Origin of the sequence: Paracoccus sp. pheM1, from assembly GCF_018499825.1 — a bacterium.
GTDB lineage: Bacteria > Pseudomonadota > Alphaproteobacteria > Rhodobacterales > Rhodobacteraceae > Paracoccus > Paracoccus versutus.
This window is the reverse complement of the sequence record NZ_JAGXCX010000001.1, coordinates 164869-274362: the sequence shown is the minus strand read 5'-3', so window position 1 is coordinate 274362 and position 109494 is coordinate 164869. Positions and strand designations below refer to the sequence as shown.

The 109494-nt window shown below is 66.2% G+C and carries 121 protein-coding genes, 1 tRNA gene and 2 pseudogenes (1 of these 124 only partly in view); 50 read left to right on the top strand and 74 right to left on the bottom strand.

What is annotated here, in order from left to right; translation table 11 throughout:
• Positions 1-24: 24 nt before the first annotated feature.
• The 4 genes from tolB to tolQ form a co-directional block, all read right to left on the bottom strand.
• Positions 25-1323, bottom strand: coding sequence for a Tol-Pal system beta propeller repeat protein TolB (tolB, locus tag KF941_RS01455; protein ID WP_240540319.1), 1299 nt, complete (start codon positions 1321-1323; stop codon positions 25-27).
• A 100-nt stretch (positions 1324-1423) separates the two neighbouring features.
• Positions 1424-2995, bottom strand: coding sequence for a cell envelope integrity protein TolA (tolA, locus tag KF941_RS01450; RefSeq protein ID WP_214272385.1), 1572 nt, complete (start codon positions 2993-2995; stop codon positions 1424-1426).
• A gap of 3 nt (positions 2996-2998) precedes the next feature.
• Positions 2999-3463: an ExbD/TolR family protein gene (locus KF941_RS01445; protein WP_214272384.1), complete on the bottom strand. Its 465-nt coding sequence runs from the start codon at positions 3461-3463 to the stop codon at positions 2999-3001.
• A gap of 1 nt (position 3464) precedes the next feature.
• Positions 3465-4160: a protein TolQ gene (tolQ, locus tag KF941_RS01440; protein ID WP_036752275.1), complete on the bottom strand. Its 696-nt coding sequence runs from the start codon at positions 4158-4160 to the stop codon at positions 3465-3467.
• A 510-nt stretch (positions 4161-4670) separates the two neighbouring features.
• Here tolQ and KF941_RS01435 point away from each other — a divergent pair.
• Both KF941_RS01435 and glmS read left to right on the top strand, forming a co-directional pair.
• Positions 4671-5108: a YbgC/FadM family acyl-CoA thioesterase gene (locus KF941_RS01435; RefSeq protein ID WP_072461627.1), complete on the top strand. Its 438-nt coding sequence runs from the start codon at positions 4671-4673 to the stop codon at positions 5106-5108.
• A gap of 150 nt (positions 5109-5258) precedes the next feature.
• The gene (gene glmS / locus KF941_RS01430) at positions 5259-5744 is read left to right on the top strand and encodes a methylaspartate mutase subunit S (RefSeq protein WP_214272383.1); all 486 of its coding nucleotides are present in this window, start codon (positions 5259-5261) and stop codon (positions 5742-5744) included.
• Between the two features lie 24 nt (positions 5745-5768).
• On the opposite strand, the gene KF941_RS01425 is transcribed toward glmS, so the two are convergent.
• Positions 5769-6206 carry a LysR substrate-binding domain-containing protein gene (locus tag KF941_RS01425; RefSeq protein ID WP_346428988.1) on the bottom strand — a complete coding sequence of 146 codons (438 nt, stop codon included), beginning with the start codon at positions 6204-6206 and terminating at the stop codon, positions 5769-5771.
• Between the two features lie 7 nt (positions 6207-6213).
• On the opposite strand from KF941_RS01425, the gene KF941_RS01420 reads away from it, so the two are divergent.
• Entirely contained in the window at positions 6214-6411 is a 198-nt protein-coding gene (locus KF941_RS01420) for a hypothetical protein (protein ID WP_214272382.1), read from the top strand.
• 18 nt (positions 6412-6429) lie between these two features.
• On the opposite strand, the gene KF941_RS01415 is transcribed toward KF941_RS01420, so the two are convergent.
• The 3 genes from KF941_RS01415 to uvrA all read right to left on the bottom strand — a co-directional run bounded on the left by KF941_RS01415 (position 6430) and on the right by uvrA (position 11518).
• Positions 6430-7014, bottom strand: a complete 585-nt coding sequence (locus tag KF941_RS01415; RefSeq protein WP_214272381.1) for a hypothetical protein — start codon at positions 7012-7014, stop codon at positions 6430-6432.
• A 99-nt stretch (positions 7015-7113) separates the two neighbouring features.
• Entirely contained in the window at positions 7114-8250 is a 1137-nt protein-coding gene (locus tag KF941_RS01410) for a Hint domain-containing protein (protein ID WP_240540187.1), read from the bottom strand.
• Between the two features lie 409 nt (positions 8251-8659).
• Complete coding sequence (gene uvrA / locus KF941_RS01405) at positions 8660-11518, bottom strand: excinuclease ABC subunit UvrA (protein WP_072461632.1); 2859 nt, start codon at positions 11516-11518, stop codon at positions 8660-8662.
• Between the two features lie 159 nt (positions 11519-11677).
• On the opposite strand from uvrA, the gene KF941_RS01400 reads away from it, so the two are divergent.
• The gene (locus tag KF941_RS01400) at positions 11678-12031 is read left to right on the top strand and encodes a GFA family protein (RefSeq protein ID WP_036752283.1); all 354 of its coding nucleotides are present in this window, start codon (positions 11678-11680) and stop codon (positions 12029-12031) included.
• Here KF941_RS01400 and moaA read toward each other — a convergent pair.
• Entirely contained in the window at positions 12028-13074 is a 1047-nt protein-coding gene (gene moaA, locus KF941_RS01395) for a GTP 3',8-cyclase MoaA (RefSeq protein ID WP_214272380.1), read from the bottom strand. The genes KF941_RS01400 and moaA overlap by 4 nt on opposite strands.
• Positions 13075-13198: 124 nt before the next feature.
• On the opposite strand from moaA, the gene KF941_RS01390 reads away from it, so the two are divergent.
• A complete protein-coding gene (locus KF941_RS01390) occupies positions 13199-13708 on the top strand; it encodes a hypothetical protein (protein ID WP_214273622.1) in 510 nt (169 codons plus the stop codon).
• Here KF941_RS01390 and KF941_RS01385 read toward each other — a convergent pair.
• Positions 13696-14415, bottom strand: coding sequence for a DNA alkylation repair protein (locus tag KF941_RS01385; protein ID WP_214272379.1), 720 nt, complete (start codon positions 14413-14415; stop codon positions 13696-13698). The genes KF941_RS01390 and KF941_RS01385 overlap by 13 nt on opposite strands.
• Before the next feature lie 280 nt (positions 14416-14695).
• Between KF941_RS01385 and KF941_RS01380 the strand changes: the two genes are divergently transcribed.
• Entirely contained in the window at positions 14696-16168 is a 1473-nt protein-coding gene (locus tag KF941_RS01380; RefSeq protein WP_214272378.1) for an NAD-dependent succinate-semialdehyde dehydrogenase, read from the top strand.
• 44 nt (positions 16169-16212) lie between these two features.
• Here the strand turns inward: KF941_RS01380 and KF941_RS01375 are convergent, their stop codons facing one another.
• On the bottom strand, positions 16213-16959 hold the full coding sequence (locus tag KF941_RS01375; protein WP_036752291.1) for a DUF1013 domain-containing protein: 747 nt from the start codon (positions 16957-16959) through the stop codon (positions 16213-16215).
• A gap of 161 nt (positions 16960-17120) precedes the next feature.
• Here KF941_RS01375 and KF941_RS01370 point away from each other — a divergent pair, with 161 nt between their 5' ends.
• Positions 17121-17741, top strand: coding sequence for a ribonuclease T2 (locus tag KF941_RS01370; RefSeq protein WP_214272377.1), 621 nt, complete (start codon positions 17121-17123; stop codon positions 17739-17741).
• A gap of 233 nt (positions 17742-17974) precedes the next feature.
• Here the strand turns inward: KF941_RS01370 and KF941_RS01365 are convergent, their stop codons facing one another.
• Both KF941_RS01365 and KF941_RS01360 read right to left on the bottom strand, forming a co-directional pair.
• Positions 17975-18952 (bottom strand): NAD(P)H-quinone oxidoreductase, encoded by a 978-nt coding sequence (locus tag KF941_RS01365; RefSeq protein ID WP_214273621.1) that lies wholly within the window; start codon positions 18950-18952, stop codon positions 17975-17977.
• 11 nt (positions 18953-18963) lie between these two features.
• Entirely contained in the window at positions 18964-19650 is a 687-nt protein-coding gene (locus tag KF941_RS01360) for a COQ9 family protein (protein WP_036752297.1), read from the bottom strand.
• A 125-nt stretch (positions 19651-19775) separates the two neighbouring features.
• Here KF941_RS01360 and rpsU point away from each other — a divergent pair, with 125 nt between their 5' ends.
• Positions 19776-19982, top strand: a complete 207-nt coding sequence (rpsU, locus tag KF941_RS01355; RefSeq protein ID WP_011748553.1) for a 30S ribosomal protein S21 — start codon at positions 19776-19778, stop codon at positions 19980-19982.
• A gap of 71 nt (positions 19983-20053) precedes the next feature.
• On the opposite strand, the gene KF941_RS01350 is transcribed toward rpsU, so the two are convergent.
• Both KF941_RS01350 and mscL read right to left on the bottom strand, forming a co-directional pair.
• Positions 20054-20512: an Lrp/AsnC family transcriptional regulator gene (locus tag KF941_RS01350; RefSeq protein WP_175562323.1), complete on the bottom strand. Its 459-nt coding sequence runs from the start codon at positions 20510-20512 to the stop codon at positions 20054-20056.
• A 155-nt stretch (positions 20513-20667) separates the two neighbouring features.
• The gene (gene mscL, locus KF941_RS01345) at positions 20668-21105 is read right to left on the bottom strand and encodes a large conductance mechanosensitive channel protein MscL (protein ID WP_114536477.1); all 438 of its coding nucleotides are present in this window, start codon (positions 21103-21105) and stop codon (positions 20668-20670) included.
• Between the two features lie 97 nt (positions 21106-21202).
• Between mscL and KF941_RS01340 the strand changes: the two genes are divergently transcribed.
• The gene (locus KF941_RS01340) at positions 21203-21904 is read left to right on the top strand and encodes a glutathione S-transferase C-terminal domain-containing protein (RefSeq protein WP_072461636.1); all 702 of its coding nucleotides are present in this window, start codon (positions 21203-21205) and stop codon (positions 21902-21904) included.
• Positions 21905-21976: 72 nt separating this feature from the next.
• A complete protein-coding gene (locus KF941_RS01335) occupies positions 21977-22579 on the top strand; it encodes a sulfotransferase family 2 domain-containing protein (RefSeq protein WP_166435537.1) in 603 nt (200 codons plus the stop codon).
• A gap of 46 nt (positions 22580-22625) precedes the next feature.
• On the opposite strand, the gene pheT is transcribed toward KF941_RS01335, so the two are convergent.
• Positions 22626-25013, bottom strand: coding sequence for a phenylalanine--tRNA ligase subunit beta (gene pheT / locus KF941_RS01330; protein WP_214272376.1), 2388 nt, complete (start codon positions 25011-25013; stop codon positions 22626-22628).
• A 195-nt stretch (positions 25014-25208) separates the two neighbouring features.
• Here pheT and KF941_RS01325 point away from each other — a divergent pair, with 195 nt between their 5' ends.
• The gene (locus tag KF941_RS01325; protein ID WP_072461638.1) at positions 25209-25520 is read left to right on the top strand and encodes a TM2 domain-containing protein; all 312 of its coding nucleotides are present in this window, start codon (positions 25209-25211) and stop codon (positions 25518-25520) included.
• A gap of 5 nt (positions 25521-25525) precedes the next feature.
• Here KF941_RS01325 and KF941_RS01320 read toward each other — a convergent pair whose 3' ends face one another.
• From KF941_RS01320 to pyk, 8 genes are all read right to left on the bottom strand, one after another.
• Positions 25526-26089 carry a hypothetical protein gene (locus KF941_RS01320; protein WP_072461639.1) on the bottom strand — a complete coding sequence of 188 codons (564 nt, stop codon included), beginning with the start codon at positions 26087-26089 and terminating at the stop codon, positions 25526-25528.
• Positions 26086-27159 (bottom strand): phenylalanine--tRNA ligase subunit alpha, encoded by a 1074-nt coding sequence (pheS, locus tag KF941_RS01315; RefSeq protein WP_166435557.1) that lies wholly within the window; start codon positions 27157-27159, stop codon positions 26086-26088. Before pheS ends, KF941_RS01320 begins: the two co-directional genes overlap by 4 nt.
• An 80-nt stretch (positions 27160-27239) precedes the next feature.
• On the bottom strand, positions 27240-27584 hold the full coding sequence (locus KF941_RS01310) for an arsenate reductase family protein (protein ID WP_114536472.1): 345 nt from the start codon (positions 27582-27584) through the stop codon (positions 27240-27242).
• Positions 27585-27615: 31 nt separating this feature from the next.
• The gene (locus tag KF941_RS01305) at positions 27616-28977 is read right to left on the bottom strand and encodes a cytochrome P450 (RefSeq protein WP_036752322.1); all 1362 of its coding nucleotides are present in this window, start codon (positions 28975-28977) and stop codon (positions 27616-27618) included.
• A gap of 199 nt (positions 28978-29176) precedes the next feature.
• Positions 29177-29536, bottom strand: coding sequence for a 50S ribosomal protein L20 (gene rplT, locus KF941_RS01300; RefSeq protein ID WP_011748559.1), 360 nt, complete (start codon positions 29534-29536; stop codon positions 29177-29179).
• Positions 29537-29548: 12 nt separating this feature from the next.
• Entirely contained in the window at positions 29549-29749 is a 201-nt protein-coding gene (gene rpmI / locus KF941_RS01295; RefSeq protein ID WP_017998717.1) for a 50S ribosomal protein L35, read from the bottom strand.
• A gap of 106 nt (positions 29750-29855) precedes the next feature.
• Positions 29856-30380: a hypothetical protein gene (locus KF941_RS01290; protein ID WP_240540186.1), complete on the bottom strand. Its 525-nt coding sequence runs from the start codon at positions 30378-30380 to the stop codon at positions 29856-29858.
• Between the two features lie 40 nt (positions 30381-30420).
• Positions 30421-31866, bottom strand: a complete 1446-nt coding sequence (pyk, locus tag KF941_RS01285) for a pyruvate kinase (protein WP_036752328.1) — start codon at positions 31864-31866, stop codon at positions 30421-30423.
• Positions 31867-31986: 120 nt separating this feature from the next.
• On the opposite strand from pyk, the gene KF941_RS01280 reads away from it, so the two are divergent.
• Positions 31987-32727, top strand: coding sequence for an N-formylglutamate amidohydrolase (locus tag KF941_RS01280; protein ID WP_214272375.1), 741 nt, complete (start codon positions 31987-31989; stop codon positions 32725-32727).
• Between the two features lie 401 nt (positions 32728-33128).
• Positions 33129-34103: a hypothetical protein gene (locus KF941_RS01275; RefSeq protein ID WP_214272374.1), complete on the top strand. Its 975-nt coding sequence runs from the start codon at positions 33129-33131 to the stop codon at positions 34101-34103.
• A 377-nt stretch (positions 34104-34480) separates the two neighbouring features.
• On the opposite strand, the gene KF941_RS01270 is transcribed toward KF941_RS01275, so the two are convergent.
• The 3 genes from KF941_RS01270 to KF941_RS01260 all read right to left on the bottom strand — a co-directional run bounded on the left by KF941_RS01270 (position 34481) and on the right by KF941_RS01260 (position 36434).
• Positions 34481-34795 (bottom strand): hypothetical protein, encoded by a 315-nt coding sequence (locus KF941_RS01270; RefSeq protein ID WP_214272373.1) that lies wholly within the window; start codon positions 34793-34795, stop codon positions 34481-34483.
• Between the two features lie 1046 nt (positions 34796-35841).
• Positions 35842-36069: a hypothetical protein gene (locus KF941_RS01265; RefSeq protein WP_116222088.1), complete on the bottom strand. Its 228-nt coding sequence runs from the start codon at positions 36067-36069 to the stop codon at positions 35842-35844.
• 32 nt (positions 36070-36101) lie between these two features.
• Positions 36102-36434 (bottom strand): hypothetical protein, encoded by a 333-nt coding sequence (locus KF941_RS01260; protein ID WP_116222087.1) that lies wholly within the window; start codon positions 36432-36434, stop codon positions 36102-36104.
• Between the two features lie 72 nt (positions 36435-36506).
• On the opposite strand from KF941_RS01260, the gene KF941_RS01255 reads away from it, so the two are divergent.
• Positions 36507-37709 carry a UMUC-like DNA-repair protein gene (locus tag KF941_RS01255; protein WP_214272372.1) on the top strand — a complete coding sequence of 401 codons (1203 nt, stop codon included), beginning with the start codon at positions 36507-36509 and terminating at the stop codon, positions 37707-37709.
• Here the strand turns inward: KF941_RS01255 and KF941_RS01250 are convergent.
• The 3 genes from KF941_RS01250 to KF941_RS01240 all read right to left on the bottom strand — a co-directional run bounded on the left by KF941_RS01250 (position 37706) and on the right by KF941_RS01240 (position 39904).
• Positions 37706-38326: an SOS response-associated peptidase family protein gene (locus KF941_RS01250; protein ID WP_240540185.1), complete on the bottom strand. Its 621-nt coding sequence runs from the start codon at positions 38324-38326 to the stop codon at positions 37706-37708. The genes KF941_RS01255 and KF941_RS01250 overlap by 4 nt on opposite strands.
• Before the next feature lie 210 nt (positions 38327-38536).
• A complete protein-coding gene (locus tag KF941_RS01245) occupies positions 38537-39076 on the bottom strand; it encodes a hypothetical protein (protein WP_240540184.1) in 540 nt (179 codons plus the stop codon).
• 3 nt (positions 39077-39079) lie between these two features.
• Positions 39080-39904 carry an N-acetylmuramidase domain-containing protein gene (locus KF941_RS01240; RefSeq protein ID WP_214272371.1) on the bottom strand — a complete coding sequence of 275 codons (825 nt, stop codon included), beginning with the start codon at positions 39902-39904 and terminating at the stop codon, positions 39080-39082.
• A 178-nt stretch (positions 39905-40082) separates the two neighbouring features.
• Between KF941_RS01240 and KF941_RS01235 the strand changes: the two genes are divergently transcribed.
• Positions 40083-40289: a hypothetical protein gene (locus KF941_RS01235; RefSeq protein WP_214272370.1), complete on the top strand. Its 207-nt coding sequence runs from the start codon at positions 40083-40085 to the stop codon at positions 40287-40289.
• Between the two features lie 9 nt (positions 40290-40298).
• Here KF941_RS01235 and KF941_RS01230 read toward each other — a convergent pair whose 3' ends face one another.
• The 11 genes from KF941_RS01230 to KF941_RS01180 form a co-directional block, all read right to left on the bottom strand.
• On the bottom strand, positions 40299-40577 hold the full coding sequence (locus tag KF941_RS01230; RefSeq protein ID WP_214272369.1) for a hypothetical protein: 279 nt from the start codon (positions 40575-40577) through the stop codon (positions 40299-40301).
• Between the two features lie 62 nt (positions 40578-40639).
• Positions 40640-41482 carry an acyltransferase gene (locus KF941_RS01225; protein ID WP_214272368.1) on the bottom strand — a complete coding sequence of 281 codons (843 nt, stop codon included), beginning with the start codon at positions 41480-41482 and terminating at the stop codon, positions 40640-40642.
• A gap of 74 nt (positions 41483-41556) precedes the next feature.
• Entirely contained in the window at positions 41557-42465 is a 909-nt protein-coding gene (locus KF941_RS01220) for a hypothetical protein (RefSeq protein WP_214272367.1), read from the bottom strand.
• Between the two features lie 11 nt (positions 42466-42476).
• Entirely contained in the window at positions 42477-44840 is a 2364-nt protein-coding gene (locus tag KF941_RS01215) for a hypothetical protein (RefSeq protein ID WP_214272366.1), read from the bottom strand.
• A gap of 63 nt (positions 44841-44903) precedes the next feature.
• Positions 44904-46973 carry a hypothetical protein gene (locus KF941_RS01210; protein ID WP_214272365.1) on the bottom strand — a complete coding sequence of 690 codons (2070 nt, stop codon included), beginning with the start codon at positions 46971-46973 and terminating at the stop codon, positions 44904-44906.
• On the bottom strand, positions 46970-47350 hold the full coding sequence (locus KF941_RS01205) for a hypothetical protein (protein ID WP_214272364.1): 381 nt from the start codon (positions 47348-47350) through the stop codon (positions 46970-46972). The genes KF941_RS01210 and KF941_RS01205 overlap by 4 nt, the downstream gene beginning before the upstream one ends.
• A gap of 14 nt (positions 47351-47364) precedes the next feature.
• Positions 47365-47949: a hypothetical protein gene (locus KF941_RS01200; RefSeq protein WP_214272363.1), complete on the bottom strand. Its 585-nt coding sequence runs from the start codon at positions 47947-47949 to the stop codon at positions 47365-47367.
• Positions 47949-48611 (bottom strand): hypothetical protein, encoded by a 663-nt coding sequence (locus tag KF941_RS01195; RefSeq protein WP_214272362.1) that lies wholly within the window; start codon positions 48609-48611, stop codon positions 47949-47951. Before KF941_RS01195 ends, KF941_RS01200 begins: the two co-directional genes overlap by 1 nt.
• On the bottom strand, positions 48611-50632 hold the full coding sequence (locus KF941_RS01190; protein WP_214272361.1) for a hypothetical protein: 2022 nt from the start codon (positions 50630-50632) through the stop codon (positions 48611-48613). Before KF941_RS01190 ends, KF941_RS01195 begins: the two co-directional genes overlap by 1 nt.
• A 123-nt stretch (positions 50633-50755) precedes the next feature.
• On the bottom strand, positions 50756-51199 hold the full coding sequence (locus tag KF941_RS01185; protein WP_214272360.1) for a GTA-gp10 family protein: 444 nt from the start codon (positions 51197-51199) through the stop codon (positions 50756-50758).
• Positions 51199-51654, bottom strand: a complete 456-nt coding sequence (locus KF941_RS01180; protein WP_214272359.1) for a phage tail tube protein — start codon at positions 51652-51654, stop codon at positions 51199-51201. The genes KF941_RS01185 and KF941_RS01180 overlap by 1 nt, the downstream gene beginning before the upstream one ends.
• A 243-nt stretch (positions 51655-51897) precedes the next feature.
• Here KF941_RS01180 and KF941_RS01175 point away from each other — a divergent pair, with 243 nt between their 5' ends.
• Positions 51898-52284 carry a hypothetical protein gene (locus tag KF941_RS01175; protein ID WP_214272358.1) on the top strand — a complete coding sequence of 129 codons (387 nt, stop codon included), beginning with the start codon at positions 51898-51900 and terminating at the stop codon, positions 52282-52284.
• On the opposite strand, the gene KF941_RS01170 is transcribed toward KF941_RS01175, so the two are convergent.
• Positions 52259-52669 carry a hypothetical protein gene (locus tag KF941_RS01170; RefSeq protein WP_214272357.1) on the bottom strand — a complete coding sequence of 137 codons (411 nt, stop codon included), beginning with the start codon at positions 52667-52669 and terminating at the stop codon, positions 52259-52261. The genes KF941_RS01175 and KF941_RS01170 overlap by 26 nt on opposite strands.
• A gap of 60 nt (positions 52670-52729) precedes the next feature.
• Here KF941_RS01170 and KF941_RS01165 point away from each other — a divergent pair, with 60 nt between their 5' ends.
• Positions 52730-53083 carry a hypothetical protein gene (locus KF941_RS01165; RefSeq protein ID WP_214272356.1) on the top strand — a complete coding sequence of 118 codons (354 nt, stop codon included), beginning with the start codon at positions 52730-52732 and terminating at the stop codon, positions 53081-53083.
• Here the strand turns inward: KF941_RS01165 and KF941_RS01160 are convergent.
• The 14 genes from KF941_RS01160 to KF941_RS01095 form a co-directional block, all read right to left on the bottom strand.
• A complete protein-coding gene (locus tag KF941_RS01160) occupies positions 53080-53466 on the bottom strand; it encodes a DUF3168 domain-containing protein (RefSeq protein WP_214272355.1) in 387 nt (128 codons plus the stop codon). The two genes, KF941_RS01165 and KF941_RS01160, sit on opposite strands and share 4 nt — an antisense overlap.
• The gene (locus KF941_RS01155) at positions 53463-53792 is read right to left on the bottom strand and encodes a phage head closure protein (RefSeq protein ID WP_214272354.1); all 330 of its coding nucleotides are present in this window, start codon (positions 53790-53792) and stop codon (positions 53463-53465) included. Before KF941_RS01155 ends, KF941_RS01160 begins: the two co-directional genes overlap by 4 nt.
• Positions 53789-54157, bottom strand: coding sequence for a head-tail connector protein (locus KF941_RS01150; protein ID WP_028710580.1), 369 nt, complete (start codon positions 54155-54157; stop codon positions 53789-53791). The genes KF941_RS01155 and KF941_RS01150 overlap by 4 nt, the downstream gene beginning before the upstream one ends.
• Positions 54154-54639, bottom strand: a complete 486-nt coding sequence (locus KF941_RS01145; protein ID WP_028710579.1) for a hypothetical protein — start codon at positions 54637-54639, stop codon at positions 54154-54156. The genes KF941_RS01150 and KF941_RS01145 overlap by 4 nt, the downstream gene beginning before the upstream one ends.
• Before the next feature lie 64 nt (positions 54640-54703).
• A complete protein-coding gene (locus KF941_RS01140) occupies positions 54704-55921 on the bottom strand; it encodes a phage major capsid protein (RefSeq protein ID WP_214272353.1) in 1218 nt (405 codons plus the stop codon).
• Position 55922: 1 nt separating this feature from the next.
• Positions 55923-56795 carry a head maturation protease, ClpP-related gene (locus tag KF941_RS01135; RefSeq protein ID WP_214272352.1) on the bottom strand — a complete coding sequence of 291 codons (873 nt, stop codon included), beginning with the start codon at positions 56793-56795 and terminating at the stop codon, positions 55923-55925.
• A gap of 2 nt (positions 56796-56797) precedes the next feature.
• Positions 56798-58039 (bottom strand): phage portal protein, encoded by a 1242-nt coding sequence (locus KF941_RS01130; RefSeq protein ID WP_147428956.1) that lies wholly within the window; start codon positions 58037-58039, stop codon positions 56798-56800.
• Position 58040: 1 nt separating this feature from the next.
• Positions 58041-59747 (bottom strand): terminase large subunit, encoded by a 1707-nt coding sequence (locus tag KF941_RS01125; RefSeq protein ID WP_214272351.1) that lies wholly within the window; start codon positions 59745-59747, stop codon positions 58041-58043.
• The gene (locus KF941_RS01120; protein ID WP_036765397.1) at positions 59734-60225 is read right to left on the bottom strand and encodes a hypothetical protein; all 492 of its coding nucleotides are present in this window, start codon (positions 60223-60225) and stop codon (positions 59734-59736) included. Before KF941_RS01120 ends, KF941_RS01125 begins: the two co-directional genes overlap by 14 nt.
• Before the next feature lie 268 nt (positions 60226-60493).
• The gene (locus KF941_RS01115; protein WP_051419740.1) at positions 60494-60877 is read right to left on the bottom strand and encodes an HNH endonuclease signature motif containing protein; all 384 of its coding nucleotides are present in this window, start codon (positions 60875-60877) and stop codon (positions 60494-60496) included.
• Positions 60878-60974: 97 nt separating this feature from the next.
• Positions 60975-61733, bottom strand: a complete 759-nt coding sequence (locus KF941_RS01110) for a hypothetical protein (RefSeq protein ID WP_214272350.1) — start codon at positions 61731-61733, stop codon at positions 60975-60977.
• A 375-nt stretch (positions 61734-62108) separates the two neighbouring features.
• The gene (locus KF941_RS01105; protein ID WP_214272349.1) at positions 62109-63947 is read right to left on the bottom strand and encodes a DNA primase family protein; all 1839 of its coding nucleotides are present in this window, start codon (positions 63945-63947) and stop codon (positions 62109-62111) included.
• On the bottom strand, positions 63944-64192 hold the full coding sequence (locus KF941_RS01100) for a hypothetical protein (protein ID WP_214272348.1): 249 nt from the start codon (positions 64190-64192) through the stop codon (positions 63944-63946). Before KF941_RS01100 ends, KF941_RS01105 begins: the two co-directional genes overlap by 4 nt.
• Positions 64185-65327, bottom strand: a complete 1143-nt coding sequence (locus tag KF941_RS01095) for a hypothetical protein (protein WP_214272347.1) — start codon at positions 65325-65327, stop codon at positions 64185-64187. The genes KF941_RS01100 and KF941_RS01095 overlap by 8 nt, the downstream gene beginning before the upstream one ends.
• 120 nt (positions 65328-65447) lie before the next feature.
• Between KF941_RS01095 and KF941_RS01090 the strand changes: the two genes are divergently transcribed.
• Complete coding sequence (locus KF941_RS01090) at positions 65448-65777, top strand: hypothetical protein (protein ID WP_214272346.1); 330 nt, start codon at positions 65448-65450, stop codon at positions 65775-65777.
• Here KF941_RS01090 and KF941_RS01085 read toward each other — a convergent pair.
• The 7 genes from KF941_RS01085 to KF941_RS01055 all read right to left on the bottom strand — a co-directional run bounded on the left by KF941_RS01085 (position 65767) and on the right by KF941_RS01055 (position 68276).
• Positions 65767-65955, bottom strand: a complete 189-nt coding sequence (locus KF941_RS01085; protein WP_214272345.1) for a hypothetical protein — start codon at positions 65953-65955, stop codon at positions 65767-65769. The genes KF941_RS01090 and KF941_RS01085 overlap by 11 nt on opposite strands.
• Positions 65939-66151 (bottom strand): hypothetical protein, encoded by a 213-nt coding sequence (locus tag KF941_RS01080; RefSeq protein WP_214272344.1) that lies wholly within the window; start codon positions 66149-66151, stop codon positions 65939-65941. Before KF941_RS01080 ends, KF941_RS01085 begins: the two co-directional genes overlap by 17 nt.
• 1 nt (position 66152) lies before the next feature.
• Complete coding sequence (locus KF941_RS01075) at positions 66153-66779, bottom strand: hypothetical protein (protein ID WP_214272343.1); 627 nt, start codon at positions 66777-66779, stop codon at positions 66153-66155.
• On the bottom strand, positions 66776-67090 hold the full coding sequence (locus tag KF941_RS01070) for a hypothetical protein (protein ID WP_240540183.1): 315 nt from the start codon (positions 67088-67090) through the stop codon (positions 66776-66778). Before KF941_RS01070 ends, KF941_RS01075 begins: the two co-directional genes overlap by 4 nt.
• Entirely contained in the window at positions 67083-67415 is a 333-nt protein-coding gene (locus tag KF941_RS01065; protein ID WP_214272342.1) for a hypothetical protein, read from the bottom strand. Before KF941_RS01065 ends, KF941_RS01070 begins: the two co-directional genes overlap by 8 nt.
• Before the next feature lie 266 nt (positions 67416-67681).
• Entirely contained in the window at positions 67682-67957 is a 276-nt protein-coding gene (locus tag KF941_RS01060) for a hypothetical protein (RefSeq protein ID WP_116222056.1), read from the bottom strand.
• 31 nt (positions 67958-67988) lie between these two features.
• The gene (locus KF941_RS01055; RefSeq protein WP_081750559.1) at positions 67989-68276 is read right to left on the bottom strand and encodes a helix-turn-helix transcriptional regulator; all 288 of its coding nucleotides are present in this window, start codon (positions 68274-68276) and stop codon (positions 67989-67991) included.
• A 90-nt stretch (positions 68277-68366) separates the two neighbouring features.
• On the opposite strand from KF941_RS01055, the pseudogene KF941_RS01050 reads away from it, so the two are divergent.
• The 13 genes and pseudogenes from KF941_RS01050 to KF941_RS00990 form a co-directional block, all read left to right on the top strand.
• Positions 68367-68681 (top strand): annotated as a pseudogene (locus KF941_RS01050) (helix-turn-helix transcriptional regulator); the annotation flags it as partial.
• Positions 68682-68757: 76 nt separating this feature from the next.
• Entirely contained in the window at positions 68758-69105 is a 348-nt protein-coding gene (locus KF941_RS01045; protein ID WP_155987257.1) for a hypothetical protein, read from the top strand.
• Complete coding sequence (locus tag KF941_RS01040; RefSeq protein ID WP_214272341.1) at positions 69105-69374, top strand: hypothetical protein; 270 nt, start codon at positions 69105-69107, stop codon at positions 69372-69374. Before KF941_RS01045 ends, KF941_RS01040 begins: the two co-directional genes overlap by 1 nt.
• On the top strand, positions 69371-69532 hold the full coding sequence (locus KF941_RS01035) for a hypothetical protein (protein ID WP_155987255.1): 162 nt from the start codon (positions 69371-69373) through the stop codon (positions 69530-69532). Before KF941_RS01040 ends, KF941_RS01035 begins: the two co-directional genes overlap by 4 nt.
• Before the next feature lie 138 nt (positions 69533-69670).
• Positions 69671-70789, top strand: a complete 1119-nt coding sequence (locus KF941_RS01030) for a DNA polymerase III subunit beta (RefSeq protein WP_214272340.1) — start codon at positions 69671-69673, stop codon at positions 70787-70789.
• Between the two features lie 3 nt (positions 70790-70792).
• Positions 70793-73438 (top strand): DNA methyltransferase, encoded by a 2646-nt coding sequence (locus KF941_RS01025; RefSeq protein WP_214272339.1) that lies wholly within the window; start codon positions 70793-70795, stop codon positions 73436-73438.
• On the top strand, positions 73435-73854 hold the full coding sequence (locus KF941_RS01020) for a hypothetical protein (protein WP_214272338.1): 420 nt from the start codon (positions 73435-73437) through the stop codon (positions 73852-73854). The genes KF941_RS01025 and KF941_RS01020 overlap by 4 nt, the downstream gene beginning before the upstream one ends.
• Positions 73851-74681 carry a hypothetical protein gene (locus KF941_RS01015; RefSeq protein ID WP_214272337.1) on the top strand — a complete coding sequence of 277 codons (831 nt, stop codon included), beginning with the start codon at positions 73851-73853 and terminating at the stop codon, positions 74679-74681. Before KF941_RS01020 ends, KF941_RS01015 begins: the two co-directional genes overlap by 4 nt.
• The gene (locus tag KF941_RS01010) at positions 74674-74877 is read left to right on the top strand and encodes a hypothetical protein (RefSeq protein WP_214272336.1); all 204 of its coding nucleotides are present in this window, start codon (positions 74674-74676) and stop codon (positions 74875-74877) included. Before KF941_RS01015 ends, KF941_RS01010 begins: the two co-directional genes overlap by 8 nt.
• Positions 74870-76081 carry a phosphoadenosine phosphosulfate reductase family protein gene (locus KF941_RS01005; RefSeq protein WP_214272335.1) on the top strand — a complete coding sequence of 404 codons (1212 nt, stop codon included), beginning with the start codon at positions 74870-74872 and terminating at the stop codon, positions 76079-76081. Before KF941_RS01010 ends, KF941_RS01005 begins: the two co-directional genes overlap by 8 nt.
• Positions 76078-76806: a hypothetical protein gene (locus KF941_RS01000; protein WP_214272334.1), complete on the top strand. Its 729-nt coding sequence runs from the start codon at positions 76078-76080 to the stop codon at positions 76804-76806. The genes KF941_RS01005 and KF941_RS01000 overlap by 4 nt, the downstream gene beginning before the upstream one ends.
• Positions 76806-76997, top strand: coding sequence for a hypothetical protein (locus KF941_RS00995; RefSeq protein ID WP_147304511.1), 192 nt, complete (start codon positions 76806-76808; stop codon positions 76995-76997). Before KF941_RS01000 ends, KF941_RS00995 begins: the two co-directional genes overlap by 1 nt.
• Positions 76997-78040: a tyrosine-type recombinase/integrase gene (locus KF941_RS00990; protein ID WP_240540316.1), complete on the top strand. Its 1044-nt coding sequence runs from the start codon at positions 76997-76999 to the stop codon at positions 78038-78040. Before KF941_RS00995 ends, KF941_RS00990 begins: the two co-directional genes overlap by 1 nt.
• Before the next feature lie 68 nt (positions 78041-78108).
• Here the strand turns inward: KF941_RS00990 and KF941_RS00985 are convergent.
• Positions 78109-78184 (bottom strand) — tRNA-Ile (locus KF941_RS00985).
• Between the two features lie 173 nt (positions 78185-78357).
• Between KF941_RS00985 and choX the strand changes: the two genes are divergently transcribed.
• The 7 genes from choX to KF941_RS00950 all read left to right on the top strand — a co-directional run bounded on the left by choX (position 78358) and on the right by KF941_RS00950 (position 85114).
• On the top strand, positions 78358-79296 hold the full coding sequence (gene choX / locus KF941_RS00980; RefSeq protein ID WP_214272332.1) for a choline ABC transporter substrate-binding protein: 939 nt from the start codon (positions 78358-78360) through the stop codon (positions 79294-79296).
• Complete coding sequence (betC, locus tag KF941_RS00975) at positions 79297-80793, top strand: choline-sulfatase (RefSeq protein WP_214272331.1); 1497 nt, start codon at positions 79297-79299, stop codon at positions 80791-80793.
• Positions 80794-80989: 196 nt separating this feature from the next.
• Positions 80990-81568: a DUF1269 domain-containing protein gene (locus KF941_RS00970; protein ID WP_072461645.1), complete on the top strand. Its 579-nt coding sequence runs from the start codon at positions 80990-80992 to the stop codon at positions 81566-81568.
• A gap of 39 nt (positions 81569-81607) precedes the next feature.
• Positions 81608-82366 (top strand): monofunctional biosynthetic peptidoglycan transglycosylase, encoded by a 759-nt coding sequence (mtgA, locus tag KF941_RS00965; protein ID WP_072461646.1) that lies wholly within the window; start codon positions 81608-81610, stop codon positions 82364-82366.
• Positions 82367-82453: 87 nt separating this feature from the next.
• On the top strand, positions 82454-83143 hold the full coding sequence (locus tag KF941_RS00960; protein WP_036752368.1) for a glutathione S-transferase family protein: 690 nt from the start codon (positions 82454-82456) through the stop codon (positions 83141-83143).
• Complete coding sequence (gene queG, locus KF941_RS00955; protein WP_214272330.1) at positions 83124-84176, top strand: tRNA epoxyqueuosine(34) reductase QueG; 1053 nt, start codon at positions 83124-83126, stop codon at positions 84174-84176. Before KF941_RS00960 ends, queG begins: the two co-directional genes overlap by 20 nt.
• A complete protein-coding gene (locus KF941_RS00950; RefSeq protein WP_036752370.1) occupies positions 84173-85114 on the top strand; it encodes a DMT family transporter in 942 nt (313 codons plus the stop codon). Before queG ends, KF941_RS00950 begins: the two co-directional genes overlap by 4 nt.
• A gap of 21 nt (positions 85115-85135) precedes the next feature.
• On the opposite strand, the gene KF941_RS00945 is transcribed toward KF941_RS00950, so the two are convergent.
• The 9 genes from KF941_RS00945 to cysQ all read right to left on the bottom strand — a co-directional run bounded on the left by KF941_RS00945 (position 85136) and on the right by cysQ (position 95354).
• A complete protein-coding gene (locus KF941_RS00945) occupies positions 85136-86530 on the bottom strand; it encodes a hypothetical protein (protein ID WP_214272329.1) in 1395 nt (464 codons plus the stop codon).
• A complete protein-coding gene (locus KF941_RS00940; protein WP_214272328.1) occupies positions 86527-88221 on the bottom strand; it encodes a beta-1,6-N-acetylglucosaminyltransferase in 1695 nt (564 codons plus the stop codon). Before KF941_RS00940 ends, KF941_RS00945 begins: the two co-directional genes overlap by 4 nt.
• Positions 88218-89243 carry a glycosyltransferase family 2 protein gene (locus KF941_RS00935; RefSeq protein ID WP_214272327.1) on the bottom strand — a complete coding sequence of 342 codons (1026 nt, stop codon included), beginning with the start codon at positions 89241-89243 and terminating at the stop codon, positions 88218-88220. The genes KF941_RS00940 and KF941_RS00935 overlap by 4 nt, the downstream gene beginning before the upstream one ends.
• 28 nt (positions 89244-89271) lie before the next feature.
• A complete protein-coding gene (locus KF941_RS00930; protein ID WP_214272326.1) occupies positions 89272-90510 on the bottom strand; it encodes a glycosyltransferase family 1 protein in 1239 nt (412 codons plus the stop codon).
• Positions 90500-91498, bottom strand: a complete 999-nt coding sequence (gene galE / locus KF941_RS00925; RefSeq protein WP_036752380.1) for a UDP-glucose 4-epimerase GalE — start codon at positions 91496-91498, stop codon at positions 90500-90502. Before galE ends, KF941_RS00930 begins: the two co-directional genes overlap by 11 nt.
• A gap of 6 nt (positions 91499-91504) precedes the next feature.
• Positions 91505-92395 carry a UTP--glucose-1-phosphate uridylyltransferase gene (locus KF941_RS00920; RefSeq protein ID WP_036752388.1) on the bottom strand — a complete coding sequence of 297 codons (891 nt, stop codon included), beginning with the start codon at positions 92393-92395 and terminating at the stop codon, positions 91505-91507.
• 102 nt (positions 92396-92497) lie between these two features.
• Entirely contained in the window at positions 92498-93751 is a 1254-nt protein-coding gene (locus KF941_RS00915; protein WP_214272325.1) for a glycosyltransferase, read from the bottom strand.
• Entirely contained in the window at positions 93751-94551 is an 801-nt protein-coding gene (locus KF941_RS00910; protein WP_072461652.1) for a manno-octulosonate cytidylyltransferase, read from the bottom strand. Before KF941_RS00910 ends, KF941_RS00915 begins: the two co-directional genes overlap by 1 nt.
• 5 nt (positions 94552-94556) lie before the next feature.
• Positions 94557-95354, bottom strand: coding sequence for a 3'(2'),5'-bisphosphate nucleotidase CysQ (gene cysQ, locus KF941_RS00905; RefSeq protein WP_214272324.1), 798 nt, complete (start codon positions 95352-95354; stop codon positions 94557-94559).
• A 142-nt stretch (positions 95355-95496) separates the two neighbouring features.
• On the opposite strand from cysQ, the gene KF941_RS00900 reads away from it, so the two are divergent.
• The 12 genes and pseudogenes from KF941_RS00900 to KF941_RS00845 all read left to right on the top strand — a co-directional run bounded on the left by KF941_RS00900 (position 95497) and on the right by KF941_RS00845 (position 109430).
• Positions 95497-96318, top strand: coding sequence for an ABC transporter permease (locus tag KF941_RS00900; RefSeq protein ID WP_036752462.1), 822 nt, complete (start codon positions 95497-95499; stop codon positions 96316-96318).
• Between the two features lie 257 nt (positions 96319-96575).
• Positions 96576-98492: a molecular chaperone DnaK gene (dnaK, locus tag KF941_RS00895; RefSeq protein ID WP_036759063.1), complete on the top strand. Its 1917-nt coding sequence runs from the start codon at positions 96576-96578 to the stop codon at positions 98490-98492.
• 81 nt (positions 98493-98573) lie between these two features.
• Positions 98574-99728 (top strand): molecular chaperone DnaJ, encoded by a 1155-nt coding sequence (gene dnaJ / locus KF941_RS00890; protein WP_036759083.1) that lies wholly within the window; start codon positions 98574-98576, stop codon positions 99726-99728.
• Positions 99729-99773: 45 nt separating this feature from the next.
• Positions 99774-100565: a DNA repair protein RadC gene (gene radC / locus KF941_RS00885; RefSeq protein WP_072461654.1), complete on the top strand. Its 792-nt coding sequence runs from the start codon at positions 99774-99776 to the stop codon at positions 100563-100565.
• A gap of 197 nt (positions 100566-100762) precedes the next feature.
• Complete coding sequence (petA, locus tag KF941_RS00880) at positions 100763-101335, top strand: ubiquinol-cytochrome c reductase iron-sulfur subunit (RefSeq protein WP_208021296.1); 573 nt, start codon at positions 100763-100765, stop codon at positions 101333-101335.
• A gap of 10 nt (positions 101336-101345) precedes the next feature.
• On the top strand, positions 101346-102668 hold the full coding sequence (gene petB / locus KF941_RS00875) for a cytochrome b (protein ID WP_114535821.1): 1323 nt from the start codon (positions 101346-101348) through the stop codon (positions 102666-102668).
• Between the two features lie 705 nt (positions 102669-103373).
• Positions 103374-104087, top strand: a pseudogene (locus KF941_RS28480) (cytochrome c1); the annotation flags it as partial.
• Positions 104088-104225: 138 nt separating this feature from the next.
• A complete protein-coding gene (locus KF941_RS00865) occupies positions 104226-105095 on the top strand; it encodes a ribokinase (protein ID WP_214272322.1) in 870 nt (289 codons plus the stop codon).
• A 40-nt stretch (positions 105096-105135) separates the two neighbouring features.
• Entirely contained in the window at positions 105136-105939 is an 804-nt protein-coding gene (locus KF941_RS00860) for a S49 family peptidase (protein WP_072461656.1), read from the top strand.
• A gap of 103 nt (positions 105940-106042) precedes the next feature.
• The gene (locus KF941_RS00855) at positions 106043-106813 is read left to right on the top strand and encodes an SDR family oxidoreductase (protein ID WP_072461657.1); all 771 of its coding nucleotides are present in this window, start codon (positions 106043-106045) and stop codon (positions 106811-106813) included.
• A 301-nt stretch (positions 106814-107114) separates the two neighbouring features.
• Positions 107115-108986: an excinuclease ABC subunit UvrC gene (gene uvrC, locus KF941_RS00850; RefSeq protein ID WP_214272321.1), complete on the top strand. Its 1872-nt coding sequence runs from the start codon at positions 107115-107117 to the stop codon at positions 108984-108986.
• Positions 108987-108998: 12 nt separating this feature from the next.
• Positions 108999-109430, top strand: coding sequence for a DUF4440 domain-containing protein (locus KF941_RS00845; protein ID WP_214272320.1), 432 nt, complete (start codon positions 108999-109001; stop codon positions 109428-109430).
• Here the strand turns inward: KF941_RS00845 and KF941_RS00840 are convergent, their stop codons facing one another.
• On the bottom strand, positions 109431-109494 hold the final stretch of the coding sequence (locus KF941_RS00840; protein WP_036759042.1) for an ABC-type transport auxiliary lipoprotein family protein. It continues 563 nt past the right edge of the window; only the last 64 of its 627 coding nucleotides appear in the window; the start codon falls outside the window, past its right edge; its stop codon occupies positions 109431-109433.

The window sequence follows — 109494 nt, the reverse complement described above, 5'->3', positions numbered from 1 at the left end:
ATAATCCTGTCCATCTTACGCGCTTCAGGGCAGCAGCGGGCCCCAATCGGGGTCCGAGGCTGCACCGTTGATCTTGACCGGGCGCATGTTGCGCCCCGTGATGTCCACCGAATGCAGGCGCGGCTGGCCGTCGCCGCCCGGCGTCACCCGCGTGAACATCACGACGCGCCCATTGGGGGCCCAAGTCGGGCCCTCGTCAAGGAACGATTCCGTCAGCATTTTCTCTTCCGAACCATCGGTGCGCATGACGCCGATGTGGAACTTGCCGCCGACCTGCCGGGTAAAGGCGATCATGTCGCCGCGCGGCGACCAGACCGGGGTGCCATAGCGCCCCTCGCCAAAGCTGATCCGCCTGGGCTCGCCGCCATTCGCGCCCATGACGTAAAGCTGCGGCGTCCCCGAGCGGTCGCTTTCGAAGACGATCTGCTTGCCGTCCGGGCTGTAGCTGGGCGAGGTCTCGATCGAGGGCGCATTGGTCAGCGCCCGCTGCGCCCCGGTCGCGGCATCCATCTGGTAGATGTCGGTATTGCCGCTTTTCTCCAGCGAATAGACGATCCAGCGCCCGTCGGGCGAAAAGCGGGGCGAAAAGCTCATCGTGCCCTGCTGGCTCGCGCCCAGCTGGCGCACGCCCAGCGAGTTCACGTCCATCATCATCGCCTGCGGGAAGCCGGTGGCATAGCTGGTGTAAAGCAGCCGCGAGCCGTCGGGCGAAAAGCGCGGCTTCAGCACCAGCGTGGCATCGTCGGTCAGCCATTTCACGTTGGCGCCGTCGTAATCCATGATGCCGATACGCTTGCGGCGCGCGTCCTTCGGGCCGGTTTCCTGCACGAAGGCGACGCGGCTGTCGAAATAGGGCCCCTCGCCCGTCAGGCGCGAATAGACCTGGTCGGCCGCCTTGTGCGCGGCCCGGCGCCAGTTGCCGGTCGCGGCGTCGAACTGCATGCCGTCGCCCAGCGGCTGGCCGGCGAAGACGTCGAACAGGCGGAACTTGACCACGACCTTGCCGCCCTCGACCTTGACCGATCCGGTGATCAGCGCCTGGGCGTTGATCGCCTTCCAGTCCTCGTAGGAGACCGGCGCGTCGAAGCTTTCGGGCCGCGCGATATGGGCGCTGGCCGGGATCTCGCGGAACAGGCCGGTGCCGGTCAGGTCGGCGGCGATCAGGTTCTGCACCTGTCCCAGGTATTCGCCCGCGCCGCCCTCGTCGTGGAAGCGGGCGATGGCGAAGGGCATCGGCTCGATCACGCCGTCGGTGATCTCGATCCGCAAGGGCCCGTCCTGCGCCAGGACCGGCGCGGCAAGCCCAAGACCCGCAAGGGCCATGACGGAGGTCAGCAGGAATTTACGCAACATGTTTCGCCCTCTGGAGGTCTTGGTTGCAGGATAGAGTGTCGCACCGAGAGATGCCATGCGGGATGCCATGTCACTTGACCCGCGCGCCGCCGCTGGCGTTGAAGTCGATGATGACGTCCTTCCAGCGGTTGTATTTTTCCGGCGGCAGCTTGTAGCCGCCCTTTTCGCACATCAGGATCGCCCGGCGCGCGGCCTCGTAGGCCTGTTTCGCCGCCGCGTCCGAGCCGCCGTCATGGCCGATCATGCGCAGCGAGCCCTTTTCCACCGTCCCGTCCGGCGCCATCGAGAACTGCACCGAAACCGTGGTCCGGCTGGCCTCGGTCGACAGCGAGCCGCGGTTCCAGCATTGCTCGACCGCCACGCGGAAGCCGTCCTTCTCGCCCTGGCTCAGCGGCGGCCCGTTCGCGGCGGCGCCACCGCCGCCCGAACCGCCCGAGCCCTGGTCCTGCATCGCCTCGGCCAGCGCGGCCTGCTTGGCGGCCTCGGCGGCCTTGCGCTCGGCCTCGGCTTGCTCGCGGGCCTTGGCTTCGACGGCAGCCTTCTCGGCCGCCTTCTTCTCGGCTGCGGCGCGTTCGGCGGCGGCCTGTTCCTCGGCCTCCTTGCGGGCCTTGGCCTCCGCGGCCTTCCTCTCGGCCTCGGCCTTCTCGGCAGCAGCCTTTTCAGCCGCAGCTTTCTCGGCAGCGGCTTTCTCGACTGCCGCTTTTTCGGCGGCGGCCTTTTCGGCGGCGGCGCGGCGCTCGGCCTCGGCCTTGCGCTCGGCGGCGCGTTTTTCGGCGGCGCGTTTTTCGGCGGCGGCTTCCTCGGCGGCGGCCTTATCGGCCGCTTCGGCCGCGGCCAGGCGGCGGGCGCGGGCCTCGGCTTCCTCGGCCTTGCGGGCGGCTTCCGCATCGGCCTGGGCCTGGGCTTCGCGGCGCTCTTCCCTGGCGCGTTCCTCGGCCGCGCGGCGGGTGGCGGCCTCCTCGGCCTTGGCGGCGGCGGTGCGTTCGGCAGCCGCCTCGGCTTCCTGCCGGGCCAGCAATTTCTCGCGCTGGCGCGCGGCCTCGGCGGCGGCGCGGCGGGCCTGGACGGCCTCGGCCAGCCCTTCGGGACGGCCGCGAGGGCGCGAGGATTCGACCGGGGCCAGCGCCGAACGCTGCGGGATCGGCGCCGGCGATTGCGGCTGGGCGGGATTGCGCGCCGGATCGGGGCGGTCCGACGCCTGCGGCAGCGCCGCCAGGTCCACGGTATTCTGCGGCTCGGCGGGGCGCGGCGCATCGGTCGCCACGGCGACAGGCCGGTTCGGGGTCTGGAAATCCGACAGGTCCGGCCGCGCCTCGGGCCGCGAGGGGGGCGTGGACAGCTCTGCCGCCTGCGCATCGGGGGCGGGCGGGCTGACCGCCTCGACCTCGCCCAGCCGGTTCTCGTCGGCGGGCGGACGCGGCTGCGCCGGGATGGTCGCGGCGGCATCGGATACCGGGCCGCGCCCGGCGGCCGCGGCGGCCAGCGACTGGAACTCGGCCTCGGACATGGTCGCGACCTCGGCCATGCGCACGGCCTCCAGCGGCTGCGGCCGGAACAGCGCGCCGCCGACCAGCGCCGCGCCCAACAGCCCGGCATGGGCGACGCCCGAAACCCAGAAGCCGATCCGTTCCGCCCGGTCCATGGCTCAGCCGTCCGATCCCGCGTCCATGCGCGGCCCGCCCGCCTCGGTCACGAGGACGATATTGTTGAAGCCGGCCGCGTTCAGCGCCCCCATGACCTCCATGATCCGGGCATAGGGGATGGCGCCGTCGGCACGCAGGTAGATCTTGTCGCTCTGCCGCTCGGCGGCGACGGCGCGCAGCCGGGTGACAAGCTCGTTTTCGGGGACTTCGGTGGTCATGACCAGGATCGGCCCCTCGGGCGTGACCGAGACGCTCAGCGGCTCCTCGGGCTCGGCGGGCACGGCCGGGGCGGCGGTCTTGGGCAGTTCCAAGGGCACGCCCACGGTCAGAAGCGGCGCCGCCACCATGAAGATGATCAGCAGCACCAGCATCACGTCCACGAAGGGCGTGACGTTGATTTCCGCCATCGGCTGGCTGCGGGCGCGGCCCTTGCCGTTGCGGCCCCGCTTGACGATCCCCGCGCCCATCTTATTCGTCGTCCAGCTGGCGCGAGAGGATGGTCGAGAACTCGTCGGCGAAGGTCTCGTATCCCCCGGTGATGCGGTCGGCGTCCGAGCTGAGCTTGTTGTAGAAGATCACCGCCGGAATCGCCGCAAGCAGGCCAAGCGCGGTCGCCACCAGCGCCTCGGCGATGCCCGGCGCCACCACGGCAAGCGAGGTGTTCTGCGAGATCGCGATCTCCTCGAAGGCGGTCTTGATGCCCCAGACCGTGCCGAACAGGCCGATGAAGGGCGCGGTCGAGCCCACCGTGGCCAGGAAGGGCAGGCCGCGGGTCAGGCGGTCGTTCTCGCGGTTGATGGTGACGTTCATGGCGCGGTCGATGCGCGCGGTGACGCCGGCGATCAGGTTGCCGTCGTCGCGATGGCTGCGGCGCCATTCGGCCATGCCCGCGGAAAAGATGCGCTCGGCCGGGCCCGAGGGCGTCTCGCCGATGCGGTCGTAGAGGTCGTCCAGCGGCTGGCCCGACCAGAAGGCGCGGTCGAAGCGGTCCGCCTCGCGCCGGGCGGCGTTGAAGGCGACGAACTTCTGGATGATGATCGCCCAAGCCCAGAACGAGGCCAGGATCAGGATCACCATGACGATCTGCACCGTCAGCGAGGCGCGCGCGAACAGCGCGATAAGCGAGAAATCGACCGGCTGCCCGGCTCCGGCGAGTTGTTCCATGAAATTCGGCCTGTCCTTTGGGCCGCTGGGATGCGGCTTCTGCTGGGCCGGAGTTAGCAGAACGGCCCAGCGGAGCAACCCCGCGGCGCGTCAATTCTGCGTCAATTGCCCGCGAGATCGGGCCTGCCGCCGCACCCCCGCCTGGCGGAGGGGCGCGGGGTCCGCGCCGGGCGGGCGGCAAGGGCGGCGATTCGGCCGCGGCGCATCGGAATGCAGGGCAAGGACCGGCGCGCCGCCATTGCGGGAAGGGGTCGCGGCCCCGAATATCGGCCGCAGGCCAAGGGCGATAACCGGCCTGCATGGGTGAATCTCCCGCCAAGGCCCCGGCCGATGACAGGAAACGCGATCCCCTTCATGCGCTCTTGATCGACTGTTCATGGCGGGCGCAGAAGCCGGGCGCGACCCCCATGCGAAAGGGGCGAGGGCTTGATAGGGTTGCGAAGCAATGGAACAGTTCCGGCCGGGGCGTCACGGCCGCGACCAAGGCCGGCAGAAGCGAGGAAGCCTGGGATGCAGCTGAACCAACCCCTTCAAGATGGCCCTGCATTCACGCAGGCTTATCGCGTTTACTATGCGGATACGGATGCCGGCGGCATCGTCTATCATTCCAGATATCTTGAATTTGCCGAGCGAAGCCGCTCCGAATTGCTGAGGCATGTCGGATACCCCCTCGTCAGCCCGGACGGAGAGCAGTTCGTGGCGCGAAATGCCGATATTGCCTGGCAAAGGCCGGCATGCCTCGACGACCTGATCGTTTGCGCGACGTCGGTGATTTCCATCAGGGGCGCAGGCGTGCGCATCCGGCATGTCTTTCGCAGGGAAAGCCAGGTGCTGGCGCGGATCGAGATAGAATTGGTGCATATCAACAAGTCCATGAAACCGGCGAGAATACCGCCCGCGCTGGTCGAGGCCTTCTTGCCCTATCTGGAACCCGGCGACCCGGCCTGACGCCCCCGGTCAAGGTCCGGCCGGCGGCCACCCCCTGCCGGAAACAGATAAGGGGTATTTATCTATTAATCACATCACTTCACAAAACTTGACCGGATGGGAGTGATTCCCCTACCCCTTTTCGCAGGTTCATTGCGAAGGGGAGGAACCATGCTGGAGGCGGTCTCGGAATACCGGGTCATCCTGGGGGTGATCGGCGCCGATTGCCATGCGGTCGGCAACAAGATCATCGCGGCCGTGCTGGGCCGGAACGGCATCGCGGTGGTGAACCTGGGCGTCATGGTCAGCCAGGACGAGTTCATCCAGGCCGCCATCGAGGAAAGGGCCGATGCCATCCTGGTCTCGTCGATCTATGGCCATGGCGAGATCGACTGCCAGGGCCTGCGCGCCCGCTGCGCGGAGCGCGGGCTGGGCGAGATCCTGCTTTACGTCGGCGGCAACCTGGTGATCGGCAAGCGCGCCTTCACCGAGGTCGAGCAGCGCTTCCTCGAGATGGGCTATGACCGGGTGTTTCCGCCGACCGGGCGGCTCGAGGACGTGGTCGAACTGCTCAAGACCGACATCCGCAGCCGCCACCCGCTGGCCTATGGCCACAACTCGGCCGCCTTCGGCATCACCGAACGCCTGTCCGCCTGACCAAGCCCATGTCCGAAACTCGGGCTAGACGCGGCCGGCATCGCTTTTGGCCGCCAACTCCTCCCTTATCGCCGCTGCGACGCAGTCGCGCACCCGCCTGACCCGCTGGAGAGCGCCGGACTGGCCATGGGTCAGCAGCCAGAGTTCGGACTCCGGGCGGAACACGCCCGGCAATGCCGGCACCAAACCCGCGCGGCGGGCGGCGAAGTCGGGCAGCACCGCCCAGCCGGCGCCCTTGTGCATCGCCTCGAACTGCGCGGCAAAGGAGGCCAGCCGCAAGCACGGGCGAAGCCCCGGACAACGGCTCTCAAGCCAGTTCGCCATGGCCAGATAGGCCAGATCCTCGGTCCAGCCGATGACCGGGTGCCGGTGCAGATCCTCGGGCCTCTCGGGGGCGCCGTGCCGCCGCACATGGTCCGGCGCGGCATAAAGCCCGAAACGGATCGCGCCCAGCCTTCTCAGGCGATAGTTGCCCTGGCCCTCGATCGCGCATTACACGGCGGATCGCGCGGAATACGAGGCGGCGGCCGGGCGGCTGTTCGCGGCCCTGCAGGAGGGGCATCCCCGGGCCGCGGAGCCCCGGACCTATCGGCTGGCGCAAGCCGCCCTGGCCCAGGCCGAGGTCGAGGCCCGCAGGACCACAGGACCACAGGATCCGTCGTCCTGATCCCGTGACGCAGGGCCGTCACCGCGGCAGACGCGCCGCCAGCCGCAGCGCATGCGAGGGATCGGTCGCCGCGGGCGGCATCACCGGGTCATAGGCGGCCCGGATCAGCGCCGCCAGCTCCGGCGAGGGCGTGACGTCGCGGGCAAAGCTCAGCATGGCCCGCACGGCGACGGTTTCGGCAAGCTGGCCCGGATGGGCCCCGGCCAGCCGTCCGCCCATGTTCACGAAGCCGATGCAGGCGCGGATGGCACCGTCGACGTCAAAGCGGAACAGCCGATACTGGTCGGCATCGCCGCCCTGCAACCGCGCCGCCAGACCGGGCTGGCCGGTCAGCCGGTCGAGATCCGGCAGATCCCGCAATTCCTGCCAGTCGCGCAGGAAAAAGGTCATCATGTTCGCCCCCATCTCGGGGTCGGTCTCGGCGATGGGATGGCGGGCATGGGCCAGGACGGCGCGGGTGGCGTCGCGAAACACCGCCAGGCTTTCGTCGGCCAGGCCGAAGATGACCGGCGCCACCGGCCGGCCCCAGCGCGCGCAAAGATAGCGCCCGTCGCGGGTGAACAGGGCGGCTATGGTTTCGGGTGTCAGGGCATTCTGCGTCATGGCGCGACCTTAGCCCGCGCCAGGGGCGGAAGAAAGCACCCCCGGCGCAAGGCGGGCGATGCAGGCGGGCGGGGCGGCCTGCATCGCGGTTTCGCGGCGTCAATGCAGCCCGGCAGCCTCGGCGACCAGCGGGCGGCCGTTGCGCAGATGGCGCAACGCCAGCCTGCGGCCCTGCCGGCCCGAGACGATCTCGCGCGCGGCGACCGGCGGGGCCACCGGCTCGCGCAGGGCCGGGAAAAGCGCAAACAGCTCTTCGCGGGCGCTGCGGCCGATGGCTTTCAGCGCCTGCGCGCCGGGGTAAAGCGATTCCGCCTCGGCCCCGTTGGCAAAGACGACCTCGTGCCGGTCGAAGGCGAAGTGGAAATATTCCACCACCTCCAGATCCTGGGCGATGTCCACCCCGTCCAGCATCAGCAGCTGCTTGGCCGCGACCAGCACCTCGGCACAGCCGAACAGCCGCATCGCCACCCTGGAGCGCACCAGGATGCGATGCTGCGGCGAGACCAGCAGGTCGGCCGAAGGCACGCCCTGCCCCAGCGCCCCGGCGCGGATGCGGATCGGGCGCAGCTTGGGCGTGGCCGCCAGTTCCCGGCCCAGCCGGCGCGAGGCGATCCAGCGCAGCGGTTTCAGGCCGTTGTCCAGCGTCCGCACCAGGTCGCCGATGCGCAGGCTTTCCACCGGCCGCAGCCCCCCGGCGCATTCGATCAGCGTGCCGCGGGTAAAGCAGACGATCTCGGCCTCGAAGATCTCGGCGCTGAAGCCGATGGTGGCGACGCCCGTGTCGCCCGACAAGCGGGTCACGCCCAAGATCTCGATCTTGGAGATGCGGGCATGGGCGCTCCAGGCAGCCGCCGTGTCCGTCGAGGGACGGACGAACAGATCGCCATTGCTCATCTGCATGAGGATGCCGTTCAGTTCCACCACGCTGGCACCGCCATCCTCATCATGCACGGTAACAGCAAAGCGAGCGCTGAGAAAGGTGTTGAGGGTGACGTCGCTTTGCGGGCTGCCATCCGGGTCGGTATAGGAAAACCGGCTGGCAGGTTGCAGAAAACCCGACTGATAGCTGGTTCTGAAGCTTCTGTTGCCGCCTGAGCCGAAGTAATCGCCGGTCAAGGCGAGGGGCGCGATTTCCTCGCGGCCCTCGGCCTCCCAGCCGACGATCGCATTGGCCTGGTCCTGGTTGATGTTGCTGGAGGGGGTGGGATCGAGCAGGGACCGGTTACCGATCCACATGAGGTTAACAGTCGTAACAGGCAATTCGCGCTCCTTTTGCGTTCGTTACCGGGTTCATCCGATGCGCTGCGCCGGATGAAAACACTGGAGAAATCCTGCATCCGCCCCGCTTGATCGAAATCAAGCCTAAAGACAAATGCAGGCAAAATGGAGATAACGCGAAAATCGAACGCCTGACCAGATCGAAAAAGCGGCAGCAGCCAGGGGAACGCATTTTGCCCGGCCGGGCCGGCCGGCGATCATCGCCGCAAGGCCGCGTGCCGGCCGGCGGCAGGGGGGCAGGATCGCGCCATATTCGGTCAAGCCGCACCGGGTCGCGCCGAGGTCGCATACCCCTTGGCCGCGGCCCGCGCCGCCAGCCGGTGTCGAGCCCGCAGATACGATGTAGCCCCTTGGCCTGCGGCCGCGCCTATTCCGCGGCGCGGCTGCGCGCCGCAGCCAGCATGGGCGCCAGGTAGCGGCCGGTATGGCTGGCCTCGACCTCGGCCACGGCCTCGGGCGTGCCGGTGGCGACGATGCGGCCGCCGCCGTCGCCGCCCTCGGGGCCGATGTCGATGATCCAGTCGGCGGTCTTGATGACGTCCAGGTTATGTTCGATCACCACCACCGTATTGCCCTGCTCGACCAGGGAATGCAGCACTTCCAGCAGCTTGCGCACATCCTCGAAATGCAGCCCCGTGGTCGGCTCGTCCAGGATATACAGTGTCTTGCCGGTGGCGCGGCGCGACAGTTCCTTGGACAGCTTGACCCGCTGCGCCTCGCCGCCCGACAGCGTCGTGGCCTGCTGGCCGACCTTGATGTAGCCCAGGCCAACCTCGACCAGCGCGTCCATCTTTTCGCGGATCGAGGGCACGGCCTTGAAGAATTCCTGCGCATCCTCGACCGTCATGTCCAGCACGTCGGCAATGGACTTGCCCTTGAAGGTCACTTCCAGCGTCTCGCGGTTGTAGCGCTTGCCCTTGCAGGTCTCGCAGGTGACATAGACGTCGGGCAGGAAATGCATCTCGATCTTGATGACGCCGTCGCCCTGGCAGGCCTCGCAGCGGCCGCCCTTGACGTTGAAGCTGAAGCGGCCGGGCTTGTAGCCGCGCGCCTTGGCCTCGGGCAGGCCGGCGAACCAGTCGCGGATCGGGGTGAAGGCGCCGGTATAGGTCGCCGGGTTCGACCGCGGCGTGCGCCCGATGGGGCGCTGGTCGATGTCGATCACCTTGTCCAGATGCTCGAGCCCCTTGATCGTCTCGCAGGGGGCCGGGGTCTGGCGCGCGCCGTTCAGCCGCAGGCTGGCGGTCTTGAACAGGGTCTCGATGGTCAGGGTGGACTTGCCGCCGCCCGAGACGCCGGTGACGCAGACGAACTTGCCCAAGGGGAACTCGGCGGTGACGTTCTTGAGGTTGTTGCCGGTGGCGCCGACCACCTTGATCGCCTTGCCATTGCCCTTGCGGCGTTCCGACGGCACGGCGATCTCGCGCGCGCCGGACAGGTATTGCCCGGTCAGGCTGCAGGGATCGGCGGCGATCTCGGCCGGGGTGCCGCGGGCGACCACCTGGCCGCCATGCACCCCCGCTCCCGGCCCCATGTCGAAGACATAGTCGGCATGGCGGATCGCATCCTCGTCATGTTCGACCACCACCACCGAATTGCCCTGGTCGCGCAGCCCCTTGAGCGTCGAGAGCAGCCGGTCGTTGTCGCGCTGGTGCAAGCCGATGCTGGGCTCGTCCAGCACGTAAAGCACCCCGGTCAGTCCCGAGCCGATCTGGCTGGCCAGGCGGATGCGCTGGCTTTCGCCGCCCGACAGCGTGCCGGCCGCGCGCGACAGCGTCAGGTAATCCAGGCCCACGTTCACCAGGAAGCCCAGCCTTTCGCGGATCTCCTTGAGGATGGCGGCGGCGATCTCGTTCTTCTGCTTCGTCAGGTGCCTGGGCGCCGCCTCGATCCAGGCCAGCGCCTCGCGGATCGACAGTTCGGTGACATTGCCGATATGGCTGCCGGCGATCCTGACCGCCAGCGCCTCGGGCTTCAGCCGATAGCCGTCGCAGGCGCCGCAGGGGCGGTTGTTCTGGTATTTCTCGAACTCCTCGCGCACCCAGGCGCTGTCGCTTTCGCGCAGCCGCCGCTCCATGTTGGGGATCACGCCCTCGAACTGGCGCGTCACCTCGTAGATGCGGCCGGCATCGTCGAAGCGGAACGGGATCTCGTCCTGGCCCGAGCCGCGCAGGAACATCTGGCGCACCGATTCCGGCAGATCCTTCCAGGGCGTCTTCTTGTCGAAGCCGTAATGCCGGGCCAGCGCGTTGACGGTCTGGGTCAGATAGGCCGATTTCGACTTGGCCCAGGGCGCGATGGCCCCCTGCGCCACCGACAGCGCCGAATCGGGCACGATCAGCCGCTCGTCGAAGAACAGCTCGACCCCCAGCCCGTCGCAGACCGGGCAGGCGCCGAAGGGCGCGTTGAAGGAAAACAGCCGCGGCTCGATCTCGGGGATGGTGAAGCCGCTGACCGGGCAGGCGAAATTCTCGGAGAAGGTGATGCGCTCGGGCTCGCCTTCGGACGGCGCGGTCTCCAGCACGGCGATGCCGTCGGCCAGGTCCAGCGCGGTGCGGAAACTGTCGGCCAGCCGCGTCTCCATGCCCTCGCGCACGACGATGCGGTCCACCACCACGTCGATATTGTGGCGAAACTTCTTGTCGAGCGTCGGCGGCTCGTCCAGCTCGTGGAACTGGCCGTTCACCTTGACGCGCTGGAAGCCCTGCTTGCGCAGTTCCAGGAATTCCTTGCGATATTCGCCCTTGCGGTCGCGGACGATGGGCGCCAGCAGATAGGCGCGGGTGCCCTCGGGCAGTTCCATCACCCGGTCCACCATGTCCTGGACCTGCTGCGCCTCGATCGGCAGGCCGGTCGCCGGGGAATAGGGCGTCCCGGCGCGGGCGAAGAGCAGCCGCAGGTAGTCGTAGATTTCCGTCACCGTGCCGACGGTCGAGCGCGGGTTCTTGCTGGTCGTCTTCTGCTCGATCGAGATCGCCGGCGACAGGCCCGAGATATGGTCCACGTCCGGCTTGCCCATCATGTCCAGGAACTGCCGGGCATAGGCCGACAGGCTTTCGACATAGCGCCGCTGCCCCTCGGCATAGATGGTGTCAAAGGCAAGGCTGGACTTGCCCGAACCCGACAGCCCGGTGATGACCACCAGTTGGTCGCGCGGAATGTCCATGTCCACGTTCTTCAGATTATGCTCGCGCGCGCCGCGAACCTCGATGAACTTCTGTTCCATCGCGCCAGTCCTGATCACGTCCTGATTCCGCCAAGCGCATGAGATAGGCATCCGCAGCGAAATGGCAACCCGAAACGGAACAACTCGGGAACATTTCCGCTTGCGATGCCCGCCGCCCTGCCCCACCATGCACCCGAGTCGCAAAACGGGAGGCAAACCATGACCCGACAGCACTACCAAGGCAGCTGCCAATGCGGCAGCATCGCCTATGAGGTGGATGCCGATCTGGACCAGACCTTCACCTGCAACTGCTCGCGCTGCCAGCGGCTGGGCTTCGTGCTGACCTTCGTGCCCAGGGCGGATTTCCGCCTGACCAGCGACGGGCCGGTGACGGAATACCTGTTCAACCGCAAGCAGATCCATCACCGCTTCTGCCCGACCTGCGGCGTCGAATCCTATGCCTTCGGCACGGGACCGGACGGGGCCGAGATGGTGGCGGTGAACGTGAACTGCCTCGCAGGGGTCAACCCGCGCGCACTGGCCAGCCAGGCGGTGGACGGCGCCAGCTACTAGCCGCCGGTATGGCTCATGAAGCGGCTGACCTGCCCGGCGACATGCCGGCGGGAATAGTCGAAGTCATGGCCCTTGGGCTTGCGGGCGATGGCCTCGCGGATGGCATCGCGCAGCGGGGCATCGTCCTGGCTGGCACGCAGCGGCGCGCGCAGGTCGGCGCGGTCCTCCTGCCCCAGGCACATGAACAGCTCGCCCGTGCAGGTGATGCGGACACGATTGCAGCTTTCGCAGAAATTATGCGTCAGCGGCGTGATGAAGCCGATCTTCTGCCCGGTCTCCTCCAGGCGGACATAGCGCGCCGGCCCGCCGGTGCGCTCGGCCAGCGGCGTCAGCGTGAAGCGCTCGCCCAGGCGCGCGCGCAGGTCGGACAGCGCCCAATACTGGTCCAGCCGCTCTTCCTCGCCCATCTCGCCCATCGGCATGACCTCGATGAAGGTCAGGTCGTGGCCCTGGTCCGTGCACCAGTCGACCAGGCGAAACAGCTCATCCTCGTTGAAACCCTTCAGCGCGACGGTGTTGATCTTGACCCGCATGCCGGCCGCCTTCGCCGCCTCGATCCCCTGCAGCACCTGCGGCAATCTGCCCCAGCGGGTGATGCGGGCGAAACGGTCGGGATCGAGCGTATCCAGCGAGACATTGACCCGCCGCACGCCGCAATCGGCCAGTTCGTCGGCGAATCGCGCCAGCTGGCTACCGTTGGTGGTCAGCGTCAATTCGTCCAGCCCACCATTCGGACCGGCGCCCAAGTGGCGCGACATGGCGCGGAAGAATTCCATGATGTTGCGCCGCACCAGCGGCTCGCCGCCGGTGACGCGCAGCTTGCGCACGCCCAGGCCCACGAAGGCGGAACACAGCCGGTCCAGCTCTTCCAGCGTCAGCAGGTCGCGCTTGGGCAGGAACTGCATGTGCTCGGCCATGCAATAGGTGCAGCGGAAATCGCAACGGTCCGTCACCGACACCCGAAGGTAGGTGATCGGCCTGGCAAAGGGGTCTATCAGCGGGGCCTGGACATCCATGGCGCAAAGATAAGCACGGGCCGGCATCGGCACAAGCCGGCCGATCCGTTGATGGTCTCGTAACCATGAATGGAAGCTCGGCTGGACAGCAGGGGCCGGCCGGGTCTAGCCTCGCCCCGACCTGAAAAGGATGAAGGACAAGCGCATGCCGATGACCAAGCCGATCCTGCCCCTGCTGGGCGCGCTGGCGCTGCTGGCACTGGCCGCCTGCACCCCTGCAACGCAGACCACCCCCCGCACGCCCGGCACCACCGCCGGCAGCGGCGGCGAAACGGCCGGCACCGGAACCGCGGCGGGCTCGGTGCTGACCGCGGCCGCGCGCCCCTCGCCCGCGGCGCGCACGGCGGCGCAATTCGACACCACCACCCGCGAGCAGAAAGCCGCCGCCGCCGCCCCGCCCGCCACGGGCGAGCGTCGGATCGGCACCACCATCGCCTCGCTGGGCGATCCCTCGCAGCCCGGCTTCTGGATCAAGACGCCGCTGGTGAAATCCGAAGCCGACGGCCGCATCGTGAACCCGGCGAACGGCAAATCCGCCAAGGTGCGGCTGATCCCGCTGGACGGCCCGGCCAGCGGCGGCAGCCAGGTCTCGTTGCCGGCATTGCAGCTGATCGGCGTCAGCCTGACCGACCTGCCCACGATCGAGGTCTATGGCAGCTGATCGCCGCCCGGCCGATCCTGCCCCGTCCCGCCGCGGTTTTCCGGCAGCCACCGCCCCGCCTCGCGCCGGGCAAAGGGCTTCAGCCGCGCGCCATGCGCGGCCAGCCAGTCGCGCACGCGGCCGGGATCGTGCTTGGACAGTTCGCGCAGCCACCAGCCGATGGCCTTTTGCACGAACCACTCCCGGTCGTCGGCCAGCCGGTCCAGCCAGGACAGCACACGCTCGCGCCGTTCCAGGTCCTGCGGCTTGGGATTGCGGATATGCGTCCAGGGCAGCGTGCCGACCAGCGCGGCGCGGCGCACCCAGAAGCGGGGATGGTCCAGCCAGGTCTCGACCTCGTCCAGCCGCTCGGGCCGGGCCAGCAGCCGCCGCTCGCCCGCCTTCATGGCGTGATCGGCAATCGCCCAGCCGTCGAATTGCGGCACCCAGCCGGCGATCAGATCCCAGGCCGCGTCGTCGGGCCGGATCCGCGCCTGGGTCAGCAGCTTGGCCGCCGCGATGCGCGCCTCGTGCAGGTCGCTGTCCCAAAGCCGCCGCGCCAGATCGACCCGCCCCGGCACGTCCAGCCCCGCCCGCCAGCCGCGGGCAAGCGCGTCGATCACCGGCACCGCCACGCCCAGGTATTCGCGCGGCGCCTTGTGATAGGCCGCCATCTCGGCCGCCTTGCCGGGATCGCCCAGCGCCTTCAGCTCATCCAGCTCCCGCATTTCACCGTTTTCCAAATACCCTGAATCCGGCCCATCACCGGGTTTGCCCAGGGAATAATCCCTGTCGCGGCGAAACAGAAGCGACGAAAAAGGGCGGCGCCAGAGAGAGACGCCGCCCAGTCGAATACGCCAAGAGGGAAAACCTGACGATGGCAAGGCAACGCCGCAGCCCGCCATCCGGTTCATCACGATTGCTCGATCCCGGCACGCGGCAGCTGCGGCTTGCGTTGGCCCGGCAAAAGCGCAAGCCTGCACCCGACCCGAACGGAAGGAGCCCGCCATGACCAGACATGCGACCGACCTGAAGATGCTGCTGAAAGACCCCTCGCTCTTGCAGACCCGCGCCTATGTCGCCGGCGAATGGATCGACGCCGATGACGGCAAGACCTTTTCGGTGGTGAACCCGGCGCGCGGCGACGTGATCGCCGAGGTGGCGGACCTGTCCCGCGCCGAGGTCGCCCGCGCCATCGCCGCCGCAGCCGAGGCGATGAAGGGCTGGGCCGCCCGCACCGCCAAGGAACGCGCCCAGATCATGCGCAAATGGTTCGACCTGATGATGGAGAACCAGGACGACCTGGGCAAGATCCTGACCGCCGAACAGGGCAAGCCCCTGCCCGAGGCCAAGGGCGAGATCGCCTATGGCGCCAGCTTCATCGAATGGTTCGGCGAAGAGGCCAAGCGCATCTACGGCGAAACCATCCCCGGCCACCAGCCCGACAAGCGCCTGACGGTGATCCGCCAGCCGATCGGCGTGGTCGGCTCGATCACGCCCTGGAACTTTCCCAACGCGATGATCACCCGCAAATGCGGCCCGGCCATTGCCGCCGGCTGCGGCTTCGTCGGCCGCCCCGCCGCCGAGACTCCGCTCTCGGCCCTGGCGCTCGCCGTGCTCGCGGAACGCGCCGGCCTGCCCAAGGGGCTGTTCAGCATCGTGACCTCGTCGCGCTCCTCCGACATCGGCAAGGAATTCTGCGAGAACCCGCTGATCCGCAAGCTGACCTTCACCGGCTCGACCGAGGTCGGCCGCATCCTGCTGCGCCAGGCCGCGGACCAGGTGCTGAAATGCTCGATGGAACTCGGCGGCAACGCGCCCTTCATCGTCTTCGACGACGCCGACCTGGATGCGGCGGTGGAAGGCGCCATGGCCTCGAAATTCCGCAACAACGGCCAGACCTGCGTCTGCGCCAATCGCATCTATGTGCAGGCCGGGGTCTATGACGAATTCGCCAGGCGGCTGGCGGCAGCGGTCGACAAGCTGCGCGTCGGCGACGGGCTCGAGGAAGGCGTCACCACCGGCCCGCTGATCAACCGGGACGCGGTCGAAAAGGTCCAGGAGCATATCCAGGACGCGGTCGAGGGCGGCGCCACCGTCGTCACCGGCGGCAAGCCGCGCGAGGGGCTGTTCTTCGACCCGACCGTCGTCACCGGCATCACCGACAGGATGAAGGTGGCAAGCGAGGAAACCTTCGGCCCGCTGGCGCCGCTGTTCCGCTTCGAGACCGAGCAAGAGGCGATCGAGCGCGCCAATGCCACCATCTTCGGCCTCGCCGCCTATTTCTATGCCCGCGACATCGGCCGCATCACCCGCGTGCAGGAGGCGCTGGAATACGGCATCGTCGGGGTGAACACCGGCATCATCTCGACCGAGGTGGCACCCTTCGGCGGCGTCAAGCAATCCGGCCTCGGCCGCGAGGGCTCGCGCCACGGCATCGAGGACTACCTGGAGATGAAATATATCTGCCTGTCGATCTGACCGGCCAGAAAAAACCCCGGAGCCGAGCTCCGGGGTTTGCGGGATCAGTGATCCTCGTCCTCGTCGTCATCCGCATCGGGCAGGTTGAAGAAGCTGTCCGCATCCAGGTTGTCGTCCCGCTCGGGCTTGTCGTCGTCCTTGCTGAGGCTGAAATTCTCCAGCCCGGCGATCGAGCTGGGCAGGCGCGGCTCGTCCGACATGGCAAGCGAGGTCTCGGTCGAAAGCAGCTTGCGACGCTCGTCGTCGGTCATGGCGCCGCCCTCGGCCGCCTTGCGCTTGGCGGCCTTCTGCACGGCGGCGTCCAGCTCGGACTGCCGGCACAGCCCCAGCGCCACCGGGTCGATGGGCTGGATGTTCTGGATGTTCCAATGCGTCCGGTCGCGGATCGAGGCGATGGTCGGCTTGGTGGTGCCCACCAGCTTCGAGATCTGCGAATCACCCAGCTCGGGATGGAACTTGACCAGCCACAGGATCGCGGCGGGCCGGTCCTGGCGCTTGGAAAGCGGCGTATAGCGCGGGCCGCGGCGCTTCTCCTCGCCCTCGGCGGCGGGATTGTGCTTGAGCTTCAGCCGGTGCAGCGGGTTCTTCTGGCCCTTCTCGATCTCGGAGGCGTCGAGCTGGTTCGAGGCGACCGGGTCGAAGCCCTTGACACCGACCGCCACGTCGCCGTCGGCGATGCCCTGGACCTCAAGCTCGTGCATGCCGCAGAAATCGGCGATCTGCTTGAAGCTCAGCGTCGTGTTGTCGACCAGCCAGACGGCGGTGGCCTTGGCCATCAGCGGCTTGTTCATGACCTTCTCCTTAACAATATCTCTTCCGGCCGGGGAAAACGGCTTTCGGCGGGGCGCCATTCCATTTTCGGGGGATTGACAGGCTATATAGGGCCGGAAGGGGCCAAAATAAAGCCTGAAATTCGTGGCGCGCGGCAAGGACCGGCGCTAGGTTCCCCACCATGAAACCGGCCATCCTGATCGCCTTCCTCCTGCTCGCCCCCATGGCCCTGGCCCAGGACATCGCGGGACGGTTCGACTATTACGTCCTGTCGCTCAGCTGGTCGCCCAGCTGGTGCCGCGCCGAGCGCGATGCCGAGCAATGCGCGAGCGGACGGAAGCTTGGCTTCGTCGTCCATGGCCTGTGGCCGCAATACGAACGCGGCTGGCCAGAATATTGCCGGACCGAGGCCCGCGACCCCCCGCGCCGCGAAACCCGCGCCATGGCGGATGTGATGGGAACGGGCGGCCTGGCCTGGCATCAATGGAAGAAGCACGGGCGCTGTTCGGGCCTGCCGGCGCGGGACTACTTCGCCCTGACCCGCGAGGCCGCCGCCCGGATCGCCCTGCCCGAAACCCTGCGCCGGCTCGACCGCGACGTCACCCTGCCCGCCCAGGTGATCGAAGACGCCTTCATCGAGGCCAATCCCGGCCTGGCGCGCGACGGCATCACCGTGACCTGCCGCGCCCGCGCCCTGCAAGAGATCCGCATCTGCCTGACCCGCGACCTGCAGCCCCGCGCCTGCGCCGAGGCTGCCAGGCGGGATTGCCAGGGCAGCTTCCTGATGCCGGCGCCGCGCTGACGGAACGGCTGCGATGCCTCCGGCGGGGATATTTAGACACGAAAGAAAAGCACACACCCCGCCCGCCAGAGCTGAAGGTCGGGGTGTGGCTTCTTCCGTGACGGCCATCGGCGTCCCCGCCTGTTCCGTGATTCCAAACTGGCAGAAAATCCTTGCGATTCGGTTAACGGCTTCTTTCGTGCTTCAAATATCCCCGCCGGAGGCACCGGGCCGTGCCAAAACCGCCGGAGCGGTCAATCCTCGGCCGAAACCCGCAACAGGATCTTGCCGATATGGCCGCTGCCCTCCATGCGGCGATGCGCCTCGGCCGCCTCGGCGAGCGGGAAGGTGCTGTCGATCAGCGGGCGCACCGCCCCGGCCTCGACCAGCGGCCAGAGCCGTTCCTGCAACGCGCCTGCGATGCGGGCCTTGGCCAGGTCGGATTGCGGGCGCAGGGTCGAGCCCGTCACGGACAGCCGCCGGGCCATGATCTGGGCGAAATTGATCTCGGCCTTGGGACCGGCAAGGAAGGCGATCATGGCCAGCCGGCCGTCATCCGCAAGGCACCGGACGTTGCGGGCGATATAGTCGCCCCCGACCATGTCGAGGATCAGATCGGCGCCGCCGGCCTTGCGCAGCACGGCGACGAAATCCTGCTCGCGATAGTTGATCGCGGTGGCGCCCAGCCTCTCGCAGGCCGCGCATTTCTCGGCCGAGCCCGCCGTCGCCCAGACCCGCGCGCCCAGCGCCCTGGCGACCTGGATCGCCATGGTGCCGATGCCCGAGGAGCCGCCATGGACCAGGAAGCGCTCGCCCGGCTGCAAGGCCCCGCGCATGACCACGTTGGACCAGACGGTGAAGGCGGTTTCCGGCAATGCGGCGGCCAGGCGCAGCGACAGGCCCTGCGGAATCGGCAGGGCGTGGTCTGCCGGGCAGGTCGCGTATTGCGCATAGCCGCCGCCCGGCAGCAGGGCGCAGACCCGGTCGCCCGGCCTCCAGCGCGTGACGCCTGGGCCGACGGCCGCCACCTCGCCGGCGCATTCCAGTCCCGGCAGGTCCGAGGCCCCCGGCGGCGGCGCATAGGAGCCGGCGCGCTGCAGCACGTCGGGACGGTTCACCCCCGCCCAGACGACACGGATCAGGATCTGGCCATGCCCGGCCACCGGAACCGGCCGCGTCACCGGCCGCAGCACCTCGGCCCCGCCGGGGGATGAAATCTCGATCGCCTGCATCACATCGGGAATCACCCGTCGCCTCCTTCCGTCCGGGCGCGCGGATTTGCGCGCAACGCTCCGGGCAGATTGCGATTTTCCGGCCGCCTGATCCAGCCCGTCGCAAGCCCGGCCAGGGTCGAGACGCCGGGCAGCCCGCCGACCCGTTCCTTGAGGCTTTCGAAGCGCATCACGCCCTCGATGCGGCGGTCCAGGAAGCGGCGCGTCTCCTCGGCCTCGGGCGAATCGTCGCCCAGCCAGTAAAGCACCGTCGCGCCATAGACCGCCGACAGCGTCGCGCGCTTGGAATACCAGTTCACGTCCTCGGAGCGGTCGCCAAGCCCGTCCCAGATCGCATCGGCCGTCTCCCAGACCAGGCGCGCGCCGAGCGCCGCGTTCTGCGGCAGGGCCAGGATGGCCGCCCCCGCCCGCGCAAGCTCGCGGTTGCTCAGCGACAGCCGCTGCATCACCGCCGCCGAGACGCGGTCGCGAAACCGTCCCTCGGGCGGATGCGCGGCCATCCAGTCGCGCAGCGCCTGGTCGCCCCGGCGGTGATAGGCGGCGGCAAGATCCGCGCCGCCGCGCGGCAGATGCACCCGCGCCAGCGCCGGGTTCATGCCGATGTCGCGCGCGCCCTCGGCGATGGCCTTTTCCCCCATGCCCTCGAAGACGACATGGGACAGGGCGGCCTCGATCAGCCGCTCGCGGTCATCCGTCATGGCACTCTCCTTTTTTCTTCCTGCAGCGCGGGTCCAGAAAATCTGGACAAAGCCGATTCGGCTTGCTAGAAGGCCGCGTCCTGCAAATCAGCTCAACTTTAACCTAGGAAGGTGGTGACAACCACATGCAGGTAAGTGTTCGCGACAACAACGTCGAACAGGCGCTTCGTGCTCTGAAGAAAAAACTTCAGCGCGAGGGGGTGTTCCGTGAAATGAAGCTCAAGCAGCATTTCGAGAAACCCTCGGTCAAGAAGGCCCGTGAAAAGGCCGAGGCCGTCCGCCGCGCCCGCAAGCTGGCGCGCAAGAAAGCGCAACGCGAAGGCGCGCTGTAAGACGAGCGACACGTTCGTTTCAGGAAAACCCCCGTGCCACGCACGGGGGTTTTTCATTCACGCCGGCACATTCACACCGGCAGCGCCGTGGTGAAGGCCACCGTGCGCAGCGAGAACGAGGAATGCATCTGCTGCACCCCCGGCAGCTTGGCCAGCCGCTGGCGGTGGATGCGGGCGAAATCGTCGGTGTCCTGGGCCACCACCTTCAGCAGGTAATCCGCCGAGCCGGCCATCAGGTGGCATTCCAGCACGTCGGGGATGGTGCGCACGGCGCGCTCGAAAGCCTCCAGCAACTCGTCGGCCTGGCCGGACAGCGTGATCTCGACGAAGACCGTGGTCGGGCGTTCGAGCTTGCGCGCGTCGAGCAGCGCGACATAGCCGCGGATCACCCCCGCCTCTTCCAGCCGCTGCACGCGGCGATGGCAAGCGCTGGGGGACAGCCCGACCTCGCCTGCCAGGTCGGCATTGGTCATGCGCCCGTCGCGTTGCAGGACGGAAAGAATGCGGCGATCCGTTGCGTCAAGCTCGATCATCGGGGCGATCCCTGTCTCGCGGCTGCCGGCCGGCGCCGGTTTCTTCGACCATAGCGCCGCCAGAGCCGGGATATAAGCGAAAATCGCCGCCATGGACGACAAGGCGCGACCCCAAGGGGGCCGCGCCATTGCCTTCCTGGGTCGCTTTCGCCTCAGGCGCGGCGGGCGCGCAGCTCGTCGCGGATCTCCATCAGCAGCTCCTCTTGCGTCGGGCCGGCGGGGGCGGCCTCTTCGGCCTCCTTCTTGCGGGTGGCGGCGCTTTGCACCCGGTTCACCGCCTTGACCAGCAGGAACACCGCCCAGGCGATGATCAGGAAATTGATGATCGCCGAGAGGAAGGCGCCATAGGCAAAGACCGAGGCGCCCGAATCGCGCGCCACCTGCAGGCTGGCGCCCGGCGGAACCTCGCCCTTCAGCACCAGGTAATGCCCGCTGAAATCCGTGCCGCCGGTCAACAGCCCGATGATCGGGTTGATCAGGTCGGCGACCAGCGAATTCACGATCGCCGTGAAGGCTGCGCCGATGATGATGCCGACGGCAAGGTCGATGACATTGCCGCGGGCGATGAATTCCTTGAACTCCTTGAACATGGGCTTACCTTTCCCAGCCTGTTGCGCGCGTTCCGGCAAAGGCTGCCACATCACGCTAACCCCTTGCAACATGAGACAGGACTCGACAGGAAACGACATGACGGCACTTTCCGAATTTCCGATCACCCGCCGCTGGCCGCCCCGGCGTCCCGACGTGATCCAGCTTTACACGCTGAACACCCCGAACGGCATCAAGACCTCGGTCATGCTGGAGGAATGCGGGCTGGACTATGACGCCCACCGCATCAGCATCGGCGACCCCGAGGACCAGTTCACCCCGGAATTCCTGTCGCTGAACCCCAACAACAAGATCCCGGCGATGATCGACCCGAACGGGCCGGACGACCAGCCCATCGGGTTGTTCGAGACCGGCGCCATGCTGATCTATCTGGGCGACAAGACCGGGAAATTCCTGCCCGCCTCGGGGGCTGCGCGCTATCACACGATCCAGTGGCTGATGTGGCAGATGGGCGGGGTCGGGCCGATGTTCGGCCAGGTCGGCTATTTCCACCGCTACAAGGGCAGCGAGATCGAGGATCCCCGCCCGCGCACCCGCTATTACAACGAGGCGCGGCGGTTGCTGGGCGTGCTGGACAAGCAGCTTCAGGGACGGGACTGGATCACCGGCGAATATTCCATCGCCGACATGGCCACCGGCCCCTGGCTGCGCACGGTGCGCGTGAACTACGAGGCCGAGGTCGAAACCGGCATGGACGGGTTCGCCAATGTGCGGGCCTATCTGGACCGCTTCCTTGCCCGCCCCGCCGTGCAGCGCGGCATCGAGGTCGGCGCCGCCTGACCGGCATCGCGGCAGGGCTTGCATCCGATGCGCAATTCATGGACCGTCCGGGAAACTTTCCCGGATGGTTGCATGCCTTTTATCGAGTATAACGGAAAACGTATCCTTTTCATCCACATCCCCAAGACCGGCGGCACGTCGATCGAGAACTGGATGCAGGGCGTCGCGCCGCTGCGCCTGTTCAGCCAGGGCATTCCCGCGGCGATGAAATGCACGCCGCAGCACCTGCGCATGCAGGACATCCGCGCGCTTCTGGGCGAGGGGTATTTCGACCATGCGCTGACGGTGGTGCGCAACCCCTACGACCGGGTTGCCAGCGAATACCGGATGCGGGCGCATCTGGCGAAAGAGAACTTCTTCAAGGGGTTGCCCGTCTTCTCGCTCTGGCTCGAGGACTGGCTGAACCGCCAGAAGCGCGAACCCTTCTGCCTGGACAACCACCTGCGCCCGCAATGGGAGTTCCTGGGCAGCGAGGTCGAGACCTTTCGCTTCGAGGACGGCTTGCAGGCCCCGGTTGCCCGCATGGCGGAATGGCTGGGCGTCGCCCCGCCCGAAAGCCTGACCCATGACCTGCGCCCCGACCCGCTGGAGATCGCCTGGGACCAGGTGGACCGGATCCGGGTGCGCGACCATTACGCCCGCGATTTCGAGACGCTGGGCTATTTCACCGACTGAACCGGGGCATCAGGCCGGGGCGCGGACCCCGGCCCCATGGCCCGCCCTAGCTGCGCAGCACGCCGCCGGTGGCCTTGCCGACCTTTTCGACGATCTTGGCGCTGACCGCCTCGATCTCGGCATCGGTCAGGGTCTTTTCCCGCGGCTGCAGCCGCGCGGTGATGGCGATGGACTTCTTGCCGCCTTCCAGCCCGGTAAACTGGTCAAAGACCGTTACCCGCTCGATCAGCGCCTTGTCCGCGCCCGCCGCGGCATTGACCAGCGCCAGCGCCTCGACGCCGCCATCCACCACGAAGGCGAAGTCGCGCTCGACCGCCTGCAGGTCCGACAGCACCAGCGCCGGGCGCGAGGGCGTCCTGACCTTGGGCAGCGGCACGGCGGCGATGCGCAGGGTAAAGCCGACCGCCGCGCCCTTGATGCCGAAATGGCGCAGCACGCGGGGGTGGATCTCGCCGAAGGTGGCCAGCGTATTCGGCCCCAGCGCGATGTTCCCCGCCCGGCCGGGATGCCACCAGCCGTCCAGCTTGCGGTTGATCTGGGCTTTCGCGGGGGCGCCGATGGCCTGCAACACCGCCTCGGCATCGGCCTTGGCGTCATAGATGTCCACCTTGCGCCGCGAGGCATAGGGGTCGCGCGCCGCGTTCGCCCCGACCAGGATGCCCGACAGGTGCAGATCCTGCTCGCCCGGCTCGCCGCCCGAAAAGACCGGGCCGCATTCGAACAGCGCCAGGTCGGCAAAGCCGCGCGCCTGGTTGCGCGCCGCCGCCGCCAGCAGGCCCGGCAGCAGGTCGGGGCGCATATGCGTCATCTCGCTGCTGATCGGGTTCTCGATCCTGACCGCGTCGGAACCACCGCCGAACAGCGCCGCGGCCTTATGGTCGATGAAGCTGTAGGTCACGCATTCGTTGTAGCCCAGCGCGGCCGCCATGCGCCGCGCCGCCTGTTCGCGGCGCTGCAGGGGGGTCAGCACCGGCTGCGGCACGCCCGCCTGCGGGCGCGGCAGCGGCTGGCCCTGCAGCTTGGTCAGGCTGGCGATGCGCGCCACCTCCTCGACCAGGTCGGCGCTGCCCTGCACGTCGGGGCGCCAGCTGGGCACGAAAGCCCGGTCGCCCTCCAGCCGGAAACCCAGCGCGGCCAGCGTCGCGCGCTGCTCGGCCTCGGGGATGTCCATGCCGACCAGGCTGCTGACCCGCGCCGGCTCCAGAAGGTAGCTGCGAGTCGTGTCGGGAACCGCGCCCGCCGTCACCACCTCGGAAGCCTCGCCGCCGCACAGCTCCAGGATCATCTGCGTCGCCAGCTCCAACCCCGGCCGGGTAAAGGCCGGGTCCGCGCCACGTTCGAAGCGATAGCGGGCGTCGGAGCTGATCTTCAGCGCCCGCCCCGCCGTGGCGATGGCGATGGGATCCCAATAGGCGCTTTCCAGGAAGACGTTCACCGTTTCCTCGGAACAGCCGGTCTCCTCGCCGCCCATGATGCCGGCGATGCTTTCCGGGCCGGCCTCATCGGCGATGATCATGGTGCCGGGGGCGAAGGCATAGGTCTTGCCGTCCAGCGCCAGCAATTCCTCGCCCTCGGCCGAGGCGCGCACGGTCAGGTCGCCCCGCACCTTGTCGGCGTCGAAGACATGCAGCGGCCGGTTCAGGTCGAAGGTGAAGAAATTGGTGATGTCCACCAGCGTATTGATCGGCCGCAGCCCGATGGCGGTCAGCCGCTTTTGCAGCCAGTCCGGCGACGGCCCGTTCCTGACCCCGCGGATCAGCCGGCCGCTGAAGAACGGCGCCTTTTCCGCCATCTCGGGCGTGATCGTAACCTTGATGGGCGAGGCGAAGCTGCCCGGCACGGTCACGTCCCTGACCGGCTTCAGCCGGCCCAGCCCGCGCGCGGCAAGGTCGCGGGCGATGCCATGGACGCCCAGCGCGTCGGGGCGGTTCGGGGTGATCTTGATCTCGATCACCGGATCGACCGCCTCGGGACGGTTCGCGGCCAGCCAGTCGACGAACCTGTCGCCCACCTCGCCCGAGGGCAGTTCGATGATGCCGTCATGCTCCTCCGACAGTTCCAGCTCGCGTTCCGAGGCCATCATGCCATGGCTCTCGACGCCGCGGATCTTGCCGACGCCCAGGGTCACGTCGATGCCGGGGACGTAGTCGCCGGGCTTGGCCAGCACCACGGTAATGCCGGCGCGGGCGTTGGGGGCGCCGCAGACGATCCGCTTCTCGCCCTCGTCGGTCATGACGCGGCAGACCCGCAGCCGGTCGGCATCGGGATGCTGCTCGGCATGAAGCACCTTGGCCAGGGTAAAGGCCCCCAGCTTCGCCGCCGGATCGGCCACGCCCTCGACCTCGAGGCCAAGGTCGGTCAGCGCCTCGGTGATCTCATCGAGGCTGGCGGTGGTGTCGAGATGCTCCTTGAGCCAGGAGAGGGTGAATTTCATGAGCGCGGCTCCGTCACGTTTGCGCGTCCCTTAGCGCATGGCGCGGCGGATTGGTAGGGTGGTGCCACCCGGATGCGAAGGCCCGGCATCCGGCGGGGCTCACCGCGAGATGGGCAAGCATCCCGCACATCGGCCCGCCCTTGTTGCGACGCCCATCCGGCCTATATGTGAATTGCATTAACATGGACGGAACCGATGGACACGCAAAGGGAACTGCTGATCGAACAGAGGGTCGCGAATGACGCGAAATCGCCGCTGGTGGCTTACCTGCTGGCGATCCTGCTTTGGGGTTTCGGCGCGCATCGCATGTATCTGGGCCGCTGGGCCAGCGGCGTCGTCATGCTGCTGCTCTGGGGTCTTGGCTGGCTGTTGACGCCGGTGCTGATCGGCTGGCCGCTGGTCGGGCTGGTGTGTTTGTGGGCGCTGATCGACCTGTTCCTGATCCCCGGCATGATCCAGGACGACAAGGACGAAATGCGGCGGCGGTTGGGGTCGGCGTTCGGATAGAACGCCTATTGCCTGCGCCGAAGTGTTTCCGGCAGCCGTTTAACGAATGCCTGCGCGCGCCTCAGCAGCCCCTCGATCACGCCATCGGTAACGACTTCGAAAACCAGCAGGGCCACGCAGACGAAGAACAGGACGAACAGGTTGATCCAGACCGTTTCAATCCTGAAAAGGCCGGGAACCAGCAACAGGAAGACGGCAGCGCCGACTACCATTACAAAGAATACCAGGTTTGCTCCGACGGCAAATAGGGACTTGATCTTCTTTTCCCAGTGGCGGCGCGACACAAGGGCCGCCTGCTGATCGAGACTGCCCGAGGCATGGTCGGCGTGGAAGGCCAGGACCAGCGCAAAGGACACCATGAAGGTGGCAAATCCGACCAGAAACAGCAGGAACGGATAGCCGAATTCCGCAAAAATCCGCAACGCCGCGACATCGGACTCTGCCTTGGCGGAGAAGTTGATGCTGTAATCCCTGAACAGCACCACCATCGCAGCAATCAAGGCCGCAAGATAGGTGGAAAGCCGCGAAATCGCCGCGCTTATATAATCCCCTCCGGCATGATCGTTCACCGCGACAGCCCACCGCTCACGCTCGGCACATCCCCCGCCGCGAACCCGTAATGCCGCAGCCAGCGCAGATCGCTTTCAAAGAAGGCCCGCAAGTCGGGAATGCCGTATTTCAGCATGGCGATGCGGTCGATGCCCATGCCGAAGGCGAAGCCCTGCCATTCCTCGGGGTCGATGCCGCCGGCCGCCAGCACCTTGGGATGCACCATGCCCGAGCCCAGGATCTCGAGCCAGCTTTCCCCCTGGCCGATGGCCAGCTTGCCGCCTTCCCAGGAACAGCGGATGTCCACCTCGGCCGAAGGCTCGGTAAAGGGGAAATGCGAGGCGCGGAAGCGCAGCTCGACCTCGTCCACCTCGAAGAAGGCGCGGCAGAACTCCTCCAGCGTCCATTTCAGGTTCGCCATCGAGATGTCCTTGCCCAGCGCCAGCCCCTCGACCTGGTGGAACATCGGCGTATGGGTCTGGTCCATGTCCATGCGATAGACGCGGCCGGGGCAGATCACCCGGATCGGCGCGCCGGTCGCCTGCATGGCGCGGATCTGCACCGGCGAGGTATGGGTGCGCAGCACATGCGGCGGGCGCGGGTCGTCGGCAGAGCGCGCCATGAAGAAAGTGTCATGCTCCTGCCGGGCGGGATGCTCGGGCGGGATGTTCAGCGCGTCGAAGTTGAACCAGTCGCTTTCGATCTGCGGACCCTCGGCCACGCGGAAGCCCATGTCGGCAAAGATCGCCGTGACCTCCTCGGTCACCTGGCTGATCGGGTGGATGGTGCCCTGCGGACGCGGCCGTCCGGGCAGGGTCACGTCCAGCCATTCCTGCTTCAGCCGCGCATCCAGCGCCGCATCCTCCAGCCCCTGCTTGCGGGCGCGCAGGGCGGCGTCGATCTCGTCCTTCAGGCGGTTCAGGGCGGCGCCGGTGGTCTGGCGCTCCTCGGGCGTCATCCGGCCCAGCTCCTTCATCATGCCGCTGATCTCGCCCTTCTTGCCAAGGGCGGCCAGGCGCACCTGCTCCAGCGCGTCGCTGTCGGCGGCGGTCGAGATGCGGTCGAGATAGGACTGGCGAAGGGTGGTCAGGTCGGACTGGTCGGACATGGGCAGGCTTTCCTTGCGGTTTGCCCGCGCCGATTAGCACGCGGACGCCGCAGGGAAAAGCCTCAGCGGGCGAAGGTTTCCGCCACCCGCTCGGCCGGGCGGCACAGCCGCACCCCGCCGGGGCCGCAGACGAAGGGACGCTCGACCAGCAGCGGGTTCTCGACCATGGCGGCCAGGATATCGGCGTCGCCGGCGTCCAGCAGGCCGCGGGCCTCGGCATCGGTGCCCTTGACGCGCAAGGCCTGGCGCGGCGTCACGTCGGCAGCGGCGAACAGGCCCAGAAGCTGGCCGCGACTCCAGCCCGCGCGGGCATAGTCGACGATCTCGGGCTCATGCCCGGCGTCGCGGATCATCTGCAGGACCTTGCGCGAGGTCGAGCAGGTCGGCTTGTGATAGATGGTGATCATGGCGCGACTTTGGCCCGGCCCGCGCGGGCTTTCAAGAGCGTTCCGCGACCTGCAGCCAAAGCCCGCCATGCGGCCGCAGGGTCAGGATCATGCGCGGCTGCGGCTGGCGCTCGGTCAGCGCAAAGCGGAAGCGGGCGACCAGCGTGGCCAGGATGATCACCGCCTCCTGCATGGCGAAGCTGGCGCCGATGCAGATCCGGGGACCGGCGCCAAAGGGCAGGAAGGCATAGCGGTCGCGGGTCACGCCGGGCGCGAAGCGCTCGGGGTCGAAACGGTCGGGATCATCCCAAAGCAGGCGGTGGCGATGCAGCGCATAGATCGGCAGCATGACCGTGTCGCCCCGCCGCACCTCGCGCCCGCCCAGGACGTCGGCCGTGCGCGCGGTGCGCGACAGGAAGGCGGCGGGGGGATAAAGCCGCAGCGCCTCCTCGACCACCTGGCGGATATAGGTCAGGCGCGGCAGGTCGGCGGCGGTCGCGGCGCGACCGCCCAGCACCGCGACCGCCTCGATGGCGGCGCGGTGCTGGACATCGGCGTCGAAGGCCAGCAGGTAAAGCGCCCAGGCAAGGGCCAGCGCCGTGGTCTCGTGCCCCGCGACGATGAAGGTCAGCAGGTTGTCGCGCAGCTCGGGCGTGCTCATGCGGCGCCGGGTCTCGGGGTCCACCCCTGCCCGCAACAGGTCCAGCAGGTCCGGCACCGGATGCGGGCCGGACCGGGCGCGCAGCCGGATCGCCTGGTCGGCCAGGCGCTTCATCCGCCGCAGGTCATTGCCCGAGAACAACCGCCCCGGTCGCGGAATCCAGCCGGGCAGGCCCAGAACGTCGAATACCGAAACCCGGGCCGCGCCGGCAATATAGGCGTCGATCGCCCGATGCACCGCGTCGCGGTCGAACCCCTCGTCGCCGGAAAAGGTCACGTCCGAGATCACCTCGAAGGTCGCGGCGGCGGTCTCGGAAAAGATCTCGACCCGCCCCGACGCCGCCGCCAGCCGGCGCGCGCAGGCCTCGGCGGCGGCGGTCATCACCGGGGCCAGCGCCTCGACATGGCGCTGGGAAAAGGCGGGTGCCGCGGCCAGGCGCTGCCAGCGCCAATGCGCGCCCTCGGCCACGAACAGCGAATTGCCGATGGCGGGCTCCAGGATCAGCCGGGTGACCAGCGATTTCGGATAATCCTCGACCCGGTCCTTCAGCACGCGGCGCAATGCCTCGGGGTCCATGACCATGTGCCAGCGCGCGCCCGTCCGCCCGGAAACCATGGGCTGGCGGGTGGCGATCTCGGGGATCAGCTCCAGCACGTTGCGCCGCGCGGCCAGGGCGCTGGCGATCACCCCGATCGGCTTGCGCTGCAAGGGCACGCGAACGGGATAGCGCGGGGAAGACAGATCCGGGGACATCAGCGCCGGCCTCCGCCGAAAAGGTCACGACCCCCAGCTTCTTTCGTGCCCAAATATCCTGGGGGAACGCCGGGCCGGCCCCATCGAGGGGCCGGCCCGGCGTGGGGGCAAAGCCCCCCTCGCCCCCCATGGTCCGGCCACGAAAAAACCCGCGCCGGAAGCAGCGCGGGTTTCATCCGTTTCATCCTCTCGCCCCGACTCAGGCGGCGGCTTTCGCCTGCGCGACGACGGCCGCAAAGGCCTCGGGCTCGTGGACGGCCAGGTCGGCCAGAACCTTGCGGTCCACCTCGATGCCCGCTTTCGCCAGCGCGGCGATGAAGCGCGAATAGGTCATCTCGGCATCGACGGCGCGGACGGCGGCGTTGATGCGCTGGATCCACAGCGCGCGGAAGTTGCGCTTGCGGGTCTTGCGGTCGCGGGTCGCATACTGGTTGGCCTTGTCCACGGCCTGGGTCGCGGTGCGGAAGTTCCGCGAACGGTTGCCGTAATAGCCTTTCGCCGCGTCCAGAACCTTCTTGTGGCGGGCGTGGGTGATCTTACCCGATTTGACTCGTGCCATGTCCGGTTCTCCTTAGCGGTTGTAGGGCATGTATTTCTTGACGATCTTCGCGTCCGCATCGGACAGGATCATGGTCCCGGTCACATCGCGGATGAATTTCGTCGAGCGCTTGATCATGCCGTGGCGCTTGCCGGCCGGGCCGGCCTTGACCTTGCCCGAGGCCGTCATCGAGAACCGCTTCTTGGCGGCCGCTTTCGTCTTCATCTTCGGCATTTTACTCTCCTTGCGGTCAGAGTGAACACGCGACTCGGCAATGCCATCGGCCGGCCGCGCGGGTGGAAGCGTGCGCTATAAGCGGGCACGCGCGGATTGGCAAGGGTTATTGGCCCTGGGCCGGAACCTGTGCCTCGCCTTCGCCCGCATCCGGGGCGGCGGCGTCGGCGGCCGCATCGGCGGCGGGGGCTTCAGCAGCAGGCTCTTCGGCAGCAGGCTCTGCGGTGGCGGGTTCTTCCGCCGCAGGGGCCGCAGCCTCGGGCGTATCCGCTTCGGGCGCTTCGACCGCAGGGGTCTCGGCAGCGGGGGCCTCAACCGCCGGGGTCGCGGGCGCATCGGCGGCCGGGGTTTCCGCCGGCGGCGCCTCGGCCGGGGCCTCGGGCGCGGGGGCGGTCACCGGATCGGTGCCCGTCGTCACCTGCCCGTTCACCAGCCGCTGCCAGCTTTCCTGCAGGGACTGCACGCCGAAGGGCCGCTGGTCCAGCCACCCCCCGGCCAGAAGCATCGCAAGGCCCAGCACCAGCAGGATGGCGGCACCGCGGGGGGCCTGCGTGCGGGCCACCGACACGATGGCCATGAGGACCGAAAGAACGCAAAGCGCCACGCCGGCCAGCAGCAGGATGTCGATCATCGGATTACCTTTCCGTTGCGGATCTCTTTGAACCCGCGCCTTATTCTGGATCGGTACGATAGATCAAGCGCTCGTCGCATGGCGCGATGCGCAGGATGTTGGTGGTGCCGGGCACGTTGAAGGGCACGCCGGCCATGACGACGATCTGGTTCGTCTCGTCGGCAAAGCCGAAATCCCGCGCCGCCTTGGCCGCATTGACCACCGCCTGCTTGAAGCGCTCGAGCGAGGGGGTCTGCACACAATGCGTGCCCCAGGTCAGGCACAGCCGGCGCAGCGTGTCCTGTTCCGAGGACATGGCGACGATCGGCACCCGCGGCCGCTCGCGCGCGGTCAGGCTGGCGGTGGTGCCCGACTGGGTGAAGGCGCAGATGCAGGAGATGTCGGTGGTCTCGGCGATCTCGCGCGCCGCGGCGACGATGGCATCGGCCACGGTCTGGCGCTTGGCGCTGCGCGAGCTTTCGATGATGTCGCGATAGGTCGGATCGCTTTCGACCGAGCGGGCGACGTTGTCCATGGTCGCGACCGCCTCGACCGGATAGGCCCCGGCGGCGCTTTCGGCCGAGAGCATCACCGCATCGGCGCCCTCGTAGATGGCGGTGGCCACGTCCGAGACCTCGGCGCGGGTCGGCATCGGGCTTTCGATCATCGATTCCAGCATCTGCGTGGCGACGATCACCGGCTTTGCCGCCGAGCGGCAGGCGCGCACCAGCCGCTTCTGGATCGGCGGCACGGAATGGACCGGCAGTTCGACCCCCAGGTCGCCCCGCGCCACCATGATCCCGTCCGAGACCTTGAGGATCTCGGAAAACGCGCGCACGGCGGCGGGCTTTTCGATCTTGGACAGGATGGCGGCGCGGCCCTTGGTCAGCTCGCGCGCCTCGATCACGTCCTCGGGGCGCTGCACGAAGCTCAGCGCCAGCCAGTCCACGCCCATCGCGCAGGCGAATTCCAGGTCGTCGCGGTCCTTGTCCGACAGCGCCGCCAGCGGCAGCACCACGTCGGGCACGTTCACGCCCTTGCGGTTCGAGATCGCGCCCCCCGCCGTCACCGTGCAATCGGCGAAATCGGCGCCGCAGGCCTCGACCCGCAGGCGGATCTTGCCGTCGTTGACCAGAAGCTCGGCGCCGGGCTCCAGCGCGGCAAAGATCTCGGGATGCGGCAATTGGACGCGGCTGGCATCGCCCGGCGCGGGGTCCAGATCGAAGCGGAAGGCCTGCCCGTCGGCCAGGTCGTGCGGGCCGTCGGCGAAGGTGCCGACGCGCAGCTTGGGCCCTTGCAGGTCGGCCAGCACGGCGATGGGGCGGCCTGATTCGGCCTCGACCCGGCGGATGATGTCATAGCGGGCGCGCTGTTCCTCATGCGTGCCGTGGCTCATGTTCAGGCGAAACACGTCCGCGCCGGCCTCGAAAAGGGCTCGGATGGTGGCGAAATCGCTGGATGCGGGGCCCAGGGTTGCCACGATCTTGACCTTGCGATGCCGTCTCATCCGTCTCTCCGTGCATGTTTGCGCTATCGTCGCCGCTGTTATGGCCTATCGGAGCGCTTGCGGCAACTGGTGCTTGGTCCGGCGATTGCCTAAACCTTGCAGCGGAAAGGCGACGGACGGATGACGGCACAGCCCTATTCAACGATCGGAGAGGACCGGCCCTCGCGCTGGCTCATCACCTGCGACCATGCGACGAACCGCGTGCCGGGCTGGATCGGCGGCGGCGAGCTGGGCATCGCGCCCGAGGACATGGCGCGCCACATCGCCTATGACGTGGGCGCGGCGGGGCTGACGCGCGCGCTGGCCGAGCGGCTGGACGCGCCGGCGATCCTGTCGGATTTCTCGCGGCTGGTGATCGACCCGAACCGGGGCGAGGACGACCCGACGCTGGTGATGCGCATCTATGACGGCACGGTGATTCCCGCCAACCGCCATATCGACGTGGCCGAGCGCGAAAGGCGGCTCGAGCGGCTCTACCGCCCCTATCACGCGGCCTATGCCCGGCTGGCGGCAAAGCATCCGCGCCGGGCGATCTGCGCGATCCACAGCTTTACCCGGCAATTGCGCGGCCGGCCGCGCCGGCCCTGGGCGGTGGGGGTGCTTTATTCGCATCGCGACAAGCGGCTCGGCCCGGCGCTGGTGCGCGAATGCCGCGACCTGGGCTGGATCACCGGCGAGAACGAGCCCTATTCCGGCCATCTCGACGGCGATTCCATCGACCGCCATGCGCTGGCGCATGGCCGCCCGAACGTGCTGATCGAGGTCAGGAACGACCTGATCGCCGATGCGGCGGGCCAGCAGCTTTGGGCCGAGCGCCTGTCCGATGTGCTGGCAGGCTTCCTGGACCGGCGCGGCGTCTGAAACGGCTGGGCGCAGGCGGGGGATGACGGGCGGCCGCCCTGTCGATGGACAGGGCGATTTCAGGACGAAGGAGAAAGTAAAAAAAAAGGGTAGGCCCCGAGGGGTCAAACAAATGCCGGAACCCACTGTAGCTCTGGCCCGCGGCGTTAGTCAGGATTGTGCCCTGCCGGCCAGACTTCGAACGGGGCCGCGACGCGATGTTGAACACCGGCGCCTTGCTGGCCTGGTATTGCATCGGTTCAGGAACGTCCGGGGCGGTGCACATGATGGCCTCTCGATTTCTTCGAGGCCATCATGCAACGCAGGCGTCAGGTGATATATGTTGGCCTGCGGAGTAGTGCGACTGAGCTTTTCTTCAGCAAATCCTATGCTATGTGGGCGATGGGGACGGAGGTCGCGGCATGGCGCTATTCATCGTTGGCGGATCGAACTCGCTTTTCAGGGATGGCTGGGCGGCGAAACTCCCCGGCGCGCGCAACCTGTCTGTGGGGGCGAACACCACCCTCTGCGGCATCTTCCGCTGCCTGCTGGACGATGGACCGAAGAGTGGTGATACGATCATATGGGAATATGGTCTCAATGAAATTGTTCACAGCAGGATGCTTTACACCACAGAAACCATCCTGAGAAATCTTGAGCACTTCCTGATACTGGCGAGACGTAAGCGTTTTAAGGTCCTTCCGCTGATGCTTGTCCCGCGTAAGGAAGAATTATCCGACGTAATGCCTGGGTATTACTTTGACGCTCTAGATTTGTTTAAACAATACGGATTGACCGTCGTAGATGCATCATATGAATTTCGTCGCCGTTTAGGAGGTGTCCCGTCGTCCTATTATGCGGATCCCGTGCATTATCGTCGTGATGATGATGTATGCGGAGAGATTGGAAGAGCAGTTGAAAAATTCCTTCCAGAAGCCAGGATTCCTCTTTCCGCTCAACCAAAGCTAGCAAACGGCAACATTGATTTGGTTAGATTGAGATGGTCAACAATCTTTGAAAACTCCATAATGAAAATCCCGCTAGCAGAAATGCCCGTTCGCATTCGTATGGATGGATATGGCGTTGCTAGATCTATTGTCGCTATATGCAGGAATGGGGATAGTTCTGGGATTCGCATACGCCTTACCAGGCGATCCACAGTGCTCGCCGACGCAAGAGTATCCATTACATGCAGAAACGATAAGACGATCCTAAAGGCGGTGAACTTGGACAACGTTGGCAATTGGTCGTTTTGCGAGGGAGACATACTGTCCATGCGTTATATAAACGCTGGTGGTGTCGTCTACGCAGAGCAGGGGCTGAGCGCAAGATTGAGGTCGGTGATTACCCTCGCAGAAGACGCGCTTGCCGGTATTATTGTCGAGAGGCACGAATAGCGCCTCGGCATCACGCCCCCATTGGTCGCAAAACCCCGTCGAAGCGGGTCAGCGGAGCGGGTAGGACAGACCGTCGATACTGCCCATGCTCCAGTCACCACCCCAAACCAGCCACAACACGGCATATTCATACGCATCGGGGCTGACTGATATCGGTGAGATCAAAAGCCCTTGCTCACATCTTTGGATCAGGAGATCATCACCATTGATTTCCTCATCCTCATCCCCCCACGCCAGGGGCCCAGCCCATTCCAGATCGTTCGCATTAATGCGCCATATATATATTTTACCTTCTTTTTATTAAAATCATACGGCAGCATATATTTTTCTATATCGCCAATAACGAGAAACATGGCTGCCTCGCGCCTGGTCCAGTTTCAGACAGAGCTACCAGAAGAATCAGTCCAAGCAGTATCGTTCCAGACGATAACCAGATCCAGCGTTGTGTCGAAATACTGCTCGGCCAGCAGAGGATCGACTGGGCGCTGCGGGGTGGTGCCGTTGTTCCTCGTCTGGATAGGGACCCAGGCGGACCAAGTGCGCATGGCGGTATTGTTGTTGTGCCGGTAGGCGGCGCGAAGCGTGCCGTTGAAGGTGTTACGCCGGGCTCTCTGAATGACGTTGTCGCCATTATAAGGAGACGTCGACGTGTCTAGCCTGTGCCGCCCACCGCAAACCAGTGGCGGCCGCATTGACGCGCACCCTGCGATGAAAACCCTCGATCTTGAGACACAACCTGTTTTGTCTCCCGTAGATACGACACAAGCGCCAGACGCCGCGCGGGCGGAGCCTCTGACCGGCGGGAAGATGCGTCATGCGATCATGGCCGGAACGCTCACCGATAGTCAGGCCGCTGCCTGGGATGCAGCGCAGACGGAGGCGGTGCCGGTGGCATGGCCAACCATAGACGATGTTGCAGAGGTTGCGGCCAAGGGCGGTGGTTTCCGGCACTCATGTTCCGGGTGCCACGAAACGAACGAGGGCTATCCTCAACGGCTATGGCGCCCCGTTCACTGTCGCGGGCCTAGCAGGCTGCTGAAAAAGTCCTTGCGACAGGACAGCGCGGGCGGGGAACCGGGAAATCCGCCTCAAATTTGCCGAAAACATCCCATTTTCGGGCCGATATTAGCTGGATCCAGAACGATTTCCGCTGCGTCGCCCTCTCAAGATCCTTTTTCAGCAGCCTGCTAGGGAACAAGTTTCAGGATTGGGTCGTTGCAGCCGGACTCAAGGGCTGCAGCCTCCATAGGGTGCGAAAGGGGCTATCGTCCATTCTGACGGCCAGAGGGGCGACGAGCGGAGAGATAGACGTGCTGCTTGGTCACGAAATGGGACGCTTGGAAACCCGTATCTACATCAAAGAAGCGGAGCGCGCCCTACTTGCCGTGCATGTGGTCGACAGGCTGGAAAAGATATCCCGGGAACGGGGAAGTGACCCACACGAGTGCGGATACTGTTCCACGGCTCGATTATATGTCATGCTTCAACGTTCTGCAAAGTTCGTGGTAGGCCCGGAGGGCGTCCAATAATTAATGGAACCCATTGATATTATTATCACAAGTTGACCCATTGACCCACGAGAGCGGGACAGGAGTTTTCAATCGGTTAGGGCGCCCGCTGTCCCACGAAAACACCGCGCCGCCCCGCATCACCGGAGATGCCTTTAGGAGGGGGCAACACCACGATCCGCAAGCGCAAAGCCCCGACCTCTGCGGGGCTTTCCCTTGAGATCAATAATTCAAAGCCCGGCAAGCGACGGCTGGTCGACAAGCTGGATCTGAAGAAATGTGTCGTCCACGACGCTCGTTTTCACCCACACTGTCACAGGTTTCTCATGCCGTGTCTTACGCACATCGACCATCCAGCGGTCCAGGCCGAAATGGCGGATCCCCTTAACCTCGCTTCCCGGAATAACGATACCGATCTCATCGGCGATCAGCTGTTCAGGCGTTGCGCCGTAGGCCATAAGTCTGCAGTTCAATGGTCTTAAACCCATCGTCATTCCCCCTTGTCGTGCGCTGGCAGTCGGGCGCCAATACCCACCCGCAGCGCGGTTGCAATCCGTTTCAGTTCGGCCGAGCGGAGGTCGGGGTTGGGCATTGCAAGCGCCCTGCCCCAAGCCTTGACCAGCATCACCCCCTTCGGATGCGACGCGGCGGCGCGCGCGAGCGCCTCCTCCAGTTCGGGATCACCGCGCAGATCCACGGCCATGGTGTCGATGACGGCGCCATCAAGGCGCGCCACGGCCAGCGCCAGCGCCTCGTCGTCGGCGATCTGCTCCGACCAAGCGCCCCCGAATGACACGTTGCTGAGCTGCTGTTTCCTGTCCATTTCGTCCTCTTGCCAGATGAGAACATAAATAGAACATTAATGGCCCGATGAACATCCGCAGGATCTTGAGGAATGGGACCGTTCCGCACGCTATACATCGACATGAACAGCTTCTTCGCGAGCGTCGAGCAGCAGCTGAACCCCGCGATTCGCGGTCGGCCGGTGGCGATCACCGCCATGGAGAACGAGAAGGGGTGCTGCGTCGCGGCCAGCTATGAGGCCAAGGCTCACGGCGTAAAGACGGGCACCAGCGTGCCTGATGCGCGGCGGCTGTGCCCTGGCATCGTGTTCTTGCCCTCGCGCCACAGGCTCTACGTCCGGTTCAACCTGCGTGTCGCGGCGGTGCTGGACCGTTATGCCGAGCTGGAGCGCATCCGCTCGGTGGACGAATTCCAGATCGTTCTATCAGGTGATGCCACCGAATTGGATGGGGCCCGCGCACTGGTCGCGCGGCTCAAGGCCGCGGTGGCGGCCGAGGTCGGCGAATGCCTGCGGTTCTCGGCCGGGATCGGGCCGAATCACCTGCTGGCCAAAATCGCCGGGAAGCTTGAGAAACCGAACGGCTGCCAGCACCTCGGCCGGGACAACATGCCCGACCGCATCGCGCACCTCACCCTGGACGATCTGCCGGGCATCTCGCGCTCGATGCGCGCCCGGCTAGAGCGGGCCGGCGTGCGGGACGTCGTGTCGCTTTGCCGCCTCGATCCGCGCCACGCCCGCGCCATCTGGCGCAGCGTCGAGGGCGAGCGCTTCGTCCGGGCGCTCCAAGGCGAGCCGATCCCGCTGGTCAAGACGCAGCGCGGCGGGTTCGGCAACAGCAAGGTCTTGGCCCCGGAGTTCCGGGCGCCGGCCGAGGCCTATCTGGTGTCGCGCTGGCTGCTGGAGAAAGCCTCGGCGCGGCTGCGGCGCGATGGTCGCGTGGCCGGCATGTTCAGCCTGCACCTGTCCCCGCTCGGTCGCTATCCATGGGCGCGGTCTATGCGCTGCGCCCCGACGCAGGACACGCTGGAGTTCCTGCGTATGAACCGGGCGCTCTGGCGCCGAGCGTGGCCCGAAATCCGCGGCAGGCAACTGCTGAGCATCGGCGTGCACCTGAGCGAGGTGGACTATCTGACCGCACGCACGGGCGACCTGCTGCTGCCGGTGGCACCAGCCGAGCGGACGCAGGGCGAGCGCGCTTCGGCCGCGGCGGACTTCATCAACCAGCGCTTCGGCCCCGGGACGATCCAGTTCGGGATCAACCGGCCGCATCCGGGGTTCTTTGAGCGGGGTTAAGCCACAATCCGCAGCGCACCGTCCGGCAGCGGCCGCTGCATATGGCGAACCTCGTCCCAAGGCAGGTTGAGCCATGCGTCCCATTCCTCGCGCGTGCGCAGGATCACCGGCATGGCCTTGGGATGGACTGCCCCGACCTCGGCATTCGGCTCGGTGGTGAGGAAACCGAACAGGTCATCCTCGGTCTCACCGTCGCGGACCTTGCGGATGCTGACCCATCCATCAACGCAGATCCCGGCGAACATCATGGGACGGCCGTCGGCGCTTTCGAACCAGACTGGGCGTCCGTCCGGGCCCGGTTCGGCGAACCGCTTGACCGGGACAAGACACCGATGTTCGGTGCCGAGCCAGCGGCGCCAATGGGGGCTGCCCACGTTGCGGATGTTGGTCACACCGGCGTCGCGTCCGGACTTGCTCAGGTATCGCGGCGGCGACGGCATGCCCCAGCGCGCCTTGACCAACTGAAGCCCGGCCCCACCCTTGCGCACGATAGGCAACGTCCGATCCGGGAACGCCTCATCGAACCACGGTTCGTTGCCGGTCAGGTTCTCGACCTCATAGTCATATACCCGGCGGAATTCGTCATAGCTCTCGGGCGGGACATACTGGTTGCACAAAGGGGGCGGCCTCCGAATCGTCAGTCCTACGATGGTAGCGTGCATGATCAGGTGCCTGAAACGCAAAAAAAGCCCCCGCCCCGGGCGAACCGGGACGGGGGCGTAAGCGCTATGCGGTGCGGCGGTCAATCCAAAGGCCAGCAGCCTGCATGGTGATCACCGCGGCGGCGGCCATTGCTGCCACCACCATGAGGATTAGGATCGGCACGGTCAGGCGGCGCCCGCTCGGCGCAAGGCATCGGCCAGCTTGTCGACGGCAGCGCTGCTCGCCTCCTTGACCTTCTCGGCCGCGACCTGCTCCAGCTTGGCCTTGGCGAGATCGGTCAGCACCTCGGGCGTCGGCTGCAGATTGATGATCGCATCGGGGACGCTTCTGCGAGCATAGGCAAGGATAAGGTCGAGGGCTGCCTTCCCGGTCAGCCTGCGCTCAAGCGCAAGCTGGGCGCCGGTGAAAAGGGCCCAATGGAGCGCCTCGCGGTGCTTCGCCTCGACCTCGATGCCCCATCGTTTGCTGGCCTGCCTCACGCCCCAGCCGATGATGGCGGTGATCGCGAGACCGATCAGTTCCATGAGATGCGGCGCGGCCGCGGTAGTGAGGACATCCAGCACACCGGCGTGGGCAGCCCTGACGAACAGCAGGGCGGCCAGGAGCATCCCGAAGAATATCCTCGCCCGGGGCGGCATGCCCCAGCCGACGGCCCAGACCGCGAAGGCGATGACGGCGAGGCAGAACAGGTAGAAGAGGGTCATGAATCAGTTCTCCTTGAGAAGGGCGGGCCAGGTCTCGGGCCCGATGATGCCGTCCTGCTTGAGGCCGGAGGATTTCTGGAAAGCGATGGTGGCGGTGCGGGTGTTGGCGCCGAAGATCCCGTCCACCCCGCGCGGATCGAAGCCGAGCGCGGTCAGGCGCTGCTGGGCGTGGCGCACCGCGTCCCCGCGGCTGCCAAGGCCGATCTTCGGACAGGCCGGCGCCAGCGTGTCGGGGGTCCCCTGCCATTTCTTGAACGCTGCGGCGAGCTTGGTGTGATAGCCATGGGTCGCATATCCCGGGCCGTTGTAGCCGCGGGCGAATGCCGACCAATCATGCCGGCGCAGTTCATCGTCCAGGCCCTCGGAGATGATGAAGCTGATCATCGCCTCGAGGTGGGCGACCTCGCTGTGGCAGAATGCCTCGACCATGTCGCCGGGCGTCGCAAAGCCCGCAGCCTTGTGATTGCCGCCGAGGATCTGGCCCAGGCCCCAGCTGGCCGAGCGGAGCGCCGCATTGGTGTCGACCTTCATGGCCAGCGCCAGGCGCGGGTAGCTGTCCTTTGGATAAGGCTTCGTGCCCCACCGCTGATAGGCCAGGCCCGAAGCCTCGGCCGTGGCGCGCTTCTGCCCCGGCCCCAGTTCGCGCCAGAACACATGTGGCTCGAAGAGCATCTTCGGCCGGCCCTGGCCGTCGAAGCCTCCGCCCGAGGTCTCGACCTCGATCACGGCGCGGATTTCATCCTCGCCAGCGCCGATCAGCCGCACAGTGCGCGCCACGTCGATATCGGTGAGCCGCGTGGCGCGGCCCTTGAACCCTGCTGGGATCATGTCGTTTCTCCATGAAAAAGCCCCGCGCGAGGCGGGGCGACGTGGGCGGGGTGTTCCGCGTTCATTCCCGGTTCGGTCCCGGTTCTGAACTGATCGGTTTAGTTTTGGTCTGGGTTTGGTCCCGCGCGTTCTCCTGGCACCCCTTGCAGCCGACCGCGCTCCGCCGCAAAACGCCGCCATGAAAGCAACGCATGACGACACCACCTTCACCCTGACCGGCGAGATCTGGTCGGCCACCTATCCCCTGGACGAGCTGGCGAAATGGCTGCGCTGGTATCGCAGCCGCAAGGCGCGGTTCCCGAAGGCCGGGAACAGCTACGACGCGACGATTGCCGCGCTGGAGGGGCTGGCGGCCGAGCTGGGTGTTACGGTTGACGAGGGCTGACCTCGCTCGTCACGGGTTCGGCCCGCGCTCAACCCGCGCCTCGATCTTTCGCAGGCTGTCGAGGATCAGCACCATGCGCTCGTCCTGTCGCGCGGTTGCCGTCTCCAGCGCCCTAATGCGCGCCTCGCTGGCCGCGATCTGCGCTGACTGATCCGACATCTTCGACATCAGCGCGCTGGTGTTCGTGGTCCACGCCCCCCAGGCGACGGCTACTGATGCCAGCATGCCCCCCAAGACGATCAGGTTGCCCATGCTGATCCTGTTATCTACCGACGGCACGATACCCATCTCCCGTCCTCATGTGTTGCGCGCCATCGGCGCATGGAAAAGCCCGCCGAAGCGGGCTCTTTTTACCAGTCGTCTGATGTTCGTGTTCGATCTTCAATGGCCTTCGCCATTTCCTGCAAATGAAGGTAGGTTCCATCTTCTGCGAAACTTTTCCTGTCCCAGCTCACATCCGTCTTCAAGACTTTCGCAGGCAGGCCGGCAGCGACACAGAAGCGAGGAATATTCCTGCTGACGTATGACTTGGCACCAACGACCGACCCCAACCCCACGGTGACGCCGCGTCCAAAGGAAACCTGCGGCCCAATCCAGACATGAGGCTCGACAAGAATGCTTTCTGGATAATTCTGCTGTTTTCCATCGCTCATGCTTATCAGGGCATGCATGTCATGCGTTCGAACCTCTATATTATGAGCGAACATGCAGTCGTCTCCCACGATGATATACCTGTCATCACCGCAAAGCTGTATTTGCGTGCCGTTGGTTGTCGATCCCCTCCCCCAGAAAAAAGTCTGGTTCTTCCCGAACATAGTGAGGACCAGTTTTCCGCCATGCCCTACCGTGGGTATGCCGCCGGAAAAGATTGCCAGCTGATTTGAGTTGTGCGCGGCGATTTTTGGCGAGAGCGTAAGATCAGTATCAAACACGAAACAGGAGTTCTCAAGCTTGAGAGATGCGGCAATAACCGCTTTCCTTATGAGACCCTTTTTAGGAACGTACACGGCATTTCCGCTTCCGCATCTGCCTTCAAACTCTAAATTGTTCACCTTCCCTTCTCGAATTTCAGCCAGATCATACCTAGCCAAATCGTGAAGGCTCGGAAGAGAATATCCCTCCGAACCAATGAAGCCATCGGGCCCCTTGTGCGTGCTGGAAATCAGATCGAGGAAATGCTGTTCTGCTGTCATGCTATAGCTCACTAGGACATTTCCAAGCATCCTATCCACCGTGGGCGCTCTGCGCCACCTCGCTCCGGTCGCCCTCAATACCCGGCCACGGTGACGCCGCGATCCACCCCGATCTTGGCCAACCCGCGCAGCAGCGCCTCGATGCCGCTGGCGCTATAGGCCGGCCCATAGAATCCCGCGCCCATCATGTCTGCCAGCGGCCCCTCGCTGTCCCGGTTGGGCCCGTTGACCGCACAGCCGAACAGAAACGTGCCGTTGCGCTGTGCCAGGTTGGTCACCCAGGTATCGTAGATCTCGGTATTGCCCTGCTCGGCGTCCGAGATGGTGCGATAATCGGTCAGCGTCTGGAAACGGATCGCGCCCGCCGGGCCATCGACCGACATAGCAAAGGCGTTCCACTGCCCCTGTACCCCCAACGTGGCCGCCATCTCCGTGAAGTTGGCCCCGCCCAGAGAGATCGCCGGGCCGTAGCGCATGAACTGCCCCACCTTGCCGGTATTCATCGACGCGCCGATGCCCCAGATGGCGTTGGCGCCCAGCATGTTGAGGTTGCCGGTGTTGTCGGCCGGCATGGCGTTGGCGCTGTCCGAGGTCATCAGATGGATCAGGTTATAAGGGCTGGGCGACCCGTGCTTGGCGTGGGTATAGACCAGCATCGCCACCGTGAACTGCGACCGCTGCGCCGGGATGCGGCTGTCGATCAGCGTGCCGTTGACATTCGTGATCCGCATGCCGCCGCGCGCGCTGCCAAAGTTTCGCATCTGCGGCGGGGACCAGCCGGGCAGCACCCGCCCCGGCATCGAGCCGGGTACCAGGTTGGCGAAATCGCCATCGTGCCAGGAGTTGACCTCCCCGTCATCCAGAAGGAATACGCCGAGGGCGCCGGCAGAAGGCAGCTCTGTTCCGGGAACGTATCGAATGTTCTGCGGAAGGCCGAATTGAATAAAGCTCGTGCCCGGAAATACAATCTGTTGGCAGGTCACGCTGGGCCTCCTTATGCGAGCGGATTGGTGATGAAGCTGCGGAGCGGCAGTCCCGGCATCTGGACGTGCGAATGCGCCAGGTCGTAGACGATGCTGTCCCCGCGGGGATTTGGCACGGCGCCGCTGGGATAGATGACCCGACAGCCGGTCAGGTCTTGCGCTGCGGTCACGAGAAGATCGGTGCCGTCGACGCGGACTCGCGTAACCGCCACCGGCGCCGACTGCGCATCGCCGCCGGCCGGGATGATCCAGGGCGGCGCCGGGTTGCTGGGCATGCGCAGGTCGGTGCCGCTGATCGTCAGGCGCACGCTGCGGCCGCCGTCCTCCAGCGTGGCGCTGGTGACTTGCGGGCCGAGGCTGTTGTTCTGCCCCTCGCGCACGTTGGCGATGGCGCGGCTGTAGCGATAGCCATGCGTGTAGTGGCCCAGGAAGCCGTAATGGATGTCGTTGAACGCCCCCGGCAGGTCGTAGAGTTCGCAGGCGTAATGGATCCATGCGGTCTCAGCGATCAGCCGCAGGTAGATCTGGCGCACCGCGGTATAGCCTTGCGCCTTGGCCTTCAGCGCGGTGCCCTCGCCCCGGCCGAGCATGCCGATATAGAACTGCGGGTCCGTCGCCCCCACCCCGATCAGGAAGGCGCGCATCTCCGCGAACAGGGCGGACATGTCGGTCCAGAGATCGGCAAGCGACAGCGTGCCATTGGCCGTGGATTCGGTATCGCCTTCGCCTTGCGCCCAGATCACGTCCTCGGGCACCGGCTGGCCGGCCGTGACCGCATCGCTGATCCTGGTCTTCCAGGTCGTGAGCGCCGGCCCGTCCGTCTGGTCGACGCGATGCCACCAGTAGCTGCTGGAGCCCGGCGGTTTCGACGCGCTGCTGATCGCGGTCTCGCCCGTCGCCCCGTTGATGCAATGCGGCGTCCAATAGACCGGGGTCGGCATCCAGTTGTTACCCGGCCGCCATTGCGTGTTGGCCAGGCCGTCCAGCAGGCCCGCGACCACGCCCTGCCGAAAACCGCCCTGGATGTGGGACTGCCCCCCAAACGCGATGCTGCGGGCGCGGATCGGCGCGGTGGTCGATTCCAAGACCGAGCCGACCAGCGCCTGATGGACGATCTTCTGCCCGAGCCGGAAGGCGCGCACCACGGTATAGACGCCGGGCGTCCGGGTCAGCGTGTTGTGCGCCGTGCCGCCAAAACCGAGCGATGAGTAGATGTAGGCGTTGTCATGGGCCAACTCGATGTTGACCTCGCCGGCCGGCGGCAGCCAGCCGACATCGACGCCGGCGCCGGCCGCGCCGGAGGCGTAGTTCAGGCCCCTGAACGGCGCACCGATATAGATTTCCCGGTCAGCAGTGAAGGACTTGATATAGGTCTGATCGTCGTCGTTCAGCACCGGCAGCTCGTTGGCCGCGCGCTTGGCGGCAAAGCCCTCGACGTCGACGCCGGATGAAGAAGACGATCCCTCGCCTCCGGCCCAAAGCCCAAGACCAACGCCGTCTCTGGTTATGGCCGCGCAAGGATATCCCTCCTCGTCCTCAATGGACATCAGGTAGAGGGCGCTTTCACCACTTATGATCGGCGCATTCAGCCCCACCGATATGGGCGTCGAAACCTCCGTGACGCCGCGCGGTTCGTTGAATGCGATCCACTGCCCCCCATCGTCTCCAACCAGCGCGGCGGTATAGTCAGGATGACCGGGGGTCCCGAAGGGGATCACCCCTACCGACCTGTCGTCCGCGCGCCGGGCGATGCCGTCGGTGGTGGTGATCGCCTCTTGCTTCGCCTCCAGATCCGCCTCCAGGCCGTCCACCGAGCCCATGGGCTGCGTCCCGGTGTGGTTCGCGCGGTCACGGGAGGCGGTGTCGCCGGCCTCGCGGGCCTGCGCCTCGTCGTCCAGGGCGGTCTGGCTCGCCTTGCCGTCCAGCGCGCTTTGCAGCGCGGCGGTGATCGCATCGGACGGCACCCGCATCAAGATACCCCAGCGGGGCCCAGGCTCGGGAAAAAGAGGATCGTCGGCTGAGGCGCCGAACCCGCGCACGACCAGCCAGTCACCATCGGGATGAAACGCCAGCGCCTTGGAGCCCGGCAGCGCTGCCTGGCCGGCGCTGACCATTGCCGCGCGGGAGGTGAAGAACGCGCCGCTGTTGGCGAGGTCGGCCTTGCCGTCCAACTCGTCCAGAATGTCTTGCAGCGCCGACGGATCGCCCATGGTCTGCGCCAAGGTGATAAACAGATCGCGCAGGTCGCGCTTCCAGACTGCCCGGCGCGCCGTGGACCTGTCGCCCACCGGCAGGGGTCCAACACCACCCTGCCCGTCACCCGTATAGCCCTCATGGTCGCGCAGCAGGCGATTGACGTCGTCGATGAAAGGCATGGCCCCTCCAATGGAAAAAGGCCCGCCAGAGCGAGCCTATAGGTCAGTGATTTTTGGTCAGTGTCAGGGGGTGGTGATGCTCGCCGGGCCAGCCGGCGTGCCCTCGACGCTGCTGACGTTGGCAGCGACGACCCAATAGTAATAGGTCGTCGCCGGGCTGATCGCGCCGTCCTGATATTCGCTGATCTGGCCCGAAGCGCCGCCCGTCGAGCCGATCATGGTCGCAGTGCCGAAATCATTCGCCCCGTTGCGATAGACGCGGATGCTGGCAAAGGCGCCGGCGGGATTGCGCCACGAGAGGTGGACGTAGCCCGAGCCGTTCGATGGGATCAGCTCGGACGGCTGGCCCGGCGGCGTGGCATCAACCTGGATGGTGATGCTGCCAAGGTTCTCCCAGTCATCGACGCCCTCAAACAAGCCCGTCCAGCGGGCCCGCACAGCATAGATGGCGCGGTCACTGATTGCCGGCGAGGTAGCGATCATCCCGGACGAAACCATTCGCTGCCAGTAACCCGCCTCCGGAGAAACCATGCTGTATTCGGCCTGCAATTCCAGATCGTCCCGGTCGGGGATCGGGACCGCGGCAACCTCGATCACCGCCTGCGCCGTCGTGCCGGTCGTGTTGATGATCCGTTGCGTCACCACCGCATCCAGTTCGGGCGGGCCGTCCAGTTCCGGCGTCGGCGGCGCGACGATCAATTCGCCCTCTTCCTCGGGGTCCCATGCCTCCGATGCGCGATCCACCTTTGCCAGTTCGATCCGGCATTCGAGATTGATCGGATCGAACTGATGGTTCAGCACCTCGTATTCCCCGACGATCTGCCGGCCGCTGCCATCCTCGGGCCGGTAGTCCAGCAGGATGGTGTGGCGCTGGCCGGCAAAGCGCGGATAGCGGGCCTTCAGACCGACCAGATTGGTGACGATTTCGACCTTGGCGCGGTTGTCGTCGTGGATCTGCTTTTTCGCCAGCCTGCGCGCCTGCGACTGGTTCGGGCACATCTCCATGCGGTATTCGGCCGATACCTCGCCTTCCTCGGCCAGCCGATCCTCATCCCGCCAAGGTTCCAGCTCCGTGACGGTGAACTTCTGCGCCTCGCTCATGAAGAAGGGCACCAGGACGTTGTAGCCCTCCCTCTCGCTGATCGCCTCCTTGGTGACGATGGACGATATGTCCTTGGCCGTCAGCGTGGTCGCAGGCGTGCCGAAACTGCCGCCGATCAGGCCGATCTTGCCGTCCTGCGCCTCATAGGCCCGGATTCCGCTGCTGGCATGCATGCGGTCCAGCACATCGACCGGGCCTTCGTCCAGTGTCCAGTAGCCCCAGAGCCGCAGGTTCGGCGCCGTGCCCCCGGCCTTCTGGGGGATCGGCATGTCGGCCACGTCTGCCATGGCCTCGACGCTGGGCCAGTCCACCTCGACCGATGCCAGCCGGTAGCCATCGGCATGGGTCAGGTAATGCGCGATGACCAGCGCGGCGTTGTCGCTATAGGCCGAGACGTTGCTGCGCGGGTCCAGGATGCGTTGGCCTTCGATCACCCATTGCACTGCCGTATTGTAGGATTTCGGGAAAATCTTCGCAAAATCCTCGGGCGCCGGCGCTTTCATGCGGACTAGAAAGGTGGCCTGACTCTGCAACCGGCGATTTGCGCCCCAGGTCGCCGGAAACGCATCCGACAGCGCCGGGTAATTGCCCCCCTGCCCCGATCCGTCACGAGTGGCAACCCACATGAACCCAGCCTTGTCCGTGCTGGCGACAGCGCCGCCGGATACCGTAACCGGCTCTCCGTCAACCCAGAACTCGGCAAAGCTGTTGATCCTGCCGTGTCCAATGACGACCAACTGATAGAGAGTGCCGGATTTGGTGTGGAAGAAAGCCCTGATGCCGCCCGTGAGGTTCTTGCCGACGTAGATCCGGCGCGGCGCGTCGGTCTGATTGATGACCGCCTGGGTTTCCGAAACGGGGATGTTGATCTTCGGAGCAAGCGCGCGAGATATGCCGATGGCGATGGCGGCCGTCGCCACGGTCCCGAAATAGGTCCCGAACGTGACAGCGGCCGAGAAAGACAGGCCAGCGGCGGCACCGAGGAAACCACCCACCCAACCCGCTGCATAGCTGATGGCCGTGAAAATCATGCGCGCTTCACCATCTTGATTTCCATGACCTCATATCCCGAGCGCTCAAGGATGCGCTGCGCGGCACCGCCGTTGCAGGACATGGCGATCATCGCCGCTCCCCGGCTTTGCGCCCATGCCTCGAAGGCCCGCAGCAAGGGCAGACCCGAGCGATCCTCGGCGAACCAGCCCATCTCATAAGCCACCAGATCCCGGCTGATGAACGTGTCGCCGAGGCGGCCGGCGACGAACCCGGCGCCGGAAACCAGAACCGCGCCGGCAGGATCGCAGATCAGCCCAGCCAGTGTTTCGCCGGTCTTGATCCGGTCCACCGGCAATCCGTTGACGGTCGCGGCCAACCTCTCGATCAGGTCGATGACGCGGGGGATGTCATCCATCCCGGCGTGCCTGATCAACTGCCGGGAATCCATGTGATCGCCTTTTCCTTGAGCGTCGGCAGCAGTTCCAACCCGGTATCGCCAGGATAGCGGCGCTGCTGGTCCGTATGCGTCCAGCGCCCATAGGGCGGTTTGCCCTGCTGCGACATGCGCCCGTAGCATTCCAGTTCGATGGTGCGGGCGTCGGCGCTGGACGTGCTGGTCATGTCCTTCATGCGACCGACGAACACGCTCATCGGATCGCCGATCATCCGCCCCCGGTGTTCGCCGTCGCGCTCGTCCGTTGCGAAAAGCTGATACAGCACCTGCACCCGGCGCCCGTTCACCTCGGCACCCTGATCGTCGCAGAGCGCGATCATCTCGGGCGAGGCGTTCGGGATGGTGAACCGCACCATGCCCGCCGATAGGCCATAGGTCAGTTCCATGGCGCTGATCTGGATCACGTCGCCCGTGCCCTGATATTCGACTCCGCCGGCGGTCAGTGGGCCATAGCCGAGCCACCAGTTCTTGGGATTGGTCTTGAAATCCATCTGGCACAGGATCGTGCAGCCGGTGACGCCGTTGCGCAGCACCTCGTCGGGAATGTCGTGGATGCTCATCAGAACGCCTCCACCAGCGACAGGGCCGAGGAACGGAAGCGCCCCGTCCCGAGGCCGATCTGGTCGCCGGTCTCCATCATCACCTTGAGCCGTAGCTGATCCACGATCACCACGGCCCCGGACGGCTGCGCCTCGCGGACGCTCGGCATGATGGATACCCGGATCGCCGTCTCGCTCTCGCCGATAGAGGTAGTGTTGACCACCTGGTGCAGTCGATCGCCCAGGGTGATGAAATGGCCTGGCCACAGCTGCGACAGGGACGGCTTGTTGACGTCGATATAGCTGGCCCGATGGGCGGCGGCGGCGCGCAAGGTGAAGCCGTCGAAAGGCTCGCCCATGAAACCGACGTGATCGAACATGTAGAGCGGCGCCATGTCGCAACCGGTCAGCCGACGGCCGCGCTGATCGTTCGGGCGCCATTGCGTGCAGACCGGAACGACGCAGGTGGTTCCCGCCGCGCTCATCTGGGTGATGAACGACGACAGGGCCAGATGCGACTGCATGTCATGGGCCAGCACCGTCATGTCCAGCCGCCAGAAGCCGTTAAGCGCCGGCTTCGCGAAGGTCTCGCCGTCGATGTTGGTGAACGGCTGGAAGCGCAGGCCTTCGAGCCGCGGTACCGAGGATTGCAGCTTGACCGGGAACGGGAAGGATACCTGCATCAGCGGCCACCCCTGAGATACTTCTGGTCCGACTGGCGGCGATTATTCGAGGCGATGGCCTGCGAGACAGTCAGGATCACCTCGTCCTTGGTCACGTAGTCGGCCGATACCACAGCGCCGGGCGCGTTGTTGTTGATGGTGATCTTGGGTTGCCCACCGACCGATCCGCCCTTGTGCAGCGCCTCAAGGTTCTCAAGCCCGATGCGCTGCACCGCAGGCGCTGACATGACGTATTCGCCGCCATGCACCACGCCTGCCACCTGATTGCGCCCCGCGCCGCCCGTGTAGCCACCGGACGAGAAACCGGGAAGGAAACTCAGTATCCCGCCCATGCCGCCTGACAACGGCCCCTTGCCGAACAGCGCCGCTTGCAGCGCAGCCTTGGCAAATGCCCTCGCCACGTCACCCAGCACGCCGGCAAGGCTCTCGCCCTCGACAATGGCGTCGATAAACCCGTCCCTCGCCTGTTCGTTCATGTCGGCGTAGAAATCCGCTGCCTCGGCCGCCTTCTCGTATTCCGCAGCCATCTTTCCGATAGCCGCAGACTGGCGGTCGATTTCAGCGGTCAGGCTTTCGTCAACCGTCAGGCCGCGCCGCTTCGCCTCGTCCAGCAACTGCCACTTGGCGCGCAGAGCCTCGGCTTGCTCTGTGTTCTTGCCCAGCAGTTCGAATTGCCGTTGCAGATTGGTCAGGTCGCGTTCGGCCGCATCCAGAAGGTCATCGACGGTATACTCCTTCTTGGCGCGTCCCTTGCCTTTTGATTTCTTCTTGGGGCCAGACTTGGCAGCCTCCCTTGCGGCACCTCGCGCAGCATCTAGTTGTGCATCAAGCTCAAGACCCTGTTCTGCAAGGGCGCGTTGTCCCCGAACGAGCATTCTTTCTGCCCATGTTCCAGCCGCCATCTCTTTGGCGGTAAACTCGGCTTCCATCTGCGCCTGCTGGCGCGCTCTGGCGGCCTCGGCAATAGTTTTTCCCTGCCGCAGCGCATTCAATTCAACGTATTTGGCCGCATTGGAAATCATGCCGCCGCCCATCTGCGCGAGCGCCGAAGCTATCGCATTAATTTCGGCCTTGACGCCAGACATGGCTGCTGCCCATGCCTCGGTTGCGCCAGTGGCATCTGATGTTGCATCAACCAAACCGCCCATCTGCTTGGCGATTTGCGCAACCTGTTCTTGGACTTCCGTGAAGCGCTCCTTCTGGTCCTCACTCTCAACTGTAACGGATTCCATCAGGTCGAGGATATCCGTAAGCGCACTGACATACTCCTTGGGAGACTCAGCACGAGCCAAGCCCTGCAAGGCGACTACGAATTTTTGCGCTTCGGGATATGCCAAGCCAAGCTCATCCCGAACTCGCTTAATCGTTGCCTGCAATTCGGTCATATCAGTATAGGCCCGGTCCATCCCCTGACCAAAGCCGCCGAACATGGACGCAATCCCCTGTGCCTCAGTAGCAGCAGCAGACCGTGCCCTTTCGCCGTATATGTCGCGCAAAACAGCAAGGAACTTCTTGGCTTCCTCGGTTGCGCCCGCGTATTTCTCGGCCAGTTCAGCTTGGGTAAGGTTGGCATCAGCAACAGAGGATCGGTAATCCTCCACTGCCTCACGCAAATCTTTCAGCCGATCCTCAAACCCCTTGGCCTTCTCGCCGGAGGTGAAGAACGAAGCCGCCAGCGGGATTGCCGCCGCCGCGACGGTGCCAAGCACAGCCCCCAGCGCCCCGAAGCCACCAAGCAATTGCGGAAGCTGTTGGCTCAAGGCCCGGCTCGCGCTCGTCCCCCCGCTGATCTGCACGAAAATATCCTGCAACTGATACGAGACGTTCTGGATCTGTGCACGCGACTGTCTCGACATGTTGGTAAATGAGCGCGTAATGCCCTCATTCGCCTTGACCGCCGCCTGCTCGGCCGCACGGGATTCCTGCTTTATCCGACCGACCATGCGAATGACCGATTGAATCGCCTTCTGATCGGTAACGCCAATCGGCAATTCAAGAACAGCCTCAGGTGTTTGCGCCATTCCACGCATCTCCCAATTCGCACAGGGCGTCGTATTCTTCGTCTGTCAGAGGATCACCGCTGTAGTGCTTGCCGCCCTGCGAACGGTTCCAGCCGTCAACGCAGGCGCCGAACTCCCACCACGTCATTTCCTTGACTTGCGCCGGGGTGAAGCCAAGGGCCGCGCCGTTTCCGTAGAGGCGGGAGAAGCGGATTCGGCCTTCTCTCCCCCCGCCTTTTCCTCCCCCAATGGGTCGTGCTCCTTGGCGGCAAAGGCCCTGCTTATGATCGTGAAGGCAAGGAGGTTCAGGGCGGCGATATCTCCATCCTCGAAAGCCTGCTTGACCTTCCGGTCGGCGGTCTGACGATCCATCCCGGCGCCAATAAGGCCGAGGCGAAGGCAAGAAAGAACCTCCCTGACCTTGACTGGGGCATTCTCAAATCCGCCACGCTGTTCGTGGCCCTGCAAGAGCCGGTATCGCAAATCCAGAACGCCCGCTGCGGTCAGATCGTCAAGCGCCTCCAACTCCCCAATCCGAAGAAGGAACTCATCTTCGCCGCTCGGCCAGTTCCAAGCCATCGGCTCCATTACGATTCCTCAACGCTATGGAAGGTCAGTTCGCCATCAGAGACGACGGAAACCGTGGTCTGCGCCTTGTTACCACGCTCGCCGGTCACTTCGAACCCGGTCACATGGACCTTGCCCTGCCAGTAACGGCCATTGGTCGCGTCGTCAGGCTTGCCGATGTAGATGCGGGCGTTGACACTCTCGGCCGTGTTAAACGCTGCCCACCACTCGTCCACCGCCTCCGCAGCGAGAATGCCCGAGCCGTTGCCGCTGAAATCGAGACTTTCGACGCCACGTTCGATCCAGGACGGAAGTTCGGGATCGTCACAATCGGGCACATTGACCTCGGTCGTGTTCTTCGTGAACGAAACCGTGTGATTAGTCAGGCCGCAGGGGCGCAGATAGGTGCCGGGAACAGTTGCGCTCTCCAGGAAGATGGCAACCGTGCTGCCAACATAAGTAGTTGGTTTTGCCATGATAGGCTCCATTTGATGATTGCCCTGCCCACGGGCGCATGATGGGCGACCGGGATCAGCCCCGGATTTCTTCGATGCGGTCGCCCGCCCTCTCGCGGCAGGCTCGCGTCAAGCCCGCATGGATCTCGCCAGCGAGGAAGATCATGATGACGTTAGCCTTCGGTGACCACTCAAACGACCGAACAACGAACCATTTCCTTTGGCGAGGCATAGAACTATCTTTCGGCAACCATGGAGGATGCCTTGCACAAGTCCGTTCAAATCCTGATCGCAGCCGCCTGCATCGTCACAATCGCTGCGGGATCGCTCTGGCTGCATGACCGCAACCAAATGCGACAGGCTGCAAAAGCAGAGGCAGACGGGCAAAAGCGAGCCAAGGCGGAACAGATGTCATCCGAATGCCGGGCCAGCATTCGCAATTGGTATTCACCGGGATCGCTGCAATTGGCTGGAACCGAAGGAAACTTGATCGCCTGCACGAAGTCCATAGCCGGAACGGTAGGGGAAGCCGAGGATTGCACCGCGCTGATCGCGGCATGGAGCAAAAGCAAGAGTGCGCCCACTTTCGCAACCCGCGAACGTCTCAATTATTGCAAGGCGCTGGTTAGCTCGTCCAAGCCTTCCGAATAGCCCGGCTGATCGCAGACCGAACCCGGCGGCGGTTGGCCTTCCACGCCGGGAAGAAATACGGGTTGGCGGCCCGCGTCTTTGTCCCAAACTCCTGAATGCGGGCGTTCTGGAACCGTCCCCCGCTGCCATTAGTGACCATGGTCGTCGCATCGCCAGCCACCACCTTCACGCCGATGAAATCGCGCTCCCCCTTGCTGGTCGTGACCGAGTCTGCGTTCTCGACACGAATGGACCTGATCAAGTTGCCATCGTCGCGAGGGGCGAGGTAGCGGGCAGCCGTAGCAACCCCTTCGCCTTGGCGTCTCGCCTCTTGCTTTGCCGTCAATCGTACGTTGTAGAGGCGCCGGATCAGATCAGCCTCAACCGCTTCCAGTCCCTTAACCATTTTTGACTCCCAGAATCAGACGGTTGCCGGATAAGCTTCCTAAAACCACCGGAGGCCGATGTGACTACACCACAAGAGATATTCGACGCGATCAAAGGGCAGCAGCAGGCCATCACTGCGATTGCAGAGCAGCTTAAGGGGCTACTGATGTCCGGTTCGTTCACCCTCGCGGATGGAGAGGATCTTATCGACAAAATCGCGATGACAATGGCGAGCACCGATAAATCGATTGAGGACATCGAGAGCATTGAAGATGTCTTATCCATCGACCAAGAGGATGCCCTCTCGGACATGGCCGGCACAGCACACGATTTCGGCTCAGAGATCCTCATGCTCGTGATGGACAAAGTTAGGCAGATCGGCGGAAACCCAAACCTGATTTACAAGGCGGCTCAGGAGCGACACTATCCTTAACCCTCCACCATCGCCTCTACCTGCACCACGCCATGCGCCGACACGCCGTCAGGATCGTCCATGACGCGCACCAGCGTGACGCGCATCGGGTGCATGGTCAGCGCGTCGGTATCTGCCCAGCCATGCAGGGCGGCCTTCACCTGGCCAGCGATCTTGCCGACCTCGGCCTTGCTCGACATGCTATGATAGATGCCGATCTGGACGGTCCAGTCCTCGGCCTCGATGCATTCCGCATCCGCCGCCACGCCATAGAAGGTGTCGAAAGCGGCATAGGGCGTCTCGTCGCCCTCGGTGGCGCGGTCGAAAACGCGACCTCCCAAGGCTGGCACCTGGACGATCAGCCGGGCGCGGATCGTCTGGATCAACGGCTCTATGTCGATCATCCGACGCACTCCACCAGCATCTCGAGGAAGGCCCGATCCTGCGTCTCCCGCGGATCTTCCTTCACGTCATAGGTCCGGCCGTCGATTACGATCCGCCATTCGGAAGTAATCCGCCGCGAGCCGGCAAAGGCCCGAACGGTGACGATGGCCGGGCTTCTGGAGACCAGCCGCGCCTGCATGACGCTCTCGCCGCCCCGCAGGTGCCGGACGTTCGCCCAGATCGTGAACTGATGATCATAGCGCTGGATGCGCTTGCCGTTGGCGTCGGTCTCCTTGAACGGCGCGCTGAACGCGGCCCGCTTGGTCAGAGCGCCCGCGCGGATCATGGGGTGCCGACCTGCGGCTCCGGCACCGGGTGAAACACCCGATACCCGGAAAGCAACGCGCGAACGGTCACCGGCGGCACGGCATCATCCGAGGTGCCGCCCTCGCCGCCGCGATCCTCGTACATTCGCTCAGCCAGCATCTTGACGGCCACCGTGATCGCCTCGTCCGCGACGATCTGATAGCGGTCATAGCCCGGCGCGCCCGGCGCCGGCAAATCGACCGCCGAGGCATAAATGGGCCGCCCGATCCAGTTCCGCACCTGAAGTTCGGCAGCCCGGCCGAACGCAGCGATGATCGAATCCTCCTCGGTATCCGCTGGATCGACCCGTAGGTGCAGCTTCAGATCGGGCAGAGCAACGATCATTTCGAGCCCTTGCCCTTCGGGGCGTCCTTGGCCTCGGTCGCCGCATCCTCGGCAGCAGCGGCGGAAGCCACCGTCGTCTGATCCAGATCGGCATTCGCCTTCTCCCGCGCATCGAGTTCGGCCTGACGCTGTTTCAAAGAGGCTTCCAGATCGTGCAGGCGCTTGGCATCCGCCTCGAGCTGTGTGGCACGTTCCTCGAGCAGCTTCTCCCGCGCATCGAGCTCGAGACCGGCCGTGGCGCTTTCGATTGGCTGGGGCGCCTCGGGCAAGGGCGCGAAACCCGGCGTGACGCCGACCGTCTCGACCTTCAGGTATTCCTCCTGCGCCTTGGTGGCGGCCGCAATATCCTCGGCGCGGGCCGGGACGAAACGCTTGGTGGCCAGCAGCTTTTTCGCCGCATCGTCGTCAACCTCGACGATGCCGCCGGCCTTGACCCGGCCATAGGCGCCGATCGAGCCGCGGAGCGCTTTCAACTTCGGCATGTCCGTATTCCTTTCGTGAAGGGAGTTGCGGCGGGCGCAGACGATGCCGCGCCCGCAACCATGATCAGCCGCCCGGGGCGGTGTAGTAGCAGAGCGCCAGCGGGCGCTTGACCACCACGACGCCGCGCTTCTCACCGCGCACGGTCAGCATGTTCTTGTCGAAGTTGTCGCGGTTCTCCGACGACAGCAGGATCTCGATGTCCTGGCGCTGGTAGTAGGTGGCGGCCAGCTTGAAGGCTCCGGTCAGGAAATCGCCTTCCGGCATGTCCTCGGTATCGACCACCCGACGACCCCAGAGGCGCGGCGTCGGCGTCTCCATGAAGGGGTTGCCGAAGATGTAGCGCCCGGTCGTGTCCTTCAGCATCTCGGCCGCGGCCCAGTCCCAGATATTCAGGACATGTGCATCGACGACATAGCCCGCCGCCGACACCTGCAGCATGGCAAGGCGCAACCGGTCGAGGATTGTCGCGCCAGAGGGCTCGCGGGCGGTCTGGCCATAGGCCGTGGCATTGGTGATCAGGCCCGAGAAGTTCTCTCCAGTGCCGTCGCCCGCCAGGATCTGCGCGTTCTCGACCTTGTTGACCTCATAGGTCAGCGTGGTGTCGATATCGGTCCGCAGCGCCGGGATGTCATCCAGCATATGCTTGTGGATTTCCATCCGGCCGGCGATGGTCTTCACCTCGGCCGATTCCGAGGTCCAGGTCTTGTCGATCAGCGGCTTCACCGTGGTGCCGTCATCCGGCACGATGCCGGCGGCGCCCGTGCGCGATACCTCGCGGAAATACTTGATCAGCGGCTGGCCCGTCTCTCCCACCGTGATCAGGTCTTTCACCACCAGCTTCTTGTCGGGCTCGGCGATGATCTCGGGCTCGCGGCTTTCGGGCAGCAGCTCGCCGGCAGAGCCAGGCAGCGAGGTGATGGCGTTGAAGAAGCCCAGCGACACGTCGCCGTTCACGCCGCCCTTGGCCGCGGCCTTGATCTTCTCCTCGGCCTCGGCAACCACCAGCTGGCCCAGCGATTTCGCGCCACCGGCACCGCTGCGGCGGCCGCTGGCGAAGCGCTGTGCGAGATCACGGGCGGAAGCCTCCATGTCGTCGAGGCGGGTTTTCAGATCGCCCTGCTCGGCAAGTGCCTTATCGACATTCGCCTTGGTCTCTTCGGTCAGGCCGCCAAGGCGCTTCGCCTCGTCCAGAGCATTCTGGGCGCTGCGATTGATCTTGTCGGTGACCTTGTCGAATTCGGCTTTGAACTCGCCGAACGCCTGTTCCATGTCAAAGGCCATGTCAGTTCTCCATCTTGGCCGTTAGCGATTTGGCCCACCCGGTCAGGTTGGCCATGGTCTCGACAGCGCGCGGCATGTCGTCGTCAGCAGCGCTCGGCTTGCTGGTAAGAGCCTTGAAAAACGCGCGACGCTCGGACCTGGGCATGCCACCCAACGCCATAGCCGCTTCGGCGCGGCGATTGCGATGCAGGCCCTGAACTTGCGCCTTTGCCCCACTCGAGGACGTGATATGATCCGCTTCGAGCAGGTCGTCGGCAAATCCCTGCTCGACAGCCGCTCGCCCCGACACCCAGAACTCTTTATCCATCCTCGTGCCGATTTCCGCGGGATCGATGCCAGTGCGAACAGAATACAGGTCCGCCAGAACCTCGTCGAAGGCCGCCAGCTGACCGGCAACGGTCATCAGGTCGTTCCGATCACCTACAGCCCACACCCAGGTGTTGTGGATCATCAGGAAGCCGGCCCGGGCGATTTCAACGCGGTCCCCGGCCATGGCGATCACCGAGGCGGCAGAGGCGGCAAGACCGACGATGCGCACCGTCACATCCGCCTTGTGCCCGCGCAGCATGTTGTAGATCGCCAGCCCCTCGAACACATCGCCGCCCGGGCTGTTGATGTTGACCACCACCTCGCGCTCGCCGGCAGCGCGCAGCAGCGCCCCCACCTTGCTCCCGGTCACGCCGTAGCCGTCCCAGGTGTCGCCGATCACATCCATAACGTCGATGGTGAAGGGGCCGCTATCATCGCCCACAGCCTCGGCGCGGGCGCGCAGCTCGGGCTGCCATTTCTCGAACGCCTTGGGCGGGGCGCATTCGGCGCGCACGTCATCGGGCCGCACACCGAAATGCGCGACCGGCATATGGTTCTTGGCCATCGTCACTTCCCCTTGAGAATCATGTCCATGGGCTTCATGGCGCCCTGCATCCACAGCAGATCGGCCGCGCCGCCCTCGCGCTCGATGTTGAGCTTGTCGCGCGCCTCGTCGGGCTTCATGACGCCCATCGTCACCATCGCGCGGATGAAGTCCGCCTTCGCCTTGCTGTCCATCTGGAGCATGGCCTCGCGGTTGAACTCGGCGTAGGTGTCGCGCTGCTCGCGCAGCGGGATCAGCTGCTTGCGAATCCGCTGCTCGACCTTCTTCAGCACCGGGTTGATGCCGAGCTGCATCCAGGACAGGAAGATTGCCTCGACCCCGGTCCCCCACATGGTCTGCCCCTCGGCCGAATGACCGATGACGATGGGCGGCACCCCGAACCAGCGGCAAACCTCCTCGATCGAGAACCGCCGCGTCTCCAGCATCTGGGCATCGTCCGGGTTCAGCGTCAGTTGCTCGAACTCCATCCCCGCCTCGAGGATCATCAGCTTGCCGGCTTTGGTCGATCCGGCGTATTCGCTCATCATCGCTTGCAATTGCGGGCGCTGTTCGGGCGAGATGCGCTGGTTGGTCTTCAGCACGCCCGAAGCCTGCATGCCCGAGCCGAACATCTTGGCCGAGGCCTCGTCGGCGGCCATGGCGGCGCCGAGCGACTGGGTGCCCCAGCGGATCGGCGACATGCCCTCGTCGCCGCCGAAGCCCCAGCCCCGCAGATGGAACATGTCTTCGCGGCCGATGACGCGCGGGCGCGACGTGCCGGGCTCGCGCACCTCGTAGAACAACTCGCCGCTCACCTTGTTGCGGAACGGCCGGACATGGGTGGCGGGCAGCGGCACCAGCGAGGATGGCCGGCCGTTGACCCGGTCGATCTCGGCATAGGCGTTGCCGGTGGCCAGCATCCAGGAGAACATGCCCTCCCAGAACTCGACCGGCGTCTGGTCGGCATTCGGCGACAGGCTGATCAGGTCGGCCAGCGCCCCGTCCTGCCGCTGCCGTCCGCCAGCGGTCTTGCGATAAAGGTCCAGCGGCAAGGACGCCATGGCCTGGGCGCTGCGCACGATGCAGGCCCATACTGCCGAGATGGTCAGCGCTGCCGACAGCGTCACCACCTTGCCCGAGGCATTGCTGGCGACGTAATAGCCGAGGTCGCCGCCTTGCAGGGTGAGACGCTGTTCCTTGGTCAGATCGGACAGCGCCGCCATCGGCCTGCCGAAGCGATCGACGATGCCCCGTGGCAGGTCCATCTCAGATCACCATGATCGGGTTGGCCAGGAAGTCGCCGATCGGTGGCGCGGCCTGCGGGTTGTTGAACATCAGCATCGCCGCATCGAACGCCGCCATCAGGGGATCGATCTTGGCAGCGCCGGAGGCCTGCTTCGTCACCATGTAGTTGCTCCCCTTGAGTTCCTGTTTGGCGTTGCCGACCGCCCAATTCATGATCGGCTGGTCGGCGTGAAGCATGCGCCGCGACTCCAGCTTCAGCGGCACCGTCGAAATCGCGGTCTGGAGCTTCCAGCCCTGCTGCACCGCCTGCACCAGGGGCGAGACCATGCCCATCTCCTCAAGCGCATCGAGCAGAAGCGCGATCCCTGCCGCGTCGAGGCCGATGCCGCCGGCCTCGGGCAGCCGCCCGGCCAACCGCACCCGGTCGCAGATCTCGGCAGCCTCGGCGGCCTGCAACTCGGGCGAGGACACGACGCGCAGGTCGCCGTCTTCCTCAAACCCGCGCAACGCGTCGGCGATCTGCGGCCTGGACTTGAACACCGTCTCGCGCGCCCAGGCGCGAACCCATAGCAGCCAGACCTTGTCCCGCGCCCGCCTGCCCAGCACAGCGAGCGCCGCGAGGTCGTCGGCGCCGCCCCAGTCCACGCCGATGGTGCAGACCTCGCTTTCGTCCAGCAGCCGGTCGAGGGTGATCCAACCCGCTGCGGCCGGTTCCCAATGCACCGCGCCAGACCAGGCATCGCCGCCGAGGCCAACGCCGATCTCGATGTTGAGATGCTGGCTGGCCCAGATCTGCTCGGCCTCCTTCGAGACCTTGCCATTGTTCTCGTAATCGTCCTCGAGTGCCTGTTCGTCGATCGACAGACCGAGATTCGGCAAGACCAGATGCCAGTTGTCCCGGTCGCGCCAGTATTTCTCGTTGCGCTGGAGTTCCTCAGGGAACTCATAGAGCACCGGCAGCATGATCGGCGATGATCCGGCCTTACCGTCGCGGATGGCCCGTGCCTTCTTCAGCTCCGACTTCCAGATCCCCGTCGGCATCTCGTCCGACTGGGTGGTGATCATCAAGACCTTGCCGCGCACCTTGGTGATGCCGCCGCCGCGGATCTGCTGCATCACCTTCGCCGCCTTGGCCTTCTTGCCCAGCTCGTGCAGTTCGTCGATGATCGTCAGCACCGGGATTTCCCCGGTGACGATTGAGGTATCGAAGGTCTTCACCTCCAGCTTCGAGCCGGTCTTGCGCCGGGTCACCGTCTTCAGGTGCTCCTGGACCTTGAAGATCAGCTTCAGCTTGTCGTCCAGGTTGATCATCCCCTGCGCCTGGTCGAAGCAACGCTCTGAGATGTTCTGGCTCGGCCCCACCAGCAGCATCTGCCGGTTCGGCGCCTCCTCCATGTAGAGCGCCGTCAGGCCGAGCGCCGCCACATAGGTGGATTTCGAGTTCTTCTTCGGAACCATGCAGAGCAGTTCCCAGACCAGCTCGCGATGGGTCTCCGGATCCTCGCTGGCGAAGAACACCACCAGGATGGTCTTGAACCAGTCGCCGCAGGCCTCCGACATCGGCGGATTGCCTGGCACGTCCGGCAGTCGCAACCGGTTGAAGAACGCCAGCACCCGTGCCGCCTTCGCTTCGTTGACCGGCACATCGGCGATCGGCACCTCGCCGGCCTGAAGCTTTTCCCACCAATCCGGGCAAGCGAAGCGCGGCAGAGCCTCAATGGCGGACATTGCCCCCGCCGCCCTTGGTCTCCAGGTCCAGCTCTTTCATCAGCGCGGCGTCGGCATCGAGCGCCAGCACCTCGTCGAGCACCTTCTTGCCCAGCTTTTCCTTGGGCTCGGGCTGATCCTTAGGCCGCGACGCATAGGCGCGTTCCGCCTCCATCTGGTCGAACCGATCCAGCAGCCGATCCACCTGGCGCATCGCGCCGACATTGCCGGACTGGGCGGCGGCAAGCGCCAGCTCCAGCCGGCGCGCGTCGAGCATGTCGCGCGCCACCGGGCGAATCTTCAGCTCCTGAAAAAAATTCCGCCGAAAAGTCGGCAGCGACATGCGCAGCACGGCCGCGATCCGTTCATTGGACCAGCCGACCGCAAGCAACATCTTGACTTTATTGCGATCTTCCGGCGTCGCCACCTTGCGGGGACGGCCGGGCTTGCCGGACCCCGCTTCAACGGGGTTTCCGAACAGGTCGAAAACCTCTTCCATCAGAAAAAAATCTCCAGATGAGGGGGGCGCGGGTCCGGGCCGGATTGGCCCCCTGACTTTCGACCCACCCCCTCCTTTGGGGGTCCGAGGGGTCGATCTGCCCGATTTCGAGGCATTTTCGACCGGATCGGGCTGATTTCGAGGTCGGCGCGGTGATCCGCGCGGTCACGCAGCGGTCGGGCCTCCGCATCCTTGGCACCTCGGCCCCGTCACCGCCGATCCGCACCACGGGCATGGCTTCGACGGTGCCTGCCCGTTGGCCGGCTGCCTAACCCCGACCGACATCGCCGTTGGTGGCGCTATGATTGGCGGCACCTGCGCGCTCCTCTGCCTGCTTGTCCCGATTGTGGCAGGTCGCGCAAAGGCATTGCAGATTGCCCGGATCGAAGAACAGATCACGGTCGCCGCGATGCGGACGGATATGGTCGGCCACCAGTTCGCGGCTTTGACCAATGACGCCACAGCGGGCACAGGTGAACAGCGCAGACGCAAGGCAATCCCAACGGAGCCGCTGCCACTCTGCCGTCTTATACCACTTGCGCCATGGCACTATCTGGTCCCGGCGCTTGAGCCGATCCGGCCCGGCACCGATGGACGTTACGCGCGCCGACAACGAGCCAACGCGCGGTGCGAGTTGCTTGAGCCTGCCCATCGATACCCCGGAAATGACAACGCCCGCTCGGGACATGATCCCTGCGGGCGCAATTCGTGATACTATGCAATTCTGTCTCACAGACGGACTTAAGCCGTCAAGAAGTTTTTTTGCCCCGATACCCGATCATGCGGTCCAGTGCCGCGCTCAGCGCTTCTGCGACGGCTTTCCTGTGGTCGCCCTTCACTGCCCACCCATGGCTCGCCAGCACTTCGTCCAGCGTGCAGCCCTTGATGCAGACCATGTCCACCAGCACCCTGTCCATGATCGGGCCGCGGGGCGTTTCACCCCGAGCAGTGGGGCGGATGCGGCGCACGGTCATGGCGGCGCTGAAGCCGATGCGATTGCGCAGGATCGTCAACTCCTGGGCGATATCGAGATGCCGGTCCATCCAGCCCATGCTGTCGCCGCCCGCCCGCGACGCATCGAGCCGCGAGACCTTGGTGCCATCGGCCGCTGCCAGTTCGACCAGCGCCGCATAGCGGCGGCCCATCGCGATCTGGCCCGGCGTCAGGGGGCACGGCTTCTTGCGGCGCCGGGCCGAGGCGGTCATCCGGTCGAACACGTCGGCGGCGCGGACACTGGCGCGATGCCCGAATCCTGTCGGCGCCGCCGCCCATTTCTCCAGGCCGCGATCATCGACGCCGTTCGGCACCATGGTCAGCTGACGTTCAACGACGAACGGGCCGCGCGCCGGGGCGGCAATGGTATCCGGGCCGCATTGATCGGGGATCGCGCTGGCGCCCCGGATGGCGGCAAGCCGAGCGGCTTCCTCGGCTTTCCGGGCATCCCGAGCCTCCCTTGCGGCCATGATCAGCGACTTCCCCGCTTCGGCCTTCTGCGCCGCTCTCAACATATTGTGGTCCCTCTTGCTCATCATACTGCCTATTGTTTCGGTCGCTGTTTCTTCAGGGAGGATAGGGAGGATCGGATTATCTTGAGGGATGATTGAGGGAGGTATTTCAGAGATGATTATCTTTAGATTACAGACAGTTGATGCCGTCAGGGAGGATAGGGAGGCAAAACCGGGTCCACGCATATGGGGCCTTCATCACCCCAGACCCCTTCCCTTCTCGCGCATACGCGTATGCGGGAATTTTCCTCCCTATCCTCCCTGACGCCCCGAACCCCTTGTAATGTCGTCGGAAAACACGGGGAGGCAGACCCTCCCTTTCCTCCCTGGAGGGAGGCAAATTCCTCCCTCATGCCAGTCGGAACAGGGGTGCGGGGATCACAGACCGCCATCTTGGCCTCCGCTGCGACCAGCGATGGGACGGCCGTTCGCGTCGCGCGGCGCGGTTCGGAAGCGGTGCCCGAACTCCATCGAGAAGCGAATGCCGTCATATCGCATGATGCCGTTCGACTTGCGTTCGGAGAACTTCTTTCCGGTGCTCGGACTGACCCATCGGCGCATCTTGTCCTTGATCTGGCGCTGGATCGTGCCCTGCTGCCAGACGTTTCCACCTTGCTCGTCCTGCCAAAGCTGGAAGGCGAGCGCGAGGTCTTTTGCCGTCTCGCTGTCCTCGGGCTGCCCCGAGACAACGCAACAGGTCTCAAGGAAGAAGCCGAGTGGGTCGCTCTCCTCGCGGTATTCGTTGGTCGCGCTGAGGACAGCCTGCGGCTCCTGCAACCCGCCTTCCAGGTAGTCTATCAGCCCCTCGATCAGCCAGTTGAGGATGCCGGATCGCTCCTCCCATAGCTTGGCACCGAGGTCTGGGTCACGTTCCTTTGGCGGAATGGTCACGTCAAAGGGCACGATCAGCAGCCTGCGCCAGATCCCGTCGTCCCGGCCGCGCACCTCGGGGCGATAGTTGCCCTGGATGGTGATCTTGAACTTGGGCGTGACCTCGATCTGTTCGCCGAAATTCGGTCGCACGTTGATCGGCTCGCCGCCGGTCAGCTGCTTGATCAGCCCCTCGCGCAGCTTCTCACCCTCCTCGGGCTCGGACGTGCGCACCATGCGGGCGAGCATCAGCGGCACCAGGTCCGGCGTCGCGGCCGAGCCGTCCTTCTTGGTCGATCCGGTCAGGGTCTCGATCCGCGCCGTGGCGGCGTAATCGCCAAACATGCGGGCGATCAGATCGACCAGGACGGATTTTCCGTTGGCGCCGAGCCCGTAGAAGAAAACCAGCTTCTGCTCGCCGGTCAGCGCCGTAGTGTTAAGGGCGAACCAGCGCTGCACGAAGCGCCTGACCTCTGGATCGGGCAGGATGCGGGCGATGAACCTGTCGAAGATCGGCCGCTCTGCATCCGGATCGTATCGCACCGGCATCATCTTGGTGATCAGCTGATCCCGGGCATGCGGCACGAACTCCATGTCCGCCATGGGGCTCATGCCGCTTTCGGGATCGCCCGGAATGACCGAAAACCGCATAACGCCGTTCTCGCAGCAGACATCCAGCGGGGCGGCATTCAGCTGATCGAACGCCACCGCCAGGCCGACGCCAGCTTCCTTGATCAGCGCGTCGATGCGCGTCGTATTCCCCGAGGTCTTCGCCCAGCCGTGATGATCCTTGCGAACCGAGCCCATCACCTTCTCTATTCCGGCCAGCCGGGCGAGCTTGGGTGCCATGCTGTCCAGCTCCTGCTGCGCGGCCTTCGCCTCCTCGCCCTCGGCATTGATGAGCCGGCTAAGCTCGCGTTCGCGGCGGCGCAGTTGCACGCCGTCCTCGAGGATCTGCATCTGCCAGTCCTCAAGCCGAAGGTGAGGGATTTCCCGCGATATCAGATCACCCAGCATCTGGGCACGGCGTCGAACCTCTATGCCGTCCTCGTCCTTCTGCCAGCGCTGGCCGGTCCAGACGTGCCAGCCATATCGGGGCACATGGATCAGCTCGTCCCGGTAGTGGCGGGCATAGCGCTGGCCGTTGCCATGGTCGTTGAGCGGATATTGCGCGCAATCGGCAAACGGATCGTCGGGCCGGTCCTCGGAAGGGGTTCCGGGGGAATGCCCGTTCCCGTCCCCGGACGCTGCCTCCGGCTCCATCCCCTCGGGCAGATCGACCTCTTCGGCATTGCTCATCACGGCCCGGACCTGCCCGAGCGCGTCGTCATCGCTCCTATCGGTCATTGCAGCCGCTCCGGATCGATCCGGGCGTCACCCACCGCGCGCAACCGCTCGATCTTCGCCCGGATCAGGTCAAGGAACGGGCCGGTCTCGTCGCTGCAGCTGACCACGATTTCCGCAATGAGGTCCGAAAGTGCGATGAACAGGCCGCGCGTTTCGGAAATCGACAGATCGTCGAGGCCCGCGATACCGCGAAACATCACCTCGAATCGGTTTGCGGCGTTCACAATCTCCTGCTCGTCACTCATCTCGCTGTCCCATCAGGATGTCGTTGAGATCGCGGCCATCGCCCGCGTGGACGATGTAGCCCCGCAGGCCCGGCCGCTTGATCTTGGCGCGCCGCAGGCCCGCGAGGAGCTTGGCGCGCGTCAGTTTCGGATCGCTGTCCCCGTCCTGGACGAAGATCAGCGTCTTGACCCAAGCCGGCGGCAGCCAGGCCTCGGAATCGTCCATGTCGGGCAGGCCGGCATATTTCAGGCCGGGGCCGCGCTGCATGCGCCCGGCCATGTTGCCCAGATCGACACCGCACCAATAGGCGCAGCGCCGAGGCATGGCCTCCGCGATCAGGGCGGAAAGGGTCGTCTCGACCCCCTCGGCCATGATCATGGTGTCGCAGTCCGACGGCGTCAGGAATCTGATGACGGCGCCCTTTTTCGAGCCCAGCACCTTCTTGCTGGGCAGCGTCTCGCCCGGCTTGCGCGGATCGGGCAGCAACAGCTTGCCCTTGGGCTGATCCAGATCGAGCCAGGTGCGATGCACCGCGGTGACCCGGTTTCCGGCATCGACAACGGCCGCGACCATCGCGGGGCCGACATGCACGGTCTGCCATTCCTGCGCCTTGCCCTCGACCGGGATCATGTAACGCGCCGCGGGATCGAAGCGCAGGACCTGCGGCAGGTCAGGATAGAGCACGGGATCGATACCGCGCAGGGTCAGGTAGTCTCGCACCAGCGTGCCCTCGGCCGGGCCGGCGGTGAACCAGATATCCCGCGCGGCGCGGATCGAGTTCTCGCGCGCGCGGCGGGCAATATCGTCCTGCTTGCGCCGATTCGCTTCGGCCTTGCGGCGCCGCTCGGCGCGCTCGGCATCGGAGAGGCCTTGCGCCGGGCCGCACAGCCATTCCAGCGCCGCGCGGAAATCCATCCCGAGCGCATGCTGGACCAGCGCGATCTGATCGCCCTTGGCGTGCGGCCCGCATTCCTTGCGGCACTGGAACAGTCCGGTCTGCAAATTGACCCCGAAGCGGTCCCGACCGCCGCATTGCGGACACGGCCCGACCAGCTCGCCGCCGGTGCGGACCAGGCCAGATAGCTCCAGCCGTGCAACGACATCGGCGATGGGCATGGCCTTGGCTTCGTCGAGGCGGTGATCGTCCTGCGTCATGGCTTGGCGACCTCGCCGCAGTTAAGCCCTACCACCGCCCTGAAATAGCTGTCTATTGTTGGGCACCGGGATTGCAGCCCGGTGCCCATAACCACCCCACGACGCGAAGGAACCAGCGGGATGGCAAACAAACTGAGCGATGAGGAAATCGCCGAGATGGCGGACGATATCGACAACCTGTATGGACTGCACCATGCCCATAGACGAACCGCAGGAGCGCTGGAGACCGCTCTCCTGGCGGTCTTGGATACGCTCGAAGACAAGTTCCCGGGCATGCGCGAAATCGTTGTCGCCGACATGCGCGAAGCGGCCGAGAAGCAACGATCATTCATGCGCATGCAGCAGGAAACCAACCCGGCCTGCGACATCAGCGAGGACGACATCGAAGAGGAGCTGGATACGCTCGAAGAGCTGATATTCAAGCTTGAGAGGCGCATGATCACCGAATAGCCCCGTCCGCTTGCAACTGATCATCGAGCCGGTTTTTCATCCGGCGCAGCGAACTTGCGAGCAGCAGAACCTCGCTCTCCAAGGCATTGAGGCGGCGCCGGAGCATCGCGTTCTCACGGATGAGATGGCCCTCAAGAGGCGTGTGCGCCCCGTTCTCGCGGCTATTGCTTGGCGACATTGGGACCTCCATTCATCGCGGTTTTCTGGGAAACCCGCCGATATTTCGGCCGGGACAGCACGTTGCGGGCCAGCTTTTTCAGATCGTCATGGGTTGATGGCGGCGTCAGCGCCAGAAGGTCGGCAAGGAAGTCCCCGACACCCTCACGGGCGCCCGCGCGATACGCATTGCCGTGGCGATCCCGGTGTGTGCGCATCTCACACCTTCCCGGCACGCGGACCGACCGCGGCACACACCGCATCGATCCTCTTGGACAGCGCCGAAATCCGGTTGGTGATATCCTTGCGCAAGACCTCAAGCCCTTCGGCCATGGCGGCATCGATCGCCTCGACCTCGCCGCGGATCGCGTCGATCTCCTCGTTTCCGCCCGCGGGTCCAAACAGCTCCTCACGCTTTTCCGCGACCCATCCCGCGGGAATGCCATTGCCCAGCTCGAACGCGAGGGTCGCGTCGGTCTGGCCGCCCCGATATCGCTGCGCCGAGACGTCATACGCCTCTTCCAGCGCCATGATGATCAGGCGTTTCTGTTCGCGAGACGCCTCAGGCGGATCGCACGTCTCGGCGCTGGTCTGGGCCACGGTCACCTCCTGCTTTTCCTGTTGTGCAAAGGCTCGCTTGCGGGCCGCGCAGGCCGGGCAATGCAACTTTCCGTTCCGAACGTCCCAGCCCTGCCCGGTCAGCTTCCTGTTGATCTGGCCGGCATTCGGCTTCTGGGCCCCGTTGGACCGGCCCAGATAGTCGCAGGTCACGACCTCTTCCCGACCGCAGTCGTCGCAGATGGCCCGCGCCCTGTTCGCGCCCTTTCCGGCAATGGCCTTGATCATGCCGCGCCTCGAGCCTTGTCCCAGGCCTCGGCCAACCGGCGGCGGTCCCAGTCGTTCATCACCTTGCGCGCCCGGTCATGCAGACCGCCATAGCAGCCCGGAACGGATACGCGGAAGGACAGGAACTGATCCGCCGTCTGGGTCAGCCCCAGCAGGCGCGGGTTCTCGCGCGTCACGCCCGGCATCAGGTCGCGCATGATGCCGACGACCATGTCGAGACCGGACCGATCCGTGATCGGCGGCCGGGACAGCACGCCCAGGGCATGGATCATCGCCTGGTCGGCGAGCGAGAGGCGCAGCGGATCAGCCATGGATATCGGCCCTCCCAGCATCATCGGGCCAGGTCGTGCGCTCGACCGCCCGGATCAGCCGATCACCGGCGGCCGCCAGATCGGGAACATGGCGGCGCAACTCGGGCAGCCCCGCCACGAAGGCGAGCATCTCACGCGACAGCTCATGATCCTGGCCGAATACCGACGTGATCCGGTCCACCGTCGCGTGGACGTCGTTCATGTTCACCGCGCCGATGCGGGCCGAATAGGCCACCGACAGCATCGACAACCGGGCCCGGATCGCCGCAATCGACATCAGCCGCGCCGCGGTGTTGCTTTTCAGATCTCGGGGATGGGCATACATGGTCAAATCCTCTTGGCGCGTTGATCGGCGGGGCGACCCGAGGGAGGAGGATTGGTCGCCCCGCCTGCCACGCCTTGACCCGCTGCCTCGATCCCGGCGTGTGTTTTTGCCCTGCCGCCTCAAGGTGGCTCTCGGCCGGGCCAGCCGCAGGTTCCACGATCCCGGTCAATCCCGCCCGAGGCGGCCGGAATCGTGACGGGTGGACCAGGTGCTGCGCCCCGGCTTACTCCCCCGCCCCGGGCAACCTGAAAGCCCGAAACCCATCATCACCCCCACATGATCTCGGCGTAGCGGGGCAGCGTCTGCATGGCGAAATCCACGGCATCGCCGCAGGGACGATGCGTGCCCTCGCGCCAGTTGCAGCCGGTCTGCTTGGTCACGCCGAAATGCTGGCCGCAGGCCTCGGCGGTGGCGAAGCTGACGATCATCAGCATCGACCAGCGCCGCAGGAAATCGTCGGTATCGCGCTGCGCGTGGACATGCGCACGGCGCCGGGCAGCAGCCGAGCGGCCGCGACCGCCGACCGGGGGCGTGAAGGACATTTGCCGCGAAGGCAGGACAGATCGGGGACGATCAGGGATTTTGCAGATCAGGGACATAAGGATGCTCTTGGGGTTGTGCCGCCGTGGCGGCGGGTTGAGGGAGTTGCGCGTCCCATGTGTCTGCAGGGTCAGGATCAACCCAGGACGAGACGGGAACAGCGCCGTTAGTGACTCGCTCGATCCTCTGTGCGAGCTTCAGGCTCGGCGTCACGAGCCCGCGCATCAGCTTGGACACGGTTCCTTGCCGCACCCCGATGCGCGAGGCGAATTGTGCCTGCGTTTCCTCAGAAGCTCTCAGATGATGTTCGAGCATAGTCATGGCGCATGATATGACTGTCGGGAATATTCCCGTCAAGCATTATATTCCTGTCGCGCGTTTGCACCTTTCCGCGAAACAAAAGATCATCGCGCCATGAACCTGGAACGCTTGCGCCGTGATCGCGACCTAAACCAAGATGAGCTGGCCGAAATGGCCGGCGTTAAGCAGTCGACAATCTCCAAGATCGAAGGTGGCTTCGACGGGGTTACGCTGCGGGTGCTGAAGCAAATCGCTGCCGCACTTGAAGTGGAGGTCTCGGACCTCTTTGCCGATGATCGAACTCGCGCAGAGGCAGCACTTATTCGCGCGTTTCGAACTCTCTCTCCCGAACGTCAGCAGGGATGGCTGGATCTTGCAGAGGCCCTAGCTCACGACGGCGATACAGGGTCGAAACAAGAGCCCTAAGCTGGTCGGCCGACATAGCGCTCAACAGTGCAGCGAACCTTTCCTCGTTGCTCATACCCGCCTCCAAGAACATTAGGTGAACAAATACTGCCCCGCTGCTCACTATGCGTGCAAGCGGGGACCCGGCAATAATTTGCCCATTCTGGAAAAATTCCTAGCAAGAATTTTTAGGATTGACAGGAATATTCCTGACAGTCATTTTCAAGCCATCCACAACCCTTGGATGGAGCGCCTGATGCAACTCCCCTCCCTCACGTTGACCCCCTGCGCGGTCTCTGCGGCGCGCGCCATCATCTCCAATGCCGAGCTGGCAGCCGGCGCGCCCGAGAGCCTGCGGCGCCTCGCCTACATGGTCGCCGCCAGCGCGCATGGCGTGATGCAGCGGCAGCGCCATCGGCCGGCGAATACGCGGAAGGATGCGTGATGGCTGCCATCGACAACATCGACTTCCAGCTCCGGGGCTTCGCCCGCCGGGTGCCCGCCGAGCGAGACCGGCGCACCTGCGCCGCCTGCTGGTTCGTCCGCAGCCTGTTCATCGCCGGCATCGTCTTCTGGCTCATCCTTGCAGGCTTCGTGCTGTGGTCGTCTCTGCCCGATGTGGGCGCGATCCTGGACTTCCTGTCGCCGACGGCCGCGCAATCGCTGGACGCGGGCTGGGTGGCGCTGTCCGAGGGATCGGGGGACCGGCCGTGACGATCCTCGACCCGGAATTGATGGCCGCCCGTGCGCCGGCATTGATCGAAGAGAACCTGCGCCTGCGCGACCTGGTGCGGCGCATGGCCGACCAGCTGAGCCATCTTGGCAACACCGAACTGCTGGTCGAGGCCCGCAAGATTTTAGCTTCGGCCTGACCTGACGCCTTCACCTTCCCGAATTCGCCCGGTCGCGACGCGCCTGTCCCGCCGGGCTTCACTGGCCCCCGGCTTCTGCTCGGGCCGGGGGCTTTTTTCTGCAATCCGGCCGGTTCGGCCAGAGTTTTTGAGGCCACCATGACCCTGATGGAGCCCATCAAGCCCGCCGCCACGGCCGGGATCAACTGCACCGTCGCGGATCTGCGCCGCGCGGTGAACGCGGCGGCCTTCGTGGTCGAACGGCGCAATACCGTCCCGGTCCTTGGGTGCCTGCGTATCGAGCCGTTGAACGACAAGCTGCGGATCGAAAGCACCAACCTCGATAGCTGGCTGATGGTGGACTGCCCGGCCACCTGCACCGAGGGCGAGCCCTTCGTGATCGACGCGCGCCTGCTGCTCGCGCTGCTGACCGGCGCTGAGCGCGACGACAGCGTCAGCATCACCATGGACGGGAATGTCGCGACGCTGCGGATCGGCCCGGCGGTTGCCCGCGTCCAGTTGCTTTGCCCGGCCTCGGATTGGCCGACGGCGCCCAGCACCAAGGGCATGTCGTGGGTCAGCATACCGGAAGCAGCGCTTGCCAAGATGATCGGCCGCGTGCGGTGGGCCATCTCGACCGAGGAGACGCGCTATTATCTGAACGGCATCTATATGCATGGTCGCGAGGGGCGTCTGGCGGCCACAGCGACGGATGGCCATCGGCTGGCGCTGTATCAGACCGATGCCGAATGGCCCCTGCCCGACCTGATCTTCCCCCGCTACTCGGTGGCAGCGCTGCGCAACCTGATGGCCGACGGCGGCAATCAGCCGCTGCGGATCGGCGGCTCGACCAGCCCGCTGCTGATGCAGATTTCCGGCGACGGCTGGACGCTGACGGTCAAATGCATCGACGGCGCCTATCCCGATTACACGCGGGTCATACCAAACCGCAGCACGATGCGCGGCTATACCGTGATCAATCGCGCCTTGCTGCGGCGGTTCCCGAACACCAGGAGAATGCATCTCCTGCGGGACGCCCTGAAGTTCGACCTGGGCAAGCGCGTCGCCAGCCTGAACAGCGTCGGCCTCGGGATTGATGTCGAGATACCGATCGAAGCCGACGGGGATTTCGCCATCGGCTTCAACGAAGGCTATGTCCGCGAGATTGCGCAGATCTTCGACACCCTGCGCATCGAGGCCAGCACCGCGAGCGACGCCGCCCTGATTCTGACCGAAGACCCGGACCTGACGGTCGTCCTCATGCCGATGAGGACGTGAGCGATGGGACAGCAGCCCTCCTATGACGATTTCCTGCGCGCGAAAGCCGCCATCGCGCCGCGCTTCGGCGGCATGCAGGTGGATGAGGCAACCCTGAACCCCGCCCTGAAACCGCACACGCGCCGCATGGTGAGCTGGGGCCTGCAGGGCGGCCGGCGCGCATGGTTCGCGAGCTTCGGCCTGCACAAAACCGCGACGCAGCTGGAGACGATGCGCGTGCTGACCGAGACGACGGGCCGGCCGACGCTGATCACCGCCCCGCTCGGTGTCCGGCGCGAGTTCATGCGCGAGGCGCAGGAGCGGTTCCGGGGTTCCTATGCAGTGGACCTGAAATTCATCCGCGACAGTGATCAGGTCGACGGCCCGGGCATCTACCTCACCAATTACGAATCGGTGCGAGAGGGCAAGGTCCAGCCCGATCCGTTCATCGGCGTCAGCCTCGACGAGGCGGCGATCCTGCGCGGCTTCGGCGGCACCAAGACCTTCCGGGAGTTCATGGCGCTGTTCGCCGGCGACGACCGGCGCGACCAGTCGAACCGGATCAAGACGGCAGGCGTGCCCTATCGCTTCGTCGCCACCGCCACACCCAGCCCGAACGACTATATCGAGCTGCTGTCCTATGCCGGCTTCCTCGACGTGATGGATATCGGCCAGGCCAAGACCCGGTTCTTCAAGCGCAACTCGGAAAAGGCCGACCAGCTCACGCTGATGCAGCACAAGGAGCGCGAGTTCTGGCTCTGGGTCGCGTCCTGGGCGCTGTTCGTCACCAAGCCTTCCGATCTGGACCCGGCGCTCAGCGATGAGGGCTACGACCTGCCGCCGCTCGACGTGCGCTGGCACGAGCTGCCGGTCGATCACCTCGCCGGCGCCGCAGTCGAGAAGAGCGGCCAGAAGCGCATGTTCAAGGATGCCGCGGCCGATCTCTCGGCCGCGGCGCGCGAGAAGCGCGAGAGCCTGCCGGCACGGATCGAGAAGCTGATGGAGATCCGGGCCGAGGACCCGGCCGCGCACCGGATCATCTGGCACGACCTAGAAGCCGAACGCGTGGCGCTAGAAAAGACGGTGCCGGGCATCGCCACGGTCTACGGCTCGCAGGACCTTGACCAGCGCGAGGAGCTGATCGGCGATTTCGCCGATGGCCGGGTGCAGGAGCTGGGCGCCAAGCCGGTGATGCTCGGCTCGGGCACCAACCTGCAGCGGCACTGCGCCTGGCACGTCTTTCTCGGCATCGGCCACAAGTTCAACGATTTCATCCAGGCGATCCACCGCCTGCTGCGGTTCGGCCAGCCCGCCGACAGCGTGCGGCTCGACCTGATCTACACCGAGGCTGAACGCGAAATCCGCCGCTCGCTGGAGCGGAAGTGGCGTCAGCACAACGAGATGGTTCAGAAAATGATCGACATCATCAAGGAATTCGGCCTGTCCGAGGTCGCGATGCAGCAGGCGCTGGTGCGCGCCCTCGGTGTCGAGCGGGTCGAGGCATCGGGGCCGGATTACCGCTGCGTCCACAACGATTGCGTGGCCGAGACCCGCAGCATGCCCGACGCCTCGGTGCAGTTGATCGTCACCTCGATCCCGTTCAGCACCCAATACGAATACAGCCCGAACTATGCTGATTTTGGCCATACCGACGACGACCCGCATTTCTGGCAGCAGATGGGATTCTTGATCCCCGAGCTTCTGCGCGTGCTGGAGCCGGGGCGCATCTGCGCGATCCACGTCAAGGACCGGATCATCCCCGGCGGCATCAACGGCTTCGGCTTCCAGACCCTCTCGACCCTGCATATGGATTGCGTGCGCGAATTCCAGCGCCATGGTTTTGCCTATCTCGGGATGAAGACCATCACCACCGATGTCGTGCGCGAGAACAACCAGACCTATCGCCTCGGCTGGTCGGAACAGTGCAAGGACGGCAGCCGCATGGGCTGCGGCGTGCCGGAATACCTGCTGATCTTCCGCCGGCCGCCCAGCGACACCAGCAACGGCTATGCCGACCGGCCGGTGAAGAAGGCCAAGAAGGAGTGGGACCCAGAGGCCAAGAACTGGAAGCACGAGCTGGGCTATAGCCGGGCACGCTGGCAGATCGATGCGCATGGCTACATGCGGTCGAACGGCGACCGGACCCTGCAGCCCGAAGAACTGGAGGGGCTGGACGCCGACCAGGTCTACAAGGTCTGGAAAGCCTACAACCTCCAGCAGGTCTACGATTTCGAACATCACGTCCGGATCGGCGAGGCGCTGGAGAAGAAGGGCCGGCTGCCGCCGACCTTCATGCTCCTGCCCCCGCATAGCGCGCATCCCGACGTGTGGACCGATGTCGCGCGCATGATGACCATCAATGCCGAGCAGGCGCGCAAGGGCAACGAGATGCACCTGTGCCCGCTGCAATACGACATCGTGGACCGGGCCATCGCCCAGTTCACCGAGCGCGGAGAATGGGTCTACGACCCGTTCGGCGGGCTCATGACCGTGCCTTTCCGCGCCGTGAAGCTCGGCCGCAAGGGCATCGGGGTCGAACTGAACAAGGGCTATTGGCTCGACGGATGCAAATACGTCGAGGCCGCCTCGCGCGAGGCCGGCATGCCCAGCCTCTTCGACCTGCTCGACGCCGATCAACCCGAAAACCAGAAGCTGCGGAGGACCGCATGAAAACCATCGAACAACTGACGGCCAGCGAGACGGCCTGGTATTCCTCGAATGACACGGAGGTCTGGCACGGCGGTCCCTATGCCACGCGCGAAGAGGCCGAGGATGGCGCCAAGGCCGAGGAGCATGAATGGATCATGCGAGCCACTAAATGGCCCGTCCGGGTGTCGGAATTCTTCAGCCAGGGCTGTTTCTTCGAGGCCGCAGAGGAATCGCTCTACGATCAGTCCAATGATGAAGGCGATCCAATCCTGGATTTCACGCCCGCCATCAACCTCGACCTGCAATCCCGCGTCCGCGCCGCAATCGACGAATGGCAGGTCGCGCATCAGCTTTCCCCGATGCCCTGGCGGTTCAGCGGCAGCGATGAGCCCGAGATCGCGGCCTGGGCGAAAGCCGCGGAAGGCGGTGACGCATGACCAGCGACATCGTTTCCGTTGAGATTGGCCGCAGCACCTGGCAGGGACCGGCCGAGGAGGCGCCGTGGCGCGCCGACAACCGGGACGCCGACATGGCAGAATGCGCCGCGTTCAGTGCGGGGTATGAGGCTGGGGAGCGTGACGGCCGCGCTTCGGGCCAGCAGGTGCGGGCGGCATGGCTTGCTGGACGGGACGCGGCCGCCAGCATCGCCGAAAGCGATACGGACTGGTCCGCGTTCCGAAAGGCCAACATCGAACCGTGGGACACGGGACCGGATGCGATCCGCGATTATCGGCTGGGCATCGCAACCGGCGGCGTAATCGCGGCGCAGATCCGGCGGATGGAACCGCCCGCCGCCCTGACGCCAGCCCCGCAGCCCGAGGGACAGAGCCATCGCTCATTCCCCGACGCCGCAGATGGTCGGCCGATGCCACCGATGGGGGAAGATCTTATGGCAGCGGGATTGAGCGGAGAAGATGCGCGTTTTGTGGCGCTGCAACTGGCCCAGAACGGGCTGATGCTGGTCCCCGCAACCCCGACCGCGCAAGAGGCGGTGGCTTGGAGATGCAAGGACTATGCGGACGGATGGGTTCTCTACGGGAACAAGCGACAGGCCGAGTGCTATCAGCGCCTCACAGGCTGCTTGATGGAAGCGCTCTATACCCACCCGCCCCAGCCCAGCGAGACGGTCGCGGACGTGCATCAGCGCGACCTGACGCGCCCGATCATCGGTATCGAAAACAGGACCGCGCAGGAGGTGTTCGACATCATGTCGGATCGCATCCGCGCCGCCCTGCGCGCCCTGAAAGGAGGCGCCCATGGCTGACCAGATCCTCCCCATCATCCACCGTGGCATCGCGATCCGTCAGGCCGAGGTGCCGGGCGCGCCCTATGAATGGACGCACGAGGAGACCGATGCGCACGGCATGGCGCTGACGCTGGCCGACGCCAAGCGGCAGATCAATACCCACCTGGGCGGGCCTGATCCGGTTTGCCGTCCGGAGGATGATCGCCATGGCTAAAATGGAAACCCTGTTCTCCGGTGGCGCTCGCATGGTCCACGCGGAGGCTGTGGATATGACCCTGGCATCGCTGCGCGCCTACTGGGACCGGCACCAGCATGTTGCCGTCGCATGGTCAGGCGGCAAGGACAGCACCGCCGTGCTGACCCTGATCGTGCATCTGATCGAGGCAGGGGAATTGCCCCAGCCTGAGCGGCTGTATGTCTTCTATGCCGACACCCGCCAGGAACTGCCGCCGCTCCAGCAGGCAGCCGAAGCGATCATGGAGAAGTTGCGCGGGCGGAACTGGATCGAGGTCGTTACCGTGCGCGCGCCGATCGATAAGCGCTTCATGGTCTACATCCTCGGCCGCGGCGTCCCGCCGCCGAACAACAATACGCTGCGCTGGTGCACGCGCCAGATCAAGGTTGAGCCCATGTCGGCCGCGCTGGAGGCAGCCACGGCCGAGATAGCCGGCACCGCCCTGATGATCACCGGGGTCCGCGAGGGCGAAAGCGCTGTCCGCGATGGCCGCATCGCCATGTCATGCTCGCGCGATGGCGCCGAATGCGGTCAGGGATGGTATCAGCAGGTCCTGCCGAACGCGAAGGGGGTCCGGGGCCGGATCGCCACCCTGGCACCGATTCTGCATTGGCGCGTCTGCATCGTCTGGGACTGGCTCAAGGTCTATGCCCCGCAGCCCGAGTTCGGCGGCTGGCCGACGCAGATCCTCGCCGATGCCTATGGCGGCGACGAGGCGGAAGAGATCAATGCCCGCACCGGCTGCGTCGGCTGCCCGCTCGCGTCCAAGGACGTGGCGTTGGAGGCGGTGATCGCGCTGCCACAATGGGCGCGCCTGTCGCCGCTGCTGGAGCTCAAGCCGCTCTATCGCTGGCTGCGGGAACCGGCGCAGCGCCATCGCAAAGCCGGCGCCGAACGGCTGAAGGATGGCAGCATCGCCAAAAATCCGCAACGCATGGGGCCGATCACGCTGGAGGCCCGCGCCGTGGCGCTAGCCCGCATCCTCGACATCCAGCGCCGCGCCGGCGTCGATCTGATCAACGAGGAGGAAGAACTCCGCATCCGCGAGCTGATCGCGGCCGGCACCTATCCCGACAAATGGGACGGCACCGAACCCACCGCCGACACCTGGCTTGATCCGGTCTTTCCCGACGGCACCACGCAGCTGCTCCTGTTTCGCGATTTCGTCGGGAGGCGCGCATGACACAGGCCCTCCGCGTCGGCGTCCTGTGCGAGACCTCGGGCGAGATGCGTCGAGCGTTCGCTGCCCTCGGGCATGATGCTACATCCATCGACCTGCTGCCGGCCGAGGACGGCAGCAACCACCATATCGTCGGCGACGTGCGGGATTATCTCGACTATGGCTGGGATCTTCTGATCGTCTGCCACCCGCCCTGCACGCGGCTTTGCAACAGCGGCGTGCGCTGGCTGTCCGAGCCGCCGACGAACCCGCCCAACGATGCGACCCCGGTCGAGAGGGCGGCATGGCCGATACTCTCGCGCGAAGCGCGGCTGGCTATCATGTGGCGGCTGCTGGACGAAGGCGCAGAGTTGTTCGCGGCCTGCTGGCAGGCGCCGGTCCCGCGCGTGGCGGTCGAGAACCCGGTCATGCACAAGCACGGCCGCGCCCGGATGCCGGCGGATTTGCCCAAGCCCCAGATCGTCCAGCCTTGGTGGTTCGGTGAGCCGGCGTTCAAGGCGACCGGGTTCTACTTGCGCGGGCTGCCGGCGCTGACAGCCACCAAGCGGCTGATCCCGCCGAAGAAGGCCACCGAGCCCGAGCGGCACAAGGCATGGTCGGCGATCCACCGCGCCAGCCCCAGCCTCGACCGCTGGAAAATCCGCAGCAGGACGTTTCCGGGCATCGCCCGTGCCTGCGCAGAGCAATGGGGCGGATACGCCCTCGACCAGATCAGGAGGATGGCGTGATGGCTACGAGACGCCGCTATTCACCGACCGAATCGGCAACCCTGAAAGCCATCGCGCTGGTGCGAAAGGCCGGGCTGCGGATTGCGGCCGTCGAGTTCCCGCGCGACGGCATGGTTCGCGTTGTCACGACCGATGTAGACACGTCAGAAAATACGGCACAGGATGCGGGGAAACCTGAACCGTGGACGTGATGCGCCTGCCCTTTGTCACCGAAGAACGCTTGCCCTCTGGTGCTGTCCGCTACCGGTTCCGGCGCGGCAAGGTGAAGGTGACATTGAAAGGCCAGCCGGGCAGCAGGGAGTTCCTTGAGCATTACGCCAGCCTGCGTGACGGGGTGCCGGTGCCGAAAAGCAGCGCGATCAAGGGCTCGGTCGAATGGCTGGTCGGGATCTATCTCAAGGACCTTGAGCAGCGCGTGGCGACAAATCTTGCCTCGCCCCTGACGTTGAAGGGCCACCGGCACCACCTGGCCCGGCTGGTGGAGGAATATGGCCAGAAAGACGCCGCAATGCCGCGCAGCGCGGTCATCAAGCTGCACGACAAGCTGATGGCTACACCTGGGGCGGCTGACAACCTGTTGAAAGCCATCTCGGCCCTCTACAAATGGGGCATCCAGCGCGAGCATGTTGACTGCGACAATCCCACCCGCGACGTGAAGCGGAACCGGGTCAAGACCGATGGGTTTGCGCCGTGGTCTGCTGACGATTTCGGGCAGTTCCTCGACTTTCACAAGCCAGGCTCGATGGCGCGGCGAACGCTGATACTCGCGATGTCCACCACGGCGCGCCGCGGGGACCTGTGCCGGCTCGGGCGTCAGAACGAATTCACCCGCGACGGCCGCATATGGCTGCGCTGGAAGCAAGCCAAGGCCCCGCATGGCACCGTCGAGATGCCCATGCCGGCAGGAATGGTCAGCGAACTGCGCAGCAGCGGGAACATGACCTATATCCTCAACGGCTACGGGGCGCCGTTCACGGCAGCCGGGCTCGGAAACAAGTTCCGCGACTGGGCTGTAAATGCCGGCCTGCATGGCCGCAGCCTCCATGGGGTGCGCAAGGGGCTATCGGCAATTCTGACCTCGGGAGGGGCTACAAGCGGCGAAATCGACGTGCTGCTGGGCCATGAAATGGGAAGCTCCGAGACGCGAATCTACATCAGGGCGGCCGAGCGCGCGCTGCTTGCCGAACAGGTTGTGGACCGGCTGGAGAAGATCATTCCGGGAACGGGGAAGTGACCCACGGCAAGGCGGATACTGCCCCACGCGCGAAATTTCCGTTATATATCAATTCGATAAAATGTTCGTGGTAGGCCCGGAGGGACTCGAACCCCCAACCAAGGCGTTATGAGCGCCCTGCTCTGACCATTGAGCTACAGGCCCCGAACGGCGCCACCATTGATCGAGCAGGCCGGCCGCGTCAAGGCCGGGAACGTCGCATGGCGGGAAATCCGCGGCAGGCGGGCCGGCATCGGCTCTTGATCCCGCATCCCGCCTGTGGGCTGATGGCGCAGGAAGCCGCGGCCCGGCCGCGGCAGGAAACCAGAGGCCCGATCATGTCCAGAACCGCCCTGCTGCCCTCGCTTGCCCTTGCCCTGATTGCCGCTGCGCCCGCGCTGGCGGACGATCCCGCCAGCTGCGGCACCGTCCGCTTCTCGGACCCCGGCTGGACCGACATCACCGCGACCAACGGCGTCGCCACCGCGCTGCTGCAAGGGCTGGGCTATACGCCCGACCTGCGCACGCTGTCGGTCCCCGTCGGCTACGAGGCGCTGAAGAACGGCGATACCGACCTGTTCCTGGGCAACTGGATGCCGGCGCAGCAGAGGTTCCGCGACGACCTCGACGCCTCGGGCCGGACCGAGGAGCTGGTGCAGAACCTGACCGGCGCCAAGTTCACCCTGGCCGTCACCGCCGCGGCCGCGGACCTGGGCGTCCAGGATTTCGCCGATCTCGACGGCCACAAGGACGCCTTCCAGGGCAAGATCTACGGCATCGAGCCGGGCGCGCCGGCGAACCAGACCATCCAGGCCATGATCGAGGCGGACAAGTTCGGCCTTGGCGACTGGGAGCTGGTCGAATCGAGCGAACAGGGCATGCTGGCCCAGGTCCAGCGCAACGACGCCGCCGGCCAGCCCTCGGTCTTCCTGGCCTGGGCGCCGCATCCGATGAACGTCGCGCTGGACATCACCTACCTGTCGGGCGGCGACGAGGAATTCGGCCCCGATTACGGCGGCGCCACCGTCCACACGCTGGCCCGCAAGGAATGGGCCGCCGCCTGCCCCAATGCCGCCAGGCTCTTCGGCCAGCTGGTCTTTTCCGTGGAGATGGAGAACCTGCTGATGGGCAAGATCCTGGACGAGGGCATGGACCCGACCCAGGCCGCCAAGGGCTGGATCGCCGAGAACCCGGATGCGGTGGCGGCATGGCTTGACGGCGTGACCACGCTGGATGGAAAACCCGGCGCGGAAGCAGTCATGGCATCGGTGAAGTAATTGCAACGACCCAATATCCTGATCGTGATGGCCGACCAGTTGTCGGGGGTGCTGTTCCCCGACGGCCCGGCCGAGTTCCTGCATGTGCCGCATCTGCGCCGGCTGGCCGCGCGCTCGACCCGCTATGCCAACGCCTATACCGGCAGCCCGCTTTGCGCGCCCGGCCGCGCCAGCTTCATGTCCGGGCAATTGCCGCGCCGCACGCGGGTCTATGACAATGCGGCCGAGTTCTGCTCGGACATCCCGACCTATGCCCATCACCTGCGCCGGGCGGGCTGGCAGACCTGCCTGTCGGGCAAGATGCATTTCGTCGGCCCCGACCAGCTGCACGGGTTCGAGGAGCGGCTGACCACCGACATCTATCCGGCCGATTTCGGCTGGACCCCGGATTACCGCCGCCCCGGCGAGCGCATCGACTGGTGGTATCACAACCTGGGCTCTGTCACCGGCGCCGGCGTGGCCGAGATCACCAACCAATACGAATACGACGACGAGGTCGCCTATCACGCCACCCGCAAGCTCTACGACCTGGCGCGCGGCGGCGACGCGCGGCCCTGGTGCCTGACCGTCAGCTTCACCCATCCGCACGACCCCTTCGTCGCCCGGCGCAGGTATTGGGATCTCTACGAGGGCATCCCCGAGCTGGAGCCGCCCGAGGCCATCCCATATGACCGGATGGACCCGCATTCGCAGCGGCTGATGGACGCCTGCGACTGGCGGGGCCTTGAGGTGACGCCCGATCACATCCGCCGCGCAAGGCAAGGCTATTTCGCCAATATCTCGTATATCGACGACAAGCTGGGCGAGATCCTGGACGTGCTGGAGCGCACCCGGCAGGAGGCGATCGTGGTCTTCCTGTCGGACCATGGCGAGATGCTGGGCAGCCGCGGACTGTGGTTCAAGATGCACTTCTTCGAGGGCGCGGCGCGGGTGCCGCTGATGATCGCGGCGCCGGGCATGGCGCCGGGGCGGGTGGACACGCCGGTCTCGACCATCGACGTGCTGCCGACGCTCTGCGAACTTGCCGGCATCTCGATGGCCGAGGTCGCGCCCTGGACCGACGGGCGGTCGCTGGCGCAGGGCGCCGGGGCGCGCGGGCCGGTGGCGATGGAATACGCGGCCGAGGGCAGCATCGCGCCGCTGGTCTGCCTGCGCGACGGCGACTGGAAATACATCGCCTGCGCGGCCGATCCCGAGATGCTGTTCGACCTGGCCGCGGACCCGGACGAGCGGGTGAACCGCGCCGCCGATCCGGCGGCGGCCGGGGTGCTGGCGCGGATGCGGGACATGGCCGGGGCGCGCTGGAACCTGGCCGCCTATGACGCCGAGGTGCGCGAAAGCCAGGCCCGGCGCTGGGTGGTCTACGAGGCGCTGCGCAACGGCGCCTATTTCCCCTGGGACCACCAGCCGCTGATGAAGGCATCCGAACGCTACATGCGCAACCACATGGACCTGAACGTGCTGGAGGAGGCCAAGCGCTTTCCGCGCGGCGAATAGGCGGGCGGCGAATAGGCGGGCGGCGGCGCCCGGCCGCTCCGTCGCGGCCGGGGGCTGTCTGCCCCCGGACCCCCGAGGATATTTGGCCACGAAAGAAGCAGGCGGGGATTTCGGCGGCCGCGACCCTGTGCCGCAGCAAGGAACCCGCGATGCGGGCGGGGCGTTGGCCCGCCATCAGCCAAGAGGGATTTCCGCCATGTCCGACCTGCTTGTCATCGCCTTCGACGACGAGGCGACCGGCTTCGAGCTGCGCACCGAACTGGTCAAGATGCAGAAGGAATATCTGATCGAGCTTGAGGATGCCGTGGTCGTCACCCGCCCCTCGGCCGAGGATATCCAGCTGCACCAGGCCGTGAACCTGACCGCGGCGGGCGCGCTTGGCGGCGGCTTCTGGGGCACGCTGGTCGGGCTGATCTTCCTCAACCCGCTGATCGGCGCCGCGGTCGGCGCGGGCGCGGGCGCCATCGCCGGCACGCTGTCCGACATCGGCATCAACGACGATTTCATGCGCGAGCTTGGCCAATCCGTCCCGCCCGGCGGCTCGGCCGTGTTCATCCTGGTGCGCAAGATGACCGCCGACAAGGTGCTGGCGCGGCTGGAAAGCTTCCACCTGAGGGGCCGGGTGCTGCAAAGCTCGCTGCCCGAGGCCGAGGAGGATCGCCTGCGCAAGGCCTTTGCCGGCGGCAAGCTGGGCACGGCACTCGGCATGCCGCATGTGGACCGGCCGGACCCTGGGGCCACGGCGGAGGGATCGGACCCCTCGCCCTCGGCCTGACGCTTGACGCAAGGGGCATGGGCGTGACAGGACGCCCCCATGCCCCACCGCACGGACACCCTTGACGACAACCCCGAGGCGCAGGTGACGCGCCGGCGCCGCGGCCTGCGCGTCGGGCGGCCGCTGCGCCGCCTGGTGCGGTGGCTCTGGTCCTGGACCAGTTGGATCGGCGCGCGGCTGCTGGCGCTGATGTTCGTGCTGGTCTTTCTGTTTTCCTTCATCAACCCGCCGACCACCTGGACCATCATCCAGGGCCAACGCGAATTTCCCGGCCGGGCCACGCGCGAATGGGTCGGCCTGGACCAGGTCTCGGCGCATATGGTCCGCGCCGTGGTCGCGGCCGAGGACGCCAATTTCTGCAACCACTGGGGCTTCGACATGGTCGAGATCCGCCGGGTGATCGCCTCGGGCTCGTCGCGCGGCGCCTCGACCATCACCCAGCAGACGGCGAAGAACGTCTTCCTGTGGCAGGGGCGCAGCTGGCCGCGCAAGGTGATGGAGACGACCTATACCCCGATGATCGAGGCGCTGTGGTCCAAGCGCCGCATCGTCGAGGTCTACCTGAACATCGCCGAATTCGGCCGCGGCGTCTTTGGCATCAAGGCCGCCTCGGAGTATTATTTCAAGACCACGCCCGACAAGCTGAGCCTGCGGCAGGCGGCGGCGCTGGCCTCGATCCTGCCGGCGCCGCGCACGCGCAACCCGCAGACCGGCTCGGCCCGCACCCGCTCGATCGTCAGCGGCGCCGAGACGATCCGGGCGGATGGCCGCGATTCCTGCCTGGGGCTTGGGCGCTGATCCGCGCCCTGCCGCGCATCGCGGTTGAAACTGCGCGTCCCCAAGCGTATCAACCGGAAGCCCGAGAACGAACCGGTTTTTCCACCCATGAACACGCCCTCGCCCAGTTCCACGATTCGCCTTTACCATGTCGCCCTGTCGCCCTTTTGCCGCAAGGTCCGTCTGGTGCTGGCCGAAAAGCGCATCGAGGTCGAGCTGGTCGAGGACCGTTTCTGGGAGCCGGGCTCGGAAATCATGCGCCGCAACCCGGCGGGCAAGCTGCCGGTCCTGCGCATGGACGGCCGGCTTCTGGCCGAAAGCCAGGCGATCTGCGAATACCTGGACGAAATCCAGCCGCAGCCCTCGCTGATGCCGGCCTTGCCGGCCGAGCGCTACGAGGTGCGCCGGCTTTGCGCCTGGTTCGATGACAAGTTCAACGCCGAGGTGACGCGCCCGGTGATGAACGAGCGGGTCTGGAAGAAGGTGATGCGCCTGGGCTACCCGGATTCGCGCACGGTCAAGGCCGGGCTTTCGGCGATCCGCTATCACCTGGACTACATGAAGGGCCTGCTGGAACATCGGCGCTGGCTGGCGGGCGACGTGATGACGCTGGCCGATTTCACCGCCGCCGCGCATCTGTCCTGCCTCGACTATATCTCGGACGTGGACTGGACCCATTCGGCCGAGGTGCAGGAATGGTATGCCAAGATCAAGTCGCGGCCCGCCTTCCGCAGCCTTTTGGCCGACCACCTGCCGGGCGTCCACCCGGCGCCGCATTATGCGCTGCTCGACTTCTAGGCCGACCGACCCGGCGGAGATCCGTTCGCGGCTGGAACAGCAGGCACGGGCCGAGGGTTTCTCGGCCCTTGGCATTTGCGCCCCCGACGCCAACCCGCAGCTGCCCGAGCGGCTGGCCGCCTTCCTGGAGCAGGGCCGCCACGGCCAGATGGGCTGGATGGCCGAGCGGGCGCATTGGCGCGCCTCGCCGGGAAGCCTGTGGCCCGAGGCGCGTTCGGTCATCATGCTGGCCGAGCTCTACACGCCCGAGCATGATCCGATGGAGGCCATCGGCCACAAGGACCGCGGCGCGGTCAGCGTCTATGCCCAGGGCAAGGACTACCACGACCTGGTCAAGAAGCGGCTCAAGCGCCTGGGCGGCTGGCTGGTCGGGCTGACCGGCTGCGAGATCAAGGTCTTTGTCGACACCGCCCCGGTGATGGAAAAGCCGCTGGCGCAGGCGGCGGGCCTGGGCTGGCAGGGCAAGCACACCAACCTGCTGTCGCGCGAGCTGGGCAGCTGGTTCTTCCTGGGCGCGATCTTCACCACGCTGGAGCTGCCCAGGGACACGGCGGAACGCAGCCATTGCGGCTCGTGCCGGGCCTGCCTCGACGCCTGCCCGACCGGGGCCTTTCCGGCGCCCTACCAGCTGGATGCGCGGCGCTGCATCTCTTACCTGACCATCGAGCACAAGGGGCCGGTCGACCCCGAGCTGCGGCCGAGCCTGGGCAACCGCATCTATGGCTGCGACGATTGCCTGGCCGCCTGCCCCTGGAACAAGTTCGCGCAGGAAGCGACCGAGCTGCGCTATCACGGGCCCCATGGCGCGCCGGCGCTGGCGGAACTGGCGGCGCTGGACGATGCGGGTTTCCGCGAGCGTTTCTCGGGCAGCCCGATCAAGCGCATCGGGCGCGACCGCATGGTGCGCAACGTGCTTTACGCCATCGGCAATTCGGGGCTTGCACATCTGCGCCCGCTGGCCGAATCCTTGGCCGATGACCCCGACCCCGCGGTCGCCGATGCGGCACGCTGGGCATGCGAGCGATTGCCATGATCCATACGCCCCCAAGCCCGCTGCGCGGCATCCTGCTGAAATGCCTCAGCGTGCTGGTGTTCACCATCATGGCCTCGATCGTCAAGGCCACCGCCCAGGGGGGCCTGGGCGTGCCGCCGGGCCAGCAGGTGTTCTTCCGCTCGCTCTTCGCCATCCCGGTCATCCTGGTCTGGCTGGCCTTCCGGCACGAGCTGGGCGTGGGGCTGAAGACCTTTCGCCCGATGGGGCATTTCTATCGCGGCGTGATCGGCACTGCGGCCATGGGGCTGGGCTTCTGGGCGCTGGCCCTGCTGCCTTTTCCCGAGGTCACGGCCATCGGCTATGCCGCGCCGCTGCTGACGGTGATCTTCGCCGCCATGTTCCTGGGCGAGGACGTGCGGCTGTTCCGCCTGTCCATGGTGGTGCTGGGGCTGGTCGGCGTGGTCATCGTGCTGTCGCCGCGGCTGAGCTTCGGCGCCGCCATGGGCTACAGGGAAAGCCTGGGCGCCATGGTCACGCTGTCGGGCGCCGCCTGCACGGCGCTGGCGCAGATCTTCGTGCGCAAGCTGGTGCAGGAGGAACGCACCTCGGCCATCGTGTTCTGGTTCTCGGTCACGTCGACGCTGCTGGGGCTGCTGACGCTGCCCTTCGGCTGGGTCTGGCCCGATGCCGAGACCGCCGCGCTGCTGGTCACGATCGGGCTGCTGGGCGGGCTGGGGCAGATCCTGCTGACCTCGGCCTATCGCTATGCCGATGCCTCGCTGGTCGCGCCCTTCGAATATGCCTCGATGCTGCTGGCGCTGCTGATCGGCTGGTTCATCTTCGACGAGGCGCCGACGCTGGTCATGCTGGCAGGCGCGGCGCTGGTCATCACCGCCGGCATACTGATCATCTGGCGCGAGCGGCAGCTGGGGCTGGAACGCAACCGCCAGCGCAAGGCCATGACCCCACAGGGCTAGTCACGGCTGGGCCGGGCCAGGCTAGGGCTGGCCGGCAAAGCCGAAGGCGACGTAGTCGCGCAGATAGGCCCTTTTCGCCGCGGCGCGCAGTTCCTGGTCGTTCAGGAAATCCGGGAAGGGCTCGGCCCTGGGCGGGTCGGCCGGCGCCCCGATGCCGGCGCTGGCGGCAAGCCAGGACAGCTCGCGCGGCAGGTCCGCCTCGCGCAGCACCATGTCGGGGGCGCCGAAGCGGGCGAACCCGGCCAGCACCTCGGACTGGCTGGCCCAGCCGGGATAGGTCGGCAGCGTGGTCTGACCGTTCAGGTTGCGGCGCAGCAGGTCCAGGAAGGCCGCGAACAGCTCGGCCTTGCGGCCCTGGTCCAGCGCCGCAAACTCGGGATCGGGCGGCAGCGGCACGCGATGGATCCGCCGCAGCAGGTCGCGCAATTCGGCATTCCTACCCTGGGTCAGCGATTCGAACGCCTTCCAGGCCCGCAGCAGCGGATGGCGCAGCACGGTGAAGCTGCGATGGCCGACATGCTGGCGCTTCCATTGCCGCAGGCTGGCCTGGGTGAAATCGCCCGCGACCGCACCCATCGCCCGCAGCCAGTCCGCGACCCGGCCGGTCGGCCCGCCCTTGACCGGCATGAAGATCAGCCCCCTGCCCGCCTCGGCCCCCAGGAACGAGGGCACGGCGGGACCGCGGCGCGGCTCGAAATTCGGGATGCGGCGCAGCATGAACGGGTCGAGGCGCGCCAGTTCCGCCTGCATCTCGTCGAAATTCTCGACCTTCTCGGACAGTTCGCGCGGGTTTTGCGGCACCTGGTCGCTGGCCGGCTCGACCCGCTCCAGGTCGGTGCGGCCCAGCCAGTGCAAAAGGCCGGTCATCACCTCGGCGTCGCGCAGATCCTCGTAGCCCAGCCAGAAGGCGGCCTGGCCGGTCACTTGCAGCCGGTGCATGACCTTCAGCTGGAACGCCTCGATCTCGCCCACCGCCTGCCGGAACGCGGCGCCGTCGAAGCGCACGGCGGCGGGGATCGGGGTTTCGGTCTCGTTCAGCTTCCACTGGTTCGTCGCCCGCGCCAGCGCGGTCGAGACATAGCTGTCCACCGGGTTGCGGGTCAGCACGATCTTGGCGCAGGACCGATCCTCGATGATGGCGTCCAGGACGCGCGGGTCGTGGTCGTGAAAATAGCGAAACCCCGGCAGGTGGTTCGGCTTGTCGAAGATCGCGGCCAGCAGCCGGTGGGGATCGGCCTCGCGCTCGGCCATGGTGATGCCCTTCAGCTCGTCCTTGTCGGGCCAGCCCATCATGTAGGGGTTGAACGCCTCGCCAAAGCAGGTGACGCGCTTGACGGCGTTCAGCGTCGCCTCGAGCAGGTTCGAGCCGGTGCGCATCTCGGCGAAGATGACGAAGCTGCGAAAGGGCTGGATCATGGCGCGGGGTTTCCTTGGCTGGTCGGTGGGGCGGGATCGGCCACCGGGAAATCCCCCATCAGCCGCGGATGCAGCCCGGCATTGCGCAGCCTTTGCAGGAACCGCCCCATGCCGGCGATGTCGCACATCCGGGGCAGGTCGGCCGCGGCGCGGGCATCGCCGCCCAGCCCTTGCAGGAGGCCGCCCAGCACGGTCGCGGGCCGGGCGCAGACATCGCCCAGATCCCAGACCTGCGTGCGCGCCTTGAGCCAGACCGAGTTCAGCACCTCCATCTGCGCCAGCTCGGTGCGTTGCAGGATGGCGGCGACCCGGCGGATGTCGTCGAAGGGCATGTCGGAATGCAGCAGCGGCACCGCCCAGGCGCCGGTAACGACGAAGATGCGCGCATTGGGATCGGTGGCGAGGAACCAGTTCATTTCCTGCCCGTCGCGCGGGCTGAACTGCCAGGCCTGCATCCGCTGCGAGCTGCGGATCAGGTTGGCCAGGAAGCCGCGCTGGTCCAGGTCGCGCAGCCCGGCGCTGTGGGGCAGCGCCCCCGGCCCCAGCGGCTTGCCGCCGGCGAACTCGACGCCCTGCACGGCGAAGACATGGCCATGCACATCGGCGTCGATCCGCCCGGCCAGCCAGGATTCGAAACCGGGGAACAGGTCGGTGAAGCCCTGGAACAGGGCATAGGGCGCGGCGGTCTTGCCGTTCTCGCGGTCCTTCAGCGGAAAGCGGCTTTGCATGTAAAGCCCCGGCCGGCCCAGCCGCCGGCGCGCCACCGCCTGCGCGATGATGCGTTCCACCCGCTCGGGGCGGGGCTCGGCGGCCGGGGGGGCCGCGGCCTCGGCGGGCGGGAAATGCCGGTAAAGCCGATCCGCACCCCGCCAGATCTTGCGCGCGACAAAGCAGCGCGATTGCTGCAAAAGCTCCAGGTGGTCGTCGTAAAAGATATAGGGCTTGCCCTGGTCGTCGAACCTGGCCAGCGTCAGCGAGCGGCTTTCGATGCTTCTGGAATGGCGGCGGGCGAGGGTCTGGAAATAGCTTTCGTCCGGGATCCAGACCCGGCTGAAATAGCGGTCGAACTCGGCCCGGCGCGGATCGGCCAGGATCGCGCCCAGCGTGGCCCGCGTCAGGCACCACCATTGCGAGCCCAGATGCGGCACCAGGCCCCGCGGGATGCGGCGCTTGTAGCCCAGCCGGCGCTGCAGCGCGACATAGCGGTCGAAAAGCTTGTGCCGGCGCCGCCAGGAAAAGGGGAAATGCAGGGTGAAGCGTTCCTCGTTCAGCCCGCCGACGGTCCAGCCGACATCCTCGGCCGTCACGCTTTCGATAAAGTCGCGTCCGGGATGCGACGCCAGATAGGCGCAAAGATCCGCCACCGGCCGCAAGGGCAGGCAGGCGCCCGAGACGACCAGCACATGCGTCACGTCCCCGAACCGCCCGAGCAGCAGGGATGCGGCGTCCTGCGTGGCGCGCACCAGGCTGAAGGTGCCCCATTCGCAGGGATGGCGCGGGCTGAACAGCACCTGCGGCAGGTCGGCCAGCCCGGCGCGCATGGGCCGGACCGCATCCTCGGCCGTCCGGGCATCGACATGGACCGCGACCGCCGCCCCGCCCTCGGCCCAGACCCGCGCCATGCGGGCGGCGATGGGCAGTTCCTCGTGGCACAGCATGACCACGCCCAGCCGCACCGGCGCGTCGCTCATGCCCAGTTCCCCTTGGAGATCAGGCCCAGATCCTCGAGCTGGCGCCAGTCCCGCAGCGCGCAGGACTGCTCGCACCAGAAATCCGGGTCGTCGCGCAGCCCGGCGTGATAGGCCAGGTATTCCTGGCTGTCGGCGTAATGCTGGCGCCGGCCCAGCTCTTCGGCGGATTTCTCGACGAAGCTGGACAGGAACTTGGCATGCAGCAGGCAACCCGAGGCCTTTTCGCCGCCGTCCTGGTCATAGACCAGGTTCAGCGAGCGCGGCAGCAGCATATGGGTCGAGCTGACATAGGCCTGGCCCCGCTGCCAGCGCACCAGCGGGATCTTGTTCAGCGCCGGGGCGTTTTCGGGATCGTCGGCAAAGAAGGCCCGCGCCCGCGGCCCGCCCTGGATCCACAGGTTGCCGTATTCGCCGTTCTTGCGGATGACGTAATTGGCCGGGTCGAACCAGCGCGCGATCTGGAACGGATCCTGCCCGGCGCGATAGGGCTCGGCGGCCAGCGAGCCCTGGGGATACATGTCCAGCAGCATGGCCGAGAAGGCGCGGATGTTGCTGGCATCCAGCCAGTCGGTCAGCGCCTGCAGGGGCCGGGTGTCGTGATGGGGATAGACCAGGAATTCGTCGGGATCGACCGTCAGGCACCAATGCCCCGCGCCATGGCGGTGCAAGAGCCAGTTCATCCAGTCCATGCCGAAGCGCGCCGCCTTGTAGCTGGCATGGGTCAGCCAGACCGAGACGTCCTGCTGCTCGCCCAGGTATTCGCGCCCGCCATCCTGCGAGCCGTTGTCCACCACCAGGAAGTGCCGGATGCCCATCGCCCGGTAATAGTCCAGAAACCACGGCAGGCGCGGCGCCTCGTTGCGCATGGTCATGAACAGCAGGATGTCGCCCGGCGCGATTCGGGCGGTGCGGTCCCAGACCGGATGCAACTGCCGGCGACGGCGGATCGCGCGCCCCAGCAGCCATTGACGGCGGGCGCGGAGCCTCAGTTTACGCCGGATAATCCTGAACGGGCGCGGCACGGGAACTCTTTTTACCTTTTACTGCCCGTCACATAGACGCAACCTCCGAGAGGCGCAATGTTTCGCTCAACCCCGCGTGGAAATGCGCGAAATGCCCGTCCCAGGCCGGCACCGGCAAGGCCGGCCGCCGCAGCGGCGGGGCGGCCGCCAGCCGCGCGATCTCGGCCGCCCAGTCGGCGGGGGCGTCGGGCGACAGCCAGGTCGCGTAATCGCCCAGCATCTCGCGCGCCGCCGGCAAGGGCGTGGCCAGGACCGGGATGCCGCGCCCGGCCGCCTCGGTCAGCGGCAGGCCGAAGCCCTCGGCCCGGCTGGGCATCAGCAACCCATGGCTGCGGTTCAGCAGCGCCGCCACCGCGCCGTCGTCCAGGTCGGAAAGCTCCTGCACCGGCCCGCGCGGCGGCAGGCGGTCGAGCCGGGCAAAGACCGCGCGATTCTCCCAGCCGCGGCGGCCGATGACGAACAGCTGCGGCGGCTTCGGCCCGCGCTCCAGCAACTGCCAGGCATCGAGCAGCAGCCCGTGGTTCTTGCGCGGCTCGATGGTGCCCAGGGTGACGAAGAAGGGGCGCGACAGGTCCAGGCCGGCCGGCAGCCCGGCCGGATCGGGCGCGGCCAGCCTGGTGCCGATGGGCGCGGCGACGACCGGCGCATGGCCCGGCAGCCCCAGCCGCTCGCGCCAGCGCAGCACATCGGCGCGGGTGGCCTGCGAAACGGTCAGGATCAGCTCTGCCTGCCCCAGCGCGGCGGCGAAGCGGTCGCGGAACTTCCCGGCTTGGCCGGCACGGGTGAATTCGGGATGGTCCAGCGGGATGGTGTCGTGGATCAGCACCGCCCGCGGCAGGGGACGCAGGTTCGCCAGCAGCCCCGGTTGCAGGTTGGCATGGCCGACGTTGACATAGACGCCCTGCCCCAGATGCGCCTGGGCGGCGCGGCCCAGGCCCCGCCCGTCGCGACCGGCCCGTGCCAGCGCCATGCCGCGCAACGCCGCCTCGGCCCGCGCGGCCAGGGTGCGCCGCCCGCGCAGCCGGTCCAGCAGGTCGGGCGGCGGCAGGTCGTCCAGCGCCCCGCCCAGCCAGCGCAGGATCGCCGCCCCGGCCTGGGGCGGCAGCAGCAACTGCCCGCGCCGCACCCGGCACAGCAGCAGGTGCGGGTGGTCTTGCAGATGGGCCAGCCATTCCGCCTCGACCCGGTCGATGCCCGTCGCCGGGCCACCGCCGAGCCGCGAGATCAGCCGCGAGACATCCAGCAGAACCGCCGGATCAGGCCTCATATCCGCCGTTCTGGTGCCAGCGCCAGGCGTCGCCGATCATCTGCGGCAGGGTCGAGCGCGCCGGGTTCCAGCCCAGCACCGAGACCGCCTTCTCGCTGCCCGAGACCAGCTTGACGGCATCGCCGCCACGGCGCGGCCCCTCGGTCAGCGGCACCGCGCGGTTGGTGACATGCCGGGAATGGTCGATCACCTCGCGCACCGAGAAACCGTTGCCGGTGCCCAGGCAGAAGACCTCGTGCCCGCCCTCGGCCACCTTGCCGTCCAGCAGGTGTTTCAGCCCCAGCACATGCGCGTCCACCAGGTCCATCACATGGACATAGTCGCGGATGCAGGTGCCGTCCGGGGTCGGATAATCCGTGCCGTGGATGGTCAGCGCTGCGCGCTTGCCGTCGATGGCGTCCAGGATCAGCGGGATCAGATGCGTCTCGGGCTGGTGGAACTCGCCCACCTCGGCATCCGGGTCGGCGCCGGCCACGTTGAAATAGCGGAAGATCACCGATTTCAGCCCGTCCGAGGCGCCGAAATCCTTCAGCATGTCCTCGATCGCGCGCTTGGAGGCGCCATAGGCGTTCAGCGGCGTCTGCGCGGTCGTCTCGTCCAGCACGACACCGTCATGGTCGCCATAGGTGGCGCAGGTCGAACTGAAGACGAAATTCCGCACCCCCGCCGCCAGCGTCGCCTCGATCAGGCTCAGCGAGGCGCTGACATTGCCGCGCCAATACTTGCCCGGCTCGCGCATCGCCTCGCCGACCTGGCTCAGCGCGGCGAAATGCATCACCGCGACGGGCTTGTGGCGGGCAAAGACCTCGTCCAGCCGGGCCCGGTCCATGAGGTCGCCCTGCTCGAAGGGGCCGAATTTCACCGCCTGCCGCCAGCCGGTGCAGAGATTGTCATAGGTGACGGGCTCGAAGCCCGCCGCGCGCAATGCCTTGCAGGCGTGCGAGCCGATATAGCCCGCGCCGCCGGTCACCAGAACCTTGTTCGTCATGCCCGCTTATTCCGCCGCCTTGCGCATTGCCAGGACGTCGGAAAGATAGTCGGCAAATTCATCCCTCAGATCGTCGCGCGCCAGGCCGAAGGCCACGGTCGCCTGCAGGAAGCCCGCCTTCGAGCCGCAGTCGAAGCGCTGGCCGCGGAAGCGCAGGCCGAACACGTCGCGACCCTCGGCGATCTCGTCGGCGATGGCGTCGGTCAACTGGATCTCGCCGCCCGAGCCCTGCTTGAGCTTGTTGAGGTTGCTCAGCACCGAGGGCGCCAGGATGTAGCGGCCGATCACGGCCAGGTTCGAGGGCGGGTTGTCCTTGGGCTTCTCCACCATGCCGCGGGCGCGGACGATGGCGCCCATGTCCTCGGACACGTCCAGCACGCCGTAGGCCCTGGTCTTCTCGGCCGGAACCTCCATGGTGGCGACCATGCTGCCGCCGGTTTCCTGATAGGCCTCGATCATCTGTTGCAGGCAGGGCGGCTCGCCCATGATGACGTCGTCGGTCAGGATGACGGCAAAGGGCTCGTCGCCGACCAGGCGGCGGGCGCACCAGACGGCATGGCCCAGCCCCAGCGCCTTGTGCTGGCGGACATAGGCGATGGCGCCCGATTCCATGTTGGTCGAGCGCAGGATGTCCAGCAATTCGTTCTTGCCGGATTTCTTCAGGCTCGATTCGAGCTCATGGGCGTGGTCGAAGTAATCCTCGAGCGCGCCCTTGCCGCGCGAGGTGACAAAGATGAACTCCTCGATCCCTGCCGCCCGTGCCTCGTCAATGGCGTATTGGATCAGCGGGCGATCCACCAAGGTCATGATCTCCTTGGGAATGCTCTTGGTGGCGGGAAGAAAGCGGGTGCCCAGTCCAGCCACGGGGAAGATGGCCTTGGTGACTTTGCGAGTCATGAATTCGGTCTCCTGATTTCTGCACCGACGCAGGGCATTTATCCCTTTTTGCGGGCGCCTGCGCAACAAGCGCCTGGCCGGCACAGTCGTTCCTTTAAAATGTTAAAGCGATTCAATTTTTGCGTTTTGCGGCGATTTTCCGCTGATCTCGCTCCGCCGTCCAGGCAAATTTCCTCGCTCGCGCAGAATGCGCGCATTCTTGCTCAGAAATATGACAGGCGGGTCTCTGGGCAGCGAGGCGCCCCAAACACCGCCCCATTGTTCCCACCAGCCGCCCGCGGCGCGGGTCCGCCGATGCGGCAGGAAACTGGGGGTCAGCAGCAGCAGTTCGGTGGGCCGCCCCTGGGCCACGGCTTGCGCCGCGCGGGCGCGCAGGGCGCGCGCCTGCCAGTGCCAGCCGGCCAGAAACAGCGGCTTGCCGCCCGGCGCCCGGTGCGGCAGCGGCTGGAACGGCGGCGGCGGGGGCCGGTTCCAGACCGGCGGGGCGGGCGCCTGCCCCCGGCCCTGCGCCAGGCCGCGGTCCAGCGTCGCCAGGATCGGCGCGATGGCGAAAGGGTCGAGCCGGCCGGCCACCATATGCCGCAGGAGCCGCCGGCGCTGGCCTTCGCGCAGCCAGCCCGCATCGCCGCCGTGCCGCGTGGCGAAGATCGCGGCGGAACGGCCGATGGCGGTCAGATCGCGCGGCACCCCGGCCTCGCCCCGGACGGCGCCGGGGGCGGCGCCATGGATCACCTGCGCCGCCGGGACCACCGCCGTCAGCCCATGCGGAAACCGCGCCGCCATGCGCAGGTTCGCGTCGCTTTCGTCCAGGTAATAGGCGAAGGCCGGATCGAAGCCGCCGATCTGCAGCAGCGCATCGCGACGAAAGCCGGAATTGGTGCCGATGGTGCTGACCGGGCAGCCGTTCTCGGGCGCAAGCAGCGCGGTTTCGGCGACATGCAGCGGCAGGGTGGCGCCCGAAGGCGTGATTCGCTCGGCCCGGACCTGCCAGCGCAGCCCGTCGGGCCCGCGGGTGAAGCCGGTGGCGGCGATGACGCGCGGATCGGCAAAGGGCGCGGCCAGCGCCCCGGCCCAGCCCGGCTCGGCCAGCGCGTCGTCGTCGATGAACAGCACCACCTCGCCCGCCGCCAGCGCCAGCCCCTCGTTGCGCGCGGCCGAGATATTGGCCTGGTCGAAGGCCAGCCGCTTGGCCGGCAGTTCCGGGCAGATGCCGACGGCGGCGGGATCGGCCACCAGCACCAGTTCGAAACCGGCATGGACCTGGCCGGCCAGCGAGGCCAGACAGCGCGCCAGCGCCTGCGGCCGGTGGCGCGAGACAACGATGATGCTGATCGAAGGCAGCCCGCCTTCGGGCATCAGGCGATGCCCATGCGCTGCATCATCGCTTCCAGCTTGGGCACGTCCGAGGGGTTGTTCAGTTCCCAGAACTCGCGGCCCTTCGCCTCGACCTCGACGCAGAGGATGCGGCGGCCGCGTTCCAGGAAGCGCAGCTGCTCAAGCCCTTCCAGCGCCTCCAGCCGGCCCTCGTCCCAGGTCGGGTATTCGGCCAGCGCCGCCGGGCGATAGGCATAGACGCCGACATGGTGAAAGACCGGCGTCGGCTCGCTGGGGCCGAAATCCGCCGCGGCATAGGGAATCACTTCCTTGGAGAAATACAGCGCCCGCCGGTCGTGGCCGAAGACGGCGGTGGTGCCGCCGACGCGCCCCGCCACCCGGTCGGCGATCAGGTCCGAGCGCATGGCCCCCGAACAGCGCAGGACCGGCGTGGCCACGTCGGCGCCGGGATCGGCGCGCAGCCCGGCGACCAGTTCCTCGACGAACCAGGAAGGCGTCAGCGGCGCGTCGCCTTGCAGGTTCACCACGATCTCGGGCGACACGCCCAGATTGGCCACCGCCTCGGCGCAGCGCTCGGTGCCGTTGCGGGCAGCGGTCGAGGTCATGGCGACCTCGGCCCCGAAGCCCTCGGCATGGGCGCGGATGCGCTCGTCATCGGTGGCGACGATCACGCGGTCGATGCCCTGGACGGCTCGCGCCGCCTCCCAGCTGCGGCGGATAAGCGACAGCCCCGCGCCGGTCGCGCCGCGCAGCTCGACCAGCGGCTTGCCGGGATAGCGGGTCGAGGCGTGGCGGGCGGGGATGACGATGACGACGGACATGGGAGTCAGTCCTTGACCAGCAGCACGCCGGGGGCGAAGGCGATGAAGAACGGGTTCTCGAACCCCGGCTTGCCATAGGTCAGCGCGGTGTGGTCGTCGAATCGCACCACCTCGCCGCCCGCGCCGCGCAGCACCGCGTCGCCGGCGGCGGTGTCCCATTCCATCGTCCGGCCCAGGCGCGGGTAAAGATCGGCCTCGCCCGTCGCCACCAGGCAGAACTTCAGCGAGCTGCCGGCCGAGGTCATGTCGCGCACCCCGTAGCGGGCGATATAGTCGTCCGTCGCCGCGTCGCGATGCGATTTCGAGGCGACGACCATCAGCGCCCGGTTGTCGGGCGTCGAGTTGACGCCGATGGGCGTCAGCTCGCCCGGTTCTTCGCCAAAGGGACCCTTTTCCTCGACCGAGCCGCCCTGCGCGGTGGTATAGAACAGCCGTCCCTTGGCCGGGGCATAGACCACGCCCAGCCGCGGCACGCCGTTTTCCACATAGGCGATGTTGACGGTGAAATCGCCGCGACGCTGCACGAATTCCTTGGTGCCGTCCAGCGGATCGACGATCAGGAAGGTCGAAAGGCTCTGGCCATGGGTCGCCGCCTGTTCCTCGGTCACCAGCGCGATGTCGGGGAAGGCCGCGCGCAGCCCGGCCGAGATCAGCGCGTCGGCGGCCTCGTCGGCCTCGGTCACGGGCGAGGCGTCGGATTTGGCGCGCACATCGAAATCCTCGGCGCCATAGATCTTCATGATCTCGTCGCCGGCCCGCAGGGCAAGACGTCGCATTTCGGCAATCATTCGATCGAATTGCATGGTTTTTCCTTTCCGTCCCGAAGCATCGGGGATGCGGCGCCGATTGAACACGGCTGTCGGCTTCCTTATGATGCGGCGGACCGCGCAGGGCAAGCACCCCGCGAAAGCCATAACCGAAACCGCAGCCAGAGCCATCCCGACCATGTTCACCCAGCACCGCAGCCGCAACATGGTCGAGGCCGCTTTCACCACGCTGTCGCTGATCTATCACGTGACGGTCAACAACCTGCGCAAGGGCCAGCGCAACGCCGTGGTCGGGCTGATCATGACGGTGGTGCAGGCCATCAGCATGATCCTGGGCTTCTATCTGCTTTTCGCCATCATGGGCATGCGCCACGCGCCGATCCGGGGCGACTACATCGTCTATATCATGTCCGGGATCTTCATGTTCATGGCCCATTCGCAGGCCATGGGCGCGGTGGCCATGGCCGGCAACCCCAACAACCAGATGATGAAGCACGGGCCGATGAACACCGCGGTGATGATCTCGGCCGCGGCGCTCGCCTCGCTCTACAAGCAGACCTTCTCGGCCGTCGTGGTGCTGAGCGGCTATCACTACATGATCCAGCCGATCCAGATCGACAACCCGCTGGCCTGCTATGCCATGCTGGTGCTGGCCTGGTTCTCGGGCTGCTGCATCGGGCTGATCTTCCTGGCCCTGCGGCCCTGGTGGCCGCAGGCGGCGCAGGTGCTGACGCAGTTCTACCAGCGCATCAACATGGTGTTTTCCGGCAAGATGTTCGTGGCGAACCTGATGCCCAGCGCGATGCTGCAGATGTTTTCCTGGAACCCGCTGTTCCACCTGATCGACCAGACGCGGGGCTTCGCCTTCATCAACTATTCGCCGCGCAACTCGTCGCTGGACTATCCGCTCTATGCCACGCTGACGCTGCTGATGATCGGGCTGATGGCGGAATACGCGACCCGCAAGGCGGTCTCGATCAGCTGGGCGGCCGGCCGGTGACGGCGGCCCCCGCCCCCTCTCCTGCGCCCCCGCCCGCCGGGTCGCGCCCGCCGCCGCAGGGGCGCTTGCAACACGGGCGCCGGACGCATGTTTTCTGCCCTCGGGTCTGCTTGCAGCCCGCCAGACCCCTTCCTATATAGGCCCATGAAGTTCGAAGGGTTCCCGAACCAGGCGCCCTTCGGTCAACCCAGGGATCGGGCTTCGGGGGCCGCTTGTGGACCCAAGGCCCAGAATATCGCCGCAAGAAAGGTTATTGCATGTCCAAAGTCATCGGCATCGACCTCGGAACCACCAACAGCTGCGTCGCCATCATGGATGGCAGCCAACCCAAGGTCATCGAGAATTCGGAAGGCGCGCGCACCACGCCCTCGATCGTCGCCTTCACCGACAGCGAGCGTCTGGTCGGCCAGCCCGCCAAGCGCCAGGCCGTCACCAACCCGTCGAACACGGTCTTTGCCGTCAAGCGCCTGATCGGCCGCCGCACCACCGACGCGGAAGTCGAGAAGGACAAGAAGCTGGTCCCCTATGCCATCGTGGACGGCGGCAATGGCGACGCCTGGGTCGAGGTGCGCGGCGACAAGTATTCGCCCAGCCAGATTTCCGCCTTCATCCTGCAAAAGATGAAGGAAACCGCCGAATCCTACCTGGGCGAGACCGTCACCCAGGCCGTCATCACCGTGCCCGCCTATTTCAACGACGCCCAGCGCCAGGCGACCAAGGACGCCGGCAAGATCGCGGGCCTCGAAGTGCTGCGCATCATCAACGAGCCGACCGCGGCCGCGCTGGCCTACGGCCTCGACAAGAAGGACAGCAAGACCATCGCGGTCTATGACCTCGGCGGCGGCACCTTCGACATCACCATCCTGGAAATCGACGACGGCCTGTTCGAGGTGAAATCCACCAACGGCGACACCTTCCTGGGTGGCGAGGACTTCGACATGCGCATCGTGAACTACCTCGCCGAGGAGTTCAAAAAGGAACATGGCGTCGACCTGACCAAGGACAAGATGGCGCTCCAGCGCCTGAAGGAAGCCGCCGAGAAGGCCAAGATCGAGCTGTCCAGCTCCAGCCAGACCGAGATCAACCAGCCGTTCATCTCGATGGACAAGGATTCGGGCACGCCGCTGCACATGGTCATGAAGCTGACCCGCGCCAAGCTGGAAAGCCTGGTCGGCGACCTGATCAAGCGCACGATGAAGCCGGTCCAGGACGCGCTGAAGGACGCCGGCATGTCCAAGGGCGACATCGACGAGATCGTGCTGGTCGGCGGCATGACCCGCATGCCCAAGGTGGTCGAGGAAGTGACCGCCTTCTTCGGCAAGGAACCGCACAAAGGCGTGAACCCCGACGAGGTGGTGGCGCTGGGTGCGGCCATCCAGGCCGGCGTGCTGCAGGGCGACGTCAAGGACGTGGTTCTGCTGGACGTGACGCCACTGTCGCTGGGCATCGAGACGCTGGGCGGCGTGTTCACCCGGCTGATCGACCGCAACACCACCATCCCGACCAAGAAGTCGCAGATCTTCTCGACCGCCGAGGACAACCAGAACGCCGTGACCATCCGGGTCTTCCAGGGCGAGCGCGAGATGGCCGCGGACAACAAGCTGCTGGGCCAGTTCAACCTGGAAAACATCCCGCCGGCGCCGCGCGGCATGCCGCAGATCGAAGTGACCTTCGACATCGACGCCAACGGCATCGTCTCGGTTTCGGCCAAGGACAAGGGCACCGGCAAGGAGCAGAAGATCACCATCCAGGCCTCGGGCGGCCTGTCGGATGACGAGATCGACCGCATGGTCAAGGACGCCGAGGCCAATGCCGAGGCCGACAAGCAGCGCAAGGAGCTGGTCGAGGCCAAGAACCAGGCCGAAAGCCTGATCCACACCACCAGGAAGTCGCTGGAAGAGCATGGCGACAAGGTGGACGGCTCGACCGTCGAGGCGATCGAGTTGGCCGTGGGCGCGCTGGAAGAGGCCCTCAAGTCCGAGGATGCCGGCAAGATCAAGGGCGGCATCCAGAACCTGATGGACGCCTCGATGAAGCTGGGCGAGGCCATCTACAAGGCCAGCCAGGCCGAGGCGGGCGCCGGCGAGACCGAGCGCGACGCCGGCCCGCGCGACGTGGATGACGAGATCGTCGATGCCGACTTCGAGGATCTCGGCGAAGACAAGCGCAAGTAAGCGCGATGTGAGCCACCCGGCCGGCCCGATGCAGACCCGCACGGGCCGGTCATTTCTTGAAAGACCCCGGACGCGATGAACATGGCGAAACGTGATTATTACGAGGTGCTGGGCGTTCCTCGGGGCGCCTCGGCCGACGAGATCAAGAAGGCCTACCGCTCCAAGGCAAAGCAGCTGCACCCCGACCGCAACAAGGATTGCAAGCTGTCCGAGGCCGCGTTCAAGGAAGTGAACGAGGCTTACGATTGCCTTAAGGACGACCAGAAGAAGGCCGCCTACGACCGTTTCGGCCATGCCGCCTTCGAGAATGGCGGCGGCGGCTTCGGCCGCGGCAACGGCCAGGGCGATTTCGGCTCGGCCTTTGCCGATGTGTTCGAGGATCTGTTCGGCGACATGATGGGCCGCCGGGCCGGGGGCGGGGGGCGCTCGCGCGCCAGCCGCGGCCAGGATCTGCGCTACAATCTGCGCGTCTCGCTGGAGGAAGCCTTCAACGGCGTGCAAAAGACCATCACCGTGCCCGGCTCGGTCGCCTGCGGCGCCTGCAACGGCACCGGCGCCGAGGGCGCGGTCGAACCCGCCACCTGCCCCACCTGCTCGGGCATGGGCAAGGTCCGGGCGACGCAGGGTTTCTTCACCGTCGAGCGCACCTGTCCGACCTGCAACGGCCAGGGCCAGATCGTCAAGAATCCCTGCCAGGAATGCCGCGGCGCCGGCCGCGTCCAGAAAGAGCGCACGCTTTCGGTGAACATCCCCGCCGGGGTCGAGACCGGCACCCGCATCCGCCTGGCCGGCGAGGGCGATGCCGGCATGCGCGGCGGTCCGGCGGGCGATCTCTATATCTTCATCGAGGTCAAGGAACACCCGATCTTCATGCGCGACGGCCGCATGCTGGCCTGCCAGGTTCCGGTCAGCATGGCCACCGCCGCCTTGGGCGGCGAGATCGAGGTGCCGACCATCGACGGCGGCCGCTCGCGCGTCAAGGTTCCGGCCGGGACGCAATCGGGCAAGCAGCTGCGGCTGCGCGGCAAGGGCATGCCGCCCCTGCGCCACGGGCCGGGGCTGAACGGCGAGCCCGGCGACATGCTGATCGAGCTGGCGGTCGAAACCCCGGTGAACCTGACCGCGCGCCAGAAGGAGCTTTTGCGCGAGTTCGAGGCGATCCACGCCGACAACAACCCGCAAACCCATGGATTTTTCCAGAAGATCAAGGGCTTCTGGGACGAGATGAAAGGGTGATCCGGCGTTAACCGCCCGTTCATCTTTCCATGCCAGTCTGGCGGCATGGAACCGAATCGCGCCTTTCACGAAGCTCCGCTTCCGCTTTTCGCCCCCGTGCCAGGATCCGCGGGGGACGAAGCGCCGCTCGCCGGGACTGCCCTCCCGGCGCGCGGCAACCGCCCGCCCAGCTATATCGCCGATCACCGCGCCCGGCTGCGCGACCGCTTCATGCAGGGCGGCGCGGCCGCGATGCCCGATTACGAGTTGCTGGAGCTGGTGCTGTTCCGCGCCATTCCGCGCCAGGACGTGAAGCCGCTGGCGCGCCGGCTGCTGGACCATTTCGGCGATTTCAACCGCGTGCTTTCGGCCCCGCCCGCCCGGCTGGCCGAGGTTGCGGGCGCCGGCCCCGCCGTGGTGCAGGAGCTGAAGATCGTCGAGGCCGCGGCGCAGCGGCTGGCGCGCTCGCGCGTCATGCACCGCCCGGTGCTGACCAGCTGGGACGCGCTTCTGGACTATTGCCACACCGCCATGGCGCATCGCGAGATCGAACAGTTCCGCGTGCTTTACCTCGACCGCAAGAACGTGCTGATCGCGGATGAGGAACAGGCCCGCGGCACCGTCGATCACGTCCCGGTCTATCCGCGCGAGATCATGCGCCGGGCGCTGGAACTGACCGCCAGCGCGCTGATCCTGGTGCACAACCACCCCTCGGGCGACCCGACGCCGTCGCAGGCCGACATCAGCATGACCGCCCGCATCGCCGCCGCGGCCGAGGTGATGGGAATCGCCGTCCACGATCACCTGATCATCGGACGCTCGCGCGAGCTGAGCTTTCGCAGCGAAGGACTGCTTTAGCGCAAACAGCCGAAAAGCCGGCGCTTCCCGCGCAACCAAAATCCCACACCTGCGTCGATTTGCGGCGCTGGCTCGCACCGGGGCCGCTGGACTGACGCGGATTTGATCGCTAGAACCGCCCGGCGAGGGCTGTGCGATAAACACGACCCGTTCCGTCGTATCGCCCCGATTACGGGGCATAAATGGAGATCAGAACCGTGTCCCACGCAGACGAACACGCAGGCGACCACGGCGCCACCCGGAGGGACTTCCTCTACTACGCGACGGCCGGTGCCGGCACCGTCGCAGCCGGAGCCGCCGCCTGGACCCTTGTCAACCAGATGAACCCCTCGGCCGATGTCCAGGCGCTCGCCTCGATCCAGGTCGATGTCAGCGGCGTCGAGACCGGCACCCAGCTGACGGTGAAATGGCTCGGCAAGCCCGTGTTCATCCGCCGCCGCACCGAGGAAGAGATCGAGGGCGGCCGCGCGGTCCAGCTGAACCAGCTGATCGACCAGAGCGCCCAGAACCCCAACAAGCCCGACGCGCCCGCCACCGACGAAAACCGCACGCTGGACGAGGCCGGCGAATGGCTGGTGATGATCGGCGTCTGCACCCATCTGGGCTGCGTGCCGATCGGCGACGGCGCCGGCGATTTCGGCGGCTGGTTCTGCCCGTGCCACGGCTCGCATTACGACCAGGCCGGACGTATCCGCAAGGGCCCCGCGCCCGAGAACATGTGGATCCCCGTTGCCGAATTCCTTGACGAAACCACCATCAAACTGGGCTGAGGAGGCGCACATGGCCGGTATTCCCCACGACCATTACGAGCCCAAGACGGGTTTCGAGCGCTGGCTGCATCGCCGCCTGCCCGTCGTCAGCCTGGTATACGACACGCTGATGATCCCCACCCCCAAGAACCTCAACTGGTGGTGGATCTGGGGCATCGTGCTGGCCTTCTGCCTGGTGCTGCAAATCGCCACAGGCATCGTGCTGGTGATGCATTACACGCCGCATGTCGACCTGGCCTTCGCCTCGGTCGAGCATATCATGCGCGACGTGAACGGCGGCTACATGCTGCGCTACCTGCATGCGAACGGCGCCTCGCTGTTCTTCCTCGCCGTCTATATCCACATCTTCCGCGGTCTCTATTACGGCTCCTACAAGGCGCCGCGCGAAGTGACCTGGATCGTCGGCATGCTGATCTACCTGATGATGATGGGCACCGCCTTCATGGGCTACGTGCTGCCCTGGGGCCAGATGTCCTTCTGGGGCGCCACGGTGATCACCGGCCTCTTCGGCGCGATCCCCGGCATCGGCGAAGCGATCCAGACCTGGCTTCTGGGCGGCCCGGCGGTGGACAACCCGACGCTCAACCGCTTCTTCTCGCTGCATTACCTGCTGCCCTTCGTCATCGCGGCGCTGGTGGTGGTGCATATCTGGGCCTTCCACACCACCGGCAACAACAACCCGACCGGCGTCGAGGTCCGCCGCACCTCGAAGGAAGAGGCGAAGAAGGACACCCTGCCCTTCTGGCCCTATTTCGTGATCAAGGATCTGTTCGCGCTGGCCGTGATCCTGGTGGTGTTCTTCGCGATCGTCGGCTTCATGCCGAACTACCTGGGCCACCCCGACAACTACACCGAGGCGAACCCGCTGGTGACGCCGGCGCATATCGTGCCGGAATGGTATTTCCTGCCCTTCTACGCCATCCTGCGCGCCTTCACCGCCGACGTCTGGCTGGTGATGCTGGTCGAATGGCTGTCCTTCGGCATCATCGACGCCAAGTTCTTCGGCGTGATCGCGATGTTCGGCGCCATCCTGGTCATGGCGCTGGTGCCCTGGCTTGACACCTCGCGCGTGCGCTCGGGCCAGTATCGCCCGCTGTTCAAGTGGTGGTTCTGGCTGCTGGCGGTGGATTTCGTGGTCCTGACCTGGGTGGGCGCCATGCCGGCCGAGGGGATCTATCCCTATATCGCGCTGGCCGGGGCGGCCTATTGGTTCGCCTATTTCCTCATCATCCTGCCGCTGCTGGGCATCATCGAGAAGCCCGATCCCATGCCGCAGACCATCGAGGAAGACTTCAACGCCCATTACGGGCCCGAAACCCATCCTGCCGAGTAAGGAGAGGCAACAATGACCCTGAGAAACGCATCGCTCACGGCTGTTGCGGCCCTGACGGTTGCCCTGGCAGGCGGCGCCGTGGCGCAGGACGCAAGCACCGCGCCGGGCACGACGGCCCCCGCGGGCTCGAGCTACCAGACCAACGACACGGCCGCCCCGGCGGCCGAGCCGGCACCGGCGGCGGAAACCGCCGCGCCTGAAGCCGAAACCGAAGCCACGGAAGAAGCCGCAGAGGAAGCACCCGCGGAAGAACCCGCCGCCGAGGAGCCGGCGGCGCAGGAAGCTCCGGCGGCAGCCGAGGAACCGGCCGCCGAGGCCGAGCCTGCTGCCGAGGAACCGGCGGCAACCGCCGAGGAAGCCCCGGCCGAGGCCGCCGAGGAGCCGGCTGCGGAAGAGCCTGCCGAGGCGGTCGAAGAGGCCCCTGCCGAGGAACCGGCAGCCGAGGAAGCTCCGGCTGAAGGCGAAGCCGCCGAGGCCGAGCCCGCTGCCGAAGAGCCTGCTGCTCCGGAACCGGAAGCGGCCGCGGAAGAAGCCCCTGCCGAAGAGCCCGCCGCCGAGGAACCGGAAGCGGCCGCGGAGGAAGCCCCCGCCGAGGAGGCTGCCGCCGAGGAAGCCCCGGCCGAAGAGGAGGTTGTCGAGGAGGAAGCTGTCGAGGAAGCCCCGGCCGAACACGCCGAGGAGGCCGCCGACAGCCATGCCGTCGCGCATATCGAGGACATCTCGTTCAGCTTCGAGGGGCCCTTCGGCACCTTCGACCAGCACCAGCTGCAGCGCGGCTTGCAGGTCTATACCGAGGTCTGCTCGGCCTGCCACGGCCTGCGCTATGTGCCGCTGCGGACGCTGGCCGACGAAGGCGGCCCGCAACTGCCCGAGGACCAGGTCCGCGCCTATGCCGCGAATTTCGACATCACCGATGCCGAAACCGGCGAGGATCGCCCGCGCGTTCCCACCGACCATTTCCCGACCGTGTCCGGCGACGGCATGGGCCCGGACCTGTCGCTGATGGCCAAGGCGCGCGCCGGCTTCCACGGCCCCTATGGCACCGGCCTGTCGCAGCTGTTCAACGGCATCGGCGGCCCGGAATACATCCACGCGGTCCTGACCGGCTATGACGGCGAGGAAAAGGAAGAGGCGGGGACGGTGCTTTACCACAACGCCGCCTTCTCGGGGAACTGGATCCAGATGGCGCCGCCGCTCAGCGACGACCAGGTCACCTATGAGGACGGAACCCCGGCGACGGTCGATCAGATGGCCAGCGACGTGGCCGCCTTCCTGATGTGGACCGCCGAGCCGAAGATGATGGACCGCAAGCAGGTCGGCTTCGTCTCGGTGATCTTCCTGATCGTGCTGTCGGCCCTGCTCTACCTGACCAACAAGAAGCTGTGGCAGCCGATCAAGCATCCGCGCAAGCCGGAATGATCGCCCGCTCCTGATCCTGAAACGCGCCCCTCGGGGCGCGTTTTTCATGGCCCGGACGCGCTTTCGTCCCGGCCGATATGGACAAGCCGCCCGCGCGCCGTTCAGATGGGCCAGCGCGACACCGGCGAGGGGCGAGACATGACGATCTATAATCTCGGCTCGATCAACATCGACCATGTCTATCGCCTGCCCGCCCTGCCCCGTCCGGGCGAGACGCTACACGCGCAATCCTATGCCCAGGGGCTGGGCGGCAAGGGGGCGAACCAGTCCGTCGCCGCCGCCCGCGCCGGCGCCGACGTCATCCACCTGGGCGCCATGGGCGCGGGCGACGACTGGGTGCCGCGGCGGCTTGCCGCAGCGGGGGTGCAGACCTCGGCCATCGCGCGGCTGCCAGGCCTCGCCACCGGCCATGCCATCATCCTGGTCGATGCGGCGGGCGAGAACTCGATCGTGCTGCATGGCGGCGCCAACCTGGCCCTGCCGGCCGAGCTGGCCCGCCCCGCCGGGCTGGGCCGGGACGACATCCTGCTGATGCAGAACGAAACCAACTTGCAGGCCGAAGCCGCCCTGCACGCCCGCCGGGCCGGGGCGCGGGTGATCTATTCCGCCGCCCCGTTCAGCATCGCCGCGCTGCGCGAGGTGCTGCCGCATGTCTCGATCCTGGCGGTGAACGAGATCGAGGCCCGCGACACCTTCGCCGCCCTTGGCGAAGACCTGCCGGTCGAGGGCCTGCTGATCACCCGCGGCGCCGAAGGGGCCGAGTTCCGCGACCTGCGCAGCGGCCAGGCCTGGCACCAGCCGGCCTTCGCGGTGCAGGCGGTGGACACGACCGGCGCCGGGGATTGCTTTACCGGCTGGTTCGCCGCCGGGCTGGCGCGGGGCGAGACCCCGCCCGATGCCCTGCGCCACGCCGCCGCAGCCGCCGCGCTGCAAGTCACCCGCAAGGGCGCGGGCGACGCCATGCCCGACCGCGCCGAAGTCCTTGCCTTTCTGAAAGCGCAGCGCTGACCGCTTGCCCGCAGCCCCGCAGCCCCCTATCTGGAAACCCATGAGAATACCGTTCCTGAACCGCCCGGCCACCGTTGCCGTCCTGCGCCTGCAAGGCGCCATAGGGGTTGCCGGCCGCGGCGGCCCCGGCCTGTCCGACGCCGCCCTGGCGCCGCTGCTGGAGCGCGCCTTCAAGCGGCGCAAGCCCGCCGCCGTGGCGCTGGCCCTGAACTCGCCCGGCGGCTCGCCGGTGCAGTCCAGCCTGATCGGCGCCCGCATCCGCCGCCTTGCCGAGGAACGCGAGATTCCGGTGCATGCCTTCGTCGAGGACGTGGCCGCCTCGGGCGGCTACTGGCTGGCGACGGCGGCGGATTACATCTGGGCCGACGACAGTTCGGTGCTGGGCTCGATCGGGGTGATCTCCTCGGGCTTCGGCTTTGCCGAGCTGATCCAGCGCCACGGCATCGAGCGGCGCGTGCATACCGCCGGCCGCTCGAAGTCGATGCTGGACCCCTTCCGCCCCGAGACGCCCGAAGATGTCGCCCGGCTGAACCGCCTGCTGGGCCCGATCCACGACGCCTTCAAGCAGCAGGTGCTGGCCCGGCGCGGCAACCGCCTGCCGCAGGACAGCGACCTGTTCACCGGCGAGATCTGGACCGGCCGCGAGGCGGTCGAACTGGGGCTGGCGGACGGCATCGCCCACCTGGTGCCCAAGATGCGCGAGCTTTACGGCAAGGAGGTGCGCTTCCTGACCTATGGCCAGCGCGTGCCGCTGCTGCGCCGCTTCGGCCTTTCCGCCGATGATCTGATCGACGGGATCGAGGAACGCGCCGCCTTCGCGCGCTTCGGGGCGGGGCGCGGATGATCAAGACCGTCATCCTGTGCCTGCTCATCATCATCGCGCTGGCGCTGGCCGCCGGTCCGGGGGTGCGCCGCGTGATCGCGCGGCTGCTGGGGATCGGGCGGAAATGACCGCGCTGGTGACCGGAGGCGCCCGCCGGCTGGGGCGGGCCATCACCCTGTATCTGGCCCGGCGCGGGCTGGACGTGGCGATCCATTACCAAAGCTCGGCCGCCGAGGCCGAGGCCACCGCCGCCGAGGCCCGCGCCCTGGGCGTGCGGGCCGAGGTCTTCGGCGCGGACCTGCTGGACCTGGACCAGAGCGAGGCGCTGGTGGACCGCGCCCATGCCGCGCTGGGGCCGCTGGCGCTGCTGGTGAACAATGCCTCGATCTTCGAATACGACAACATCGCCACGGCGACGCGCGACAGCTGGGACCGGCACATGGGCTCGAACCTGCGTGCGCCCTTCGTGCTGACGCAGGCCTTCGCGCGGCAGGCCCCCAGGGCCGACCGCAGCGGGACCGAGCCGGTGGCGCGGGCGCTGGTGGTCAACATGATCGACCAGCGCGTGCTGAAGCCCACGCCCGAGTTCATGACCTATTCGCTGGCCAAGGCCGGGCTGTGGTGGCTGACGCGGACCTCGGCCCAGGCCCTGGCGCCCGAGATCCGCGTCAATGCCATCGGCCCCGGCCCGACCATGCAGGGCACCCGCCAATCCGACCGGCATTTCGCCAACCAGCGCGCCGCGACCATCCTGCAACGCGGCGCCGGGCCCGAGGATGTCTGCGCCGCCCTGGGCTACCTGATGGACGCGCCCTCGGTCACCGGACAGCTGATCTGCGTGGACGGCGGCCAGCACCTTGCCTGGCGCACCCCGGACGTGCTGGGCGTCGAATAAGGCGGAAAATCGCCTGTCCGCGGCAAGTTGTCCACTTTGCGGAAGGCGTTCACGCAATCTTCACGATTCTGCTAAGAAATTCAGTCGATTGCGGAGGAGAGAAAAAATATTCTCATAAATCAAACGGTTACAATACTGCCTAGAATTTGTGCAAAGTAACGAAACCCCAAGAAACGCTAATTGAACATGTGATACTCCCAAGCTCACTCACAGAGTTATCCACAGATTCCGTGGACAGGATTCAGCTTGAACTTTCCTGCCCGAACTTGCAGCCGAGCCCGAGAATCATTTTGTTAACAAGATGACCGATTCCACCCCAGAAACGCGCCCCTCCAAGACCGGCCATGCGCTGATCCAGGACTATCTGCGGACGCTCGACGGCTCGCCGGGGGTCTATCGCATGCTGGACCAGCAGGGGGCGGTGCTTTACGTCGGCAAGGCCCGGAACCTCCGGGCCAGGGTCTCGAACTATGCGCGCGGCACCGGGCATTCGGCACGGATCGCGCGGATGATCCGCGAGACCTGCTCGATGATGTTCCTGACCACGCGCACCGAGACCGAGGCGCTGCTCTTGGAGCAGAACCTCATCAAGCAGCTCAAGCCGCGCTACAACGTGCTCTTGCGCGACGACAAGAGCTTTCCGAACATCCTGGTCGCCAAGTCGCATCCCTTCGCCCAGATCAAGAAGCATCGCGGCGCCAAGGCGGAAAAGGGCGATTACTACGGCCCCTTCGCCAGCGCCGGGGCGGTGAACCGGACGCTGAACCAGCTGCAACGGGTGTTTTTGCTGCGGTCCTGCACCGACGCCACTTTTTCCAGCCGGACGCGGCCCTGCCTGCTTTACCAGATCAAGCGCTGCAGCGCGCCCTGCGTCGGCCGCATCGGGCTGGAGGAATACAACACCCTGGTCGCCGATGCCGAGCTGTTCCTGCAGGGCAAGACCACGCGCATCCAGGCCGACCTGGCGCGCGAGATGGCCGAAGCCGCCGAGGCGATGGAATACGAACGCGCCGCCGCGCTGCGCGACCGCATCAAGGCGCTGACCGCCGTGCAATCGGTGCAGGCGATCAACCCGCGCGGCGTCCCCGAGGCCGACGTGATCGGGCTGCACATGGAGGGCGGGCAGGCCTGCGTGCAGGTCTTTTTCATCCGCGGCAACCAGAGTTGGGGCAACCGCGACTTCTACCCCAAGCTGAACGGCGTGGAATCGGCCGACGAGGTGATGCAGGCGTTCCTGGCGCAGTTCTACGACGGCAAGGTGCCGCCGCGGCTGATCCTGCTGTCGCATGGCATCGAGGATCCCGACCTGATGACCGATGCGCTGTCGGAAAAGGCCGGGCGCAAGGTCGTGCTGGGCGTGCCCCGGCGCGGCGAAAAGGCCGAGCTGGTGGAAAACGCCCTGCGCAACGCCCGCGAAAGCCTGGCGCGGCGCATGTCCGAAAGCGCCGCGCAGCAGCGGCTGCTGGAGGGGCTGGCCGAGGCGCTGGACCTGCCCGCGGTGCCGCAGCGCATCGAGGTCTATGACAACAGCCATATCCAGGGCACCAATGCCGTGGGCGGCATGGTCGTCGCCGGCCCCGAGGGCTGGATCAAGAGCCAGTATCGCAAGTTCAACATCAAGGGCACCGAGATCACGCCGGGCGACGATTTCGGCATGATGAAAGAGGTGCTGACCCGCCGCTTCTCGCGCCTGCTGAAAGAGGATCCCGACCGCCAGACCGACACCTGGCCCGATCTTCTGCTGATCGACGGCGGCGCCGGGCAGGTCTCGGCCGTGCATGAGATCATGGCCGAGATGGGAGTCGAGGACATCCCGATGGTCGGCGTCGCCAAGGGCGAGGACCGCGACCACGGCAAGGAAGAGTTCCACCGTCATGGCCAGCGCCCCTTCGCGCTGCGGATGAACGACCCGGTCTTGTATTTCATCCAGCGCCTGCGGGACGAGGCGCATCGCTGGGCCATCGGCACGCATCGCGCCAAGCGGGCCAAGGCGGTGATGGCGAACCCGCTGGACGAGATCCCCGGCATCGGCGCGGCCCGCAAGCGCGCGCTGCTGCAGCATTTCGGCAGCGCCAAGGCGGTCAGCCGCGCCGGCCTGGCCGATCTGGTCGCGGTCGAGGGGATCAGCGAATCCATGGCGCAGAAGATCGTCGATCACTTCCACAAGGGCTGACAGGAGGAAGCCATGGAGGACAGCATCCGCGCATTCTTCGCCCGCTACGAACGGCTGTTCACGCAGGCGCTGGCCGGCGAGGCGGATATGGAGGAGGTCGCCGCGCTTTACGCGCCCGAGTTCATCGCCGCTTCTCCGGCGGGCGTCAGGGCGGGCCGGAACGACGACCAGCTAAGGCAGGCGATGGCCCAGGGCTATGCGCATTACCGCGCCATCGGCACCAAGGCGATGACGATCCGCGAGATCCGGCTTTCGCCGATGGACGCGCTGCATTGCCTGGCCCATGTCGGCTGGCGGGCCGTCTATGACCGGGGCGAGGGGCCGGATGTGACCATCGACTTCGAGGTGCATTACCTGGTGCAGATCCTCGACGGCACGCCCAGGGTATTCGGCTGGGTGACGGGCGACGAAGAGGCGCTGCTGAAGCAGCACGGCATCCTCTGATCAGCGGCAGCGCGCCGGGTTCACCCCCACCGCGTTGAGGCCCCAGTCGGTCATCTGCGCGACA

Coding starts and splice junctions, on each gene's coding strand:
- mtgA (WP_072461646.1), top strand. CDS start 81,608: ATGCCCCACCGCACGGACACCCTTGACGACAACCCCGAGGCGCAGGTG.
- KF941_RS01385 (WP_214272379.1), bottom strand. CDS start 14,415: ATGCGGGAGCTGGATGAGCTGAAGGCGCTGGGCGATCCCGGCAAGGCG.
- KF941_RS01190 (WP_214272361.1), bottom strand. CDS start 50,632: ATGGCGCAAACACCTGAGGCTGTTCTTGAATTGCCGATTGGCGTTACC.
- KF941_RS01025 (WP_214272339.1), top strand. CDS start 70,793: ATGGGACAGCAGCCCTCCTATGACGATTTCCTGCGCGCGAAAGCCGCC.
- KF941_RS01080 (WP_214272344.1), bottom strand. CDS start 66,151: ATGCGCACACACCGGGATCGCCACGGCAATGCGTATCGCGCGGGCGCC.
- KF941_RS01150 (WP_028710580.1), bottom strand. CDS start 54,157: ATGATCGTTGCTCTGCCCGATCTGAAGCTGCACCTACGGGTCGATCCA.
- moaA (WP_214272380.1), bottom strand. CDS start 13,074: ATGCCGGCCCGTGCTTATCTTTGCGCCATGGATGTCCAGGCCCCGCTG.
- KF941_RS01130 (WP_147428956.1), bottom strand. CDS start 58,039: ATGGACCTGCCACGGGGCATCGTCGATCGCTTCGGCAGGCCGATGGCG.
- KF941_RS01235 (WP_214272370.1), top strand. CDS start 40,083: ATGAAAGCAACGCATGACGACACCACCTTCACCCTGACCGGCGAGATC.
- KF941_RS01185 (WP_214272360.1), bottom strand. CDS start 51,199: ATGGAGCCGATGGCTTGGAACTGGCCGAGCGGCGAAGATGAGTTCCTT.
- KF941_RS00990 (WP_240540316.1), top strand. CDS start 76,997: ATGCGCCTGCCCTTTGTCACCGAAGAACGCTTGCCCTCTGGTGCTGTC.
- KF941_RS01125 (WP_214272351.1), bottom strand. CDS start 59,747: ATGTCCGCCATTGAGGCTCTGCCGCGCTTCGCTTGCCCGGATTGGTGG.
- KF941_RS01015 (WP_214272337.1), top strand. CDS start 73,851: ATGACCAGCGACATCGTTTCCGTTGAGATTGGCCGCAGCACCTGGCAG.
- dnaK (WP_036759063.1), top strand. CDS start 96,576: ATGTCCAAAGTCATCGGCATCGACCTCGGAACCACCAACAGCTGCGTC.
- tolQ (WP_036752275.1), bottom strand. CDS start 4,160: ATGGAACAACTCGCCGGAGCCGGGCAGCCGGTCGATTTCTCGCTTATC.
- KF941_RS01240 (WP_214272371.1), bottom strand. CDS start 39,904: ATGATCCCAGCAGGGTTCAAGGGCCGCGCCACGCGGCTCACCGATATC.
- KF941_RS01270 (WP_214272373.1), bottom strand. CDS start 34,795: ATGCGGCCGCCACTGGTTTGCGGTGGGCGGCACAGGCTAGACACGTCG.
- dnaJ (WP_036759083.1), top strand. CDS start 98,574: ATGGCGAAACGTGATTATTACGAGGTGCTGGGCGTTCCTCGGGGCGCC.
- KF941_RS01115 (WP_051419740.1), bottom strand. CDS start 60,877: ATGGGCAGGCTCAAGCAACTCGCACCGCGCGTTGGCTCGTTGTCGGCG.
- KF941_RS01325 (WP_072461638.1), top strand. CDS start 25,209: ATGGACACGCAAAGGGAACTGCTGATCGAACAGAGGGTCGCGAATGAC.
- KF941_RS00930 (WP_214272326.1), bottom strand. CDS start 90,510: ATGAGGCCTGATCCGGCGGTTCTGCTGGATGTCTCGCGGCTGATCTCG.
- KF941_RS00855 (WP_072461657.1), top strand. CDS start 106,043: ATGACCGCGCTGGTGACCGGAGGCGCCCGCCGGCTGGGGCGGGCCATC.
- KF941_RS00940 (WP_214272328.1), bottom strand. CDS start 88,221: ATGAGCGACGCGCCGGTGCGGCTGGGCGTGGTCATGCTGTGCCACGAG.
- KF941_RS00910 (WP_072461652.1), bottom strand. CDS start 94,551: ATGTCCGTCGTCATCGTCATCCCCGCCCGCCACGCCTCGACCCGCTAT.
- KF941_RS01105 (WP_214272349.1), bottom strand. CDS start 63,947: ATGACCGATAGGAGCGATGACGACGCGCTCGGGCAGGTCCGGGCCGTG.
- KF941_RS01030 (WP_214272340.1), top strand. CDS start 69,671: ATGACCCTGATGGAGCCCATCAAGCCCGCCGCCACGGCCGGGATCAAC.
- KF941_RS01360 (WP_036752297.1), bottom strand. CDS start 19,650: ATGACGGATGACCGCGAGCGGCTGATCGAGGCCGCCCTGTCCCATGTC.
- KF941_RS01135 (WP_214272352.1), bottom strand. CDS start 56,795: ATGGCCAAGAACCATATGCCGGTCGCGCATTTCGGTGTGCGGCCCGAT.
- KF941_RS00995 (WP_147304511.1), top strand. CDS start 76,806: ATGGCTACGAGACGCCGCTATTCACCGACCGAATCGGCAACCCTGAAA.
- KF941_RS00915 (WP_214272325.1), bottom strand. CDS start 93,751: ATGCCCGAAGGCGGGCTGCCTTCGATCAGCATCATCGTTGTCTCGCGC.
- KF941_RS01195 (WP_214272362.1), bottom strand. CDS start 48,611: ATGCAGGTATCCTTCCCGTTCCCGGTCAAGCTGCAATCCTCGGTACCG.
- KF941_RS01100 (WP_214272348.1), bottom strand. CDS start 64,192: ATGAGTGACGAGCAGGAGATTGTGAACGCCGCAAACCGATTCGAGGTG.
- KF941_RS01180 (WP_214272359.1), bottom strand. CDS start 51,654: ATGGCAAAACCAACTACTTATGTTGGCAGCACGGTTGCCATCTTCCTG.
- KF941_RS00865 (WP_214272322.1), top strand. CDS start 104,226: ATGACGATCTATAATCTCGGCTCGATCAACATCGACCATGTCTATCGC.
- KF941_RS00950 (WP_036752370.1), top strand. CDS start 84,173: ATGATCCATACGCCCCCAAGCCCGCTGCGCGGCATCCTGCTGAAATGC.
- KF941_RS01060 (WP_116222056.1), bottom strand. CDS start 67,957: ATGTCCTTCACGCCCCCGGTCGGCGGTCGCGGCCGCTCGGCTGCTGCC.
- mscL (WP_114536477.1), bottom strand. CDS start 21,105: ATGTTCAAGGAGTTCAAGGAATTCATCGCCCGCGGCAATGTCATCGAC.
- KF941_RS00860 (WP_072461656.1), top strand. CDS start 105,136: ATGAGAATACCGTTCCTGAACCGCCCGGCCACCGTTGCCGTCCTGCGC.
- KF941_RS01200 (WP_214272363.1), bottom strand. CDS start 47,949: ATGAGCATCCACGACATTCCCGACGAGGTGCTGCGCAACGGCGTCACC.
- KF941_RS00960 (WP_036752368.1), top strand. CDS start 82,454: ATGAACACGCCCTCGCCCAGTTCCACGATTCGCCTTTACCATGTCGCC.
- KF941_RS01010 (WP_214272336.1), top strand. CDS start 74,674: ATGGCTGACCAGATCCTCCCCATCATCCACCGTGGCATCGCGATCCGT.
- uvrC (WP_214272321.1), top strand. CDS start 107,115: ATGACCGATTCCACCCCAGAAACGCGCCCCTCCAAGACCGGCCATGCG.
- radC (WP_072461654.1), top strand. CDS start 99,774: ATGGAACCGAATCGCGCCTTTCACGAAGCTCCGCTTCCGCTTTTCGCC.
- KF941_RS01290 (WP_240540186.1), bottom strand. CDS start 30,380: ATGATCGACATCCTGCTGCTGGCCGGCGTGGCGCTTTGCGTTCTTTCG.
- KF941_RS01090 (WP_214272346.1), top strand. CDS start 65,448: ATGGCAAACAAACTGAGCGATGAGGAAATCGCCGAGATGGCGGACGAT.
- KF941_RS01055 (WP_081750559.1), bottom strand. CDS start 68,276: ATGACTATGCTCGAACATCATCTGAGAGCTTCTGAGGAAACGCAGGCA.
- KF941_RS01120 (WP_036765397.1), bottom strand. CDS start 60,225: ATGGAAGAGGTTTTCGACCTGTTCGGAAACCCCGTTGAAGCGGGGTCC.
- KF941_RS01305 (WP_036752322.1), bottom strand. CDS start 28,977: ATGTCCCCGGATCTGTCTTCCCCGCGCTATCCCGTTCGCGTGCCCTTG.
- rplT (WP_011748559.1), bottom strand. CDS start 29,536: ATGGCACGAGTCAAATCGGGTAAGATCACCCACGCCCGCCACAAGAAG.
- KF941_RS00945 (WP_214272329.1), bottom strand. CDS start 86,530: ATGATCCAGCCCTTTCGCAGCTTCGTCATCTTCGCCGAGATGCGCACC.
- KF941_RS00845 (WP_214272320.1), top strand. CDS start 108,999: ATGGAGGACAGCATCCGCGCATTCTTCGCCCGCTACGAACGGCTGTTC.
- KF941_RS00920 (WP_036752388.1), bottom strand. CDS start 92,395: ATGACTCGCAAAGTCACCAAGGCCATCTTCCCCGTGGCTGGACTGGGC.
- KF941_RS01370 (WP_214272377.1), top strand. CDS start 17,121: ATGAAACCGGCCATCCTGATCGCCTTCCTCCTGCTCGCCCCCATGGCC.
- KF941_RS01095 (WP_214272347.1), bottom strand. CDS start 65,327: ATGACGCAGGACGATCACCGCCTCGACGAAGCCAAGGCCATGCCCATC.
- KF941_RS01280 (WP_214272375.1), top strand. CDS start 31,987: ATGACGGCACAGCCCTATTCAACGATCGGAGAGGACCGGCCCTCGCGC.
- KF941_RS01310 (WP_114536472.1), bottom strand. CDS start 27,584: ATGATCACCATCTATCACAAGCCGACCTGCTCGACCTCGCGCAAGGTC.
- KF941_RS01415 (WP_214272381.1), bottom strand. CDS start 7,014: ATGACGCAGAATGCCCTGACACCCGAAACCATAGCCGCCCTGTTCACC.
- pheT (WP_214272376.1), bottom strand. CDS start 25,013: ATGAAATTCACCCTCTCCTGGCTCAAGGAGCATCTCGACACCACCGCC.
- KF941_RS00970 (WP_072461645.1), top strand. CDS start 80,990: ATGTCCGACCTGCTTGTCATCGCCTTCGACGACGAGGCGACCGGCTTC.
- KF941_RS00900 (WP_036752462.1), top strand. CDS start 95,497: ATGTTCACCCAGCACCGCAGCCGCAACATGGTCGAGGCCGCTTTCACC.
- KF941_RS01255 (WP_214272372.1), top strand. CDS start 36,507: ATGGGACCGTTCCGCACGCTATACATCGACATGAACAGCTTCTTCGCG.
- KF941_RS01155 (WP_214272354.1), bottom strand. CDS start 53,792: ATGATCCGCGCGGGCGCTCTGACCAAGCGGGCCGCGTTCAGCGCGCCG.
- tolA (WP_214272385.1), bottom strand. CDS start 2,995: ATGGACCGGGCGGAACGGATCGGCTTCTGGGTTTCGGGCGTCGCCCAT.
- KF941_RS01205 (WP_214272364.1), bottom strand. CDS start 47,350: ATGGATGACATCCCCCGCGTCATCGACCTGATCGAGAGGTTGGCCGCG.
- KF941_RS01260 (WP_116222087.1), bottom strand. CDS start 36,434: ATGGACAGGAAACAGCAGCTCAGCAACGTGTCATTCGGGGGCGCTTGG.
- pyk (WP_036752328.1), bottom strand. CDS start 31,866: ATGAGACGGCATCGCAAGGTCAAGATCGTGGCAACCCTGGGCCCCGCA.
- KF941_RS01335 (WP_166435537.1), top strand. CDS start 21,977: ATGCCTTTTATCGAGTATAACGGAAAACGTATCCTTTTCATCCACATC.
- KF941_RS01170 (WP_214272357.1), bottom strand. CDS start 52,669: ATGGTTAAGGGACTGGAAGCGGTTGAGGCTGATCTGATCCGGCGCCTC.
- galE (WP_036752380.1), bottom strand. CDS start 91,498: ATGACGAACAAGGTTCTGGTGACCGGCGGCGCGGGCTATATCGGCTCG.
- KF941_RS01000 (WP_214272334.1), top strand. CDS start 76,078: ATGACACAGGCCCTCCGCGTCGGCGTCCTGTGCGAGACCTCGGGCGAG.
- KF941_RS01365 (WP_214273621.1), bottom strand. CDS start 18,952: ATGCAGGCGATCGAGATTTCATCCCCCGGCGGGGCCGAGGTGCTGCGG.
- KF941_RS01020 (WP_214272338.1), top strand. CDS start 73,435: ATGAAAACCATCGAACAACTGACGGCCAGCGAGACGGCCTGGTATTCC.
- KF941_RS01390 (WP_214273622.1), top strand. CDS start 13,199: ATGACCAAGCCGATCCTGCCCCTGCTGGGCGCGCTGGCGCTGCTGGCA.
- KF941_RS01140 (WP_214272353.1), bottom strand. CDS start 55,921: ATGGCCTTTGACATGGAACAGGCGTTCGGCGAGTTCAAAGCCGAATTC.
- KF941_RS01380 (WP_214272378.1), top strand. CDS start 14,696: ATGACCAGACATGCGACCGACCTGAAGATGCTGCTGAAAGACCCCTCG.
- KF941_RS01340 (WP_072461636.1), top strand. CDS start 21,203: ATGACGGCACTTTCCGAATTTCCGATCACCCGCCGCTGGCCGCCCCGG.
- KF941_RS01225 (WP_214272368.1), bottom strand. CDS start 41,482: ATGACAGCAGAACAGCATTTCCTCGATCTGATTTCCAGCACGCACAAG.
- KF941_RS01005 (WP_214272335.1), top strand. CDS start 74,870: ATGGCTAAAATGGAAACCCTGTTCTCCGGTGGCGCTCGCATGGTCCAC.
- KF941_RS01070 (WP_240540183.1), bottom strand. CDS start 67,090: ATGGCTGATCCGCTGCGCCTCTCGCTCGCCGACCAGGCGATGATCCAT.
- choX (WP_214272332.1), top strand. CDS start 78,358: ATGTCCAGAACCGCCCTGCTGCCCTCGCTTGCCCTTGCCCTGATTGCC.
- petB (WP_114535821.1), top strand. CDS start 101,346: ATGGCCGGTATTCCCCACGACCATTACGAGCCCAAGACGGGTTTCGAG.
- KF941_RS01215 (WP_214272366.1), bottom strand. CDS start 44,840: ATGCCTTTCATCGACGACGTCAATCGCCTGCTGCGCGACCATGAGGGC.
- KF941_RS01445 (WP_214272384.1), bottom strand. CDS start 3,463: ATGGGCGCGGGGATCGTCAAGCGGGGCCGCAACGGCAAGGGCCGCGCC.
- tolB (WP_240540319.1), bottom strand. CDS start 1,323: ATGGCCCTTGCGGGTCTTGGGCTTGCCGCGCCGGTCCTGGCGCAGGAC.
- KF941_RS01110 (WP_214272350.1), bottom strand. CDS start 61,733: ATGTTGAGAGCGGCGCAGAAGGCCGAAGCGGGGAAGTCGCTGATCATG.
- KF941_RS01145 (WP_028710579.1), bottom strand. CDS start 54,639: ATGCCGAAGTTGAAAGCGCTCCGCGGCTCGATCGGCGCCTATGGCCGG.
- KF941_RS01375 (WP_036752291.1), bottom strand. CDS start 16,959: ATGAACAAGCCGCTGATGGCCAAGGCCACCGCCGTCTGGCTGGTCGAC.
- KF941_RS01075 (WP_214272343.1), bottom strand. CDS start 66,779: ATGATCAAGGCCATTGCCGGAAAGGGCGCGAACAGGGCGCGGGCCATC.
- uvrA (WP_072461632.1), bottom strand. CDS start 11,518: ATGGAACAGAAGTTCATCGAGGTTCGCGGCGCGCGCGAGCATAATCTG.
- glmS (WP_214272383.1), top strand. CDS start 5,259: ATGCTGGAGGCGGTCTCGGAATACCGGGTCATCCTGGGGGTGATCGGC.
- KF941_RS01040 (WP_214272341.1), top strand. CDS start 69,105: ATGGCTGCCATCGACAACATCGACTTCCAGCTCCGGGGCTTCGCCCGC.
- KF941_RS01410 (WP_240540187.1), bottom strand. CDS start 8,250: ATGTGGATCGGTAACCGGTCCCTGCTCGATCCCACCCCCTCCAGCAAC.
- cysQ (WP_214272324.1), bottom strand. CDS start 95,354: ATGCAATTCGATCGAATGATTGCCGAAATGCGACGTCTTGCCCTGCGG.
- rpsU (WP_011748553.1), top strand. CDS start 19,776: ATGCAGGTAAGTGTTCGCGACAACAACGTCGAACAGGCGCTTCGTGCT.
- KF941_RS01230 (WP_214272369.1), bottom strand. CDS start 40,577: ATGGGTATCGTGCCGTCGGTAGATAACAGGATCAGCATGGGCAACCTG.
- KF941_RS01210 (WP_214272365.1), bottom strand. CDS start 46,973: ATGATTTTCACGGCCATCAGCTATGCAGCGGGTTGGGTGGGTGGTTTC.
- rpmI (WP_017998717.1), bottom strand. CDS start 29,749: ATGCCGAAGATGAAGACGAAAGCGGCCGCCAAGAAGCGGTTCTCGATG.
- KF941_RS01160 (WP_214272355.1), bottom strand. CDS start 53,466: ATGATCGACATAGAGCCGTTGATCCAGACGATCCGCGCCCGGCTGATC.
- KF941_RS01085 (WP_214272345.1), bottom strand. CDS start 65,955: ATGTCGCCAAGCAATAGCCGCGAGAACGGGGCGCACACGCCTCTTGAG.
- KF941_RS01275 (WP_214272374.1), top strand. CDS start 33,129: ATGGCGCTATTCATCGTTGGCGGATCGAACTCGCTTTTCAGGGATGGC.
- KF941_RS01245 (WP_240540184.1), bottom strand. CDS start 39,076: ATGACCCTCTTCTACCTGTTCTGCCTCGCCGTCATCGCCTTCGCGGTC.
- KF941_RS01065 (WP_214272342.1), bottom strand. CDS start 67,415: ATGTATGCCCATCCCCGAGATCTGAAAAGCAACACCGCGGCGCGGCTG.
- KF941_RS01400 (WP_036752283.1), top strand. CDS start 11,678: ATGACCCGACAGCACTACCAAGGCAGCTGCCAATGCGGCAGCATCGCC.
- queG (WP_214272330.1), top strand. CDS start 83,124: ATGCGCTGCTCGACTTCTAGGCCGACCGACCCGGCGGAGATCCGTTCG.
- KF941_RS01265 (WP_116222088.1), bottom strand. CDS start 36,069: ATGGCCTACGGCGCAACGCCTGAACAGCTGATCGCCGATGAGATCGGT.
- KF941_RS01435 (WP_072461627.1), top strand. CDS start 4,671: ATGCAGCTGAACCAACCCCTTCAAGATGGCCCTGCATTCACGCAGGCT.